The following is a 115343-nucleotide window of genomic DNA, read 5'->3' as shown; positions in this document are numbered from 1 at the left end:
GTGCTGACGGCGGCCCGAGCCAATTCGCAGAACGCGGCCTAAGGACCAAAAGAATGGAACTGCGCAAAAACTATTTCGCCGATCAGCGCAAGGACGGCCTGCACGAGATCGGCCATGTGCGGCCGCGGCTGGATTCGCCGGGTCATGTGACGGGCAAGACCGCCTATTTCGCCGACCGCAACGTCCCGAATATGCTTCACCTGAAAATGGTGCGCAGTCCGCACCACCATGCCCGCATCCGTTCGATCGACACTTCCGAAGCGGAGAAGCATCCCGGCGTGGTGAAAATCCTCACCGCCAAGGATGTGCCGCACAATGTCTACACCATCCTGATCCTGATCCAGGTCGGACCGGAAGACGAAACGGTGCTGGCCGACGGCAAGGTGCGCTGGAAGGGCGAGGCCGTGGTGGCGGTGCTGGCCGAGACCGAGCGCGCGGCTCAGGAAGCGGCAGCCAAGGTCAAGGTCGACTACGAGGTGCTGCCGGCCGTCTTCGGCATGGAAGAAGCGCTGAAGCCCGGCGCGCCTTTGGTCAACGAATATCACGGCCAGAATTATTACCTCTACGACAGCGGCGAATGCCGCAAGGTGCGCTTCGGCGATGCCGAGGCGGGCTTCGCTGGCGCCGACCACATCCTGGAACAGAGTTATCAATCCTCGCCGATCGAGCATGCGCCGACCGAGACCACGGGTTGCGTCGTGGTGCCGGAAGGCAATGACCGCTTCACCTGCTACACCAACACCCAGGCGATGTTCTTCACCCTCGACAACGCCTCGATCATCCTGCAGATGCCAGGCTCGAAACTGCATTTCGTCGGCGGCACTGTCGGCGGCGGCTTTGGCGGCAAGGTCGACGTCATCGTCGAGCCGATCGCCATTCTTGGCGCTAAACAAACCGGACGCCCGGTCTGTTTCGTCTATAGCCGCGAGGAGGAGATGCAGATCTCCTCGCCGCGCGCCGCCGAAAAGATAATCATCAAGGACGGCGTGATGAACGACGGCCGCATCGTTGCGCGCAAGGTCACCGGCTACACCGATGCCGGCGCCTATTCGCGTCACTCGCCTTATGGCGCGCAGAAGGGAGCGGCGCACTATCCCGGCCCCTACACCATTCCCAATGTCTGGATCGACACCTACTGCGTCTACACCAACCGCACACCCTCCTCCGCGATGCGCGGGTTCGGCGTCACCATCGGCGACTTCGCGCTTGAGGTGCAGATGGACAAGCTGGCGCGGCTGATCGGCATGGACCCGCTCGAATTCCGCTTCATCAACGCCTATCGCGATGGCGACATGAAGGCGCATCGCCAGCCGACCGAAGGAGCGGCGCTGATCGAGTGTATGCAGGAGGCGTCGCGCGCCGCCAACTGGCCGGTGGCGGAGAAGTATATGGCGATGTCCTCCTACACGAAGGGAGCTTGAGATGGCGATAAGGCGCGGACGCGGCGTCGCCGCGATCAACTACCCGACGGGCATGAACCTTGGCGGCGACCCGACGCAGGCGCTGGTGCATTCGACGCCGACCGGCAATTTTATGGTCACACTTTCGTCGGTCGATCTCGGGCAGGGCCTGAAGCAGATCATGGCGCAGATCTGCGCCGAGACCATCGGCGTGCCGACCGACCGCGTCACCATCGACACCGCCGACACCGACACCGGCCCGCACTGCATGGGAACCTTCGCCTCGCGCGGCACCCACCGCGCCGGCAACGCCGTCATCCAGGCGGCCAAGGAAGCGCGCCAGGTGATGTTGGAAGTGGCGGCGGAAGAGCTGGAGGTCAACGCTTCCGACCTTGAGACTGACGGCCAGGGCAATATTCTGGTCAAGGGCGCACCACAGAAATCGATCTCGATCTTCGATGTTGCCTTGTCGGCGCATTTCAAGCGCGGCCGCTCGATCTCAGGCCGCGGCATGTTCCTGATCCCGCGCTCCTATCCGGAGAAAGAGACCGGCGCGATGAAGCCGTCGACCTGCTACGCCCATGCCTGCACGGTGGCCGAAGTCGAGGTCGATGACGAGACGGGCGAGGTTACGGTGCTGACCGTGAAGAACGTCTTCGAGATCGGCCGCGCGCTGAACCCGAAAATGGTCGAGCAGCAACTGGTCGGCGGTTCCTGGATGGGCATCAGCCACGCGCTCTACGAAACGACCGAGCCCTATTATCCCAACCGCGACCATGGCGGCACCGACTTCAACCAGTATCTGATGCCGGGACCGGGCGATCTCGCCCAAACCGAGATCATCGTGCTGGAGCGGCCGTCGGCGGATGGTCCTTACGGTGCCAAAGGGCCAGGCGAAATGTGCGCGAACCCGCAGATCCCCGCGGTTGCCAATGCCGTCTTCGACGCCGTCGGCGTGCGCATCGACACGCTGCCGATCACACCGGAGCGCATATTGCGCGCGCTGAAGGCGCAAGCGGCGAACTGAGGACGACATGCAGGAGCCGAATGCCGAGACTGTCGCGACCTCGCCGGAGGCGGTGGCACGGCATCTTGCTGCTTCGCGCTACCTCGCCGACGACAGCCTGGCCACCGCCATCTTCCTGGCGATACGGCTCGGCAAGCCGCTGCTGCTGGAAGGCGCGCCCGGCGTCGGCAAGACCGAAGCTGCCAAGGCGGTCGCACAGCTCCTCGGCCGCGATCTGGTGCGGCTGCAATGCTATGAAGGCATCGACGCTGCGCACGCGCTCTACGAATGGAATTACCAGCGCCAGCTGCTCGCCATCCGCCATGCCGGCGAGCACGAGGTCGACATCTACGACGACCGTTTCCTGATCGCCCGGCCGCTTCTGCAAGTGCTGCGAGCGCCCCGGCAGCGCGTGCTGCTGGTCGACGAGATCGACCGATCCGATCATGAGTTCGAGGCGCTGCTTCTCGAATTCCTTTCCGATTTCCAGATCAGCATCCCCGAGCGCGGCACGATCCGCGCCGAAGCGCAGCCGATCGTCATCCTGACCTCGAACCGCACCCGCGAACTGGCGGAGGCGCTGCGTCGGCGCTGCGTCTATCACTGGATCGGCTATCCCGACGCCGAGCGCGAAGCCGCCATCATCATGCTGCGCGCCGGCGATGTCGCCGAGACCACCGCGCGCGCCGTGGCGAATGCCGTGCAGTCGATCCGCGCGCGGCCACTGGCCAAGCCGCCCGGCATCTCCGAGGCCGTCGAATGGGCCAACGCCGCCACCATACTGGAGAAAGGCGGCAGCCCATGGCCGCAAGCCTTCCGCCGAGCCATCGGTGTGCTTATCAAGGACGAGGAGGATTTGTCCGCGATCGCGCCGGAGCTTGGCCAGATTGTCGAGGAGGCGCTGGGGTGACGTGTGAGGTCAACAGCTCGTTCATAGCGAGGTGGCCTCACTTGGGCACTCTGCAACGCTGGCGGGACAGCGCCCCCCTCTGTCCTGCCGGACATCTCCCCCACAAGGGGGGAGATCAGCCGTCATCCTGGCTTTCGCCAATCTCCAGCGGCGCAGAAAGAACCGAAGCGCCAAAGCTGCTGATCTCCCCCCTTGTGGGGGAGATATCCGGCAGGACAGAGGGGGGCGCGAAGGAATGATGCGTCAGGGAACCCTTCCTCTCGCCTCCGCGCCCTTCCTCGACTTCGCCCGGCTGCTGCGCCGCCACGCCTTTGCCGTCGCCCCCGAGCAGGTCTGCAGCTTCATGCAGGCGGTCACCCTGCTCGGCCCCCGCTCGATGGCCGACATCCGCGAGGCGGCGCTCGCAACGCTTGCCCCCCCGCCCGATCGCCGCGGCGAATTCGAGGCGCATTTTCGCAATCACTTCCATGGCGATGGCCAACCCTCGATCGAAGGCGAGGAAGACGAGGAAACCCGCATCAAGGACGATCACGGCACGCGCCAGGAGGAGAAACAGACCACGCGCCAGGAGAAAGGCGGCGAGCTGTCGTCGGCAATCGAACAGCTGAGCAGCCGCGATTTCCTCCGCGACGACGATGGCCTTGGGCCCTTCCGCCGCAAGCTCGCTTCAACCCTGCCCGCTCGCCGCTCCTTCCGCACCGTGCGCACCCATTCGCGCGGCAAGCTCGATCTGCGCCGCTCGCTCAGGGAAATCGTCAGCGCCGATGGCGATATCCCCTCGCCGCAGCTGCGCCGCCGCCAGACGGTGGCGCGCAAACTGCTGATCCTGATCGACGTCTCCGGCTCGATGAAGCTGCACACGGCGGACTACCTCAAACTGGCGCACGCCGCCGTACAAGGTGCTGACCGTGCCGAAATCTTCACCTTCGGCACGCGGCTCACCCGCATCACGTCCGCACTGCGTATCCGCGATCGCGACCAGGCTCTCGCCCGCGCGGCGGCACTCGTCGACGACTGGGACGGCGGCACGCGCATGGGACCGACCCTGCTCGCCTTCCTCTCGGTGCCCCGTTTCTCAGCCTTCGCCCGCGGCGCTGCTGTGATCATCCTGTCGGACGCGCTGGAGCGCGGCGACCATGCCGATCTCGAGACCGCAATGCGCCGGCTGAGCGCCCGCGCCTTTCGCCTGTCGCTGGCCACACCGCTGGCCGGTGACCCGCGTTTCCTTCCCGCCACGGCAGCACTCCGCGCCATCCTGCCTGATCTCGACGATCTCATCGACGGCTCGTCGCTCGGGAGCCTCACCGATTTCGTCCTGTCGCTCGCCCGCCCCGCCCCGGCGGCGTCGGCAATCTGGAAAAGGGTATCGTGATGCAGAAAGCCATCGACGCGCATTTCCACATCTGGCGCCAGCAGGACCAGCCATGGCTGGTCGGGCCGATGGTGCCGCGCATTTTCGGCCCCTACGAACCGATCCGCCGCGACTATCCGATCGAGGAATTTCTCGCCGATCAGCAAGGCGCAGGTGTCCAGAAGGCCGTCTATGTCCAGACCAACTGGGCCAAGGAGGATTTCGAAAAAGAAGTCGCCTTCCTGCAGAAGACTGCCGACGAGACCGGCTGGCCGCACGCTATCGTCGGCTATACCGATATGACTGTCGACGATGTCCGGCCCCAGATCGATCGATTGAAAAAGTACCCGCTGCTGCGCGGCGTGCGCATGCAGTTACACTGGCACGAGACGCCGGCCTTCCGCTTCGCTGCCTCGGCCGATCAAGTCATCGACCCCAAGGTACGCGCTAATGTGGCGCGGCTGAAAGACTATGGCCTGTCCTTCGACCTGCAGCTTTTCCCTGCCCAGATGAAGGATGGGCTGACGCTGGTCGGCGAGAATCCTGAGACCAACTTCATCCTCACCCATGCCGGCATGCTGACCGGCATGGAGCCGGAAACCACCGAGGCTTGGAAAGCCGGCCTGAGTACTCTATCAACAGCGCCGAACTTCTACGCCAAGCTGTCGGGCCTCGGCACCTTCGCCCACCGCAACGATCCGGCGTTGATTGCCTACATCGTCGACAATGCGATCGACATTCTGGGCGCTGACCACCTGATGTTCGGCTCCAACTTCCCGATAGAGAAGCTCTGGACCAGCCACGCCGAACTGATCAAGGCGCATCGTGCAGCCGTGGCGAAGCACGGTCCGGTGGCGGAAGCGGATATCTTTTGGAATACAGCAGAGAAGGTTTACAGACCGGCATAGCGCACGCTTTCCCTTCTCCCACAGGGGAGAAGGGAAAGCGGCCCCTCACTTCACTTCGAACTCAGGATCGACCGGAATCTGCATCGCAGTCACCAGATGGTTGGTCTGCCCGGCCAGCCCGATGATCGACACCAGCTCGCCATGCTGCGCATCGGTCAAGCCTTTGGCCCGCGCCGCAGCCGTATGCGAATGGACGCAATAGGAGCAGCCATTGGCGGTCGACACAGCGATGTAGATCATCTCCTTGGTCAGCGGATCGATGGCGCTTTCCGTGGCCATCACCACCTTCACCTGTTCCCATGTCCGTTTCAGCAAGGCCGGATCGTTGGCGAGCCCACGCCAGAAATTGTTGACGAAATCCGATTTGCGCGTCGCGCGGATGTCATCGAACACAGCCTTCGCAACCGGGATTTTTTCGACCTCAGCATCGCTGAGGAGTTTTGTGGCGGCCATGGCGTTTCCTTTCGTTGAATCGGTGGATCAGGTGGTTGAATCAGGTCTCGAGCAAGGGCGGCTAACCGGCTATTCCGATTCAGTTTTTGATGCTGACAGAACCATGGCGATTGGCCGAAGCATCTCAGCTTCGTCATTCACGGGCGAAGCAGGCGCGAAGCGCCGTCGCGGAGAGACCCGAGGATGACGAAGGCGCTGAGGCCTTCGCCAATTGGCGACGTATGCGCACCCTCAAACACCGACCAGAAACCTAATGAACCGCCGCATACATGATCTTCTCCTCCGTCGCCTCGGCGGGCGAAAACTCCTCGACCATGCGGCCCTGCCGGCACACCAGAATCCGGTCCGACAGGTTCATGATTTCCGGCAGGTAGGACGAGATAACGACGACGGCCAATCCCTCGTCGGCCAGCCGGTTGATGATCTGGTGGATCTCGGCGATGGCGCCGACATCGACGCCGCGCGTCGGCTCGTCGAAGATCACGATACGCGGCTGCTGCACCAGCCCCTTGCCGATCACCACCTTTTGCTGGTTGCCGCCGGAAAGCTCGACCACGCGGGCATTGTCGTTGATCGCCTTGATGTTCAGCGTCTTCGTCCATTCAGCGGAAAGCGTGCGCATCTCCTGCTGGTTGATCACCCAGGCCTTTTCGCGGCCCGCCGCCAGCAGCCCGCCGAACAGGTTCTCGGCGATGCCCATCGTCTCGAAAATGCCCTCGCTCTTGCGGTCCTCGGTAACATAGACGATGCCGTCGGCGACCGCCTCACTGGGCACGAGATAGCGCACCGGCCTGTCGTCGAGTTCAATCGCGCCACCGCGCAAAAAATCGCGCTTGTAGATGCCGGAGACGATCTTGAAGGTCTCGGTGCGGCCGGAGCCGATCAGCCCGAACACGCCGGTGATCTGTCCCTCGAAGATCGAGAAGGAGGTGTTGCGCACGACATTGCTCATCGAAATGTCCTGCACCGACAGCACCTTCTTGCCGGCCTTGCGCAGCCTGGCCTCGTCGCGCTGGCGATAGATCTGTCCCGACAGTGTACGCCCGACCATGGCGGCGACGATCTTGTCGCGATCGAAGGCCGATGTGTCGTCGGTTATGACCAGCTCGCCATCGCGCAGGATTGTGATGCGGTCGGCGATCATCAGCGCCTCTTCCAATGCATGGCTGATGAAGACGATCGAGACGCCGTTCGCCTTCAGCCGCCGGATCAGTGCGAAAAAGTGCCGCTTCTCCTCCGGCGTCAGCGTCGCCGTCGGCTCGTCGAAGATGATGATCTCGGCATTGTGATGAACGGCGCGCGCGATCTCGACCATCTGACGCTTGGCCGCGCCGAGCGTTGCCACCATGGCGTTCGGGTCGACCGGGAAGTTCAGCGATTGCAAAAACTGTTGCGCCGAAATGTAGGTGCCGCGCAGCCGGTTGAGAAACTTTTCGGTGCCGAGATAGAGGTTCTGCGCCACTGTCATCGACGGCACTAGGCTGGTCTCCTGGAACACCATTGCGATGCCGGCCTCGAGCGCCGCATGCGGCGAGGCGTAGGCGATCTCGCCGCCTTTGTGGAACATCTTGCCGGAAGTGGCGTCGACGACGCCGGCAATGATCTTGGTCAGCGTCGATTTTCCGGCGCCATTCTCGCCGAGCAGCGCGTGGATTTCGCCCTTGCGCAGTTCGAAGCTGACTTGTCTGACCGCGGGCACGCCGCGATAGTTTTTGGTGACGTTTTCCAGGCGCACGATCGGTTCCATCAGAGACCTCCTGCGTCGATGGCCAGCACGCAATCGCCGCCCCTGGAGGCGATGAACAGGCGGCCGTCCGTTTCCGCCACGCTGCAGATGCCATGGCGCCTGCCGTCGGCGCGGCTGTGCAGGCTGAATTGCGGCTGCATGTTCTGATCGAGCCTGACCACCAGCCCATAGGAGCGGCTCGGCGACCAGGGCTTGTGGATGCCCATGGTGCGGATGCCGCCGCATTGCAGCGGTTCGAGGAAGCTGCGATTGGAGGCCAAAGCCGGCGCGATCCAGTAGGCCGGCGCCACCTGGTCTAGCATGTCGCGCCGATAGTGGGTTTCCTGGAGAACGAATTCGATCAGCCGGTTGCGTGGCGCGAACAGAGCCAGCCACGCGCCGCCATCGCCGGCCGGCGCGAGGCGCGCGGGATAGCCGGGCAGATGCGTCAGCACGGTCGAGCGGCTACCGGTCGCACCATCGAAGCGAACGAGCTGGTGACGCCAGCTTTCGCTGACCAGCACATCCCGCCCAATGGGATGCAGCCCATAGGGAAAGGCGATCTCGCCGGCCACTTTGCGGAACCCGCCGCCGGCTGCGTCCCGCCTCCAAAGCGATCCGGACACGCCCTTCTTCATCAGGTCGGCGGCCCATAGCGACGGCGCATGCTCAGCCGAGCCATTGGCCAGCCACAACGTGTCGTCCTCGGCATAGGCAAGCGCGGTGATGCAGCTGACGCCAGACGGCAGCGAAACCTCCTTGCCGGCGACCAGCAGCTTGCCGCTCTCAAGTCCGACCGTCAGTTCTCCCGACAGTGATAGAGCCAGCGCAGTGATGGGGGAAGGAAAGGTCTCGACAACCTTCGGCTCCACTCCTGCGGCAAGCGAATAGATGGCGTTGCCGCTGGAAGCGAGCAGCCGGCCATCGGCAACCAGCAGATTGTCGGGTTCGATCAGTCCGGCAAAAACCGGCGCATCATCGAGCCGCGTGTTGGGCCGGAAGGCGCCGTCGAGCGGCGGGATGGTGACGGCCTTGCCGCGAAACATGTCCAAGATGGGATCGAGGATCATGGCTGCGTTCCCCAATAAGAAGCGGAGCTGGTCCAGGTCGGGTCCGCGCCCGCAATCTTGTAGCGGCCGATGCGGTTGTTGAGGATGCCGCCGACGAACAGGAAACCCTTGTGCTCGCGCATCGAGGTGACCATCGGATGCGCGCCGCCGGTGAGGTCGCCCATCGCCTCGACAATGCCACCCTTGTCGTTGAATTTCACCACGCCGCCGGTGTTGATGTTGGGGAACAGCCACTCGTCCTGCGGCAGCCGGCGCGTCATGCGCTTGCGCATATCGGGATGGCGCAGCGACAGGTCGAAGCTGGGCGTGCGCATGCCGAGCCACGCCATCCAGTAATTGCCGTCGGAGGCGCGGTTGATGTTGTCGGGATAGCCCGGCATGTCGCGGATGACGCATTCGGCGGCGCCCGCCTTTGGCCCTTCCAGCCAGTAGCGGTGGACGCGGCAGGCCCAGCTCTCAGCGAAGAACAGCGACTTACCGTCATGCGCCATGCACACGCCATTGGTGTAGCGGTAGCCGTCGAGCAGTGTCTTCGTCGAACCGTCCTTCGGGTCATAGACCAGCAGCCGGCCGGTGGCGCGGTTCTCGATCGAGTCCAGCGCCCAATCGTGCGCGTCATAGCGCTTGGTGGAGTCAGTGAAATAGATGCGCCCGTCCGGCGCGATGTCGCAATCATTGGGGTCGCGCAGCCGCGCATCGTCTACGATCGAGGTCCAGGAGCGTGACGTCTCGGCCGACAAGCGCTTCACTTCCCGATCCGGTGAGACGGAATAGAGCCCCATGGCGCCGACGCAGCTGATCAGATTGCCCGATTTGTCGAAGGCCAGGCCTAGCGGAAAGCCACCGATATGGGCAAACACCTCCGACTTAACGTAATCCGGCGCGAAGAAGCGGACGATCTCGCCATGGCGCGTGCCGCAATAGAGGTGATCGTCGCGGTCGAGGATGACGTCTTCCGGCCCTTCCAACTCGCCGAGCCCGATATGGTCGGCCGCCGACAGCCGGTTGTCGAGCGCGTAGGGCGTGCCTGAGCCCGGCACCGCAGACTGTGTCTCGCCCATCTTGAGATAGACCGGCGCGACATAGACTTCGTTGAGCACCTTATGGCGGTTCTTCAGCCAGCGGATGTCGATCGTCACCGCCACCGCCAGCATGATGCCCAGCACCATCTGGTTGGTGCCGGTGCCATAGCCCAGCCGGATCAGCCCGTTGGTCATGGTCAAGACGATGATGGCGCCCATCAGCCCCTTGATGACCGAGCCGCGGCCACCACCCAGGCTGACCCCGCCGACCACCGCCGCCGTCAGCGCCATGATCTCAAGGTTGAGGCCGGTGCCCGGCCCTGCCCCACTCAGGCGGCAAGCGATCAGGAAGCCGCCGATCGAGGCGCAGAAGCCGGAAAAGACATAGGTCATGAACACGGTGCGACGCACGCGAATGCCGGCATTGTGCGCCGAGCGCCTGGATCCGCCGACCGCCAGCACATGCCAGCCCGGCCGGGAGCGCGTCAGCGCGATATGGGTGACGATGGCAAGAATGATCGCCAGCCACACCGAGACCGAAAGCCCCCAGAAGGTGCTGTCGCCGATGAAGTCGAGCACATCGGATGTCGCCTGGGAAAGCTGCACGTCTGCGGCATAGGTGGTGACGAGAATATCGAACAGCGCCCGGCCAAAAATGAAGGTGACCAGCGTAGTCAGAAAGGCGCGCAGCCTGAGATAGCCGACGAGGTAGCCGTTGACGGCGCCGAAGATGAGCCCGGTGGCAAGCGATGCCGCCAGCGCCAGCCAGATAGACTGTTCGAGGATGAAGAAGACATAGACGGCGGAGAAGCAGGACAGCGCGAAGATCGAACCGACGGACAGATCGATGCCGCCGCCCAGCATCACCACCGTCATGCCGGTGACCACCATCGAGAACTCGCCGAGCTGGCGGGTCGATTCCTGTAGCGAGGTCAGCTTGAAGAAGCCGGGAATGATCGAGCCGAACACGCTGAGCGTCGCCACCAGCGCCAGGAACGGAATGGCGTTGTCGGTCCAGCGTTTTGTCAGGATTTCGCCGACCAGATGGTCGGGCACGAGATTGTAGCGCCAGGACTGGAGGCGTTCGCGAAAGGACATCGGCGGCTGCTATTCCATGAGGGAACGAGGTGACCGGATTGTCCAGCCACCTCGTTTATTTCAGTCGAAAAAGCGCGGCTTACTTCGCCGCCGCTTCGGCCTGCAGTGCCTTCAGGTCCCAGCAGCTGTCGGGCTTGAGGTCGGCCTTGGTCGTAGCCTTCTCCAGTGTGTAGATGTAGGTGTGCGACGTGCCGGCCGGCTGGCCGCTCTGCAGCAGGAACTTGATGATAGCGTTCATGTCGCCGGACTGGCGAGCCAGATCGGTCATCACCACGGCGCCGTAAGTTCCGTCCTGCAATTTGTCGCAATCGGCCGCCTTCTCGCCGCCGCCGGTGGTGACCAAAAAGACCTTGCCGTCGAGCTTGGCGTCGCGGATGGCGGCGGATGCGCCGGTGGCGTCACCATCCCAGAAGTCGATGATCGAGCAGATGTCGGGGTTCTGCTGCAGCATTGTCGTCGTCACGTTGCGCGACGTCGTCGGATCCCAGTTGGAGTCGGGCTTGGCCACGACTTTGAAGTCGGGGTGCTTCTCCAGCACCTTCATGATGCCGGCATACTGGTAGAGACTGGACGAGTTGGCCTGATCACCCTGCACAAGGCCGATCTTCTTCGACGAGTTCTCGCCGCAGCCCTTGATCGCCGCTTCGGCTTCGAGCTGGCCAAGCCGGTCCCAGTCGCTGCCGACAAAGGCGTCGGCCGGGGAGTTGGCGGGGTTGTCGACCAGTATGACGTAGGTGCCGGCGGCCTGTGCCTTCTTCATCAGCTTGGAATAGGAGTTGAGGTCCGGCGCATGGATGATCAACACGTCCGGCCTTGTGTCGGACGAGATCGCGTCGGTGATCGCCTGTGCACCGGCATCGACGACCCAGTTCGGATCGCGTGTTTCGAAGGTGCCGCCCCAGGCTTCGACTTCCGTCTTCAGATAGTGCGACCAGCCCTGCGCAAGGTCGAAGCCCATCGCCAGCGGCACCAGCATGACGCGCTTGCCCTTGAGCGCCTGCGCGTAAGCGGCCGGGCCCGGATCGTCGGCGGCGAAGGTCGGCGCGACGAAGGCGGTAGCGGCCAGCGCCGTGGCGGCGGCCATCAGTGTTCTGATCAGTTTCATGTCACATCCTCTGTTTTTCACTTATTGCCGGCCGGTCGGCATGACCCGGTCGGGTACCCCTTAGATGTCGCCCTGCTGCGCAGTCTGTTCGTCGCGCGGATTGATGATGCCGTCGACGATGATGGCCCCCAGCAGGATCGCCGCCTTGATCAGGTTTTGATAGAGCAGCGGAATGTCGATGATGGTCATCGCGTTCGACAGGATGCCGATCAGTGCAGCGCCCACCAGCACGTTGCGCACCCCGCCCCGCCCGCCGGAAAGGCCGATGCCGCCGATCACCGCCACCAGCACGATGTCATAGAGCAGCGTCGAGTTGACGACGCGGGTGTTGATCGAATGCAGGCTTGCCGCCGTAAGCAGGCCGGCGATCAGCGCGACAAAGGCCGAAACCACATAACGCAGCACCAGCATTGGCCGCACCGGAATGCCGATGTTGCGCGCGGCGACCGGATTGTCGCCGGCGAAATAGATGTAGCGGCCCCATTTGGTGTAGCGCAGGAACACGAAGAACAGGAAGGCGAGCCCGGCGAAGACGAACACTTCGATCGGAATGTCGAGGAAACGCAGGCCGCCGAGCAGCTCCACCCAATGGCCCTGAGGCACCGGCACCGCATCCTGCGTGATCAGTTGCGAGCGGACATAGCCGAAGACGAAGGAGCCGGTCGCCAGCGTCACGAAGATCGCCGGCACGTCGGCATAAGCGACGAGAAAACCATTGAGCAGGCCGATGGCGAGCACGCCTGCCAGCACATAGGCGAAGGCGAGCCCATCAGGCGTTCCGGCGTTGAGCAATTGCAGATACCAGGCGACCGACATCGCCATGATCGCCACCGCCGACAGGTCGATGCCCCTGCCGATTATGACGACCGCCATGCCGAGCGCCAAAATGCCCAGCACCGACACCGAGCGGACGATGGCAACGAGATTGTTGGCAGCGATGAAACCAGGCAGCCCAATGGCAGCGGCGACGAACAGCACCACGGCGATGGCAAAGACAATGCCTTCCTGATTCAGGCTCCTGACATTTGGCCAGCCAATCGTGTTCATGTCTGCATTCGCCCCGATGGCAGCTCTGCCACCCCTTCCGAAGAAAGCTAATCGGCTCGGCGCCGCTTCGTCAAATGAATCCGCGCTCGGAACGCCCGTTGGCAGTGATAATCTTCCAGTGGACGCACCGATTGCTAGAACTGGCGCAATCCTAGGAAAAGGCTGCGCTTTTGGCATTCCGTTGCACCATTGCGTGTATGCGCGAAGGTGCCGTTCTGAGGCGAAAGCACAAGGCGGAATTAATTGCCGCCTGAGCGGCGAAAATCGCGAATTCAGGTCCTGGTCATGTGGCCTGAAACTTCGGCGCCTGCACCGGGCGGCAGCACGAGGAACCGCAACGCCGCCACCAGCCCGATGGCGCCGATGACCAGGAAGGCGATGCGAAAATCGACGAGGTCGAGCGCCGGCCGGTGCCTGACGATCTGCGACAGGTTGAGGATGGCAGCCGCCACCGCCACGCCGAACAGCATCGATATCTGCTGCAGCATGGAGGACAAAGTCGCCGCCGAGTTGCGCTGCGCGGCATCGATGTCGGCGAAGGCCAGAGTATTCAGCGCCGTGAACTGCATCGAGCGCGTCAGGCCGGCGATCAGCATCAGCATCACTACCAGCGCCTGCGGCGTTTCGGGCGAGATCGCCGCGCAGGCCATGATCGAGGCCGAGGCGATCAGGCCGTTGACGACCATGACCGTGCGAAAACCAAAGCGTCGCAGCGTCGGCGTCGTCACCGTCTTCATGCCGAGATTGCCGACGAAGTAGGCCAGGATCATCAAGCCGGCATCGACCGGCGAAAGGCCAAAGCCGACCTGAAACAGCAGCGGCAAAAGGAACGGCGTGGCGTTGATCGCCACGCGAAAAATGGTGCCGGCGGCAAGCGTCGAGATGGCGAAGGTCTGCACCCTGAACGCGCTGAGATCGAGTAGCGGATGCGGCGCGCGCCGGAGATGCCGCACCGCCAGCCAGCCGATGACGATGCCGGCGGCAATCAGCAGCACGGCGGGCAAAGCGCCGTCTTCCGGATGTGCGATGCGCTCAAGGCCGTAGAGCAGCAGCGCGAGCCCAAGCGACGTGAGGAAAAACCCCGGCCAATCCAGCGGCTTGGGATCGGCCGCGCGGTCGCCCGGAATGAAGCGCGCGACCAGCGCCAGCCCGACCAGCCCAAGCGGGATGTTGATGAAGAAATTCCAGTGCCAGGAGAGATAGGTTGTGATGAAGCCGCCAAGCACCGGCCCGACCACGGGCGCAAACAACGCCGGCCAGGTGATCAGCGCCGTGGCGTTGAGCAGCTCCGATTTCGACGCATTGCGCAGCACCAGAATTCGCCCGACCGGCGTCATCAGCGCGCTGCCAAGGCCTTGCACGACGCGAGCGGCAACGAACTGAGGCAGACTTTGCGAGAAGCCGCAGGCCAGCGAGGCCAGCGTGAACAGTACGATCGCCAGCAGGAAGATGTTGCGCGCGCCGAAGCGGTCGGCAAGCCAGCCCGACAGCGGCACGAACACTGCCATGGTCAGCATATAGGCGGTGATGCCGATGCTCATCGCCACCGCCGGCACGCCGAAGGATTGTCCCATCTGCGGCAGCGAGGTCGAGATGATCGTCGAATCCAGCAGCTGCATGAAAAACGCGATGGCGACGATCAGCGCCACGCGCCGCGCATTGCTGGCGGTTACGGCGGAGGCCTCGGTGTCGGGAACGGCAGTCATGGCGAACCGCGTTGAACAGCATATGGCTGGCCCCGTCCAGAGCTTATCCAACAAACTTCCGTGTCGGCTCGCAGCCTGTTATGGATGGGCGGGCGGCCAAGGACATTGCATGAAGCCTATCTATATCGACTACCTCAATGGCCTCGATATCGAAGCCCTGGAGATGACCGACGGCGAAATCATTGCCGCTGTCGAAGCCGGGCTTATCGCGCAAGGCAATGGCCAGACGGTGATCGAGCCGCGCGTCCATCTTGAACCCGCCCCTTCCTTCCATGGCCATTTCAACGTTCTGCGCGGCTACGTTGCGCCGCTCGATACGGCGGGCGTGAAAATCGTCGGCGACTATGTCGACAATTATCTGCACGGGCTCCCTTCAGAATTTGGCATTTTGAACCTGTTCGATCCGCGCACCGGCACGCCGCGCGCCATTCTCGACGCCACCGTCATCACCGACATGCGCACCGGCGCCGTCACCGCTATCGGCGCCAAACATCTGGCGCGCAAGAACTCCAAGGTGCTGGCCCATATCGGCGCACGTGGCACCGCCTATTGGAATGTCCGCCTGCTCGACCATCTCTTCGACTTCGACGAGATCCGCGTTCATTCGCGCCGCCCGAAAAGCCGCGACGGCTTCGCCGCCAAACTCTCCGCCGATCTCGGCAAGACCGTCACGGCGGTCGCCGACTGGGAGAGCTGCGTCAAGGGCGCCGACATCGTCGTCGAGGCCTCGCGGCTGCCGGAGCCGCAGCCGCTGCTCAAGACCGAATGGATCAAGCCCGGTGCGCTGGTCGTGCCCTATGGTACGATGAGCGCGGTGGAGCTGTCATTGACCGACATCATGCAGAAAATGGTCGTCGACGACTGGGGCCAGTGCAAGGGCGGCAAGTTCGGCTCGCTGCGCGCCCATGTCGAGACCGGGCGGCTGAGCGAAGCGACGCTGCACGCCGAGCTCGGCCAGATCGCTGCCGGTCTCAAGCCGGGACGCCAGAGCGACGACGAGACGATCCTGTTCTGGCATCGCGGCCTGTCGCTGTCCGACATTGCGCTGGGCAAGGCGATGCTGGCCAAGGCTGCTGATAAAGGCATCGGCCAGAGGCTGCGCTTCGCATGAGCGCGCTCGTCCTCACCGGCGCCGGCGTCAGCGTCGAGGATGTCGCGGCGGTCGCCCGCGCCGGCCGCAAGGTGGAGGTTGAGCCTGCTGTCATCGAGAGGCTCGACAAAGCGCGCAAAGTGCTCGACCAGGTGGCCGCGTCCGGTCAGCAGATTTACGGCCTCAACACCGGGCTCGGTGCCAATCTCGGCACGTCGGTCGAAGGCGATGCCAGTGCCTTCCAGCGCCAGTTGCTGGAAGGGCGCAGCGGCGCTGTCGGCGAACCGTTGCCCCAAGAGGCGGTGCGGGCGACCATGCTTGCGCGCGCAGCGATGCTGGCAGTCGGCGGCTCCGGCATTTCGCCGGCGGTTTTCACCGCCCTTGTCGATGCGCTCAATGCCGGCGTGCATCCGGTAATGCCGCAGCTGGGCTCGATCGGCGCCGGCGATCTCGTGCTGATGACGGCGCTCGCCCGTCTGCTGACCGGCGACGGCGAAGCTGACTATCAGGGTCGGCGCATGCCGGCGGCCAAGGCGTTGATGATGGCGCGGTTGGCTCCGATCAGCCTGGCGCCGAAAGACGGCCTGTCGCTGATCAACGCCTCGGCGGTTTCAACCGGCAGCGGTGCGCTGGCGCTGGCCGACGCGCTGGCCGCCTTTGTGCAACAGCAGCAGGCGGGAGCGCTGACGATGGAAGGGTTTGGCGCCAACCGCACCATCCTCGATCCGCGCCTGCATCTGGCGCGGCCGGCAGCCTGCCAGCAACTCGCGGCCAAGGGCCTGCGCGACCTGCTTGCCCGCGACGAGGAGCCGACGCCGACCACCTTGCAGGACCCGCTGTCGATCCGCTGCATGCCGTCGATCCATGGCGCGCTGATCCAGGCGATCGACCAGGCGCGGCTGGCGCTGGAGATCGAACTCAATGCCGCCGCCGACAATCCGCTGGTGCTGGGCGATGACGGGCTGGTGCTGTCGACCGGCAATTTCCACACCGCATCGCTGGCGCTTGCCTTCGAGACGCTCGGCCTGGCGATCGCGCAATGTGCCGCGGCAAGCGTTGCCCGCTTCATCCAGATCGCCGGCTCCTGCCGCAACGGCCTGCCAAAATATTTGTCACCGGTCGGCGGCGCCTCGGCCGGTTTCGTGCCGCTGCAAAAGACCGCAACGGCAATCCTGGCCGGCATCCGCCACAAGGCCAATCCGGTGATGCTGGATTTCTTGGCCGTATCCGAAGGCGTCGAGGACCATGCGACGCAGACCCCTCTGGCGGTGTCGAAATGCGCCGAAATGATCGCGTTGTGGCGACGGCTGATCGCCTTCGAATTGATGGCCGCCGCCCAGGCAGTCGATCTGCGCGATGGCCTTAAGCTGGCGCCCGGCACAGCAGCGGTCCATACCGCGGTGCGCGCGCATGTAGCGATGCTCAGGGAGGACCGGCCGCTGGGAACGGATGCCGAGGTGCTCCATGCCATGCTCGCCGACGGAACATGGCAAGGTGCAGCGATGATCGGCAAGGAGGCCGAGTAGTTAGCCCTTTGCGTCCACCCGTTTCATGAACAGGCTGAGCTCGGCCGGATCCATGCGCACGACATGCCTGTCTTCCGGATAGGCGCCGCTATCGACGTCGGCAACGTACTCGGAAAACGCCGCGACGCGTTCCGCCTGCAGACGATCGTACTCGGCGGCGAAGTTGCGGTAGACCTTGGAATGGCGCGGCATGTGGCCCCGGTTCTGGCCAAGAATATCGTCGGCAAACAGATATTGCGCGTCGCAGCCGGTGCCCGCACCCATCGACAGCATGATCAGCGAGGTCCGTTCCGAGATCGCCTTCGCCACCTCGATCGGCACCACTTCGATCTCGGCGCCGAGAGCTCCAACGGCCTCATACTGCTTGACCGCCTCAAAAATCTGCATGGCGGTGTCGGCGGTCTTGCCGACGGCCTTGAAGCCGCCGGTCCAGGTGGCGCGGGACGGAATGAGGCCGACATGGCCGATGACGGGGATCGCGTCGTCGGCGAGCCGCTTCACGGTGGCGAAACCGGCGCTGCAATAAACGGCGTCGGCGCCGGCCTTGTAGAGCCGGAACGCCCAGCGCAGGAAATCGTCCGCCGTGCCGATCTCATAAAAATTCTCGCCCGGCATGGTGAACAGGCTGGGCGCCGCATCGCGATACTCAGGGTTGAGCACCAGCTCGGGCGGCACCGAGACGATATCGACCCCTGCCCGCTCGGCAGCCTCGGCCTCGTCCATGGTCAGGACGCGCAGCATGGTCAGCTGGCGCTTGCCCTTCATGGCGCGCAGATCGGCGACGGTCGGTCTCTTTCGGCTCATCGGATGTCCCTGTTGGCTGGTTGCTTTTCCCGGTCACCTTACCGGCCTTGTAACAGGCCGGATAGAAGGCGGGTGGTTTATTCGCTACTCGGCCGCCGCCGACATATCGAGCTCGTGAAATTCACCGCGATAGGGCCGCGCCGTCGGCGGCAATTCGCGCTTGAGGAAATAATCCTCGTACCGCAGCTGCTTCAGCAGCACCGGCCAGACCTCGCGATAGGCATGCCACATGGACGGGTTCGCCGCCGGCAGGTCGTGCTTGACCAGCTCGTGCAGCCTCGGCAGCGCATGGTAGGGCACCATCGGAAACATGTGATGCTCGACGTGGTAATTCATGTTCCAGTAGATGAAGCGGCTGACCGGGTTCATGTAGACGGTGCGCGTGTTCAGCCGGTGGTCGACGACATTGTCGGCCAGGCCGATATGCTGCAGCAGCCCGGTCAGAACCATGTGCCAGCTGCCATAGAGACGCGGCAGGCCGATCAGCACCAGCGGCAGCCATGAACCCAGCGCGATCGCGAGGGCGATCGTCGCAACGTACACGGCGATATGCCAGCGCGCCGCCGTGATGGCCTTGCCCTGTTCGGTCTCAGGAATGTAGCTCTTTTCGTCGTCCGACAGCTTGCCCAACGCCTGGCGCGCCAGGATCGGCAGCGAATAACGGAAATCGAGAATGCCGGTGAAGGCAAGCGCCGCCTTGACCAGATTTGGCGGCCGCATTACCGCGATCTCGGCGTCACGGCCGACGATGATCGTGTCGGTGTGATGCCGCGCATGGCTCCAGCGCCATTGCACCGGATTGCGCACCACCATGAAGCTGGCGATTTCGTAGATCGCATCGTTCATCCAGCGTGTGCGGAAAGCGGTGCCATGGCCGCATTCGTGCCAGCGCGAGTCGCTCGACGATCCATACAGCACGCCATAGACGAGCAGGAACGGCACCACCCACCACGTGCCCCAGAACCACACGATGCCGGCGGCCGAGCCCAGGATGGCTGCGATCCAGATCACTGTATCGCGGATCGCCGGCCCGTCGGAGCGCTGCATCATTTCCTTCATTGCCTTGCGCGGCACGTCGGTGTGATACCACTCGGCCGAGGCCAGCCCGGTCTCGATCGCCCGGCGGGTGCTTTCGCCGACCAGGCCGTAATCGCGCTTTGTCTTGGCCGCCGTCGCCATCACCGTCTCGCCTACCTCAAAGCCCGTTGGCGCGGAACTTCCCGTCGAGAAATGTTTTCGCCCGCGGCACGTCGTCCTCGGTCAGATGCTCGATGATAACAGGGATGTTCGGGTGCTTCTCACTGAGCCGCTGCAGATAGAGATCGTAATTCAGCGATCCCAGCCCGGGCGCCGGCAGCTCGATCTCGCCGACGCCGCGGAAGGTCAGCCCCTCATGCGCGTCCGCGTCGCCGATATCGGCATGCTTCTCGGTCTTGTCGCTGCCTGAGCGCTTGACGTCCTTGGCGTGCGCGATGCGGATCTTGTCGGCCAGCGTGTCGAACACCTGGTTCAGCACCTGGTCCATGCGGTCGATATTGTGCGCCTCGAAATAATTGGTCGGATCCATCAGCAGGCCGAGGCCCGGATGGTCGACCTGCGCGAACATTTTGACCGTCTCCTCGACCGAACCGACGACATTGTTGACATAGGTTTCGAGCAGGAACACCGCGCCATGGTCGTAAGCCGTCTGGGCAAGATCCGAGATCACCTTGCGGCATTCCTCGAAGCCTTCCTCGGTCTTGTTTTTGGGATGATGCACCCAGTCGGATTCGGTGTTGTAGGTGCCGGTCTCCGAGATCACGTAGGGCGAGCCGAAGTCGCGCGCATTGCGGATGATTTCCTTGAGATAGCCGACGCGCTTCTCGCGCTCGGATTTGTCGGGATGGATGATGTTGGTGTAGCCCGAGATGCAGCAGACCGGCAGATTGTGGTCGCGAAACGTGTCGCGCACTGTCCTCGCCTTGTCCCCGGTGATCTGCCCGGCCGTGAGATCGACATCCCTGAAATGCATGTCGAGCTGCACTGTGTTGAAGCCGAGTGCACGGATGCGGCGGGCGGCCTCCGCGAGCTCATAGGGGAAATAGCCGGTGAAGATACCTGCCTGCATCATGATGTGAACTCCTCCCGGTAAGCGATTCAGCCGCCACACTATTCGGCGGCATGTTCAGTCGATCGATATCTCGGACAGTTTGACGGTGCGGCCTTGCGCCATCGAGCGGTAGCCCGCCTCGACCAGTGCCATTGTCTTGACGTTATCGGCGACGGAGAGCGCCGGCGGCGCGCCTGTCTTCACCGCATGCTGCAATTGCTCCATCACGCCGATGAAGGCATGCGGGAACCACATCGTGTCCCAGCTCGGGCTGACCCATTCGCCGCCGGTCGTCTCGGTCGAGGCATAGGTCAGCGTCGAGGCCACGCCTTTCGGCCAGCCGATCGTGCCTTTGGCGACACCCTTGGTGCCGTCGACGCGCCAGTTGATGTGCTGGTCGTCCTCATAGCCCTCCTGGCGCGGTCCGGACCAGACATCCTCCAGCGACACGGCGAGCACGCCGGAGGGAAAGCGCAGCGTCGAGACGGTGATGCCGTCGCTATGCTCGAATGTAGTGCGCGGGTCCTTGCGTGTCAGCGTGGCGATTTCCGAGGGATCGCCGAACAGGAAGCGCAGCACGTCGAGATGATGCACGCTCATATTGGCGAGCGTCAGCCGGTCGTAGTCCTGAAGGAAAGTCTGCCAGTGCGGGATCGCATGCATGTCGATCTGCGCAAAGACGATGTCGCCCAGTGCGCCGCTGTCGATGATCTGCTTCAGGACGCGCATCGATTGGTCGTAGCGCATGTTCTGATTGACCGAGAGTATCTTGCCGGACTTGGCTGCCTCGTCGCGCAGCTTCACGGCTTCATCGACCGACAGCGCCAGTGGCTTCTGCGCCAGGATCGCCTTGATGTGGGGCTGCTTCAGCGCATGGCGGATCAGCGCCGGCTGCTGGTCGGGTGGAAAGGCAAGGTCGACGATCTCGACCTCGGAATCCTCGATCAGCTGTTCCGGTGTGTCGTGGATGGTCGGAATGCTCCAGCGTGCAGCCACCTTCTCGGCGCTGGCCTTGGTGCGCGAAGCGATGGAGACGACTGGGAAACCGGCCTGCGCATAGGCGGCAAGATGGCATTCGGCCATGATCATGCCGGCGCCGATGCAGCCGATCCGGTATTCGCTGGTGCGAACCCTTACATCCGGCTCGAAACCCTGGCCTGCCATCCATTCCTCCCTGGAGGACGGATATAACGCCATGGCCCGTCGATCAGCCAAGGTCCGCTCCATCAATTCCCATCAGAACCATGCCGGGGTGACGGTGCGAACTAGTTTGCGGCAATCAGCACAGTGCTTTCCGGCGACCAGCTGAGCATTACATCCTGGCCCTCGGCCAGCCGGTCATTGCCGGTATTCTGGACGATGACCTTCAGCGTCTGGCCGGCGCGCTCGACGAGATAGGTGCTGTTGTTGCCGGCGAAGATGCGCTTGGAGATCTGGCCCTTCAGAGCGTTGGCATTGGCCGCATCCGCAACCCCGGCATCGGTCGCGATGCGAATGCGTTCGGGACGCACGGCGCAGCTGGCCTTCGTACCGGCGGCAAGCCGATCACCCACCCCGGCGGCGATCGCCGTGCCGTCAGGCAGCCGGATGCCGTTGCCGGTCGCATCGCCGCGAAAAATGTTTGCGTCGCCAAGGAAGGTGGCGGCGAACTCACTCTTCGGCCGGTTGTAGATCTCCTCCGGTGGCCCTTCCTGCACGAGCTTGCCGTCGCGCAAGATGCCGATGCGGTCGCTCATCGTCAGCGCCTCTTCCTGGTCGTGGGTGACGAAGATGGTGGTGATGCCGACCTCGCGCTGGATGCGTTTCAGCTCGATCTGCATGTCGACGCGCAGCGCCTTGTCGAGCGCGCCGAGCGGCTCGTCGAGCAGCAGCACGCGCGGCTTGGTGACGATGGCGCGCGCCAGCGCCACACGCTGGCGTTGGCCGCCGGAGAGCTGGTGCGGCCGGCGCTCGCCGAGCTTCCCGAGTTGGACGAGATCGAGCGCGCGCTGCACTTCGGTGGCGATCGTCGCTTTCGTTTCGCCGCGCACCGACAGGCCGAAGGCGACATTATCGGCGACGCTCATATTGGGAAACAGCGCATAGTTCTGGAACACCATGCCGATGCGCCGCTTTTCGACCGGCACCCGTTCCACACTCTCGCCGCCAATGGCAATGCGGCCAGTATCGGGAAAGTCGAAGCCGGCGATCTGGCGAAGCAGCGTGGTCTTGCCGCTGCCCGATGGGCCGAGCAACGCATAAAAGCCGCCATCGGCGAAATCGATGGAGACGTGGTCCAGCGCCTTGTGCGCGCCAAAACTGCGGGAGACGTTCGATACCTGCACGCCGGCCATTATTTCTCTCCGCCGAATTTGAAGAAGCGCGCCGTGAGCAGCATCAGCGCCATCGACACGACGATGATGATGGTCGAGACCGCGTTGATCTCGGGCGTGAACCCCTTGCGGATCGCGGCGTAGATTTCGACCGGCAGCGTCGTCTGGCCCGGCGTCGCCAGGAAGTAGGAGACGACGAACTGGTCGAACGACACGGCAAATGCGAACAAGCCGCCGGCAATGACGCCGGGCATGATCCACGGCAGCGTCACACGCCTCGTCGCTTGCCACTGGTTGGCGCCGAGCGAGCGCGCCGCCTCTTCCAGCTCCGGTGCAAAAGTCTGCAGCCGGGCCGAGACGACGACGATGACATAGGGCAGCGCCAGCGCCACATGGCCGAGCAGGATGGCTAACAGGCCGCGGCCAATGCCGACGCCGAAGAAGAAGATCAGCATCGCCGTGCCGGTGATCAGCCACGGAATGGCGATTGGCGGAAACAGCAGCGCCTGCAGCACTTTCTTGCCGCGGAAGTCGTAGCGGAAGAGCGCCAGCGAAGCGGCCGAGCCAAGCACCACTGAGATGAGCGTGGTGATGACCGCGATCTCGAGGCTGTTCCAGGTGGCCGCGATCAGCTGGTCGTTCTGCCAGAGCGAGGCATACCATTCCGTCGTCCATTCGAACGGCAATTGGTAGAAGGGCGAGACGTTGAACGACATCAGCGCCATGATGATGATCGGCAGATAGAGGAAGGCGAGCAGCAGGAAGATGTAAAACCGGCCCAGCCCTTGGAGGATGCGGGTGGTCTTCATCACGCGGCCCTCTTCAGCACCGGCGAGGCAACTGCGAGGATGACCAGCACGACGGCGAGCAGGATGAACGACAATGCCGCACCAAGCGGCCAGTTGAACACGGCGACGAACTGGTCCTCGATCACCGTCCCGTAGAACGTGCCGGTGCGGCCGCCGAGAATGCGCGGCTCCATGAACGAGCCGACGACCGGCACGAAGATCAGTGCCGCACCTGCCACCAGGCCAGGCATCGACAGCGGGATGATCACCCGCTTCAGCACCTGCAGCCGCGAGGCGCCGAGCGAACGTCCGGCCTCGATCAGCGAGTCGTCGATGGCCTGCAAAGTGAGATAACAGGTCAGCACCATATAGGGCACGTAGGAGTGCACCAGGCCGATGATAATTGCGGGGTAGGAATACATCAGGTCGATGTTGATCTTGAACGGCAGCACGGCGTTGAGTGCCGTGTCTAGAATGCCGCCCTCGCGCAGCACCATCGCCCAGGAGAAGATGCGCACCAGCCCGTTCGACCAGAACGGCAAGATGACCAGCAGGAAAATCGCCTCGCGGCTGCGCCCCTTCAGCACCTTGGCCAATACATAGGCTGCGGGATAACCGATGACGACGCACCACAAAGTCACTTCGAGGCCGAGCCGCAGCGAAGCGAGCAGCAGCGTCAGGTACAGGCTCTGCGAGAAGAAGGCGGCGTAATTGCCAAGGGTGAACGCCCACGGCTTTCCCGACAGCGGCAGGTCGGTCATGAAGGAGAAGAACACCATGGCCGAGAGCGGCAGGAAGATCGCCACCGTCAGCCAGAGATAGGCCGGCGCCAGCAGCGGCAGGGCCGATCTCAGCCCGCTACGCGACGCGACCGCACCCTGTACCGCCATGATACCCTCCTCCCCAGGATTGAAGGGCCAGCCGGCGCCAACCGCCGGCTGGTCCGGACGTGAGCGTTACTTCACGTCGACCTTGAGCTGCTGCCACAGCGCCAGATAGGCCTCGCGCTGCGCGTCGGTGATCGGCGCCTGGAACTGGATGCGCTTGGCCACCTCGGGATCGCCCATCACCTTGCGGTTGAAGGAGTCTTCAGGCAGCGCTTCCACCGCCTTGGTGTTGGCCGACACCGGAGCGCCGACCTTGGTGACCCATTCGACATAGAATTTCGGATCGATCATCCAGTTGATGAAGGCCTGCGCACCTTCGACATTCTTCGAGCCCACCGGGATCGAGAACGCGTCGAGCCAGGCGACGGCGCCTTCCTGCGGAACGACCAGCGAGACCGGCAGCTTGAAGTGGGTCTTGGCGCGATCGGCCGAGCCGCTCCAATAGGTGCCGATGTCGATCTGGTTGGAGGCGACCATCTGGTTCCAGTCGTTCTCCGAGCTCCAGAAGGTCTTGATCTGCGGCATCAGCGAGGTCAGCTTGGTCTTGACCGCGTCCATATCCTTGATGTCGTTGATGTTCTGGCCGGTGGCGATGGCGCCGAACTGCACCGCTTCGACAGCGTCGTCGCGAATGACGACCCGGCCCTTATGCGCTGGGCCCCACATTTCGGCGATCGAGGTCGGCGGCTTGTCGAAGGACTTTTCGTTGATTGCCAGCGCCGTCAAGCCCCACACCCACGGCACGCCATAGACCTTGCCGTCATGGTCGAGCATCGGCGATTGCGCCTTGTCCTTGCTGATGTCGGCATAGTTCGGCAGCTTCGAGACATCGATCGGCTGGATCAGCTTTTCCGCCATCGCCTGATCGTTGAAGGCGGCGTTGATCATGACCACGTCATAGAGTCCCGGATTGGTGCGGATCTTGGTCAGCATTTCCTGTTCGGAATTGAAGAAGTCGTTGACGACCTTGTTGCCGGTCGCCTTTTCGAAGGCTTCGATCGCCCACGGCTCGTCGGCGCCGTAGCCCTTCCAGTTGAGCACATGCACTTCGGCGGCACTGGCGGCCAGCGTGAGCGCGGAGGTGATGACGGCGGTCGCCGTCAGCAGGGCAGTCAGTCTTGGCATGCGCATGTTCGTTCCTCTCTTGTTTGCCCGCTTGGCGGGTCAGGCTGTCTGATGGGCCTTCTGGTTCTGGCCCGGCTCGCCCGTGGCGGCCTGGCTCAGGAAAGTCTGGATCTCGCTGTCGGTCGGCGCCGATGAGCCGCCATGGCGGGTGACGCAAAGTGCTGCCGCCGCATTGGCATAGCGCGCCGCCTCGAAGGGATGCACGCCGCGCGAGAGTGCACTGACGAAACCGCCGATATGGGTGTCGCCGGCGCCATTGGTGTCGATGGCATCGACCTTGAAGCCGGCAATGGTCTGCGTCTCGCCATTGACCAACCTCACGAAACAGCCCTTGGCGCCGGCGCGGATAACGACGCCTTCGGCCTTTGGGCAGTGGTCGGCGAGCAGCAGGGCGGCGAGTGCCTCGACATCGCCTTGCCCAGCGATCTCGACCGCTTCCGTCATGTTGCAGCTCAGCCATGTCGTGCGGGCAAGCACCCGCGACAGGATCGTGCGCGCAATGTCTGCAATGACAGGCGTCGGATCGAAGACGAAGGGAACATCCGCCGGCAGCGCCTCGATCCAGTCGGTCAGCGCGTCGCGGCTTCCGGGATAGCTCAGCGTATAGCCTGACGTGAACACCCAATCATCAGGCGCGACCGCCACGGGCGTCATCATATCCAGGCTGAGCACGCTCTCCGCACCCGGCCACGACACGAAGGTGCGCTCGGCATCCCCGGAGATCATGGCCACGCAATTGCCGCTGTCCATGACCGGCGACGGCGACGTCAGCGTTGTGATGCCTTCGGCCGCAAACGCGGCGCGCAAAAAATCGCCATTCGGTCCGCTGCCGAGCTGGCCGCCGAACACCACCGTCATGCCGGTGCGGCTGGCCGCGACCATCATGTTGAAGCCGCCGCCGGCGACCTGCGCAAAGCTCGACGCGGTCTTCTCGCAGCCCGGCGCCGGCAAGGCGTCGATGCGGTAGACATAGTCGACGACGGCGCTGCCGATATGGACCAGACGCCCACTCATGCCGCGGCATCCTTGCTGGCCTTTGCCGTGCGCGCCGCGACGAGGTCTTCGGCAAGCGAGCGCACCTCCCCCATATCTATGCCGACGAGCCCGGCAATGTGTTGTTGCGGCAGTTGCGAAAAGCCGACGCAGGCGCCGGCCATGCCTGAGGCAATCGCGCCGATCGTGTCGGTGTCGCCGCCGAGATTGGCGCTGATGATTGCCGCTTGCCAGGGATCGCCCTGCGCGACTTCAAGCACGGCGAAAGCTGCCGGCACGGACTCCTGGCTGGCCACACCGGTGCCGACGAGATCGGTGATGAGCCCGATCGCATCCCGCATGGTCTTGCCGCGCACGAGCTCCTGCGCCCAGGCGATACGCGCGGCGATATCGCCACCAGTCACCCAATGTCCGAGCCGGGCGCCTCGCCGCGCGGCTGCTACCGCGCTGTCGGAAGCGGCACGCCAGTCGCCACCGGCGACGCCGTGGCTGGCGGCGGCGGCAACTGCTGCGGCCGAAGCGATGGCGATCGAGGTGTTGTGCGTGGCACGGCAAGTTTCGGCCACCTTGGCGACGAAAGCGTCGAGCGGTTCCAGCGGCATCATGATGCCGACCGGCGCGATGCGCATGGCCGCGCCATTGGTGTCGCCCCGGCTTCCCGCCTCTTCCGCCGGCACGCCGTCATTGATGGCGTCGATGGCGCGCTTGGTCGATGGTCCCAGCAGGTCATAGCTGCCGCGCGCCTTGACCTCGCGCTCCCAGTCGAGCAGTGCGTTCACCCAGCGCGCATGATCGAAGCGGTCGCCGGACTGGACCAGAATGCGACCAAGCAGCAGCGCCTGTTCGGTATCGTCGGTGATGGTGCCGGCAACGAGCCCCTTCGACACCGGATGATCGGCAAACGGCGCCACGAAATCCTCGACATGGCCGTATAGCTCGGCGATCCGCGCCGGCGACAGAAGCTGCGTCGGCATGCCCAGCGCATCACCGAGCGCCCCACCGACAAGCGCGCCCATGGCGCGATCGAGCGTGTCGTTGGTTCTGTCCGGCATCGCTCAAAACCTCATATGCAGCGCGAAATGCGCCGGGTTGAGCAGGCTGGTTACATATTCGATCGGCCGGTCGTCGGCCGCACGCGTCAGCCGGCGTCCGCGCAGGAACGGCGTGCCTTGCGGGCAGCCGAGAATGGCGGCGTCTTCGGCATTCAGCATCTCGATGCCCACCCATTCCTCGCCATGGTCTGGGATGAGGCCGGCGGCGCGCAGCGTCTGGTGCAGCGAGCCTTCGCGCAGGCCACGCAGCGGCACGTCCTCCAGTTCGGGCGACAGCGGCAGGCGGCTGCGTTCGATGGAGATCGCATGGCCGTCGCTGGCATTGGTGCGCACCCGGTCGACGGCGATGAAGAACGGGCTTTCGATGCCAAGGAGCGCGGCAAGCTCGGCATCCTCGATCACTTCAAGCCGCAGCGTCCGGGTCTCGGCATTGGCGCCGGCATTGGCCAGTGCCCGCGACCAGCCGATGGCGTCGTCGACCGGCTTGCCGTCGAAGGTGACGAAGGAGCCGATGCCGACCTTGGTGGTGATCAGCCCGCGGCTGGACAGCTCCTCGAGGCCCTTGCGGACCGTGTTGCGGCTGACGGAAAAGCGCTGGACGAGTTCGTTCTCGCTTTGCAGGCGGTCGCCGAAGCCAAGCACGCCGGAGCGGATCTCATGTTCGAGAACGGTGGCGATCTGCTCGGGCTTGCCCGTGCCGGGAGAAAGTTGAACCGCGCGCCGCTTCATATGGGTACCTGTTCAGTAAACCTGTATAGTCCTGTTCGATATTGGAGTTGAAGGGCGACGTCAACGATATATTTGGATTCACGCATATGCGTTGTGCTCAGGTGCCCCAAGGCATCGTTTGTTCGCATGGCGACGCTAACCGCGTAGGGCGCTCCCGTCTCCGAGACAGAGCGGGGGCAGCGCTTCCCTCAGGCGATTAGCCTTGCGCTCACACGAAGAAAAATTCCTCGATCCGTTGCTTGGCCGTCCGCAGCGCTGGCAGGATATCCCGCTCCATCGCCTCGACGGAGAGCCGCGCCGACTGCGTCGAGACGTTGATCGCCGCCACGGTCTTGCCGGCGCGGTCATAGATCGGCACCGCTATCGAGCGCAGGCCAAGTTCCAGCTCTTCATCGACGACGGCAAAGCCATCCGCCCTCGCCGCGTCGATGGCCTTGGCCAGCGCGGCGCGGCTGGTGATCGTCTTCGGCGTGCGCCGCTCGATCCTCGCCTCTGCAAGCAAGGCCTTCAGCTCATCCGCGCCCAGCCCCGCAAGCAGGACGCGCCCCATCGAGGTGCAATGCGCCGGCAGCCTGGTGCCGACATCGAGCGAAACGCTGAGGATGCGGCGGCCAGGAATGCGCGCGACATAGACGACTTCCTCGCCCGACAGCACCGCCGCGTTACAGGCCTCGTCGAATTGGCCCGCGACGTCGCGCATGATGGATGCCGCGAATGTCCACAGCGAGGCGCCGCCGAGCCAAGAGCGCACGATGGTGAGCAGGCGCGGCGATAGCGAAAACTGCCGGCCGGATTGCGTGGCATAGCCGGTGGCGGTCAGCGTCAGCAGGAAGCGACGCGCGCCGGCGCGGGTCAGCCCCGCCTCCTCCGCCATTTCGGTCAGCGTCATCCCGGCCGGATGCCGGGCCAGTATCTCCATGACTGCAAGGCCGCGCTCCAGCGAGCCGACATGGTCGCGCGTCGTTGCCTTGTCCTCCATGCGGCCTCCGCAAGACAATGCGCCGCCTTGACTCGTCTCGGCGGCGCGATGTAAAAATATCTCATACAAAACAAATGTTCGCAATACGAACTTTTTGAACTTCGGAGTTCTTGGCGATGGTCAATTTCCTGCCGCTCAAACAGGCCGTGGCGGAGAACCTGCATGATGGCGATACGGTGGCCTTCGAAGGCTTCACGCATCTGATCCCGACGGCGGCGGCGCATGAGGCCATCCGCCAGGGCTTTCGCGACCTGACGCTCATCCGCATGACCCCCGACCTGATCTACGACCAGATGATCGGCATGGGCATGGCCAAGAAGATCATCTTCTCCTATGTCGGCAATCCCGGCGTCGGCCTGCTGCGCCGCGCCCGCGACGCCATCGAGAACGGCTTCCCCCGGTCGATCGAGATCGAGGAGCACAGCCATGCCGGCATGGCCAACGCCTACGAGGCGGGAGCTGCCGGCCTGCCTTGCGCGGTGTTCCGCGGCTATCGCGGCGCCGGGCTGGCGGCAGTCAATCCCAACATCCGCTCGGTCACCTGCCCGTTCACCGGCGAGGTGCTTGCCGCCGTTCCTTCCATCCGACCGGACGTGACCTTCATCCACGCTCAGAAGGCCGACAAAAAAGGCAATGTGCTGGTCGAAGGCATTATCGGCATCCAGAAGGAAGCGGTGCTCGCGGCCAAGCGCGCCGTGGTGACGGTAGAGGAAGTCGTCGACAATTTCGACGACCTGCATCCCAACCTCACCGTGCTGCCGCGCTGGACCATCGCTGCGATCTCGGTGGTATCAGGCGGTTCGCATCCCTCCTACACGCACGGCTACTATGCCAGGGACAACGCCGCCTATCTCGAATGGGACGACATCGCCGCCGACCGTGAAAAATTCCAGGCCTGGATGCAGGCCAATGTCCTCGAGCGCACGGCGGACGATTTCGCCGGCCGCGTAAAGCATCTGAGGAGCGCGGCATGAGCGGCTTTACTCCCAATGAGATGATGACGATTGCCGCCAGCCGAGCCCTGAAAAACGACGATGTCTGCTTCGTCGGCATCGGCGCGCCGTCGGCCGCCTGCAACGTCGCGCGGCTGACGCATGCGCCCGACATCACGCTGATCTATGAAAGCGGCACCATCGGCACCGCGCCCGATGTTTTGCCGTTGTCGATCGGTGACGGCGAACTTTGCGACACCGCCGTCACGATCGTCTCGGTGCCGGAGATGTTCCGCTACTGGCTGCAGGGGGGGCGCATCTCCATCGGCTTTCTTGGCGCGGCGCAGCTCGACAAGTTCGGCAACATCAACACCACTATCATCGGCGACTATGCGCATCCCAAGACCCGCCTGCCCGGCGGCGGCGGCGCGCCCGAGATCGCCACCTCGTCGAAGGAGATCTACATCACCATGGCGCAGTCCAAGCGCGGCATGGTCGAGAAGATCGACTTCTTCACCTCCTTCGGCCATGGCGATGGCGGCGACCATCGCCAGCGCCTCGGCATCGAGACATCAGGGCCGACGCTGCTGATCACCGACCTTGCCATCTGGAAGCCAGATCCGGTGAGCAAGGAATTCACCGTGGTGTCGTTGCATCCCGGCGTGACGCGGCTTGAGGTGCAGGACAGCTGTGGCTGGATCGTAAGGTTCGCCGAGGCGCTTGACGAAACGCCGGCGCCGACGGAACTCGAGCTGACGACATTGCGCGACCTGCAGGCCCGCACCAAGGCGGCGCATGAGGGAAGCGGAAAAGAAAAGGCCGCATGACATGACCGAGGCATTCATCTGCGATTACATCCGCACCCCGATCGGCCGCTTCGGCGGCTCGCTGTCGTCGGTGCGGGCCGACGATGTTGGCGCCATCCCGCTGAAGGCGCTGGTCGAGCGCAATGCCGGCATCGACTGGCAGGCTGTCGACGACGTCGTCTATGGCTGCGCCAATCAGGCCGGCGAGGACAACCGCAATGTAGCCCGCATGTCGCTGCTCCTGGCCGGACTGCCGAAGGAAATTTCAGGCTCGACCGTCAATCGCCTCTGCGGTTCCGGCATGGATGCGCTCACCATTGCCGCCCGCGCCATCAAGGCGGGCGAAGCCGAGTTGATGATCGCCGGCGGCGTCGAATCGATGAGCCGCGCGCCCTTCGTCATGCCCAAGGCCGAGACCGCCTTTTCACGCCATGCCGAGATCCATGACACCACGATTGGCTGGCGCTTCATCAACCCGCTGATGAAGAAACAATATGGCGTCGATTCCATGCCGGAGACCGGCGAGAACGTCGCTGAGGACTTCCAGGTGTCGCGCGCCGATCAGGATGCGTTTGCCGTGCGCAGCCAGGACAAGGCTGTCGCGGCACAGGCCAATGGCCGGCTGGCGAAGGAGATCACCCCGGTGACGATCCCACAGAAAAAGGGCGATGCGATTATCGTATCGAAGGATGAGCATCCCCGCGCCGGCACCACGGTCGAGTCGCTGGCCAAATTGCCGACGCCGTTCCGCGAGGGCGGCACCGTCACCGCCGGCAACGCGTCCGGCGTCAATGACGGCGCCGCGGCGCTGATCATCGCCTCCGAAGCGGCTGTGAAGAAATATGGCCTGGCGCCGATCGCACGCGTCCTCGGTGGCGCTGCTGCCGGCGTGGCGCCCCGCATCATGGGCATCGGCCCTGCCCCGGCGACACAAAAGCTCTGCGCTCGCCTCGGCCTGACACCGCAGCAATTCGATGTCATCGAGCTCAACGAAGCTTTCGCCTCCCAAGGCATCGCCGTGCTCCGCCAACTCGGCATCGCCGAGGACGCGGAGCACGTCAATCCGAATGGCGGCGCCATCGCGCTCGGCCATCCCTTGGGCATGTCGGGCGCGCGTATCACTGGCACCGCGGCGCTGGAACTGCGCGAGCGCAGCGCCCGCTATGCGCTGGCCACCATGTGCATCGGCGTCGGCCAGGGCATCGCGGTGGCGCTCGAACGGGTTTGAGTTTGCACCGCCCTTAATAGGGCAGTCCGACATAATTCTCCGCCAGGGCGGCCGACGCTGCCTGCGAATGCACGAGATAGTCGAGCTCGGCTTCCTGGATGCGCTGGCCGAACTCGCCCGTATCGGGAAAGCGGTGCAGCATCGTCGTCATCCACCAGGAGAAGCGCACCGCCTTCCACACTCTGGCCAGCGCCTTGGCTGAATAGGCCTCGAGCCCGCTTGGTGATTTGTCCAGATAGAATTCGCGAAGCCCGGCAAAGAGATAGCGCACGTCGCTGGCGGCAAGGTTGAGCCCCTTGGCGCCCGTCGGCGGCACGATATGGGCGGCGTCGCCGACCAGGAACAGCCGGCCGAAGCGCATCGGCTCGGCGACGAAGGAGCGCAGCGGCGCGATCGATTTTTCGAAGGACGGGCCGGTAACGACGGCGGCTGCGGTCTGTTCCGGCAGGCGACTGCGCAACTCGTCCCAGAAGCGACCGTCGCTCCAGGCGTCGACCTGTTCGTCAGCCGGGACCTGGACATAGTAGCGGCTGCGATGCGTCGACCGCATCGAGCACAGCGCAAAGCCCCGCTCATGGTTGGCGTAGACCAGTTCGTGGTCGGCCGGCGGCACTTCGGCCAGCACGCCGAGCCAGCCGAAAGGATAGGTCCGCTCGAAGGTTTTCAGCGCCCGCCCCAGGCGCCGATTTGCGGCTGACGCCGTGATAGCCGTCGCATCCGGCGATGAAGTCGCAGTCGATGCGATGGCCGACGCCGTCCTTCCCGTAGGTGACGTAAGGCGCTTCGCCATCGAAACTATGCAGCGCGACGTTGGCCGCCTCATAGACGGTGGTCAGCCCGGCCGCCTCGCGCTTGTCCATCAGATCGTGCGTCACTTCGGTCTGACCATAGACGGTGACATGCTTGCCGCCGGTCAGTGCCGTGAGGTCGAGCCGGTGCAGGCCGCCGCCGAACGCAAGCGAGATGCCGGCATGCAGCAGGCCCTCGGCATGCAGCCTTACAGCCGCGCCCGCCTCTTCGAGCAACTCGACGGTGCCTTGTTCGAGCACCCCTGCCCGCACCCGGCCAAGCACATGCTCCCGGCTCGAACGTTCGAGGATCACCGTCTCGACGCCAATGGTGCCGAGAAGCTGGCCAAGCAGCAGCCCGGACGGTCCGGAGCCGACAATGACAATCCGGGTGCGCATCAGTGTCCCAGGCTTTCGATCTGTCCGGCGAGTTCGGCGGCGAGCCGTAGCGCAGCCGCGGTCGCTATAGCCATTTGCGGCAAGAGCAGCCATTCCAGCGTCCAGGCAGCACCGGAGCGCTCCTGCTCATGCACCAGCGCCTGGTGCATGCCGGAAAGCTGGGTGGCGTTGAAGCGCGCCAGCGTCACCAGCACTTCCGCCTTCACCGGGTTCTGCTTGTGCGGCATGGCCGATGAACCGCCGCCGCCGGACAGCTTGATGTCGGTTCCACCTTGCGCCATCAACGCAACGTCCTGGCCGAATTTGCCGAGGCTGCCGGTGACAAGCGATAGCAGCCCGGCGAATTCGGCCAGCGCATCCCGCTGGCTGTGCCATTGCGGCGCGTCGCCAAGGCCGAGCTTTGCGGCAAGGGCTGCGCGCACCGCAGGCCCCTTGTCGCCGAGCTTCTCCAGCGTGCCCGCAGCGCCGCCGAACTGCACCACGAGCAGGCGCCCGGATTGTTCCGACAGTCTCTGCTGATGCCGTTGCAGCGGCGTGCGCCACACCGCCACGCGGTCCGACGCCTGAATTGGGATCGCCGGCTGCATGCGCGTCATCGCTGTCAATGCACGGCTGCCAAAACGTTCTTCCAGCCTCACCAGCCGCAGAATGTTTTCAGTCAGCAGCAGGTCGAGATGTTCAATGAGCCGGCGCAGCCGAAGCACCAGGCCAGTGTCGATGACGTCCTGGCTGGTTGCGCCGAAATGCACGCCGGCGTCGTGCGGCGCGCCGACCGCTGCCTTCAACTGGCGCACCAGTTCGGGCACGATCACGCCATCCTTCGCCACACCGGCCCGCAGCCGCGCGGTGTCCGGCTTGTATGACAACAGGACAGGTATAATCGCCGCGGCGGCATCCGTGCCGATAATCCCGCTTTCGGCTTCCGCTTGCGCCAGCGCGCGCTCGAAATCGAGCATGGCGGCGATTTCCCCATCCACCGAAAAATGCCGAGCCGCCTCCTCGTCGCCAAGCAGGCCGGAAAGCAGCGGATGGTCGAAGGGCGATACGGTCATGTGCTGGTTTCCTCCGTCAGCTGTCGAAGAAGACCGTTTCCTTCTCCCCTGGAGATGGACGTCGAAAATATAGTCGTCGCCTTGCCGCTCGGCGATCAGCGTCGGCACGCGCACCTTGTGCTCGATGCGGGCCAGGATCGGATCCTCGGCATTGGCCTTGGCCTCGTCGGAGAAATAGAGCCGCGTGTGGAGGCCGATATTGATGCCGCGGGCGACGATCCACAGGCTGATATGCGGCGCCATCAGCCGGCCGTCGCCATACGGCACGCGTCCCGGCTTGATCGTCTGAAAACTGCACAGGCCGGTTTCCATGTCGGTCGGCTGACGGCCCCAGCCCTGAAAATCCGGATCGGCATCGCCGCGCAATTCGGCCGGCGAATTGTAGAAGCCATTGGCATCCGCTTGCCAGATCTCGATCAACGCATCCCTGAGCGGCGTGCCGGTGCCGTCGAGCACGCGAATGCGCAAACCGATGCGGTCGCCCTTGGCGTTGTCGTTGAGCATCGTGGCGCCCAGGTCTGTCGGGTAGACGCCGCCGATACCGCCGAAATTCGGCGTCAGCCCGATATGCACGTAGGGCCCGGCGGTCTGCGACGGGCTCTCCTTCAGCCGGGTCAGCGATTGCGCCATCAATTGCCCTCCGGACGGTTTTCGAACAGCGAGGCGCGGCGTCCGCGCAACACGATGTCGAACTTGTAGGCGCGCGCGTCGAACGGGATCGTCGCCTGCATGTCGAGCGCGGCGACCAGCGTCTCGATCGCCGCCTTGTCGCGGATACCGCGCACGATCGGGCATCGCCAGATCAGCGGGTCGCCCTCGAAATACATCTGGGTGATCAGCCGCTGTGCGAAGCCGTGGCCGAACACCGAGAAATGGATGTGCGACGGCCGCCAGTCATTGGGCCCGTTCGGCCAGGGATAGGGACCTGGCTTCACCGTGCGAAAGGCATAACCGCCATCGGCATCGGTGATGGTGCGGCCGCAGCCGCCGAAATTCGGATCGAGCGGCGCGAGATAGCCGTCCTTCTTGTGGCGGTAGCGGCCGCCTGAATTGGCCTGCCAGAATTCGAGCAGCGCGCCGGAGACGCCCTGGCCGCGCTCGTCGAGCACGCGGCCATAGACGATGATACGCTCGCCGATGGCGCTCTCGCCGGGCTTTGCGAAATTGTGGATCAGGTCATTGTCGAGTTCGCCCAGCATGGCGTGGCCGAACACCGGACCGGTGATTTCCGACGCCGTGTTGTCGAAGGCCAGCAGCGCCTTTTGCGGCGAGCGCAACACCGACGTCTTGTAGTCGGGCGTCAGCGCCGGCGGATGCCAGCCGCGGTCGCGCTGGAAGAAGGCTCCGCTCTCGGGCCTGCGGTTCGAGCCGGCATCAGCTGGCATGGCCAGCCCTGCTTCCGTCCATTTCCGAAAACACCTCCTTGGCGATCCTGAAGGCGCGGTTGGCGGCCGGCACGCCGGCATAGATCGCGACATGCAGGAACGCTTCGCAGATATCGTCGCGCGACGCACCGGTGTTGGCGGTGGCGCGCACATGCATGGCGACCTCTTCATCATGGCCAAGGGCCGCCAGCAATGCCAGCGTCACGATCGAGCGTTCGCGCCTGCTGAAGCCCGGACGCGCCCACACAGTGCCCCAGGCTGCCTCGGTGATCAGCTCCTGGAACGGCCGGTCGAAATCGGTGACGGCATCCTCGCTGCGATCAACATGAGGGTCGCCGAGCACCGAGCGCCTGACGGTCAGCCCGGTCTGGTATCTGGTTTCGTTTTTGGGCAGTTCATCCATGGGTCTGCTTTCTCAGGGGAAGCGCCGCGACGAAATCGCGGATGAGGGTGGTCAGCGCCTTGGGCTGTTCGACGCAAGGGATGTGCGCGGCGTCACGAATGATTTCGAAATGTGCGCCTGGGATCAGATCGGCCAGCCAGCGGACGAGATCCGGCGGCGTCGAGCCGTCCTGGTCGCCAACGACGCAAAGCGTGGGTACCGCGATCCCCTGCGCGGCCTCGGTGAAATCGGCATCGCGCACCGCGGCGCAGGTGCCGATATAGCCGGCGACGGCTTGCCGGGTCATCATGTTCCAGTAGCCGTCGAGCTCGGCGACACGGTCCGCGTGGAAGGCAGGCGTAAACCACATTTTGAGCACGGCATCGGCGATGGCCTGGATGCCTTTGCTTTCGACCGTTTCGATGCGGGTGTTCCAGCTGTCGGCAGTGCCGATCTTGTGGGCGGTGTCGCACAGGATGAGGCCGTCGACGATTTCGGGGCGCCGGGCATAAAACCCTTGCGCAATCAGGCCGCCCACCGACAGGCCGCACAGCACCGCATTGTTCAGTTCGAAATGATCGATCAGGCCCGACAGATCATCGACATGCTCGTCGATCGAGCTGACGCCACCAATGTCGGACAGGCCATGGCCGCGCTTGTCGTAGACCAACGCAGGCATTTCACCACCCAGTTCGGACAACACCTCGTCCCAGATGCGGAAGTCGGTGCCCAGCGAATTGATGAACACGATCGGCCGCGCATTTCCCTTCGCCTTGATGTGGCGATGGTGCAGCGTGATGCCGCCAATGTTGACGAATGGCACGATTTCGATCCTCCGTGTTCACATTGCACAAGGCATTTGGTTTGGTAAAATGATATTTTACGCCGTTTCATTAACTGCTAGGTTATGAGAACATGTCCGAAAGCCGCATAAGGTTCCGTCACCTGCAGGCATTCCTTGAGGTAGCGCGGCAAGGCAGCGTGGCGAGGGCGGCCGACTTTCTCCATGTCAGCCCACCGGCCGTGACCAAGACGTTGCGCGAACTGGAGGAGGCGCTTGGCATCGCTGTCGTCGAACGCGACGGCCGCGGCATCAGGGTGACGCGGCTTGGCGAAATCTTTCTCGGCCATGCCGGCACGGCGATCACGGCACTTAAGCGCGGCGTCGATTCCGTCCGCCAGGACGGCGCCATCAACCGGCATCCGATCCGCATCGGCGCGCTGCCTACAGTGTCGGCCAAGGTGATGCCACGCGCCATAAGCCTGTTCCTGAGTGAAAATACCGGTGCTGCGATCAAGATCGTCACCGGCGAGAACGCGGTCCTGCTGGAACAGTTGCGCGTCGGTGCGCTCGATCTCGTCGTCGGCCGGCTTGCGGCGCCGGAAAACATGACCGGCTTCTTCTTCGAGCATCTCTATTCCGAACCGGTGCTGTTCGTGGTGAGGGCCGGCCATCCGCTGCTGCAGCCGGGCCAGGACATCTTCGCCCGGCTCGATGAATTCCCGGTGCTGATGCCGACGCGGGAGTCGGTCATCCGCCCGTTCGTCGACCGCCTGTTCATCACCAACGGCATGACGGCGCCTGCGACCGAGATCGAGACCGTCTCGGATTCCTTCGGCCGTGCCTTCCTGCGCCAAAGCAATGCGGTCTGGATCATATCGACAGGCGTCGTCGCCAACGAACTCTCCAGCGGCGCCTTCGTCGCCTTGCCCGTCAACACCGAGGAAACCAAAGGGCCGGTCGGCCTGACGATGCGGACCGACACTGCGCCTTCGCCGGCCTTCACCATCCTGCTGCAGACAATTCGCGAGGCGGCCAGCCAGAACGCCTGAGCACCTTTCGCCAATCTGGCGCAGAGCGGGCCTTCAGCCGTATTTCCATAACCTGTTGGTTAACGAAACACCGCAAAATATCATTTTACCAAACCAAACACCTAGGGCACTGTGACGATGGGAGGATCGAAATCGTGCCGTTATCGGCATTGGCGGCGTTCCGCTGCCGCCTCAAGGCCTGCCGGGGCGATCTCCGATCTTAAGAACGGGCGGCATCGATTTTGAGCAGGCCGGCGGTGACCTCCAGGTGCCGTCAGGAAAGGGAGGAATACCAGCATGACCTCAAGCAAATCCGGCGTCTCGCGGCGCCAGTTCATCGCCACATCGCTCGCCGGCGGCGCGGCACTTGCGCTCAGCCGCGGCCAGGCATTCGCGCAGGCCGCCGACACGCTGAAGGTCGGCTTTGTCAGCCCGCGCACCGGGCCGCTCGCCGGCTTCGGCCAGACCGACGGCTATGTGCTCGATCTCGCCCGCAAGGCGCTCGCCAACGGCCTCGACATCGGCGGCAAGAAATACAGTGTCGAGATCATCGACCAGGACACGCAATCCGACCCGTCGCGCGCCGGCCAGCTCGCCAAGGACCTCATCAACAACCAGGCCGTCGACCTGATGCTGGCGGTGTCGACGCCGGAGGTGATCAACCCGGTCGCCGACGCCTGCGAAGCCGCCGGGGTGCCTTGCCTCTCCACCGTCATGCCGTGGGAGGCCTGGTATTTCGGCCGCGGCGCCAAGCCCGGCGAACCCTCGCCGTTCAAATGGACCTATCATTTCGGCTTCGGCGTCGACGAGTTCTTCCGGACCTACATCTCGCAATGGAACCTGATCGAGACCAACAAGAAGGTCGGCGTTATGTATCCCAACGACGCCGACGGCAATGCCATCCGCACCCATCTGGCGCCGTTGCTGGCAAAGCAGGGTTTCACCATCGTCGATCCCGGCGCCTACGAGACCGGCACCACCGACTATTCCTCGCAGATCGCGCTGTTCAAACAGGAAGGCGTCGAGATCTTCAACTCCTTCCCGATCCCGCCGGACTTCGCCGCCTTCTGGCGCCAGGCCGCGCAGCAAGGCCTGATCAAGCAGATCAAGATCTGCCAGGTCGCCAAGACCGGACTGTTCCCATCCGACATCGAGGCGCTCGGCGATCTCGGCAACAAGATTTCGAGCGCCGCTTACTGGCACAAGGCCTTCCCCTACAAGTCGCCGTTGACCGGCGTGTCGGGAACCGAACTGGCCGACGGCTATGAGGCCGCAAGCGGCAAGCAGTGGACGCAGCAGCTCGGCGCCTCGATGTCGCTGCTCGACGCCGGCTTCGAGGCGCTGAAGGCAAGCACCGACGCCAAGGACAAGGCGGCCGTCGCCAAGGCGCTGAGCACGCTCAACACCGAGACCATGATCGGCAAGGTCGACTTCACCAGCGGCCCGGTCGCCAATGTCTCTCCCGGCCCGATCATCGGCACCCAATGGGTGGCGGCCAAGGAAGGCGGCAAATTCCCGCTCGACTACGTCGTGACCGAGAACGCCACCGACCCGAAGGTTCCGGTCGAGGCCAAGCTCCAGCCGTATAACAGCTGACGGTCGGTTACGGGGATCGCATCGTGAACGGTTCAGCAAACGCCGCGATCCTCCGCGCTGCCGGCATCCAGAAACGCTTCGGCGCGCTGGTGGTGCTCGACGATGTCGACTTCGCCATGAATGCCGATGAGGCCGTCGGCATCGTCGGCCCGAACGGCGCCGGCAAGACGACGCTGCTCAGCATCTTGTCAGGCGCCTTCCCGCCGAGCGCCGGCACGGTCGCCTTCAAGGGTGGCGATGTGACCGCGATGCCGGCTACAGCGCGCTGTCGTCTCGGCCTGGTGCGCACGCACCAGGTGCCCAAGCCGTTCAGCGGCATGACCACGTTCGAGAACGTTTTTGTTGCCGCGTCGCATGGTGCCGGTCTCGCCCGCGACGAGGCCTATGAAGAGGCGCTGGAGTCGCTGAAACTGTGCGGCATGATGGGCGTGGCCAACCGGCGCGCCGAAACGCTCGGCCTGCTCGACCGCAAGCGGCTGGAACTTGCCCGCGCGCTCGCGGCAAGGCCTACGCTGCTTCTGCTCGACGAGATCGGCGGCGGACTGACCGATGGCGAGGCGAGCGAACTTGTCGATACCATCAAGGAATTGCGCCGCCGCAAGATCGGCATCGTCTGGATCGAGCACATCGTCCACATCCTGCTGCAGGTGGCAGAGCGGCTGATCTGTATGGACGCCGGCAAGATCATCGCCGATGGCGAGCCGCAAGCGGTGATGGCCGACCCGGAAGTCGTGCGCGCCTATCTCGGCGGAGGCCCGAAATGAGCCTGCTCGCAATCGAGAATCTGGTCGTCCGCCATGGCCTGTTGCAGGCGGTGCGCGGTGTGAGCTTTACGATCGAGCGCGGCGAAACGCTGGCGCTGGTCGGCGCCAACGGCGCCGGCAAGACGACGCTGCTGCGGGCGATCGCCGGCGCCCATGAGCCGACGGCCGGCCGCGTGCTGCTGAATGGCGCCGATATCACCGGCGTTCCCTCGCACAAGCGCGTCGGCATGGGCGTCGCGCTGGTGCCGGAAGGGCGAAAACTGTTCGTGCAAATGACGGTCGAGGAGAACCTCCTGCTTGGCAAGACCGCCGGCCGTCCCGGCGACTGGAGCGTGGAACGAGTGCTCGACACGTTCCCCAATCTGAAGCCGCGCCGCCATGCCAAGACCGGGCATCTCTCCGGTGGCGAGCAGCAGGCCACCGCCATCGGCCGCGCTTTGATGAGCAATCCCGAACTGCTGCTGCTCGACGAGGTCTCGCTCGGCCTGTCGCCGCTGGTGGTCGATCGCGTATACGCTTCGCTGCAAGGCCTGATCAGCTCCGGCACGACGATCATCCTGGTCGAACAGGACCTCAATCGCGCGCTCTCGGTCTCGGACAAGGTCATCTGCATGCTCGAAGGCCGCGTCGCGCTGGAAGGCCCGAGCAAGGGCATGTCCCGCGATGAAGTGACGAAAGCCTATTTCGGTCTGCACAGAAAAAGCGCCGGGAGTGTGCCGGCATGAGCAACCAGATCGTCCAGGGCATCCTGCTCGGCGGCTACTACGCGCTTATCGCCTGCGGCCTCTCCTTCATGTTTTCGGTGATGCGCATAATCAACCTCGCGCATGGCAGCCTGGCCGTGTTTTCCGCCTATGCGCTGTGGTGGCTCGCCTCGCAATTCCATATCTCGCCCTTCGTCGGCCTGCTCATCGTGCTGCCGCTGATGGCGGCCATCGGCTGGGCGCTGCAACGCTTCCTGCTCGAGCGCAGCGCCCGTGGAGGCGCGCTGCTGCCGATCCTGACCACGTTCGGCCTCGCCATCGTCATCGACAATGCGCTGTTCGAGCAGTTCGGCGCCGACACACGTTCGCTGGCGCCCTATATCGGCAGCCTCTCCTACGATTCCTGGGAATGGCCGGGCAGCATCTATGTCGGCAAGCTTGCCGTGATCATGTTCGCCGCCGCCGTCATATTGCTTGGCGGACTGCAGCTGTTCCTTACCAACACCAGGCTTGGCCGCTCGATCCGCGCCACGTCGGAAGATCCCGACACGGCCGGTCTCGTCGGCGTCGATGCGCGCCGCGCCAACGCCCTCGCGGCCGCCATCGCCATGGTCACGGTCGGTCTTGCCGGTGCCTTCCTCGGCATGCGCGCCACCTTCGATCCCTATACCGGCGCACCTCAATTGCTGTTCGCTTTCGAGGCGGCGGTGATCGGCGGCGCCGGTTCGCTGTGGGGCACGCTGGTCGGCGGCATCGTGCTGGCGCTCGCCCAGACGCTCGGCGCGCAGGTGCATCCGCAAGGCTTCCTCATCGGCGGCCATGTCGCCTTCCTGATCGTGCTGTTCATCCGGCTCTCGACGTCCGGCCTTGGCCTGTGGGGCCTGGTGCGCCTGCCCGCGAGGAAAGCATCATGAGCGCGGTTTTAAACGCCCCCGCTATCGAGCGCGGCACCTCCGCCTCGCGCATCTCGGCGATTGCGGTCGTCGTCATCATCGCGCTGCTTGGCGTCGCGCCGCATTTCCTGTCGGCCGGCGCCGTCGACCGCGTGACCGCCTTGTTCATCTATGTGATCCTGGCAGCGATGTGGAACGCGCTGGCCGGCTTCGGCGGGCTGGTTTCGGTGGGACAGCAAGTGTTCTTCGGCCTCGGCGCCTATTTCACCATCCGCCTGGCCGATGCCGGCCTCAACCCGTTCGCTTCGCTGTTCGTCTCCGCGATCATTGTCGGCGCGATCTCCTGGCCGATGTCGCTGTTCATGCTGCGGCTCAGGAACGGCGAGTTCGCCATCGGCATGTGGGTGATCGCGGCGCTCACCCATCTCCTGGTCAATCTCGACCGGCTGGTGCAAGGCGAGACCGGGACGTCGCTGATCTCGCTCAACGTCTATGACGCCGGTTCCAGGCGGGCGACGATCTACTGGCTGGCGCTGGCCGCGATGACGGCGCTGCTCGCCACCCTGTTTAGCCTGCTGCGCGGCAGCACGGGTGCGGCCATCCGCGCCATCAGGGACAATGAGGAGGCCGCGGCATCGGTCGGCGTGCGCGTCACCGGAACCAAGCGGCTGCTCTTCGTGCTCGCCGCCTTCGGCATCGGCATGGCCGGCGCGCTGTGGTTGGCCACGTCGATCACCTTCCAGCCGAAAACCTACTTCAACGTCCAGTGGACCGCCTACATGATCTTCATGGTGCTGGTCGGCGGCATCGGCACCTTCGAGGGCGCCATTCTGGGTGCGCTGCTGTTCTTCCTCATCGAGACCTGGTTCGGCGGCACCGGCGTCTGGTATCTGATCGGCCTCGGCGCCACGGCGGTGCTGTTCTCGCTGTTCCTGCCGCGCGGCGTGTGGGGAACGCTGGAGGAGCGCCTTGGCCTGCGCCTGCTACCGGTCGGCTACCGGGTCAGGCTGCCGGCAAACGCCGGCGATAGTGACGCGACGCCTTCGCCGCAACAGGCCGCAACGCATAGTGAAAAGGCGTGACCATGCTGTTCGGCAAGACCATCCTCATCACCGGTGTCGCCTCTGGTATCGGCGCTCGCACGGCCGAACTTGCCGGCCAACTGGGCGCTGACGTGATCGGCGTCGACGTGCGTGAACCGGCAGCATCGGCCGGCAGTTTCGTCAAGGCTGACATCTCATCCAAGGCCGGCGTCGACGATCTCCTCGGGCGCCTGCCGCAGCGCATCGATGCGCTCTGCAATGTCGCCGGCCTCCCCGGCAACACCGGTGCGGTGTCGACACTGGCCGTCAACTTCTACGGCCTGCGCGCGCTCTCGGAAGGCCTCGCACCCAGACTTCGTGAAGGCGGCGCCGTGGTCAACGTCGCCTCGATCGCCGGCTATGGCTGGCGCGCCAATCTCAACCGCGCGGCATCGATGGTCGGCATCGAAGGCTTTCCCGATGTGGCGGAGGTGGTCGCCGACCATCAGGTGAAGAACGAGGAAGGCTATTCCGTTTCCAAGGAGCTGCTGCTGTTGTGGACGCAGAGCGCCGCGCATCAGGACCTGTTCAGGAGCCGCGGCATCCGCGTCAATGCAGTGAGCCCCGGCCCGGTCGAGACGCCGATCCTCAAACAGTTCCGCAATGTGCTGGGTGACGCCCGCGTGGACAGCGACATCGCCAGGGTCGGGCGCGCCGGAACCTCGGGCGACATCGCGCCTGTCGTGCTGTTCCTGTGCTCGGACGGCGCACGCTGGGTCAACGGCGCCAATGTGCCGGTTGACGGTGGGCTTGAAGCATCGATCAATGCCGAGGTGCTCGGCTTCTAGACCATGATCCCGAAAAGTGGGAGCCGGTGTTCGGATCAGATCGTGGTCGATAATAGATAGAAAAGACGCTCCACGGCGAGCGAGGGAGAGAACAATGGACATCGGACTTCTGATCGACGGCGACAAAAGGGATGCCTCCGGCTCAGCCTCTTACGAGCGCATGGACCCGTTCACCGGCAAGCTGGCGACCCGCGCTGCCGCAGCCAGCATCGCCGACGCCAATGCCGCGGTCGAAGCCGCTGCTGCCGCTTGCAAGACGTGGTCGAAGACCGGTCCGGGCGAGCGCCGCGCTTTGCTGTCCAAGGCGGCCGATGTCATGGACTCCAAGGTCGGCGAATTCACCAAGTTGATGATGGAAGAAACCGGCGCGACCGGCCCCTGGGCCGGCTTCAACGTCATGCTCGCCGCCAAAATGCTGCGCGAGGCAGCCGCCATGACGACGCAGATTTCGGGCGAGGTCATTCCCTCCGACAAGCCCGGCACGCTGGCCATGGCGATCCGCCAGCCGGCCGGCGTCTGCCTCGGCATCGCGCCGTGGAATGCACCGGTCATCCTCGGAACCCGTGCCATCGCCATGCCGATCGCCTGCGGCAACACGGTTGTGCTGAAAGCTTCGGAAATGTGCCCAGGCACACACCGGCTGATCGGGCAGGTGCTGGTCGAGGCCGGCCTGCCCAAGGGGGTCATCAATGTCGTCACCAATGATCCCAAGGACGCAGCGGCAATCGTCGAAACACTGGTCGCGCACCCTGCAGTCAGGCGTGTCAACTTCACCGGCTCGACCAAGGTCGGCAGGATCATTGCCGAACTCGCCGGCCGTCACTTGAAGCCGGCGCTGCTCGAACTCGGCGGCAAGGCGCCGCTGGTCGTGCTCGACGATGCCGACATCGACGCCGCGGTCAATGCCGCGACCTTCGGCGCCTACATGCATCAGGGCCAGATCTGCATGTCGACCGAGCGTCTGGTCGTCGATGAAAAGGTCGCCGACGAATTCGTCGCCAAGCTCGCCGCCCGCGCCGCGCAGCTGCCTGCCGGCGACCCGCGCGGCCATGTCGTGCTCGGTTCGCTGATCAGCGACCAAGCCGCCGACAAGATGGAAGAACTGGTTGCCGACGCCGTCGCCAAGGGCGCCAGGCTTGTGGCCGGCGGCAAGCGCACCGGAACCGTGGTCGAGGCGACATTGCTCGACCACGTGACGCCAGCGATGCGCGTCTATTCGGAAGAATCCTTCGGCCCGGTCAAGCCGGTGATCCGCGTCAAGGGCGAGGACGAATCGGTACGTGTCGCCAACGATACCGAATACGGCCTGTCTTCAGCCGTGTTCAGCCGCGACATCCGCCGTGCCATGGCGGTCGCCGCGCGCATCGAAGCCGGTATCTGCCACATCAACGGCCCGACCGTCGGCGACGAGGCGCAAATGCCGTTCGGCGGCGTCAAGGGTTCAGGCTACGGCCGCTTCGGCGGCAAGGCCTCGATTGCCGAGTTCACCGACCTGCGCTGGCTGACCATCGAGGATCCGGGGCAGCACTATCCGTTTTGACTCCACCTTCTCTCACAGGGGAGAAGGAAAGGAGCCCTCAGGGCCGTTGCCTGGCGAGCCAATCGGATTCCCGCATCAAAACCCGGCAAGGCTCGAGCCACGCGATCGGCGGCCCCTCCCGGAGTTGTAAATCGTTTAATCGTGGGTATTTTACCCCTCAAGCACATGCCGCCGGACGGCGGCAAGCGGTTTTGGGACTACCGCAAGTGCAAAGCAAAATACGCGATACGGATCGCGCCGGGGAGGAATCGTTATGCCAAACAAGGCCCTGCCGCTGGTCATCAGCGCGCCGGAACCACGCACGCTCGACCTGATCTTCACCTCACCGCAGCTGGCGCGCCTCAAAGCGCGTTACCGCGTCGTCGAGACGACGGCCGAGGGCGTGGCGAACTTGCCCGCCGACGTGCTGGCCGAAGCCCGCTATATTATCGGCCAGCCGCCGATCTCGCCCGAGACCTTGGACCAGATGCAGGCGCTGCGTTGCGTCTTCAATGTCGAGACCAACCTCATCAACAACATGCCCTATGAGACGCTGTTTGCGCGCGGCATCCATGTCGTCACCACCGGCCTCGTCTTCGCCGAGCCGGTGGCCGAGCTTGGCCTCGCCATGGCGCTCAACCTCGCCCGCAACATCGTCGATGCTGACCTCGCCTTCCGCAAAGGCGAGGAGCTGTGGGGCGGTGACGGCAATTTGACGGCGCGGCTTCTGTCCGGCGCCGATGTCGGCATCATCGGCTTCGGCGATCTCGGCCGTGCGCTCAACCGACTGCTGTCGGGTTTTCGCACCCGCACCAAGGTCTTCGATCCCTGGCTGCCGCCATCGATCCTGATCGACAATGGCGTCGAGCCGGCCTCGCTGGACGAGGTGCTGTCGACCAGCGATTTCGTCTTCGTCGTCGCTTCGGTGACCTCAGAGAATCAGGGCTTTCTCGGTGCCAATGCTTTTGCCTCCATGCGCAAGGGCGCCGCCTTCATCCTGCTCAGCCGCGCCGGCGTGGTCGACTTCCCTGCCCTGATGGCGGCGGTGAAAAGCGGCCACATCGTCGCCGCCAGCGATGTCTTCCCTGAAGAACCGCTGGCGCAGGACCATCCGGTCCGCACGATCCCCGGCTTCCTGCGCTCCGCCCACCGCGCCGGTGCGCTTGACATCGCCTTCAAGCGCATGGGCGACATGGTGCTGGAGGACATGGACCTGATCGACCGCGGCCTGCCGCCTCTGCGCTCCAAGCGCGCCGAGCGCGAGACCGTGTCAAGGATGCGTTCGAAGCCGGCGGACAGGAACTAGTTATCGCGATAAATCCGTCTGAAATGGATTTCGGAGTTGGCCAAGCCGCGTTGTCATCGTCGCTCAGGATGACCGCAAGCGCGGGAACCTTTGCACGGCGATACCCCGCCAGGCCTGGCCGGCGGGGTATTGATTTGCGGATGACGTAAAAGTCTGCGTGCTATCCGGCCGCGACGCCGGCAGCTGCGCGATTGGCCAGCACCAGCCCGACCTCGCCGACAACCTGCTCGACGCGCTTCAGGATGGGTTCGGCCCGCAGCACGCCGTCGGAAAAGTCCTTGTCCGTGGCATAGACCCCTGTCGGCAGCGTCAGCGCCTCGAAGAAGCCGAACAACGGCCGCAACTGGTGCTCGACGATCAACGCGTGGCGATCGTTGCCGCCGGTGGCAAGCAGCACCATCGGCTTGCCGCGCAAGGCGGCGGGATCGAACAGATCGAAGAAGTGCTTGAACAGGCCGGTGTAGCTGCCCTTGTAGGTCGGCGACCCCACCACCAGCACATCGGCATTGACGACGCCGTCGAAGATTGCCCGTGCCTGGCCGTCGAGATCGCGCGCCCATTTGGCAGCGCCGAGCGACGGGCCGAGGTCTTCGATGTCATAGGTGCTCGCCGACAGGCCATGCTGGCGCGCAATATCCCTGACAACCTGGTCGACAAAACCACGCGTCTTGGACGGCCTGGTGAAATTGCCGGAAAACCCGACGACGGTTGGATTGGGCATGTTTCTCTCACCTCTCGCGGCGGGGTTTCATACCGAATATTTACAGGCTTGCGCCTGCCGCAAGAAGCAAATGACTGACCTTGCAGCACCATAGTGAGGAATTTTTTTCCGTTTGCCCGCTCGTCTCAGGCCGCGAGAAGCGGGCCATAGGATTCCAGGTAGAAGCCGGGCGACCTGGCGCAGGTCCGCACCGCCTCCCTGGCGGCAACCGTTTCCTGCCACCGCAGCAGGCGCTCGCATTCGGTCGGCATGACGAAGCCCAGATATTTCTCAAGCACGCACAGCTGTTCGAACCAGGGATAGAAGGCGATGTCGGCGGCGCTGAATTCCGAGCCCAGCAAAAACCGTTCGTCCGCCCCTCGCAGGGCGAAGGCATGCTGTTCCACAAAGCGCAGATCGTCGGCAAGCTGGGCCTTGATCCGCTTATGAACCATAGCGTCGGAACTGTGCATCATGGTTGCCGTCCGGGCGTAAAGCTGCGTGTCGGCGAAGCTGATCCAGATGCGCGCCTCAGCGCGGGCCTGAGCATCCCTGGGGAAAATCGGCCGTTCGGGGAATGCATCATCGAGATATTCGCAGATGATCGACGACTCCCTGACATATTGCCCCTGATGGCGCAGCAGCGGCACCTTTCCCGTCGGCGTGAGTTTCAGGAACCACGCCGGCTTGTTGCGCAGATCGATTTCGATTTCCGTCGCCTGCAGGCCTTTCTCGGCAAGGGCGAGCCTGACACGGTGCGCATAGGGACAAAGCTGCGCGACAAAAAGCTCGATTGGCGGCATGAATAACTCCTGAGTTTCGTTATCGCCGACAAGCGGCCTGTCGGGCATAGCTAGGTCCAGTAAGGCCGGCGCGCTATTCGACAGCGTCTGGATTGATTTATCGATCGTCTGTTTCTGGAGCGAAGCGTGGACCTCCTGGCTACCCTCATGCGCGAATTGCACTTCGCAGCCGCCGGGTACCGGCGCCTCGAACTGGCCGCGCCCTGGGCGATCTCGTTCAGCCAGGCTGGGCTTCGCGGCATTCACGTCGTCATCAAGGGGCGATGCGAGGCGGTGTTCGGTGAGGAAGATGTCGAGCCTCTCGATGCCGGCGACCTGATCATTGCACCGCGCGCCGATCCGCATGTGCTGCGGTCGCCCGGCGCGCTCAAAAGCGCGAACGTCCCCGCCGCCGAACTGGCGACCCAAACCGCAGCCGGGCGTATTCGCAGCGGCGGCGAAGGCGAAAAGACCGTCATCCTGTGCGGCGCCTTCGCCTTTCGCGACGCCGACCATCCGGCACTTGCCGGCCTGCCGCGCATCGTTCACGTCCGGGGATCGAATGGCCGTCTGCCCAAATGGCTGCGTGGCTATGTCGAGGCCTTGCTGGTGGAAGCGACCGACGAAGGTCCCGGCAGCGACGTGGTCATGGCTCGCCTATCTGGGGCCATCGTCACGCGCGCCTTGCGCTCCGGTCTGGAAAGCATGGACAATCCAGGTTGGCTGAGGGGATTGCAGGACCCCGCGATCGCCAGAGCGCTCGCGACCCTGCATGAAGCCTATGGCCACGACTGGACGATCGAGACCCTGGCACGCGCGGTCGGGCTCTCCAGGGCAACCTTTGCCGCCCGCTTTCGCGATCTCGTCGGCGAAGCGCTCATGGCCTATCTCTTCGGCTGCCGCATGCGGCAGGCCAGCCGGCTGCTGCACGAGGGCAAGAGCCTGGGCCAAGTCGCCGAGGCGGTCGGCTACAGCTCGGAAGCCGCCTTCTCCACCGCCTTCAGCCGCCACGCCGGCGTCTCGCCCGGCCAATTCAGGAAACGGAAGGATCTGTAAGGCAGAGCGATATTGGCGGCGGCCGGGCCTCGCGGTAGGACTTTGCCAGCACTATGTCTGATCATATCCCGACGCGGTTCGCCGCCGCTTTGCCCAGGAGATGCTTCGTGCCCAAAGGTTCTGACCTGCTTGTTGCCGCCCTCGAGAATGAGGGCGTCGATCGCATCTTCGGCATTCCCGGCGAAGAAAACTTGGACGTCGTCGAATCCATCCGCAAATCGTCGATCCAGCTGATTTTGACCCGCCATGAGCAGGCAGCCGCCTTTATGGCCGCCACCCATGGCAGGCTCACCGGCAAGCCAGGTGTGTGCATCACCACGCTGGGACCCGGCGCCCTGAACCTGACGACGGGTGCCGCCTATGCGCTGCTCGGCGCCATGCCGATGATCATGATCACCGGGCAGAAGGGCATCCGCTCGTCGCGCCAGGCCCGCTTCCAGATCGTTGACATCGTCGCCGCGATGAAGCCGTTGACCAAGCTGTCACGTCAGATCATCTCGGCGAAGACCATTCCCGCCGTGGTGCGCGAAGCGTTTCGGATTGCCGAGGAGGAGCGTCCGGGGCCGGTGCATCTGGAACTGCCCGAAGACATCGCGGCCGAGGAGTGCGACGATGTCGCGTTGATCCCGCCGCATCCGGTCGAGCTTCCGCTGGCCAGCCCGCTGGCGCTCGACCGTGCCGCTGAGATGATCATCAAGGCGCAGCGTCCGCTGGCGATGCTGGGCGCCGCCGCGTCGCGGCCGCGCTCAACCTCCGACCTCGCCCAGTTCGTTATCAGAACCGGCATTCCCTATTTCACCACGCAGATGGGCAAGGGCACGGTGCCTGGCGGAACCGAGCTCTATATGGGCACCGCCGCGCTGTCCGAGCGCGACTATGTCCATGAGGCGATAGAGCAGGCCGACCTCATCATCACCATCGGCCACGACACGATCGAGAAGCCGCCCTTCATTATGGGCGACAAGGGACCGAAGGTGATCCATGTCGGCTACCAGCCGGCCAATGTCGAGCAGGTCTATTTCCCGCAGACCGAAGTGATCGGCGACATCGGCGCTTCGCTCAGGCTGCTTGCCGACCGGATCGAGGGCAAGATCCCCAACGCGCAGGCGCTACTGCCGCTGCGCGAAGGGATTTTGAGCCGCATTGCCACCCGCGCCACCGAAGACCGTTTCACGCCGCAGCGCTTGGTGCACGATGTGCGCGCTGTGATGCCGGCCGATGGCATCCTGGCGCTCGACAACGGCATGTACAAGATCTGGTTCGCGCGCAATTACCGCACGCGCGTCGCCAACACTTTGCTGCTCGACAACGCCCTGGCCACGATGGGCGCCGGCCTGCCGTCGGCGATGACGGCCGCGATGCTCTATCCCGCACGCCGCGTCATGGCGATCTGCGGCGATGGCGGCTTCATGATGAACAGCCAGGAACTGGAAACCGCCGTCAGGCTGAAGCTCAATTTGGTCGTGCTGATCATCGAGGACAATGCTTTCGGCATGATCCGCTGGAAGCAGGCGGTCGACCAGTTCCCCGATTTCGGCATGACCTTCGGCAATCCCGATTTCGTCCGCTATGCCGAGGCCTATGGCGCCAAGGGAACCAGGGTCGGCGCCGTCTCAGAAATACAATCGACGCTTGAACAGGCTTTTGCCGGCGGTGGCGTCCATCTCGTCGTCGTTCCGATCGACTATTCGGAGAACGAGCGCGTGCTGGTCGAGGAACTGCGCCACCGGTTGCCGGCGCCACCGGAGGCCTGACGGTGGAGTAGATACCGCCGCAGCAGCGCTCAGGCGGCCCGGACCTTGGCGCTCCCACGCGCCCAGGTCGGCAGCCAGTCGCCATGTGTCGCCAGCAACTCATCGACCAGCGCCCAGATCTGGTCGAGATCGAGTTCGGCCGCCGTATGCGGGTCCATCATCGCCGCGTGGTAGATGTGCTCGCGGTTTTCGGTCATCAACGCCTGCACCGTCAGTTCCTGCACATTGATGTTGGTGCGTATCAACGCGGTGAGTTGCGGCGGCAGCTCGCCAATATAGGTCGGCTGGATGCCGGAGGCGTCCACCAGACACGGCACCTCGGCGGCGCAATTGTCCGGCAGCGAGGTGATGCAGCCATTGTTGCGGACATTGCCGTAGATCACCGAAGGCTCCCCGGTCCACACCGAGTTCATGATCGAGGACGCGTATTCCTTCGATTGCTCGACCTCGATGCGGTCGGCCGAGCGATAGGCCTCGGCCTGGCCCTTCCAGCGCTCGATCTGTTCGATGCAGCGCTTGGGATATTCGTCGAGCGGAATGCCGAACTTGTCGATCAGGTCGGGGCGGCCTTCCTTGATGAAATAGGGCGTGTATTCGGCGAAATGCTCGGAGCTTTCGGTGACGAAATAGCCGAGCCGCGTCAGCATCTCGTAGCGCACCTTGTTGGGGCAGCGCGGGTTCCAGCCCGGCTTCGGCGCCCTGCCTTCGCGATAGGCGCGGACCAGGTCCGGATAGAGGTTGCGGTAAGAGCCATCCGGCTGCCGGTGCTCGAACTTCAGGTAGAAGGCCATGTGGTTGATGCCGGCCGAGCGGTAGCGTATCTCGTCGTAGGGAATGTCGAGATCGTGCGCCAGTTCCATCGCCGTGCCCTGCACCGAGTGGCAGAGGCCTACCTGTTTGATCTCAGGGTATTTCTCTGAGATCGCCCAGGTGTTGATCGCCATCGGGTTGACATATTGCAGCATGATCGCGTCGGGGCAGACGGCCAGCATGTCCTCGCAGATCTTCCACAGATGCGGCACGGTCCGGAGGCCGCGCATGATGCCCCCGACGCCGAGCGTGTCGGCAATGGTCTGGCGCAGGCCGTATTTCTTCGGCACCTCGAAATCGGTGACGGTGCAGGGCTCAAAGCCGCCGATCTGGAAGGCGACGACGACGAAGTCGGCACCGGCGAGCGCCTTGCGTTGGTCGGAATAGGTCTCGGCCTTCGCCTTCACGCCCAGCGTCGCGATCAGCTTGTTGACGACTATGGCGCTCTCTTCCAGCCGCTGCGGATTGATGTCCATCAGCGCGATCGTCGCGCCTGACAGCGATGGCCGCTGCAGCACGTCGCCGACAATGTTCTTCATGAACACGGTCGAACCCGCGCCAATGAAGGTGATCCTGGGATGTCTTGCCACTATTAAACCTCCGGCACTTTGCTACGCCACGTCGAAGGCGGCCCTGACGAGCCGTTCGGTGTAGGCGGTCTTGGGATGGGTGAGGACCTCGTCCACGGGTCCCTGTTCGACGATCTTGCCGTTCTGCATGACGATGACACGGTGGCAGAGCGCGCGCACGACCTTGAGGTCGTGCGAAATGAAGAGATAGCTAAGGCCGCGTTCGTCCTGCAGCTTGCGCAACAGGTCGATGATCTGCGCCTGCACCGAAAGGTCGAGCGCCGATGTCGGTTCGTCGAGCAGGATGAATTCGGGCTCCAGCGCGATGGCTCGGGCAATGGCGATGCGCTGCCGCTGGCCGCCGGAAAATTCGTGCGGGAACCGCGACAGGATATCGCCGGGCATGCCGGCGCTGACCAGGGCGTCGCGCACCCGACCGACCCGCTCGCGCCGTGTCGCGCCGATCCTGTTGACGACCAGCCCTTCCTCGATGATCTGGCCGATCGTCATACGCGGGTTAAGCGACGAGAACGGATCCTGAAAAACGACCTGCATGCGCGAGCGCAGCGGCCGCATCCCGGCGCGCGACAGGCCGTGGATCGGCTGGCCGTCGAAGCTGACCTCGCCGCGCTTGGCCTCGGTGAGCTTGAGCAAGGCGAGACCGAACGTGGTCTTGCCGGAGCCGGATTCGCCGACCAGCCCCAGTGTTTCGTGGCGGCAAAGCTTCAGGCCGAGATCGTCGACGGCGACCAGTTCGCGCCAGTCCGGCTTCAGGAAGCTGCCATGGCGCAGCATGAAGCAGACGCGCATATCGCGGGCCTCGAGGATGGTGCCGCTGTTTTCCGGCAGCGGCTGCGGCTTGCCGTGCGGCTCGGACGCGAGCAGCCGCTTGGTATAGGCATGCTGCGGGTCGGCGAACAGCCGCTCGGTAACGTTGTGCTCGCACATCTCGCCATGCTGCATGACATAGACATAGTCCGAGAATTTCCGCACCACGGTGAGGTCGTGGGTGATCAGGATGACCGCCATCCTGAGTTCTTTTTGCAGATTGCGGATCAAATTGAGGATCTGCGCCTGCACCGTGACGTCGAGCGCCGTCGTCGGCTCGTCAGCGATCAGCACATCGGGGTCGTTGGCGAGCGCCATGGCGATCATCACGCGCTGGCGCTGCCCGCCCGACATCTGGTGCGGATACTGTTTGATGCGCGCTTCCGGCTCGGGGATCTGGACATGCCGCAAAAGCTCGAGCGCCCGCGCCCAGGCTTGCTTGCGGCTGACCTTTCGATGCACTCTGATCGCCTCGACGATCTGACTGCCGACCGTATAGATCGGGTTGAGCGAGCTCATCGGCTCCTGGAAGATCATCGAGATGCGATTGCCGCGCAACTTGCGCCGGGCGCTCTCGGGGAATTTCAGTATGTCCTGCCCGCAATGGTCAATGGTGGATTTCGGCGACACGGTGGCCCGCTTTGACAAGAGCCCCATGACAGCGCGCGCCGTCACCGACTTGCCGGAACCGGACTCGCCGACGATGGCGATCGTCTCCCCGCGATAGAGCTGGAACGAGACATCCTTCACCGCGTCGACGACGCCGTGCTCGACCTTGAAGGCGACCTCGATGTTGCGGGCATCGATGATGGGTTGGTCGTGGCGGCCGGCATGGTCGAACCGGACGGCTGGTGCGAAGGTGGCTGCGAGCGCTACAGTCATCCCGGCCACCTCAATAAGGATCGACGGCATCGCGCAGGCCGTCGCCCAGCGCGTTGAAGGCAAAGACGGTGATCAGCACGAAGCCGACCGGCGACAGGATCCACGGATAGGTGCCGATGACCGAATAGGTAGCCGTGTCCTGCAGCATCAGCCCCCATGAGATCAGCGGCGGTTTCACCGCGAAGCCGAGGAAGCCGAGAAAGGCTTCGAGCAGTACCACCGTCGGGATCGCGATCGTCACGGCGACGATGACGTGGCTCATCACATTGGGAAAAATGTGCTGCATGATGATACGCATGTCGGTGGCGCCAACCGCCATGGCGGCGCGCACATAGTCGATCCGCGCCAGCGCCAGCGTCTTGCCGCGCACCTCGCGCGACATCTGCGCCCAGCCCAGCGCCGACATGACGATGATGACGAAGGCGAGGAAGACGTTGGTCGGCGCGGTCACCGGGATCAGCGTCGTCAGCGCAAGATAAAGCGGCAATTGCGGGAAGGCGAGCACCAGCTCGACGAAGCGCTGCATCCAGACGTCGAAGCGGCCGCCGAAATAGCCGGAGACCATGCCGACCGTGGTGCCGATGACGGTGATGATGAACACCACCGTCAGCGCAATCATCAGCGAGACGCGCGAGCCCTGGATGGCGCGCGACAGCACATCGCGGCCGAATTTGTCGGTGCCGAGAAAATGCACCGGCTGGCCGTCGGCCGAAGCGAAGAAATGCCGTTTGGCGGGGATCAGGCCAAGCAGCCGGTAGTCCGCGCCCTTGACGAAGAAGCCGAGCAGGCGCGGATGCTCGTAATCCGGCCCGACGACCGGCTGGAAGGTGACCGGGTCAAGGTCTGCAGAATCCGCCAGCGCATAGACCCGCGGCTGGAGCACGAAATTCCCGTCTCTGTCGTGAAAACTCATCACTTGCGGCGGGGCGAAAGCGACATCGGTCACCTTGGGGTCCATCGGCGCGAAGAAATCGGCAAACAGCGCCATCAGCACCAGAAGCACGACCAGGATCAGCCCAGCCATGCCGGTCCAGGAGCGCCTCAGCCGGCGCCAGACCAGCGCCATATAGCTCTCATTGCCGCGCGGGGTCGCAATCGCGGTTGCTTCAGCCGGGGGCGGCGGCGGGGATGGGTCACGCGCCAGCATCTAGCTCTCCCTGAACTGGCGCACGCGCGGATCGAGCAGCGCGAGCAGCATGTCGGCGATGATGTTGCCGACGATCAGCGTTGCCGACAGCACCATCATGAAGGTCGCCGTGACGTAGACGTCGCCGACCGCCATCGAGCCGACGATGGCTGGCCCGACCGTCGGCAACGCAAAGATGATCGCCGTCTCGATCTCGCCGGTCAGCATGTAGGGCAGCACCACGCCCTGATACATGATGAGCGGATGCAGCGCGTTGGGCACGGCATGGCGCATGACGACGGCGCTGCCGGTCAGGCCCTTGGCCTTGGCCGTCTCGACATATTGCGCGTTCAGCGTATCGAGCAGATTGCCGCGCATGACGCGCATATTGTAGGCGAGCCCGCCGAAGGTGGCGATCGCCACCACCGGCCAGACATGCTTGACGAGGTCGGCGAATTTCGCCCACGACCACGGCGCGCCGCCATATTGCGGCGAGAAGAAGCTGCCGATCTCCGACACGTTGAACTGGAAGACCAGGAGATAGACGATGATCAGCGCCATCAGGAAGCGCGGCACCGTCATGCCGAGGAAGGAGATTGCCGACAGCGCCGAGTCAATCCAGGTGTATTGCCTGGTCGCCGCCCAGATGCCGAAGGTGATGCCGAGCACCGAGGCCAGGAGATGGCAGACCAGCGCCAGCAGCAGCGTGCGCGGCAGCCGCTCGCCGACCACGGCGGCGACCGGCTTGTTGTAATAGAGGCTGTAGCCGAAATCACCGCGGGTGACGATGCCGGCGACCCAGTTCAGGTACTGGACGGGCAGCGGTTTATCGAGGCCGTGCTCGACCCGATAGGCCTGCGCCTGCGCGTCGGCTTCGGCAAAAGACGCCCCGCCCTGGTTGATGAGCTGCGAGCGGATATAGTCGGCATAGTCGCCCGGCGGCGCCTGGATGATGGCAAAGGTGACCAGGCTCAGGATGACCATGACCGGGACCGCCGATGCTATGCGCATGGCCAGGAATCGCAGCATCGGACCGTTTCTCCTCCTTTGATCTAATCTGTTGCCGCTGACCTTACTCCGTCCCGGCCGCGCGCGCAGCGCGGCCGGGCGTCAGCCAGGGGAGGAAACTCAGTTCGTCGGACCCTTGTCGCCGGGCTTGCCGGGAAGCTGGTCGGGAAAGAGTTCGTATTTTTGCTGCTTGTCGGCGGCGACGAAGACGCGTTCGCGCACGATCGAATCCTCGGCCCAGTTGAACATGAAGATCGGCGTTCCCTGCGGGATGTTGGAGAAGCGCTTGTTGATGATCAGGGCGCCGGGATATTCGGTCAGTCCGATATTGTAGACATGCTCCGTCGAGATCTTCTGGAACGTCTTCATCAGGCTGGCGCGCTCGTCATTGTCTGACGAGGAGACGAACTTGTTGACGATGTCGACAAGCTCCTTTTCGAACGGCATCAGGTCGACCACGCCGCTTTCGGGCGCGCGGTGATCCCAGCTGGTCTTGGGTCCGACGGGCGCGAGTTGCACGGTATTCTGCACGACGGAAGTCAGCTCCTGCTCGTTGCGCCTGATCAGCCAGTCGAAGCGGCCGGAATATTGCGAGGCATCACGCTGGGTGCCGTTGAGGCCGTTGAGCACGACCCTGATGCCAAGCTTTTCCATCTGGCCGACGACGCCTTCGGCGAGGCTCTTGTCAGTGCCGTAGTCATTGTTGACCAGCATCACGATCTCGACATTCTTGCCGCCGGCGGTCCCGGCCGGGAAGTTCACGAAGCCGTCGCCATCCGTATCCTTGAGACCAGCCTTGGCCAGTTCCGCCTTGGCGCCCTCGATGTCGAAGGGATAGTAGACGGTCGAGTTGCGGTCATAGAAGCTGGTGCCCGAGGAAAAGCCACCGGGGTAGATGGCGGTGAACGGCCCCTTGACCAGCGAGTCGCCGAGCGCCTTGCGGTCGAGCGCCATGGTGATGCCCTTGCGGAAGTCCTCATTGCGATTGAGCTCGCGGATCGCCTGGCCGCGTTCGTCGGGATTGCCCCAGCCATTGGCGGAAAAGTTCATGCGCAGATTGTAGCCGATCAGGCGCGGGCCAAAGGCGAGCCGGGCCGGCGCGTCCTTGTCCGCCGCTCGCTTCAGCGAAGCGACGAAATTCTCCGGCTGCTCGAGGTTGGAGAAGTCGGCGGCCCCTGCCACCGCCTGCACGTCGCGGTCGGCCCAGGTCGACAGCTTGTAGTGCAGTTCGTTGAGATAGGGCAGCTGGTTGCCCTTCTCGTCGACCTTCCAGTAGTAGGGATTGCGGCGCAAGACGATGATGTCGTCAGGCCTATACTCCACCGGCACCCAGGCGCCCATCACCGGAATGTTCATATATTCCGGCGGGAACGCGTTCTTGAACTGCTCGTAGGTATTCTTCGAGTACTTCGGATGCTGCGGCTTGAGGATATGCGCCGGGCCGGGGCAGAAGGTGCCATAGGCCATGGCGTAGAGATACTGTTTGGGGAAAGCGTCCTTGAAGGTCCACTCGACGGTGTAGTCGTCGACCTTCTTCAGCGTCGTGCCGACACCGAAGGTTTCCGCTGTGGCGCCGTTCAACGGCGAGACATTGGGGTCGACGACCTCATCGTCCCAGTAGAACATGACATCGTCGGCATTGAAGGCAACGCCGTCAGACCATTTGGCGCCTTCGACCAGGTGCATGGTCAGCGTGTGGCCATCCTTCGACCAGTCCCAGCTCCTGGCGAGGTTGGGCAGCGGCTCGGTGTCCTTGGCCTCGACCTGGAACAAAGGCGCGGTGCGCGTCAGGCATTCCGAAAGGCCGATGTCGATGCCGCCCCATCCTTGGGTCTGGCCGGCGCCATAATTCCAGCCTTCCGGCCGGCCGCCAATGACGTGGCGCATGGTGTCGCCATAAACGCCGATGCCGTCCGGCATGTTGCCGGTCTTGAACACCAGCGGCTCCTTCGGCAGGCGATCCTTGACCGGCGGCAGCTTGCCAGTCTTGACGTATTTCTCGGTGACCCACTCGGGCTCGTGATATTCGGGCAGCGCCTTGAACTCCAGGATGGAATCGCGGGCGACGTATTTGATCTTGCCCTCGGCGGGAAACGCCGCCGGCGCCGGCGGCGTGGTCGGCTCGGACGCGTATGCACTGCCAAGCGCCAATGCCGAGACGCTCAGCGCCAGCCCGGCGAGAATGCCAATTCTTCGCCCGGCGAGAATGCCAATTCTTCGCCCGGCGAGAATGCCAATTCTTCGCCCGGCGAGAATGCCAATTCTTCGCCCGGCGAGAATGCCAATTCTTCGACCGGCGAGAATGCCAATTCCACGAAAGTTCCTCATTGTGTTCCTCCCAGATGTTTCGACGTCTGCTGCTGCCGCATCTATTCATGACGGCTGATTGGCGAACCGGCCTCCCGCTGTCCGCCTGCCAGCATTCTCAGCCGGCCTGTTTCAGGGCCGTTTTTTCGGCGCGCAGTTCCTCGATCGAGCGCACTTTGCGCCGCGCCGCACCCGCCCAGTCGCGGGTTTTCACCATCGATTTCGAAAGCCGCTCCTTGGCGGCCGGCACGGCATCGGCGTATTGCGGCAGCCAACGCGCCTGGGCGACGACCATCTCGTCGACCATCTGCCAGACCTCTTCCGGCGTCGACACCGCACCCACCAGCGGATCGTGCAGCACCGCGAGCTTGAGCAGGTCAATGTCGCCCGTAACAGCCGCATGCACCGACATGCGCTGGACGTTGATCGAAGCCATGCAGGTGGCCGCGCAGGCTTCCGGCAGCGTGATGCCTGACGCCATGTTGATGCCGAAGCGATCGACGAAGCCGGGCGATTCGATGATCGCGTCCTGCGGCAGATTGGTGATGATGCCCGTGTTCTTGACGTTGAAGTGGCCGCGATAGACGCGGTTCGTCTCCAGCGCTTCGAGAATATGGCTGGCATGCTCGTTCGAGCGCTTCGATACGTCGAGCGGCTTCGACGCCGCTTCGAGGAATTGCGGATATTCCGTCTCGAACCAGTTGCGGGTTTCCGTGGAGTAGCGAAGATAGCCGCCGGTCTCGCCATGGATCCAGTCGGACATGTCGATCCAGCGGGTGATTTCGTCCGGCCGCTTGCGATACCAGGGCAGATATTCAGAGAGATGACCGTTGCTTTCGGTGGAGTAGACGCCGAAGCGCTTCAGCACGTCGATGCGCAGCTTTTCCTGCTGCGAATAGACCGGATGCGCCTCGAAGGCAGCCACCAGTTCGTCCTTGCCGATCTTGCGGCCGTTGAGCCGCAAATCGATGAACCAGGTCTGGTGGTTGATACCGGAGCAGACATAATCGAGTTCGCTGTGCGACTTGGCGCCGAGCACTTCGGCGATCTGTTCGGCGCCGTGCTGGACACCGTGGCAGAGGCCGACCGTATCGACCTTGCCATATTCGATCGCCGCCCAGGTGTTCATCGCCATCGGGTTGGCATAGTTGAGGAATTTGGCGCCTGGCTCGGCGACCTCCAATATGTCCTTGCAGAAGTCGAGGATGACCGGGATGTTGCGCTGGCCGTAGAGGATGCCCCCGGCGCAAATCGTGTCACCGACGCACTGGTCGATGCCGTATTTCAAGGGAATGCGGATATCGTCGGCATAGGCTTCGAGCCCGCCCACCCGCACGCAGCTGATGACGTAGCGCGCGCCTTCCAGCGCCTTGCGGCGGTCGGTCGTCGCCGTCACCCTGGTCGGCAGCTTGTTGGCCTCGACGATGCGGTCGAGGATCGCCTTGATCATTTGCAGATTGTGTTCGCTGAGATCGGTCAGCGCGAATTCGATGTCGCTGAATTCCGGGATGCACAAAATGTCGGTGAACAGCTTCTTGGTGAAGCCGACGCTGCCCGCGCCGATAATAGCGATTTTGAAACTCATCACCTTCACCTCGATCCATTCGAATGCCGGGTAAGGAGCAACAGGAAAGGGAATGGCGGCCCGCCTTGGCGCGCATGCCATTCGAGCCGGAATTCCGGCTCGTTCTCCTCCCCGCCCGCTCCTCGACCGCGGGTCTTTCGCGTTCTCAGGATTTGGATTATGCCGTTATTCCAGGGCGCGGCCAGAGAACGATTATGCTTTCGAGGGTAATTTTGTGCTGCATGATCTGATCGCCAACGGACAGTTGATGCGCACCATCTCGCTGCCGCGCGGCCGCCAGCGCCTGCATGCCATGCCAACCAGCACCGGCTATGAAGTACGCGAGGGCGTGACTTACGACTGGGATGGGCGCAAGCGCGGCCAGACACCGTTCACCGTGCTGCAGCACACGATCAGCGGCACCGGCCAGCTGCGCTACGAGAACCGCAACTACCGCCTGCAGGCCAACGACACGCTGCTGGTGCTGGTGCCACACAACCATCGCTACTGGCTGGAGAAGGGCGACCGCTGGGAATATTTCTGGATCTCGATGAATGGCGAGGAGGCGCTGCGCGTCCACAAATCCATACTCAGCGTCTCCGGCCCGGTGTTTCGGCTGCAGCCGGAGACGATCGATCATCTCGCCGATTGCAGCCTGCGCCTGATCAAGGGCGGCGCTTCGCCTGGCGCTGCTTCGGCAATCGCCTATGAGGCGGCGATGGCGCTTTACGACGATGTCTTCGGCTCGCACGCCTTCACTGAGAAACAGAGCGTCATGCAGCCGGTCATCGATCATATCAACGCCAATCTCGACAAGCCCTTGCCCGTGGCCGAGCTCGTCCAGATCAGCGGCCTCAGCCGCGCCCATTTCTCGCGCTGCTTCGCCGAGAGCGAAGGCGTTCCGCCGGCCGAGTTCGTGCTGCAGCAGCGGCTGCAGCGCGCGGCGAAGCTGCTAACCAAAGCCGATTTCCTGCCGGTCAAGGAGGTCGCCATCCTGTGCGGCTTCGAGGACGCCAACTATTTCTCGAAAGTCTTCCGCCGGCTCTACGGCATCAACCCGACGCAGTTCCGCACCACCGGCATGTATGCCAGCCTGGGCAGCCTTCGATAGGATTACCCGATGCGGTTGCCGCTTGCGGGATCGAACAGATGCAGCGCCGCCGGATCGGCAGACAGCCGCACCTTATCGCCAGGCCGGATAGTGCTGCGTCCCATGACGAAGACACAAACCAGCTGGTTGGCGAGCCGGACATAGAACTGCGTCGACAGGCCGAGCGGCTCGACCACCTCGACCTCTGCCCTGAGCGGACCATCGTCGGCAAGCTGGATGTGCTCCGGCCGTAGCCCGACGGTGAGCACATCGCCATCCTTCAATGGCAAGCCATCAGGCAATCTCAGCTTCTGGCCGTCGGCCAGCACCGCGTCCACCTTGCCGCCCTTGGCCACTGTCGCCGGAAAAAAGTTCATGCCGGGCGAGCCGATGAAGCCGGCGACGAAGGTGTTGATCGGCCGATCGTAGAGTTCGAGCGGATGGCCGACCTGCTGGACGTAACCGTCATGCATGACGACGATGCGGTCGGCCATAGTCATGGCTTCGATCTGGTCGTGGGTGACATAGACCGATGTGGTCTTGAGCTGCTGGTGCAGCGCCTTGATCTCGGCGCGCATATGGACGCGCAATTTGGCGTCGAGATTGCTGAGCGGTTCGTCGAACAGGAACACTTTGGGATCGCGCACGATGGCGCGGCCCATGGCGACGCGCTGGCGCTGGCCGCCGGACAGTTGCCTGGGCAGACGTCCGAGGAAACTGTCGAGGCCGAGGCGCTTGGCCGCCGCCCCTACCCTGCCGTCGATCGTCGTCTTCTCCGCCTTCTTCAAAAGCAGGCTGAAGCCCATGTTCGACGACACGTCCATGTGCGGATAGAGCGCGTAGGACTGGAAAACCATGGCAATATCGCGGTCCTTCGGCGCGACATCGTTGACCAGCCGATCGCCGATATGGATCTCGCCGCCCGACACTTCCTCCAGCCCGGCAATCATGCGCAAAAGGGTCGACTTGCCGCAGCCGGACGGGCCGACCAGAACGACGAACTCGCCATCGGCGATTTCGAGGTCGACGCCGTGCAGGATGCGCAACGAACCGTAGTCCTTCTCGACGTTTTGCAGCGTGACGGAAGCCATCGATTATCCTTTGACCGCGCCGGCGGTGAGGCCGGTGACGAGATAGCGTTGCAGGAAGGCGAAGAAGATGCAGACCGGGATCAGCGCCAGGATCGACGCCGCCATCATCTGCCCCCAGTCCACGGCGAACTTGCCGATATAGGTGAGCAGGCCGACGGCAAAGGTCTTCTGGTCGTCGCTGGAGATCAGCATCAGCGCGAACAGCAATTCGCTCCAGGCGGCGGTGAAGACGAAGCCGAGCGTGGCGCCCATGCCGGGCAAGGTCAGCGGCACGATCACCTTGCGCATCGCCTGCGCCCGCGTGCAGCCGTCGATCATCGCCGCTTCCTCCAGATCCTTCGGAATGCCGTCGAAGAAGGACTGCATCAGAAAGGTGGCGAAGGCGGTGTTGAAGGCGGTGTAGATGATGATCAGACCAACCAGACTGTTGGTCAGGCCAAGCTCGCCCATGACGCGGTAGATCGGCGGAATGACCATCACCAGCGGGAAGGTTTGCGTCAGCAAAAGCATGATCGCCAGCGTTGCCTTGCCGCGAAAGGTGAAGCGCGACATGGCGTAGCCGGCGAGCGTGGCGATGACTGTCACCAGGGCCGCCGTCGACACCGAGACGATAACGCTGTTGAGGAAATAGCGGGGGAAGTCAGAGGCTTCCAGGACAGTGATGAAGTTGCGGAAGGTGGTCTGCGACGGCCACAGCGTGATGCCCTCGGAATAGAGCAGCCGCTCCGGCGTTACCGAAATCTTCAGCGTCCAGAAGATCGGAAACAGGGCGAAGATCATATAGGCGGCAATCGCCGCGTAGAGGCCGATGCCGCTGAAGATGCGCGAGGAGGTGGAGCGTCCGGCAATCATCAGACGTGCCTCACCAGCAAGCGGCGGATGGCGATCAGCGCGATCGCATAGGCGATCAGCAAGATCAAGAGCAGCACCGCCACCGCGGAGGCATAGCCCTTGTCCAGCGACTTGAAGGCACTGACATAGATGTAGACCGGCACCGTGCTGGTCGAGCCTGCCGGCCCGCCCTCGGTCATGACAAAGATCAGATCGGCGAAGGTGGCGATCCAGATCGTACGCAGCATGACGGTGATGACGATGGTCGGCGCCAGGAACGGCAGCGTCACCTTGGTGAAGCGCTGCCAGGGCGAAGCGCCGTCGATTGCGGCCGCCTCATGCAGTTCCGACGGGATCGACTTCAGCGCCGCCAGCAGAGTGATGGCGAAGAACGGAATGCCGAACCAGATGTTGGCGATGATCGGCCCCCACATGGCGGTGGCCGGATCGGACAGCACATTGGTCGGCTCGGCCTTCAGCCCGAGCGTGAAGAGCCAATGCGGCAGTGGTCCGATGATCGGATTGAACAGCCACGCCCAGGTCAGGCCCGACAGGAAAGATGGCACCGCCCAGGGCAGGAACACCACCGCCTGCACGAACTTGCGCCCGACAAACGGTTTGTCGAGCAGCAGCGCCAGGCCCAGGCCGAGGAAGAACTGGAAGAACAGGCTGGCGACGGTCCACCACATCGTGTTGACCAGCGCCTGCCCGAGCACCTGGTCGGTCAGCATCGCCTGATATTGGCCAAGGCCGACATATTCGGATTTGAAGGCGGAGAATTTGCGGAAGGAATAGCTGATGCCGATGATCAACGGCACCAACAGCACCACGACCAGCAGAACGATCGCCGGCGAAAGATAAAGCCACGGCTCGATGGCCGCATGCGTCAGCCGCTTCTTTCGCGGCCGGCCGGCGGATCGTATTTCGGACACGGCATAAGTCATTAGCGCTCAACAATCATGGGTGGGTGCCGACAGCGGCAACAGCACCCTTCTCCCCGTTCACGGGGAGAAGATGCCGGCAGGCAGATGAGGGGCGGCGCCAGCCTTGGGGTGCTCGCGCTGCCCCTCATCCGGGCCTGTCTATGCATGTCGTTGTCCCAAAACCGCTACGCACTTTTGGGCGACATGCATTCGGGCCACCTTCTCCCCGTAAACGGGGAGAAGGTGGAAGAACTACTTCTTGTTCTTGGCCAGCCAGTCCTGCTGTTCCTTGGTCAGGAACGCGGCCCATTGATCGGCAACGTCCTTGGCCGACTTCTGGCCGAGCAGCACTTCCTGGAAATTCTTGATCGCCACCTGGTCGACGAAATTGCCGAGGTTCTCCAGATGTGTCGGCGGCGTCACCATTTCATATTTGGAAGTGTCGCTGAGTTCGGTGAACCAGCCTTTGAACTGCTCGGTCTTGAAGTGGGCATCCTGGTCGGCGCCATTGTGGATCGGCACGACGCCGACTTCCTTGGCCCATTCGAGATTGTCCTTGGGCGACAACAGCGTCGCCATCAGCTTCCAGGCATCGTCCTTGTGCTGCGAATTGGCGAACATCGCCCAGCCGGCATAGCCCAGCGTCGGATAGGATTTGCCGCTTGGCCCCACAGGCAGCGGCGCCACGGCAAAATCGTCGGCACTCATCTTGTCGGCAATGCCGATCAGCGCATCCGGATCCTGGTTGAGCATGGCGCAGGTGCCGGAATAGAAGCCGGTGACGGTCTCGTTAAAGCCCCAGCTCACCGCATCCTTGGGCGCCAGCCCGTCCTTGTACATGTCGGCCAGCATCTGCAGGCCCTTGACCGAGCCCTCCTCGTTGATTGTCGAGGTGCCGTCCTCGTTGAAGTAGCCGCCCTTGCCGGCGGCGATGTTCATGAACATGTGCATGCCGTTGAAGGCGCCCGGCCCACCGCGCAAGCAATAGCCGTACTTGCCTGGAATGGCCGAGATCTTCTTGGAGTCGGCGATGAAGTCGTCGAGCGTCGCCGGCGGACCGTCGAGACCGGCTTCCTTGAACAGCTTCTTGTTCCAGAACAGCGCATTCACATAGTAGCCGTACGGGATCATGAACTGGGTGTTGTTGACGGTCGAGCCGAACTGCTTGGCGCGGTCGCCGAGCGTTTTGGCATCATCCCATTTGGCCATGTAGGGACCGAGATCCTCGAGCTGGCCGTTGGTGGCGTAGAGGCCCATCCAGCGCTCCGGCATCTCGACGATGTCGGGCGTATCGCCGGCCTGCACCATGGTCAGGAATTTCTCGAAGGCCTGACCCCAAGGCAGCGAGACCACCTCGACCTTGACGCCGGCATTGGCGGCCTCGAACTCGGCGATCTGCTTCTTCAGGAATTCGGTGCGCTGCGGGCTGGTGATGACCTCGACCAGCTTGAGGGTGGTGTCGGCCAATGCGCCACTGGCGGACATCGCCAGGCCGGCAGCGGTGGCAAGCATGATGCTCAGTCTTTTCATGTTCAGAACTCCCATTTTGAACCCAGTCATTTTTTTGCTTTGTCGAAGGCCTGGCCGATGTCGGCCCAGAGGTCCTCGACGCTTTCCAATCCGACATTGAAGCGGATGGTTCGGGGGCTGACGCCGAAGCGCGCCATCGAATTGAGACCCGGCGTCTGCTCGAGCGACGCCTTTGCCGGCACGACCAGGCTTTCATGACCACCCCAGCTGACGCCAATGCGGAAAAATTTCAGCGCATTGACGAAAGCGGGAATGTCGACATCCTCCGTCACCTCGAAGGAGAACAGCCCGGCATAGCCGGCAAGCGTCTTCTTGCCGGGATGATTGGAATAGGCAGGATGATTGACCCGCTCGACCTTGTCATGCGCCTTCAAGCGCTCGGTGATGGTGAGCCCGCTCTTCATGTGATGCGGCAGTCTCAGCGGCAGCGTGCGCAGGCCGCGCAACAGCAGCCAGCCCTCGAAGGGCGACAGCTTTGCGCCAAGCTGCGAGTAGGTCTGGTCGTTAATATGCTTGATGTGAGCGGCCGAGCCGGCCACCACGCCGGCGACGGTGTCGCTGTGACCGCCGAGATATTTCGAGGCGGAATGCAGCACCAGATCGACGCCGTGCAGGATTGGCTTCTGGAACACCGGCGTCGCCCAGGAATTGTCGATGGTGGTGACGATGCCCTGCTCTTTCGCCAGCCGCGTCAGATGCTCGAGATCCTGCAGCTCGAACATCATCGAGGTCGGGCTTTCCAGATAGAGCAATTTCGCACCGGGAAGTGCCGCCGCCACCGCATCCGGATCAGAGCCGTCGACATAGTCGACCTTGATATGCAGGCGCGGAAACAGCCGCTCGAACAGTCGGTAGGCGTCGCCATAGCAATTGCGCACCGCAAGGATGCGTTCGCCTGCGCCGACGAAAGCCAGCAACGTCGCGCTGATCGCAGCCATGCCGCTCGAAAAACCACGTGCGGCTTCAGCACCTTCAAGCGCTGCGACGCGCGACTCGAATTCCATCACCGTCGGATTGTCGCCGCGCGAATAGATCGGCTGTTTCCTGCGCCCGGCAAAGGTGTCGGCCATGTCGGCATAGCTGGCGAAGGTGAACAGCGAGGTCTGGTAGATCGGCGGCACCACCGCATTGCCGGGGAACGGGTCGTCATGCGCCAGAAGCGTCGCCGCCTCGGCGAGATAGTCGCTGCCGGAAATGCCTGGGTCGAAGCTGTGCTCGTTCATGTGCGGACCGAAAGTTTGAGGTTGGCGGCGCCGCGCTTCAAATCGTCCTCGACCGTGGCGATCAGCTTCAGCGCTTCGGCCCGGGCGCCTTCCGGATCGTGCGCGGCGATGCAGTCGAACATGGTGCGGTGGTAGGGAAAGCTTGCGTGGCCGAAATCGCGCACGCCGAGCGGATGTTCCCAGAAGCGGTGGAACAGTTCGTGCATGGCGGCGATAATCTGCTCGAACAGCGGATTGCCGCAGGCGCGGTAGATCGCCTGATGGAATTCCCAGTCCTCTTCCGACGACATGCCGGCGCGGCTGAGAAACTCTTCCTCCATGATGTCGAGCTTGCGCTCGATCTCGGCGAGGTCGTCCTTGTCGGCACGAATGGCGCAAAGGGCGGCGGCTTCCGCTTCCAGCGCGCGGCGGATTTCCAGCGTGCGCATCAGGCCGGTGAAATCATTGCCGCCGGCAAGCGTCAGCGGCATGTGCAGCATGTCGAGCGAAACGGCGGCCTTGAGATAGGTGCCCGAGCCCTGCCGGCGCTCGACCAGGCCAAGCCCTTCCCAGCGCGTCAGCGCCTCGCGCACCGTGTTGCGGCTGACCTTCAGACGCTCAGCGAGGATGCGTTCGGTCGGCAGCCTCTCACCGGGTTCCAGCTTCTCGCGCATGACGAAGCCGGCCAACGCCTTCAGCACCGCGTCGTCGCGGGCCGTCGTCTGGATCGGCGGAAGGCTGAATTCGGTCACCGGGGCTATTACCGAAGTGGTTCAATGGTCCAACCAATTTCTGCACAGACGAAGGGACCTGTCAACAGTGGAAACGCAGCGAGGCCGAAGGGCCAGGGGATGCACCTTCGGCCTTGCTGCTTCAGCCGTGGATGCGCGCCGGCGCAGCGGCGGCGCGAGCCTCGCGCCAGCGAGCGAAGATTGCCTCGCGAACCCGCCTCGAAGCAGAGAGGCGCTTTTTTGCCTGCGCCAGCACCGCAGGCGACGCCTCGGCGGGCGTGCCGGACCGAAAGGGAGGAGCCGGGGCGTATTCGAGCGAGAGCTGCACGATCTCGGCCTCCTCCTGTCCAAGCAGCCTCGCAACCAGCGCCAGGCCGAAGTCGATCCCCGAAGTGACGCCGCCGGCGGTGATGAGCTTGCCGTCTTCGACGATACGCTCGTCGACCGGGATCGCTCCGAACTCCTCAAGGAAATCATGCGCATACCAGTGCGTGGTCGCGCGCTTGCCCCTCAGCAGTCCGGCCGCCCCAAGCACCAGGGCACCGCTGCAAACGGAGGTGATGTAGCGCACCTGCCCCGCGCGCTCCCACACGAAATCGAGGACTGTCTGGTCCTCCAGCAGCGCGTTGACCCCGCCCCCGCCAGGAATGCACAGCACGTCGAGGGGCCGGCAATCGTCAAAGGTCGCGGTTGGCGTCAGCGAAAGGCGCGTCGATGACGTCACCGGGTTGCGATCCTTCCAGATCAATTCCACCTCGGCATCCTTGGCCGATGCCAGGACTTCGTATGGGCCGGTGAGGTCGAGTTGTTGGACGTCGGGGAATACGAGGATGCCGAAACGAAGGGGCATGGAAATCTCCGTGGGTTGACTTCCGGCAATCTACGGCATCATGGTTTGGCACGATTGCCATTCATCCCTCGCTTCGGGCCAAACCAATGCGCCGTATCGAAGTACTTGCCTATCCCGACATCCAGCTCCTCGACGTCAGCGGACCGCTGCAGGTCTTTGCCAGCGCCAATGATTTCAAAAGGCAGGCCGGCGAACCGGCTCCTTACGAGGTCGTGGTCGTCGCCGCCTCACCGCGCATCCGGACATCGGCCGGTCTCGTGCTGGAGGCAGCAGTGCTGCCAACCCACGGAGGTAAGATCGACACGCTGCTTGTCCCCGGAGGATGGGGCGTCAACGCGGCCTGCGACGATCCCGTGCTGGTCCAGTGGATCGCCGGTCGCTCGCGCGATGCCACCCGAACCGCTTCCGTCTGCAGCGGCGCCATGCTGCTGGCGACGGCTGGCCTGCTCGACGGCCGCCGCGCGGTGACCCATTGGGGACGCTGCGCGGAGTTCGCCCGGCGCTTTCCCGCGGTCCGGCTCGAACCCGATCCGATCTTCATCCGCGACGGCAATGTCTGGACATCCGCCGGCGTAACGGCGGGGATCGATCTCGCCCTCTCCCTCGTCGAGGCCGACCTTGGCCGGCACACGGCGCTTGCCGTGGCGCGCGAGTTGGTGGTCTTCCTGAAACGTCCCGGTGGCCAGGCGCAATTCAGCCAGACCCTCAAGCTGCAGCAAGGCGACGGGCGCTTCGACCGGCTGCATGGCTGGATCCTCGAAAATCTGGCCGGTGACCTGTCGCTCACGCAGTTGGCCGACCACGCCAATATGAGCCCGCGCAGCTTCTCGCGGCGCTATCGCGAGGCCACCGGCCGGACACCTGCCCGCGCGATCGAGGAGATCCGGATCGAGGCGGCGCGGCGGATGCTGGAGCGTGGCCAGCCCGTCAACCAGACGGCACGACGCTGCGGTTTCGGCTCGGAAGAAACCATGCGGCGCGGCTTTCTGCGTGTGCTGGGCACCAACCCGCGCGCCTATCGCGAGCGTTTCTGATCGCGACGGCTTGCGCCATTAAGCCGGCGGTCGACGCCGTAGAAATAGAGCCTCTCCAGCGTTCAGGCGGGATGCTGTAGCTGGCTGAGCCCGCCATCGACGACGAGGGTCGCCGCGTTCATGAACGGGCACTCCTCAGAAATCATGAACACAGCGGCCAGCGCGATCTCGCGCGCCGAGGCGATGCGGCCGCCGGGATGCAGCGCCAGCGTCCTGGCGCGCGCCGCAACCGAATCGGCAAAACTGTTCCAATAGTCGGTCGCCTTCTGCGTCTCGACATAACCGGGCGCCAGCGCGTTCACGCGCACGCCCTGCCCGGCATATTCCAGCGCCAGCGATTTGGTCAGCCCAAGCAGCGCGTGCTTGGCCACGGGATAAGGGAAGGTATGAGGGATGATGGTGAAGCTGTGCGTCGAGGCGATGTTGAGGATCGCGCCACCGCCATTTGCGATCATTCCTGGCAGCACCGCCTTGCTGCAATTCCAGGCGCCCTTGACGTTGACGTCGAAATTGCGGTTCCACTCCTCCTCGGTCGCCTCGAGCGGCGTCGAGAACACATTCATCCCCGCATTGTTGATCAGCGCGTTGATCGGCCCGATCGCGTCGGTCGCTTGACCGACGGCTGCGGCAATCGCGGCACCGTCGCTGATGTCGGCTGAGACATGCCCGACATGGCCCTGCGGCGCTGCTAGGCCGGCGACCGCTTTGTCCAGCAGCGCGCCGTCGCGATCGACCAGGAACAGCCTTGCCCCTTCGGCGAGGCAAGCTTCAGCGATGGCAAGCCCAATGCCTTGCGCGGCGCCGGTGAGGAAGATGCGTTTGCCGGACAGGCGCTCAGCCATGGCTGTCACTCCACTGGAAGATGGTCAGCGCCGGCCCAGTGCCGACGAACGCAGATTGTCGAGCAAAACGGCAAGCAGCAGGATCACGCCGCGCACAATGTATTGGTAGAACGCCGGGATGTTGAGCAGGTTCATGGCGTTTTCGGCGATGCCCATGATCAGCACGCCGACGATGACGCCCGACATGGTGGCGCGGCCGCCGGCAAGCGAGACGCCGCCGAGCACGCAGGCCGAGATGACCGAGAGTTCAAGCCCGACCGCCGCATTGGGCTGGCCCGACGTGATGCGCGAGGCCAAAAGGATGCCGGCGATGCCACAGACCACGCCTTGCAGAGCAAAGATCCAGATGCGCGTCCAGTCGACATTGACGCCGGCCAGGCGCGAGGCCTCCGGGTTGCCGCCGATGGCCAGCGTGTTCTTGCCGAAGACGGTACGATTGAGGACAAAACCGAAGATGCAAAACAGCACGGCCAGGACCCAGACCGGCGTCGGAATGCCGAACAGCTTCGACAGCGCCAGCTGGTAGAAATCCGGGCTGTTGATGCCGACGGCGCGGCCGTCCGATGCGATCAGCGCAAGGCCGCGCACGATCTGCATGGTGGCAAGCGTCGTGATCAGTGCGTTGATGCGGAATTTGGCGATGACGACGCCGTTGATGAAGCCGACGAAGGCGCCGCAGGTGATTGCCGCGAGAAGCCCGAGCAGGATCGAACCGGTATAGTTCGACGCCATTACCGCGACCATGCCGGCAAAGGCGACGATGGAGCCGACCGAGAGGTCGAAGTCACGCGCGGCAAGGCAGAACATCATCGTGCAGGCGACGATGCCGACGGTGACCACCGACTGCAGCAGGCCGAGCATGTTGCGGTCGGTCAGAAAATTCGGCACCAGCAGCGACACCAGCACGAAGGCGACGATGAAGATCACGACGAGGCCCTGTTCGCCGAGCAGGATCTTCTTCAACTGATCGGTCATGGCAAAGATCCTCAGGATGCGATCGCGTCGGGGGTTTTCTGATCGGGAAGAGCGGCGGCCAGGATCGCTTTTTCGGCGAACTGGTCGCGCGCGAGTTCGGCGCTGATGCGCCCGCCGCACATCACCAGGATGCGGTCGCAAATGCCCATCACTTCCGGCAGTTCGGACGAGACGACGACGATCGCCATGCCGTCTTCGGCAAGCTGGTAGAGCAGTTCGTAGATTTCCGCTTTGGCGCCGACATCGATACCGCGTGTCGGCTCGTCGACGATAAGCACGCGCACGCCCTGCTCCGACAGCCAGCGGCCGAGAATGACCTTCTGCTGGTTGCCACCGGAGAGGTTGATGATGTCCTGCTTGCGCGACGGCGTGCGCACCTTGAGCTTCTTGATGAAGGTCTCGGCGGTGGCGATCTCGCTAGCGCGGTTCAAGATTCCGAAGCGTGTGTGATGACGCCGCGACGAGATGTTGATGTTCTCCTCGATCGAGCGGCCCTGGATGATGCCGTCATGCTTGCGGTCTTCCGAGCACAAAACGATCCCGGCGCGGATCGCGTCATGCGGATCGGTGGCATGCACGACCTTGCCATCAACGGTAATGGTGCCACCTGAGCGCGGGTCGGCGCCGAACACCAGCCGCATCAGTTCCGAGCGCCCCGCGCCGATCAGGCCGAAGAAGCCGACGATCTCGCCGGCCCTTGCCTCGAAGCTGGCAGGCGTCGTCAGTTTTACTCCGGAAACAGCGTCGACCTTCAGCCGGACATCGCCGGCCGGGCGTGGGCGAAACCCCCAGACATCGGAGATTTCGCGGCCGACCATTTCGGCGACGACCTGGTCGCGTGTGACGTTTTTCAGCGACGCATGGTGCGCCGCGAGCTTGCCGTCGCGCAGCACGGTCAGGCTGTCGCAGAGGCGGAACACTTCGTCCAGCCGGTGCGATACATAGATGATGACCTTGCCCTCGCCGCGCAGGCGGTCGATCAGGGCAAACAGGATTTCGCTTTCGCGCGACGACAATGACGAGGTCGGCTCGTCCAGAGCGATGACGCGCGCGTCGAGCATGATCGCCTTGGCGATCTCGACCATCTGGCGCTCGCCGATCGACAGCGTCTTGACCTTGCGGCTGATGTCGATGTCGATGCCCGCCGATTTCAGCTTGGCGCCAACATCGTCCAGCATCCTGGCACGGGCGATGATGCCGGCGTTGGCGGGGAAGCGGCCGAGGCTGAGGTTTTCGGCAACAGTGAGCTCAGGAACCAGCTGCAGTTCCTGGTGGATGACGATGACGCCATTGTCGAAGGCATCCCTCGTCGATGAATAGGCCTGGACCTCGCCGTCGATGCTGATTGCGCCGTCATCGGCATGCTGGTCGCCCGACAGGATCTTGATCAGCGTGGATTTGCCGGCGCCGTTCTCGCCCATCAAGCCATGCACGGCGCCCTTGTCGACGCTGAACGAGACGCCGGACAGCGCCTTGACGCCCGGATAGGTCTTGGTGATTTCCGAGAAGTCGAGAAGGGACATGGGGCGCCTATCCTTTTGCCATGCCAAACAGGCGGCGGCTATGAGCCGCCGCCTGTTTGTACAGGGAGGATTATTCGATGCCGAGACCCTTGCGGACCGTCTGGTAGTCGTCGCGCTTGGCCAGCGCACCGGCGGTCAGGATGAGCTTCTCGGGTTCCTTGTTGTTGGCGACCCAGTCATACATGTTGAGCGCAGTCTCGTAGCCGTGACGCTTCGGCGAGATGATCACCGTGCCGACGAAGCCGGTGGCGGTCGGCTTCTTGAACTCGTTGATAGCCGAATCCGCGCCGCCAATGCCGACGCCAATCACGTTTTCGGCCGGGATGCCGACGCTTTCGGAAGCGCGCACGGCGCCGAGAACGGCTTCGTCGTTGAGGCCGAAGGAGACCCACTTCTTGATGTCGGCATGGGCGTTGAGTACCACCGTCGCCGCATTGAGCGCAGCCTCGGTATCGGTCTTGGCCTGCGGCGCGTCAAAGATGTTTTCGGCCTTGAAGCCGTTGGCCTTCAGCACCGAAATGGCGCCTTCGACCCGGTCGACGGCGGTCGGCAACTGATCATAGGAGACGCGGATGGCGCCAACCTCGTCGGCCTTCCAGCCGCGCGCCTTCATTTCGTCGACGATCGCCTGGCCGACGGCCTCGCCGATCTTGGTCGCCGAAATGCCCATATGCGGCACGTCTTCCAGCGCCTTCCCGTCTGCGCCGACCAGACGGTCATCAACCGTCATCAGCTTGAGATTGTTGGCGGCGGCCTTGGCGACGATGCCGGGGCCGAGCTTCACATCAGGCGTGCAGACGATGAAGCCTTGCGCGCCCTGCGCGCCGAGATTGTCGATCGCCGACATCAGCTTCTCACCGTCCTCGGCGCCGATCTTGACCAGGGTAAAACCCTTCTCCTTGGCGGCCTGGTCGGCGAACTTCCATTCGTCCTGGAACCACGGCTCCTCGGGCTGTTTGACGATAAAACCTATCTTGGTGTCCTGAGCATATGCAGCGATGGTCGTGACGGACAGCACGGCAAGGGCGCCCGCGACGAGCGCGGTCTTCAGAAGTCGCATGATTACCTCCCAGCGATGGCCGGGCGCTCAGCCCGGATGCAGAGTCTCTAATTCTTTTTATCATACTCGTCAATTGATCTGGTATGATAATTGAGCTACATGCTCTGACCAGGGATCGCTGGCGCAAATCATCCGCATCCGGTAAGGCCGGGGACGCGAGATCAGTGGTTTCGCCGCCTTGGAGGAGGGCTGAGGTGACCGACACTTCGAAGAAGGCATCAGGCGACACCCGCCGCCCGCGCGTCATGCCCGATGTGACCAAGGCGCTTGCCTCAGACATCTTTTCCGGACGCTATCCCGCCGGCTCGTCCCTGCCGACCGAAAACGAACTCGGCGTCGAATATGGCGTCAGCCGCACCGTCATCCGCGAGGCCTTGAAGGTGCTGGCCGCCAAGGGGCTGGTGCTGTCGCGGCCCCGCATCGGCACGGTTGTATGTGAACAGGACAACTGGAACATCATCGACCCGCAGGTGCTGGCCTGGCACGCGCCGCATGCACTGGACGACAAATTGTTCGACGCCATCCTCGAGACGCGCCGCGCCATCGAGCCGCTGGTAGCTGAACTGGCGGCGACTCGTGCGACGCTGCAGGAGATCGCCGATCTCGAAGCCGCCTGGCGCGGCATGGCCAATGCCGGCGAGGATCTCGCCGCCTTCTCGCGCTCGGACATCACTTTCCACCAGATCGTCTATGCCGCGAGCCACAACCCGATCTTCCGCCAGATCGGCAATCTTATCGACACCGGGCTGAAATTCTCGCTCGAAGCAACTGCGACCATTTCGCTCGCCCGGCGCATGGAAGCGGTGGCGGCGCACCGTGAGGTGGTCGAGGCGCTGCGCATGCGCGATGCCGCGGCGGCGCGTGCGGCGGCAGGCCGGATCCTCGACCTTGCGGCGCGCGACCTGGTCAGCGCCAAGAAACTCAAGAACAACTGAGACCAGCATGAAAATCATCTCGCTCACCACCTACATCGTCCCGCCGCGCTGGCTGTTCCTGAAGATCGAGACTGATGCCGGCGTTACCGGCTGGGGCGAGCCTGTGGTCGAAGGCCGTGCGCTGACGGTCGAGGCAGCGGTCAAGGAACTTGGCGATTATCTGATCGGCAAGGACCCGCGCCTGATCGAGGACCATTGGACGGTGATGCATCGCGGCGGCTTCTACCGCGGCGGGCCGATCCTGATGAGCGCCATTGCCGGCATCGACCAGGCGCTATGGGACATCAAGGGCAAGGCGCTCGGCGTGCCTGTGCACGAACTGCTCGGCGGCAAGCTGCGCGACAGCATCAAGGTCTATTCCTGGATCGGCGGCGACCGGCCGGCGGAAGTGGCTGATGGCGCCAGGGAAGTGGTGGCGCGCGGTTTTCAGGCGCTGAAGATGAATGGCACCGAGGAACTGCAGATCGTCGACAGCCATGACAGAATAGATGCGGCTGTCGAACGAGTCGCCATGGTGCGCGAGGCCGTTGGGTCCAACATTGGCATCGCCGTCGATTTCCACGGCCGCGTCCACCGGCCGATGGCGCGCATGCTGGTCAAGGAGTTGGAACCCTACCGGCTGATGTTCATCGAGGAGCCGGTGCTGAGCGAAAATCGCGAGGCGCTGAAGGAGATCGCCGCCCTCGGCTCGACGCCGATCGCACTCGGCGAGAGGCTCTACAGCCGCTGGGATTTCAAATCGGTGTTCGAACAAGGCGCCGTCGACATCATCCAACCCGACCTCTCGCATGCCGGTGGCATCACCGAATGCCGCAAGATCGCGGCGATGGCCGAGGCCTATGATATTGCGGTCGCGCCGCACTGCCCGCTCGGCCCGATCGCGCTCGCCGCCTGCCTGCAGCTCGATGCCGTCAGCTACAACTGCTTCATCCAGGAACAGAGCCTCGGCATCCACTACAACGCCGCAAACGATTTGCTCGATTATGCCGCCAACAAGGACGTCTTTCGCTACGAGGATGGCTATGTCGCAATCCCCGATGGTCCCGGCCTCGGCGTCGAAATCGACGAGGACTACGTCAAGGAAAGGGCCAGGGAAGGCCACCGCTGGCGCAACCCGGTCTGGCGTCACAAGGACGGCTCCTTCGCCGAGTGGTAGCCCGGCCGACCTTGCGGCCAGGCCTTCAGGACCTCAAGCTCAATTTCGCGGTGGCGCCAGCGTAACGCAGGCCTCTGACGGGCCGCAGCGCCGAGCACCAGCGCATGGGAACCGTCGGCGCCGGCAAGCCGCAACTCGCTGACCGCCTGGGTTGCCGCAAGCGATCGAAAGCAGTCGCTATCCATGGAACATGGCGGATGTCCTGTTCTCATCGACCTTTTCTTGGCCCGCCAGCCGCGTCACCTGCCCGCGGCGTGCCGGCCTGCGTTCCTGCCGGAGAAGATGCAGCTGCCGAGAAATGTCCCTTCCAGCGCATTGTAGCCGTGATAGCCGCCGCCACCGCCGCCGGCCACCTCGCCTGCCGCATAGAGCCCGGCAATGGGTTCGCCATTGCCGTCGAGAACCTGCGAATTGAGATTGGTGTGCAGGCCGCCAAGCGTTTTGCGCGTCAGGATGTTGAGGCGCACCGCGATCAGCGGCCCGTGCCTGGGATCGAGTATCTTGTGCGGCTTGGTCACCCGGAAGATCTTGTCGCCAATGTAGTTGCGAGCGCCGCGGATGGCTGTGACCTGCGCATCCTTGGTATAGGCATGGTCGACCTCGCGATCGCGCGCCACGATCTGGGCGTTGAGCCGGTCGTAGTCGAGCAGATTGTCGCCTGACAGCGCGTTCATCCCGGCGACCAGGTCGGCCAGGTTGTCGCGGACGACGAAGTCCTCGCCCTTTTCCAGGAACGCCGCCACCGATGGCGGCGCCTTGCCGCCGCGCCGGTTCTTCAGCACGGCCCGAAAATCCTTGGCCGTAAAGTCGAGGTTTTGCTCCGAACCCGAGAGCACGAACTCCTTCGAAGCGATCGTCTTGGTCAGCACGAACCAGGAATAATCGTGTCCCGTCGACAGGATACGCTTCAAGGTGCCGAGCGAATCGAAGCTCGGGAAGAACGGCGCCTCCATGCGTTGTCCCAAAGCGTCGAACCATAGCGGCGACGGCGCAGACAGGATGCGGATGCCGTGGTTCGGCCAGATCGGATTCCAGTTCTTGATCCCCTCGACATAGTGCCACATGCGGTCGGCGTTGATGACGGCCCCGCCGGCGTCCTGGGTGATCGCCACCATGCGGCCGTCGACATGGTGCGGCACGCCGGCAACCATACGCTTCGGCGCCGGCCCCAGCCGCCCGACCGGCCAGACCTTGCGAACCAACTCATGATTGCCGCCGATGCCGCCGGAGGTGACGATCACGACACCGGCCGAAAGGTCGAAATCGCCGACGGCCGTGCGGCTCGACTGCTTGCCGCGCTCGACATCGGATGCCTCCAGGATTTCGCCCGCGACGCCGGTGACCGCGCCGTTGGTCTTGATCAGCCGGCTGACCTGATGACGGAATTTCAAAGTGATCAGCCCTTTGGCGACGTGCTCGCGCACGCGCCTTTCGAACGGCGCGACCACGCCCGGCCCAGTGCCCCATGTCAGGTGGAAGCGCGGCACTGAATTGCCGTGGCCATTGGCCAGCGCGCCGCCGCGCTCGGCCCAGCCGACCACCGGCCACCAGCGCATGCCCATGGCGTAGAGCCACGGCCGCATCTCGCCGGCGGCGAAATCGACATAGGCTTCCGCCACTTTCCTTGGCCAATGGTCCTCGGGCCGGTCGAACTGGGCAGAACCCAGCCAATCCTGCCAGGCGAGGTCGCGGCTGTCCTTGATGCGCAGGCGGCGCTGCTCGGGCGTGTTGACCAAAAACAGGCCGCCGAGCGACCAGAATGCCTGGCCGCCGAGAAAACCGCCACCCTCTTGCTCGACGATGATCACGCGCTTGCCGGCATCGCCCAGTTCCGCGGCTGCGGCCAGGCCGGCCAGCCCGCCGCCAACGATGATTGCGTCCGCGTCAGCCATTGTCGTAGCTCCTGTGCCGGCTTTTGTTTTCGAGATCGGATGCTCGTTGCTAGCCGCGCAGCGCGTTCCAGATGATGCGCGGCAGCTTCAGGAGGCTCGGCTGGTAGTTGAACTCGGTGATCAGGCGGCCGACCATGTGTGCCCTTTTGTGGGTCAGGAACCAGGCCGGCTTCGGCATGATGCGGAACGGCGCTTCGAGCACGCTGCGTTCCGGTCTGTCGAACAAATAGGTGTTGTGGACGACGCCGATGCCGCTCTGCACGTCGTCGAGCGTGTGGCCAGGGAAAGCACCCCAGGTCGGGCGCAGCAGCGCGAACAGAACGCCGCTCCAGGAATTGATGCCGATGCCGCCATAGCGCAGTTCGGCAATGATTTCCTCGAAGCGCTGCCGGCCGATCTCGGCGATCGTCCTGGGATGGATGAGGATGTTGGCGGCAAGCGTGCCGTGCAGCTTTTCATTGGCGTAGGCGACAGCGGCGCGCAGATAGGATTCCGCATTGCCCGCCGGCAGCCGCATGACGCTGAGCGCCGGCGCGAACACCTCGGCATTTTCGAGATAGGCGTCCGTGCCCGGCCGGAACGGCACCACAACGCAGGCGGGCCCGCCAGGCCGCTCGAATTTTTGTGCCGTGTCGGCGTGCGCCTCGAAGGCGGCGAGGCGCTCGGTCGCGCCGGGATAATAGGCCGGGCGCGACGGGGCTTTCTGCATCACCTTTTCGAGTGCTGCCAAAAGCGCATCGGATTTGCCCCAGCCTTCGGGCAACACGAGCATTTGGCAGGCGATGCAGTTGAAACCGGAATTGTTGAGCTTTTGGGTAGCGATCAGTTCGGCGTGGTAGGTGATATCGGCATCCGACCACGGACCGGGCACCACGATGGTGGGTGCCACGCCGCCAAGCTCCGAGGTGATACGCCGGCTGTTGCGCGGCGTGCCCGCCGCCTTGTTCTTGCGGCCCTCCTCGCCAGGCCCCCAGACGATCGCGTCATGCGAGGCGGCGGCACCGGTGATGTGGATGTCGTCGACGAGATCGTGGTTGCACAGATACGCGCCGACATCGGCGCCACCGCGCACGATGCGCAGCGCTCCGAATTCGATCAGCGGCCGCAGCGCCGGCCGCAGGAAATCGATCAGATAGTCGTTGACCGGGTTCATCTTGAGCAGAACCACCTGGTGCTCGACCAAAAGCTTGTGCAGGCAGTCGAGCGGCGCGATCGAGGCGACATTGCCGGCGCCGAGCACGAGGCCGATCTTGCCCTTGCGGCTGGTGCGCGGCGCGTCATAGGCCGATGCGGTGTTTGCGGCGAGGTTCGCCTTGGTCACGCCGGGCTGCATCCAGATCTCGGCCTTCAGCCCGGTGAACAACACCTTGTCCCAGAGCGAATTCGGAACCACCGTTACCGCCACCTGTCCGCTAGGCAAGGTGCGGACCGGCAGTCTGTCGAGAAACTTCTTGCCCTCCATCAGGCTGAGCGTGTGGATGAACTGGTTGCAGCCATCCATCAGCGCCGCCGGGCCAGCCAGCCATTCTTCGCCTTCCAGCGGCGAGCCGGTCGGGATGCCCTTCTTGCGCGTCGCGGTTTTGACCCACGCCTCGGCGACCTCGCGGATGTGATCCTTGACCTGCCGCAGCAAGGCGATCCGCTCGCCATTCGAGGTCTGCGCCCAGTCGTCCTTCCTGGCGTCGAGATCGGTGAGGGCGAGGTCGAGTTCGGCTGCCCATTCAGGCTGCACGGGCTGAGTTTTGACTGCCTTGGCGACCATCCTATCCTCCTCCACTTCGGTCTCTTTGTTTGACGCAACTCCGGACGGAACCGCTTCACACTTTTCCTGGAATTGCTCTACGAAAACGGCAGTGCGGCCCATTGCTCGACGAATTTCCCGCCGGAATAGACCTGGATCGAACCGAACTGCTGTAGCACGAATTCGCTCTGGGTCGGACGCAGGAAGGCGTAGTCGTCAGGCCCGACATTGACGTTGTCGGGCAGCGCCATGAATTGCTGATTGGTCGAAAAGCCGAACGTCTTGTCGGTCTTCATCCCCACGGGATGGACGGGCTTCGCCATCCATTTTCCGCCATAGAGAAAACAGCCGCGCCGCGGCAACAGCCCGAGCTTCTGCAGCAGCCAGGAGCGCTGGTCGAGGCCCGGCACCTGGACATCGACCACCTTCAGGATCGGCGTCGCGATGAATGCGGCAGGCCGCAATTGGCTGAGGCTCGGCACATCGAAATCGGTCGGCAGCATAAAAGCCGATCCGATGGACAATTCATTGGCGCCGACCCAGCTGTCATAGAGCAATGCGGTGCTGCTGCCGCCAAGATTGAGGATCTTGCGCTGGTCGGCGGCAAGGCAAGCGACATACTGGCGAAACAGGCTGATCGCCTTGACGCGCGCCTTGGCCGGTCCTCCCAGCAGTTTGGGGATATGGCCGATATGCGCCTCGTAGGCCATGACGCCTTCGCATTTCAGCCGCGGGTAATTCGCCAACGCGGAAACTGCCCGGGCCAGTGAGTCGGGATCGCTGATACCGCCGCGATGAAGGCCGACATCGACCTCGAAGCAGACGCGCAGCTCGCGGTCGAGCTCGGCGGCAAGCGAGCCATAGGCGGCCAGCCGCTCCTCGGTATCGATCAGCCAGACGATGCGCGACGTAGCTTCGCCGAGCCCGGCGAGAACGCCCTTCGTCAGCGCGTGCCTGGCGCCGGCAACCGGCATCGGCTTGCCCAACAGGAGATCGACTTGGGGAAACACTTTCAGCATCTCGGCGCTGATCGGCAGATGAAAGGTCATCAGCCTGTCGGTCGCAAACGCAGCGCGGATATGGTCGATCAGCGGCAGGCATGGCAGCGACTTGTCGACGAGGCGCAGATCGAGGCCCGTGGCGAACTTCGCCTTGATCGCAGCGATGTTGTGATCGAGCCGGTCGAGATCGAGCACCAGGCAAGGCTGAAAGATCCCGGCTGCCCTGAGCGCGCCCGACATTTCCGCGAAATAGGTGTCGGTCAAGCTCATGCCGCGACGCCGAGCAGCCTGGCAATATAGGGCGACACGAAGCGGTTGTCCGGGTCCATCTCGCGGCGGACCGCCATCGCATCGTTCCAGCGCGGATAGAGCGCGCTCAATTCCCTTGATGTCAGGCTGTGCATCTTGCCCCAATGCGGGCGGCCGCCGCGCTTCCTGAAGATCGGCTCGGCGGCGTTGAAGAACGCCATCGGATCGCGCTCGACGCCGTGATGGATGGCGATGGAACAGGTTGGGCGCTTGTAGAAGGGGCTGAGCCAGACATTGTCGGGCGCGACGACGCGCACCTCCATCGGAAAATAGACCTCTGGAAACCGCGTCTCGAGCAGCGCAATGATTTCGCTGAGTGCGGGCGCCCCTTCCTCGAACGGCAGGTGGTATTCCATCTCGTTGAACTTGACGTTGCGCTCGGAGGTGAAGACCTTCAGCCACTCCTCGACATAATCCTCGGCCGGCACCTTGGCGAAGGCCGAGCCGATGAGACGGCGGCGCAGCCAAGGGAGCCAGCTGAGATAGTCGCGCAGTTTTCTCAGCGTCGTCACCGCATCGTCGTCTTCCGTCGGCGGACGCACCGTCGCCGGCGCCTCGGTGATGTCGCTGGCAATCAGCAGCGCCTGGCCGGAAAACGGCACATAGTAGAACTCGGCCGAACGATGCGCCGTCATGGTGCTTTCGAATTGCGCAAGCACATCGGCAATCGGCGCCGTCCAGCGGCGGTGCCGCATCCGGTAACTCGCCACGTTGCGGATCGTCACTTCGGTGACGGCGCCGAAAGCGCCGAGCGAAGCGCCCATGGCTTCGATCATGTCGGGGCTCTTGGCACGGTCGAACTCTTTCACGGCGCCACGCCCGTCGACGATCTGCATCGCCTCGAGCTGGGTATGGTAAGCGCCGAGCGTGATGCCCGAGCCGTGGGTGGCGGTGCCCAGCGCCCCGCCGAACGCCTGCTTGTCGATGTCGCCCATGTTCGGCAGCGCCTGGCCGACGCCGTGCAACAGCTTTGCCAGCGCGCCGATCTTGGTGCCGGCGCCGACCCGTGCTGTCAGCCTTTCGGGATCGTGCGACCTCAGGCCCTCGAAGCGATCAAGCGACAGGATCGTCCCGTCATTCTTAACCAGAGGCGTGAAGGAATGGCCCGTGCCAGCGAATCGAACTGGTCCCGGCGCGTTGCGAATGGCACCACTCAGCTCATCGAGACTCTGCGGTTCGGCAAAAGCCTGCGGCGTGGCCGTGACATAGCCCGACCAATTGCTCCACTGGCTGATAGCCTCTCCCAAAATTGCCTCCCTGGGACGCCGGCTTTGCCGGTCTTTCTCCTAGCGCTGAATAATATGATACATACTCAGCTTTTCGGATATGATACATTGTCAGCTTTCTGTCAACCTGGCAATCGGAGGTGTCTTGTGTGGTCCCGTGTTCAAGTGCATGGCTTTCGCCATGATTGTTCGCATTCCGATAGTGAGATTATCTCTAGGCAATTAAAAGGACAAACAAGGACACAAATATAATTAAAACAATCTGCTTAAATCTCACCACAAGAGCTTTGCGCTCATCCCGTTTTATTCTGATTTTTGTTTCATGTTCGTCATACTTTATATATCCATAAAACATGCAGCATGCTAACAAAACCAAAAAAATACCTCTCCTACCATGGCTTTCTCGGAAGTCACTGCTGCCAAACGCAACCACCCATCCGCCAATTCCGTAAATAACCAATGTTGAAGTGAATAAAACGAAAAGCATCGAGAAAACGTATAGTTTCTTTAACGCATTCCGACGACCGTCGTGCCCATCCATCACTACAGTTCCTTTGCTTGCACGAACGTAAATCAATACTGCATTATTCATGATTCATACTTGATTTCCGAGTACCCCTCTAGCTCACCTCGGGGCAACGGAACTTCACTACACAATAGCACGCCGCCAGGTCGTGGGGCGAACGGCTAGGTTCCTCGTCCGTCAGCGAGCCGCGCGCCGTACTAAGGGCCGTGCAAATCCATGAGGGCAACCGGCTGTATCACGAGCCTCACCGCGACCGGGCGATCGTGATCGAGCGTGGTATCTGATTGTCATCGGACGACATTCCGCGCCGGCCGCATTATCTACAGCGACGCACGCTGAGCCGGCGTCGGCATTGAACGCAGTTCGTTGCCCCTTCAAGCCAGCCCAAACGTTTCCACGGCCCGCATGATGCCGCGCAATTCGGCCAAACCCTTCAGGCGGCCGATCAGCGAGTAGCCGGGATTGATCCTTGTCTTGCCGATATCGTCGGCGAGCAGGTGGCCATGGTCCGGCCGCATCGGGATTTGCCAGTCGGCTCGGCCCTCCTTGCGGCGGCGCGCCTCCTCCTGCATCAGCGCCAGGATGACATGCGCCATGTCGGTGCCGCCTTCGAGATGCTCGGCCTCGTAGAACGAGCCGTCATCCTCGATGGTGATGTTGCGCAGATGGGCGAAGTGGATGCGGTCGCCGAATTCCTTGACCATGGCGACGATGTCGTTGTCGGCGCGCGTGCCGTAGGACCCGGTGCAGAACGTCAGCCCATTGGCCTGGCTGTCGACGGCATTGAGAATGAAACGCGCATCCTCGGCGGTCGAAACGACGCGCGGCAGGCCGTAGAGCGAAAACGGCGGATCGTCGGGGTGGATACACATGCGCACCCCCTCCTCTTCCGCCACCGGAATGATCTCGCGCAGGAACCACGCGAGGTTGCCGCGCAACTCCTTCGGCCCGATTCCGTCATAGTCCGCAAGCGCCTCGCGAAAACTGTCGCGGTCATACTTGCGCTCTGTAGCCGGCAGGCCGGCGATCAGATTGCGCTCGATCTGGTCCATCTTCTCTGGCGACAATTCCTTCAGCCGCGCTTCCGCTTGCGCAATACGCGCCGGCGTATAGCTGTCAGCACCGTTCTTGCGCTTCAGCACGAACAGATCGTAGGCGGCGAAATCAACGGCATCAAAACGCAGGGCGTAGCCTGTCGTCGGCAGACGGTAGGCTAGATCGGTGCGGGTCCAGTCCACCACCGGCATGAAATTGTAGCAGATCGTGGCGATGCCGGCCCTGGCCAGCGCGCGGATCGAATCGCGGTAATAGCCGGCATAGCGCTCGCGTTCCTGCGCGCCGATCTTGAAGGAATTGTGGACCGGAATGCTCTCGACGACCGACCAGGTCAGTCCTGCTTCCTGGATAATGCGCTTGCGCTCCAGCACTTCGGCCTCAGGCCACGCCCGGCCGTCATAGATATGGTGGAGCGCCGAGACCACGCCGGTGGCGCCCGCCTGCTTGACATGATCGAGCGTCACCGGATCATCGGGCCCATACCAGCGCCAGCATTGTTCCATTTTCGGCTTTCCTTCTGCGAGAGGTTGGCAACTTATTGTTGGACCTCGATGGGAGTCGATAGAAAATGGAAGAGTTTTTAGAAATGATGGATTTCGACGGCAAGGTCGCCCTGGTGACGGGGACGACCGGCATTGGCCTGGCAACCGCCAGACGCCTTGCGGCCGGTGGCGCCGCAATCATCGCCTGCGGCATCGACCGCAGCGCCAATGCGGCGATGAAAGCGCAACTGGAAAGCGCTGGAGCTGCGGTGCTGGTCATCGAAACCGATGTGTCCATCTCCGACCAGGTGCGCGACGCGGTGGCGGCTGGCGTCGCAAGGTTCGGCGGCCTTGATGTCATCGTCAATTCAGCCGCCGTCCATCCCTATGGCACGGCGACGACCACCGACTGGGAAACCTGGAACCGAACGATGACGGTCAATGTCGGCTCGATCTACCTGACCGCGCATTTCGGCATTCCGGAAATGATCAAGCGCGGAGGCGGCGCCATCGTCAACGTCGCCTCGGTGCAGGGCTTTGCCTGCCAGCAGAACGTCGCCGCCTATGCCACGACCAAGGGCGCCATCCACACGCTGACGCGCTCGCTGGCGCTCGACTACGCGGCATCAGGCATCCGCGTCAATTCGGTCAGCCCGGGCTCGATCCGCACGCCGATCCTGGAGAAGGCTGCGCGCGGTGACGGCGGCAGCGATGCCGATGTCGAAGAGGCCTACAAGCGCTTCGGCGCGGCGCATCCGCTCGGCCGTATCGGCGAACCGGAGGAAGTGGCGGAACTCATCGCCTTCCTGTGCTCGTCGAAGGCCGGTTTCTGCACCGGCGCGGACTACAGGATCGATGGCGGCCTGACGGCAGGTATTGGCGTGAAGTAGCGCTATCATGGCGTTCTGCGCGCTTGCAGGCAATCGGTGTCCGACCGCGCTACAGCTTCCACATCCGCTTGGCATTGCCCGACAGCAATTTCGTCCTCTCCTCAGGGCTGGCGCCCGCGATCAGCGCGTGTGTCGCCGCCACCCAGGTGGCAAGGCCACCGCCAAGCGTGCACACCGGCCAGTCGCTGCCCCACACGACGCGGTCCCAGCCGAAAATGCCGATCGTGTGCTCGACATAGGGGCGCAAGGTCTCGACGGTCCATGAGCCGGCATCGGCATAGGCGACGACACCGGAGATCTTGCCGATGACATTGGGACGCCGCGCGATCTCGGTCATATGCTCGCGCCACGGATGTTCCGCACTGGCCTTGATGTCGGGCACGCCGCAATGGTCGAGCACGAACTGCACATCCGGCGCCAGATCGGCGAGCGCAACCGCCCTTGGAATCTGATGCGGCAGGACGACGAGGTCGAAGGTCAGGCCGGTGCCGGCAAGCCGCTTGATGTTTTCGCGAAACAGCGCGCTGTCCGAAAGCTCGTCCGGCATGACATGCAGCACGCGGCGGAACCCCTTGACGAAACGGTCGGCTTGCTGGCGCCCGAGATAGGCGGCGAAGCCGGCCTCCTCCGGGCGGCAGGAGGCGATCGCCCCGCGCAACAGACTGCCCTTCTCCAGCGACTGCGCCTTCACATGGCTGGTCTCGGCCTGGATGTCGGCTTCATCGACGTCGACCTCGATATGCAGCGCGGCCTCGATACCGGCGCGGCGGGCCTGGATCGCATATTCTGCGTGCGGGAAATCGCGGTTGAGCGCCGGCTCGCGGCTGAGCCAGGGATAGCGCAGCGCCGACAGGTCGATCAGGTGCAGATGAGTGTCGATGATCATGGCTGTCCTCCTCGGTGATTTCAGATCATCGCCAAATGCCTAAACCCAGCGCATGACACAAGCTTTGGCTCAGGCCCGCTTCGGGATCTCTTTGTCCTCGAGCAGCAGCGTCAGCCCCATGGCGACGAAATAGAGCGCCGCCACCCAGATGAACATCACGTTGAAGCCACTGGAGTAATGGTCGAGCACCACTTCGCGGATCGCGCCCGGCAGGCTCGATGCGAGGTGCGGCGTCAACCCGTTCAGGCCACCCGGCAGCAGCGCGGCGGCGTCTGCAGGAAGCTCGGCTGTCTGCCGGTTCAGCGCCCAGATCATCACCGCGCCGTTCAGCGCCAGACCCAGCGATGCTCCGAGCGTCCGCGCCTGGGTGATCAGCGACGTCACCGCGCCGATATCCTGCAGCGGTGCTGCCGCCTGGATCGCCACGATCAGCACCTGGAACTGCAGGCCCATGCTGATGCCGAACACAGCCATCATCGTTGCCAGCACCCAGATCGGCGTGTGCTGGTTGGTGAGGACAAAGCCCAGCATCAGAAACCCGCCAATACCCATGGCGACCACCGGCATCCATTTGTAGCGTCCGGTTGCGGCAATTACCCGCCCGGCGACGATCGAGATGACCATCGATGTCAGCGACGCCGGCAGGAACAGGAAGCCGACTTCGGCCGGGCTGAGACCCGTCAGCGTCTGCATGTAGAGGGCGAAATAGAAGAACATGCCCAGCGTCACCGTTCCGGCGACCAGCGACACGCCCGAGACGATGCTGACCGTCGAATTGCCGAACAGCCGCAACGGCACGATCGGCTCTTCGGCCCGGCGCTCCACCATGATGAACAAGGTGATGGCGACCAGCGCGAGGAGTGGTAATACGAAGGTGAGCAGGTCCGGCCCGCTGGGGTCGAGCACGTGATAGCCCCAATAGACGATCGCCGTCGTGCCGGTGGCGAGCAGCGCGCCGCCGAGATAGTCGATGCGGTGCCGCTTTTCGTTGAACCGGCTGCGCATGGCGAAGGCCAGCACCGCCAGCACGATGATCCCTATCGGCAGATTGACCAGGAACACCCAACGCCAGCCGAACAGGCTGGTGATGTAGCCGCCGGCCAGCGGGCCGAGCACCGACGACAGCGCGAACACCGCCGAACTGTAGCCCTGATATTTGGCGCGGTCGCGCGGCGAAAACAGTTCGCCGATCATGGCGAAGGCCGAAACCATCAACCCACCCCCGCCGATACCCTGCAGCACGCGCGCGGCGATCAAGCTCTCCATCGACCATGCCATGCCGCAGACCAGCGAGCCCAGCAGGAACAGGCCGATCGCCGTCAGCACGACATTCTTGCGGCCATACATGTCGCCGAGCTTGCCGTAGAATGGCGAGACCGCGGCGGTCGAGAGCAGGTAGGCGGCACCGACCCAGCCGAACAAATGCAGATTGCCGAGTTCGCCGGCAATGGTGGGCAAGGCGGTGACGACGATCTGCATGTCGATGGTTGCCATGAACATGGCGATCAGCGCGCCGAAATAGACGATCAAGGTCGTAAGGTCGGGCCTGACTTGGGCCTCCACGGGCGCTGTGTCCGGCAGCGTCTGCTCGACAGTCATCGGTGTCTCCGTAGCTTGGGGCGCGATTTATGTGCCCACAGCCGAGAGGTGTCAACCAGATATGTGCGCTCAGCATATAATTGACATCAGCATATATTCTTGCTAACGCGCTATGGATGAGCAGCAACGCATCCAGCAGTCCGGACCGATTTCCATCCCTGTTCCAGACGCGCGGCGATCGGGACCTCGCCGGTCTGGCGCGCGGCAGCGGCCTGTCCGAACCGGCGGCCGAGGCCGTGGCCGCCATCGATGCGGTAATGAGCAAGGTGCGCCGCTCGATCCAGCGCCGCGACTTCGGCCGCATGATCCTGGCGCGCGTAGACCCTTCGCTGGAAGTGAGCCATCTCGATGCGATCAGCGCCATCGCGAACAATCCGGTTTTCAGCGCTACCCAGCAGGATGAGGTGACGGTTGGCGTCATCGCCGAGCGCCTCGAGATCGATCCGTCGCGCGCCAGCCGCATCGCGGCCGACCTCGTCGAACGCGGCTATGCCTGCCGTGTCGCATCGCAACGCGATGCCCGCCGCATCTGCCTCAAACTCACCGCCAAGGGTGAGCGCCTCGTGGCGGCGGTGCGCCAGACCAAATGGCGGATTTTCGCCGGATCGCTGGCACAGTGGGATGAGCAGGACCTAGTAAGGTTCGCCACCTTGCTGGAACGCTTCGCCGGTTGGGCCATGGACGAAGCCGGGATGAAAAGATCCGCCGAGGCCGTCAAGCTGTTGATGGACGAGATGCTGCCCGAAACGAAATAGGCGGCACGGCGTGGACGCTCACCCATGTGTGCGAGCCGTTCGATAGCCCTTGACGCTCAGGTCGCGTCGGATCGTTATCGGTCGAAGAAACCGGCGTCCTCTTCCGCAAGGTACTTCTTCGCTGCTTCGGCATCGATGTCGACACCCAGTCCCGGCGCTTCGAGCAGGTCGATCATGGAGTCCTTCACGATCTGCCCCTTGGGCAGGCCGATGACGATGTCCTCCCACCAGGGGTCGGAGGCGCTGGGATATTCGAAGGCGATGTAGTTGGCCGGCAGCGTGGCGCAGACATTGATCAGCGCGCCGAGGCCCAGCAGACCGTTCGCCGTGCCGTGCGGCGCCATCATGATCGAGTGCATATAGGCATGCTCGGCCACCCATTTGAGCTCGGCGATGCCGCCGATATCGGCGGGGTCCGGACCGATGACACGGACCGCCTGGGTCTCGATCAGTTCCTTGAAGTTATGGCGCAGGTAGATCTGCTCGCCGGTGTGGATGGGGGTGGACGTCGATGTGGTGAGTTCGCGGTAGGCTTGCGGGTTGACCCATGGCACGTAGTCGCCGGTCAGCATGTCCTCCAGCCACATCAGATTGTGTTTTTCCACCGCCTGAGCGAAGCGGATGGCGTCCGGCAGGAACCAGCCGGGGCCGCAATCCAACGCCAGCGAGACCTTGTCGCCGAGCACCTCCTTCATGGCGATGACGCAGTCGATCATGTGCGCCATGCCGCGCTCGCTGATCTGCCCCTGGTCCATCGCGCCGTGATAGGTCGGCGGCTGGCGCACGCCATAGTGGAAGTCGGGAACGCTGGTCTTCATGTTGGAATGGAAGGAGATGCCTTGCTTGACCATGAAGAAACCTTCCGGCCGTTCCATCATCCATTTGACGTCGGCCGCGTAATCCTCCGGCCTGTCGCCGGTGCGCTTCTTGCGGATGGAACCGTTATAGACCCGAACCTTGTCGCGCACCTTGCCGCCAAGCAGCTTGTAGACCGGGACGCCGGCGGCCTTGCCGGCGATGTCCCACAGAGCGTGCTCGATGGCGCTGACGGCGGCGCCATAGGGCTTGAACGAACCGCGCTGACGGATCTTCAGCATGCAACGTTCCACATCCGTCGGATCCTCGCCGATCAGCGCGTCGCGGAAATGCAGCACCCAGGGTTTCAGATAAGGCTTGGTGTACTCGACCTCCCCGAGGCCATGGAGGCCTTCGTCGGTGACGATGCGCACGATGGGGTGCCTGCCGATGACGGCGCACCTGAGATCGGTGATCTTCATGATGTCCTCTATTTCACCGACGAGAAGGCGGTTGGCGCGAGAAACTGGCTGGAAATATTGGCCAGGATCGGGCCATCGCGCTCAGACTCGTCGCGGGCCTCGAGCCATGCCCGATCGGTGGTGAAGGCCTTCCATTTCACTTCGCGCTCGGCAAGGGATTCCCAGGCGATGAAATAGGTCAGTCGATTGCTGCTTTCGCCGACCACCGTGGTGAAGAACCCGGCTTGGCGGATGCCGTGCTTGTCCCACAGCGCCAAGGTATGGTCGTTGAAACGCTTGAGCAGCGCCGGCAGCTGGCCCGGCACGCAGTCGTAAATGCGAAGTTCGTAGATCATGGTCCATCCTTCTGTTCACCTCTCCCTCCGAGGAGAGAAGTGTAGAGTCAGCTCCAGGTGCGGTCCCAGGAGTATTCGTCGTCCCAGTGATCGGTCGGTTGCCAGATGCCGGTGACGCCGGGCTGCAGGTGCTGGCTGATCACTTCGTCGACGATGTCGTCGATGCCCAGACCAGGCTTGTCGGGCACGGTGATGAAGCCGTCCTTGACCAGCGGCTTGGGCAGGCCGGTGACGATATCGTCCCACCAGTCGACTTCGACGCTGTGATATTCGAGCGCCATGAAGTTTTCCGTGGCTACAGCGACATGCGCGGCGGCCATTGCCGCGATCGGGCTTTCCGCCATGTGAATGGCCATGGCGACGCCATGCTCCTGCGCTGCGTCGCCGATCTTCTTGGTCTCGAGAATGCCGCCGGTGGTCAGCAGATCCGGATGGATGACCGAGATGCCGGCGTTGAGCAGTGGTTGGAATGCTTCCTTGAGGTAGATGTCCTCACCGGTGCAGATCGGCACGGAGGTCGCCTGCTGCAACTGCCGATACTGCTCGGTGTACTGCCAGGGGATCACGTCCTCGAGCCAGGCCGGTGCATACTTCTCGATCCGCCGGGCCAGACGGATGCCGTCCTGCAGCGAGATGTGGCCGACATGGTCGATGGCGAGCGGGACCTCGTAGCCGATCACCTCGCGGACCTCGTGAATATATTGATCGAGCAGGTCGAGGCCCTTTTCGGTGAAATGGAGGCTGGTGAAGGGGTGCGGCACGTTCTGCGCATCATAGGCGGCGTTGCGCGCCCGGCGCTCGTCCAGCGTGCGTGCCGGGCCGCGAGCGGCATGGCTGCGGAAAGCATCGAGCACGCCGGCCGGCGCCACCACCGCGCCCGGGATATGGGAGATCTGCGCCAGGCCGAGGTCCATCTTGAGGAAGGTGAAGCCGAGATCCATCCGCGCCTTGAGCCGCTTTCCGGTCTCGGTGCCGCTGGGCTTGTCCGCGTCGGTGTCGCAATAGACACGCACCTTGTCGCGAAACCGTCCTCCCAGCATCTGGTAGATCGGCACGCCATACGCCTTGCCGGCGAGGTCCCAAAGCGCGATCTCGATTGCCGAGACACCGCCACCTTGCCGCCCGTGGCCGCCAAATTGCTTGATGCGGCGGAACAGCCGGTCGACGTCACAGGGATTTTCGCCCAGCAACCGGCTCTTCAGCATCAGCGCATAGGTCGCGCTGGCGCCATCGCGCACTTCGCCCAGGCCGATAATGCCTTGATTGGTATAGATCTTGATCAGCGCCGAGGTGAACGGCGCGCCGACGATCTCGGCGACGCGCAGATCGGTGATGCGAAGGTCGCTCGGCCTGGAGTTCGTATTTACCCGATTGAGCGCCTCGCCGGCGCTACCCGTCTTTGCCATGGCTTATCCTCGTTCTGATTGGTGGCGCCCCGCACCCCCGGCCTGCATAAGCGTTGCTAGCCAAGCTCTATCTCGTGGGCCTGCAGGTAGTCTCGGTTCATCTCGACACCGAGACCCGGCTTCGACGCCAGCTTGAGGCTGCCGTTCGAGACATCGAGTGGCTCGTCGATGAGGTGATTATATTTGTCCAGGTTCCACTCCGACGTTTCGAGCTTGTAGAAGTTGGGAACCGTCATCATCACCTGCGCTCCCGCAACCACGTTGATCGGTCCCGCGGCGTCATGGGGCGAGACCGGGATGTAATAGGCTTCGCACAGCGCGGAAATCTTCTTCAATTCGGTAATGCCGCCGGTCCAGGTAACGTCCGGCATGATGTAGTCCGCAAGCCTGTTCTTGAGCACCGGCACGAAATCCCACTTGGTGTGGCCGCGCTCGCCCCACGAGATGGCGGCGCTGACCTTCTCACGCACCTGCTTGAGGGCATTGAGGCTCTCGGGCGGGCAAGGCTCCTCGAACCAGTCGATCTGGCCGGCTTCCTCGAGGCTCCGGCAGAGTCGAATGGCGGTGGGCACATCGAAGCGGCCATGCGCATCGATCAGAATGTCGACATCGGGCCCCGCCGTTTCGCGGATCAGGGCCGTGAGTTCGGCGGCCTCGCGCTCGTCCTTGCGGGTCATGCTGCCATCGAGGTAGCCGTCCCGCTGTTCGCGCGCCAAGCCATCGGCTGTGCGACCCTGATGGGGGAAAGGATCGAACTTCAGCCCGGTGTGTCCGGATTCGACGATGTCTCGAATTTCGCGAACCACAGCCTCCTTGCTGGTAAACTTGGCCTGGTTGGGGTGGGTATAGAGCGCGATTTCGTCGCGCACCGGTCCGCCCAGCAGCTCGTAGATCGGCTTGCCGAGAACTTTGCCGCGAATGTCCCAGAGCGCTATGTCGATAGCGCTCACGCATTCGACCGCGGCGCCGCGGCTGCCCATATAGGTGAAGCTGCGGAAAATCTTGTGCCAGAGATGCTCGATACGCGCCGGATCCTCGCCTGTCACGGCGACACCGATCTGCCGCAAGATCGTGCACAGGGCACGGTTGGCGAGCCTTGTGGTGGTGGTGATTTCCCCCCAGCCACTCACCCCTTCGTCGGTCGTCACCTCGACGAACAGGAACTCTCCCCAATAGGAAGCATCGGACTTGATCAGCCACGGCCGAACGCTCGTGATTTTCATCTCTCAACTACCTCTGTCTGATGGCCGGACCAATGATTTTCTGGGCTGGAAATTCTATCCGGCCCGAGCGGCGTTGCGCGCACGCATCTGTTCGAGAACGTGCCGGCCGGAACCCTCGACATGGCGGGCAATGAGCTCGGCCGCCTCGTCGGCATTTCCCGCTTTGATATGCGCGATGAGCTCGCGGTGTTCACGCATGATGGCGGCCCGCCGCGCGAGCGTGAAATTGAAACGCCGGCTCACCGCCCGCAGCACTTCGCGATGCTTCCACCAAAGCTCGGCGGCATGGCGGTTGTAGTGGCGCTGGTACATTACGGTGTGGAAGGCGGTATCAAGTTCACTGTGCCGCAATGTGTCGGTGAAGTTGTTCTCTTCGATCAGAGCCTGGATGCGTTCGAGTTCGGCGATGTCCTCGCCGGTCGCCATATTCACGAACCATCGCGTCAGGGCCGGCTCGATCAGGACGCCGATCTCGTAGATATCCCGGACGAAATCCTGGTCGATGGGCCGGACGCGCGCGCCACGGTTGGCGACAAAGGTGACGAAGCCCTCCCCTCGCAACAGCTGCAGCGCCTCGCGTACGGGGTTGGTCGAGGTGCCGTGACGCCGGGCGAGATCGGTGACCACAAGCCGTTCGTTGGCGGCGAGCCGTCCCTCGATGATGTCTTCCCGGATCAGCTCATAAAGCGAGGCGCCCTCGCTGGACGCCCCGATGGGATCAATCCCCACGGGTGGCTCTGCTTTGAAATCGCTTGTTTCGGCCAAAGCCGGCTCCCCCGATTAGTACATCACATGCTCGATATCATACACGCGTTTTGCAAACAATGTACGATCGGGTGCGTTGACAGGCAATCCACGATCTGAAAACGTACCAGATGATCGAAGGGATACATTGAGCAGAAGGACGCATCCCGCACGGTCGAACGAGCCCTTGGCGCACGGCGGCATGGGAGAATCTGGGAGGATACTATGACGAGGATTACACTCGGCGGTGCCGTCCTGCGCGGCACAGTCGCCACTGCTTTGATGGCGTCGCTCATGTCGGGATCGGCGCTGGGTGCGCCGCCGGTCGACTTGAGCAAGTGGTCGCCGGAGTATGTGCGCTCCATCGCCGGCACACAGGATTTCGACACGGCCGCCGATTGCGGCAAGGTCACCCCGCTCGACTACAAAGGGCGACTGACGTTCTGGTATCAGGGCGTGTTCGAGGGCGACCCCGACCTGCTGCGTCAGTACTACAAGGATTTCTTCGAGACGTTCCGCAAGACCTATCCGAACATCCAGCTCGAGGATCAGGCCCTCACCTACAACGACCTTCTCGACAAATTCCGCACGGCGCTGCTGGGCAACGCCGCGCCGATGGCGGTCCGCCTGCAAATCCTGGGCGGAACCGAGTTCGCCTCGAAGGGTTATCTGCAGCCGCTCAAGCCGGAAGATGTGGGCTATCCCACGGAGGATTTCTGGCCCGGCGCCATGAAGGCGGTAACCTGGGATGGCGTGACCTACGGCATTCCCACCAACAATGAGACGATGGCGTTCATCTGGAACGCCGACATCTTCAAACGCGCGGGCCTCGATCCGGACAAGGCTCCGGCTACCTGGGACGACGTCGTCAAATATTCCAAGCAGATCCATGACAAGCTCGGCATAGCCGGCTACGGCCTCGTGGCGCGCAAGAACGCCGGCAACACGCCGTACCGCTTCATGCCGCAACTATGGGCCTATGGCGGCGGTGTCTTCGACGAAGCCTCCGCGAACCCGACCTATAAGGAGGTCGAGCTCAATAGCCCGCAGAGCAAGGCGGCGTTGCAAGCCTCCTACGACATGTATGTTCGCGACAAGTCGGTTCCGGTCTCGGCGCTCACCAACCAGCAGGCCGATAACCAGCCCCTGTTCGTCGCCGGCCAACTCGGCATGATGGTCTCGCACCCGTCCGACTATAACGTCATGCTCGACCTGCAGAAGAAGGCAACGGGCGCCGACAAGGATAAGGCGCAGACCGTCATCGACAACATGCGCTATGGCCTGATTCCGACCGGCCCCGACGGCAAGCGGGCCGTCGTGTTTGGTGGCTCGAACATTCACATCCTGAAGCCCGAATATGTCGAGGGCGGCAAGGTGGACGAGCCGGCTGCAAAGGCCATCATCTGCATGTGGACGAGCCCTGAATGGTCGTTGAAGATGGCGTATGCCGGCTCGAACCCGGGCAACCTCAACGGCTTCAAGACCAAATGGATGAAGGAACGTCTGGACAACATCAAGTTCCTCGATGTCACCACCTCGATGTTGCCATACGGCATTCCGTTCCCGGCGCTGCCGCAATCGCCCGAGATCATGAATATCATCGTCCCGGACATGCTGCAGAACGCCCTGACCGGAGCGATGACCGTCGACCAGGCAGCGGATGACGCGGCCGAGAAGGTGAAGAACCTGATGGACGGACTCTAGTCCGGGCCTGACCTGCGATCCGACCGGCTGTGCCGATAGTGCGTGCAGCCGGTTTGCTCCGAAGAACAAGGGCACGCCATCGTGACGATCGTGACCGGCAAGGCCGAGGCTCGCCAAAGATTGCAACCCGGTAGCTCCGGGGTGCTGCGGAATATCTGGGAGCACCGCGCCGACTACGCATACGTGCTTCCAGCGATCGCCGTGATGCTCATCGTCATCGCCTATCCGATCTACTACACGGTCGAGCTGTCGTTCTTTAAGACGCCGCCTGGCCTGCAGCTCCGCGACAAGACCTTCATCGGATTGGACAACTACACGGCCATCCTCACCAGTCAGGTGTTCTGGAAAGTCACCTTGAACACCCTGATCTGGACGATCGCATCTACCTTCGTTGCCTTTGCCTTGGGATTTGCCGCCGCGCTGGCCCTCCACCGCGAGTTTATCGGCCGGGGTGTCCTGCGCGCTATCCTGATCATTCCTTGGGTCATCAGCGCGGTTGCCGCCTCCTATATCTGGAAGTGGATCTACCATTCGGACTTCGGCATCATCGGCGCGGTGCTGGTCGGCCTCGGATTGGCTGACCGGCCGCCGAACTTCATCGACAACGTCAGCACGGTGCTGCCCTCCTTGATCGTCGTCAATATCTGGCGCGAGTTTCCGTTTGCCATGATCATGATGATGGCCGGTTTGCAGACGGTCCCCGACCAGTTGTTGCGCGCCGCGGAAGTCGACGGGGCCAATGCATGGCAGCGTTTCTGGCACGTCACCTTCCCGCATCTGCGCAACGTCTCGACGGTGACGATCCTGCTGCTCGCAGTGGCCAATTTCAATTCCTTCATCATCCCGTGGATCATGACCGGTGGCGGGCCGTCGAACGCTTCGCACATCTGGATCACCCACATTTATGAGCTCGCCTTCGGCCGGCAGCGATGGGGCGTCGCATCGGCCTATTCGGTACTCCTGTTCCTCATGCTAATGGTGCTGGGCTACTTCTACGTTCGTGCGCTGGCCGGCAACGAGCGCAAAGAGGGGAGCGCATGAGCACGATCGTCGAGACAGTCCCTCGACGTCCGGCCCGGCGCCGCATGCGCATCGACGGATGGCGTTGGGCCGGGCGCATCTTCCTCGTGTTCATGCTGCTTTACACCGCGTTGCCGATGATCTGGATGCTGATCACCTCGATCAAGTCCGGCTTCGCGGCGATGCAGTTCCCGCCGCAATGGTGGCCGGAAGAGCCTACCCTGGCCAGCTACCAAAAGCTGCTCGATCCGCAAAACAGCGTCGGCCAGGACTTCCTGCGTTTTTTCTGGAACAGCCTCTACGTGTCCACGGTCACCACAATCCTTTCGGTGATCGTGGCCGTTCCTGCGGCCTACGCGTTTTCGCGCTTTCGTTTCCCCGGTCGAAACTTCCTGTTCTTCACCGTGCTTTTGCGCAACATGTTCCCGGCGGTGATCTTTCTCGTGCCGCTCTTCATCCTGATGCGCGCGATCGGGCTGGTGAACACGCATGGCTCGCTCATTCTCACCTATCTCACCTTCGGCCTGCCGCTGGCGATCTGGCTGCTCAAGGGCTTTTACGACAACATTCCGGTGCAGCTCGAGCAGGCGGCGCGGATCGATGGGGCGACCCGGTTCCAGGCCTTCATCCTGATCGTGATGCCTCTCTCGACGCCCGGAATCATCGCCACCGCGATCTATTCCTTCATTGGCGCCTGGAACGAGTACATCTATGCCTACACCTTCCTTTCCAAGAACGAGCAGTTGACCCTGCCGGTCGGCATACAGCGTTTCTTCTCGGAGAATACGACGGACTTTCCGGGCCTGATGGCGGCCAGCTTCATGATGAGCGTGCCCGTCGTGGTGCTGTTCCTCCTCCTGCAACGATACTTCGTACGCGCCCTTACCGAAGGCGCGGTCAAACACTAGAGCCGGATGATGTCAGGTCTGTTCGACCTGAAATCTGAATCCGCCTCTAAATCAAAGAGATAGAGCATGATGTCGTCCGAAAACCGCTTCACACTTTTCGGCATCATGCCGTAGGGAGTTGCCGATGGCCCACGTGGTCCTGAGAGATCTCGTCAAGACCTATGGCGGCTTCAAAGCTGTCAACGACGTTTCGCTGACGGTCAATGACGGCGAGTTCGTTGCGCTCGTCGGCCCTTCGGGCTGCGGCAAGACAACCACGCTCAATCTTGTCGCGGGATTGATCCCGGTCACATCGGGCGACATCGTCATCGGCGACCGCGTGGTCAACGACCTCGACCCCAAGGACCGGGACATCGCGATGGTGTTCCAGAACTACGCGCTCTACCCGCAGAAATCGGTCTACAAGAACCTGGCGTTCCCGCTGCAGATGCGCAAGCTGCCCAGGGACGAGATCGACAGGAAGGTCAAGGAAGCGGCGCGCGTGCTCGACATGACGCACCTGCTCGAGCGCAAGCCGCGCGAACTTTCAGGCGGGCAGCAGCAACGTGTCGCCTTGGGGCGCGCCCTCGTCCGCGACCCTGCCGTTTTCCTCATGGACGAGCCGCTCTCCAACCTCGACGCCAAACTGCGCGTCCAGATGCGCTCGGAGATCAAGCGCTTCCACCAGGACCTCAAGGCGACCATCATCTATGTCACGCACGACCAGCTCGAAGCCGTGACCATGGCCGACAAGATGGCGGTGATGAACGGCGGCTACCTGTTGCAATACGATTCTCCGGCGCAGGTCTTTGCCCATCCGGTGAACATGTTCGTCGCCAGCTTCATCGGCAGCCCGGCGATGAGCCTTGTTCCACTGGAGGCATCGACAGCAAACGGCAACACTGCGTTGACCGGCGCGGAGGGCTGGAGCCTTGAGCTCTCGCCCCTCAACGCCCGGAAGGTTGCGGGAGCAACGTCGAGGAAAGTCGTGCTCGGCGCACGTCACTCGACCATCAGGCTCCACAAGAGCGCGGCGCCAGGCAGCGTCCCGGCCAAGGCCTATACAGTGGAGCCGACCGGAGACGTCACCTTCGTGCAGGCGTTGCTGTCAGGCGCCATCGTCAACATCAGCGTGTCCCCCAACATCTCCGTCGCACCTGACGAGCAGATCTGGCTCGAGTTCGACCAGGAGCGGCTGCATCTGTTCGATGGCGAAACTGAACTGGCCCTCAAGGCCGGCTGAGACAAGACGGGGTTCATTGGGAACGTTGGGGATGACTGAAAAGCTTAAGATCACCGCGATCAAGCCCTATCCTGTGTGGGTTGGAACGCGCAATCAGATGCTCGTCAAGATCGAGACCGACCTAGGCGTCTTCGGCTGGGGCGAGAGCGGCTTGAGCGGGCGCGAAAAGGCCGTTGCCGGCGCGGTCGAGCATTTTCGCGAGTTTCTCATCGGCCGTGACCCGATGCAGATCGGGCGGATCTGGCAGGAGGCATATCGCAGCCAGTACTTCGAGGGCGGGCGCGTTCTGCAGGCGGCGATTTCCGCCATCGACATCGCCCTGCACGACATCAAGGGCAAGGCGCTGGGGGTGCCTGTCTACGAACTGCTGGGCGGCAAGCAGCGCGACTGCATCCCCACCTTCGCCTCGACCGGAGACGAGGCCGAGGGCGACGTCGCCATCGAACGAGCCCGGGAGCTGCGGGCACGGGGGTGGCAGGCGATCCGCTTCTTCCCCGCAGGGCAAAGCAGCAGGGACATCTTCGAACCCCGCGAGTCGATCGGCGCTACCGCGAGCATGCTGAACAAGGCGCGCGAGGCGCTGGGCGACGACGTCGTCCTCGGCATCGACTATCATCATCGGCTGTCGGTGGCAGAGGCGGCGAGCTTCTGCAACAAGCTCGGCCGCGGCGTGCTTGATTTTCTCGAGGAGCCGATCCGCGACGAGACACCTGAAGCCTACGAATCCCTGCGCAGGATGACCGACATTCCCTTTGCCATCGGCGAGGAATTTGCCAGCAAGTGGCAGTTCCTGCCCTACATCGAGCGCGGCATCCATCAGTTCAACCGGCTCGATGTCTGCAATGTCGGCGGGCTTACCGAGGCGATGAAGGTCGCTGGCTGGAGCGAGGCGCACTATGTCGACCTGATGCCGCACAATCCGCTTGGTCCGGTGTGCACTGCCGCGACCCTGCATCTCGCCGCCGCCGTACCCAACTTCGCGTGGCTCGAGACCAGGGAACCCGAGACGAAGCTGGGCTTCGACAATTCCGACTTCTTCCCCGTGCAGCCACGGCTCGACGGTGCCGACTATCCGGTCAGCGACCTGCCGGGCCTCGGCGTCGAGGTCAACGAAGCGGCGGTCCAGGCGGAGGCTTTTCGTTTCTGGGAAGCGCCTCACCTCAGGCGCCGCGACGGGTCTGTTACGAACTGGTAGTCCCCTTTTATCCGGAGTCCACAATGACGCATACCCCTGACATCACGCGACCGCCCAAAGACCTCATTGACGCCCTGAGGGAAATCGGCGCCGCGACGGTTGCCGGCACGCTAGGCCACATGGGTTTCCGCAATCCGCACATGGTCGGTCCGGTGGCGCAGAACCATGGGAAGTCGATCGTCGGGCCGGCGCTGACGCTGCAGTTCCTGCCGCAGCGGCCGGACCTCTTCAGCGAGGGAGAATACGCCGACCCGGAAACGCAACTGCACCGGCACGTGCTCTACCACGCGCAGGAAGGCGATGTGGTCGTCGTCGACGCGCGCGGTGACATGAGCTCGGGCGTCTTCGGCGATATGATGTCGACCTACTTCAAAGGCAGAGGCGGCGCGGGCATCGTCATCGATGGATGCATGCGCGACCGGCCGAATGTCGAAAAGCTCGATCTGCCGCTATGGCTGCGCGGCTGGACGCCCAACTACCATGTGCAAACCAGCATCTATCCGAACGCCGTCAACGTTCCGATCGCCTGCGGCGGTGTCACGGTGATCCCCGGCGACATCATAGTGGCGGACGACGACGGGGTGGTAGTGCTTCCCGTCGCAATGGCCGCAAAGGTGATCGAGGAATCCCGGAAGCATCACGATTGGGAAGAGTTCTCGCGAGAGAAGCTGATGCAGGGCGCACCGCTGCAGCGCTACTATCCGCTGCATGACGATGCCCGCGGCGAATATGAGGAGTGGCGCAAAGCCAATCGCCCGGCGGATTGAAGCAGGCATTCAAGACGATCCATATGTGCGGTGAAACTTGATGTGCGCCCCGACAGACTACTGGGAAGCCGCCTCAGCCGGGACCGCGCCGCCGACGAACGTCCCGATCAAGAAAGGCGCTTTCGTCGGGCGAGGCGGCGGCTCCGACACGGAAGGCGAACGACGTGACCCGCGTCGCATTGATGTCGATACCGCATCGGAAGCTCAGATGGTACCATGTCGTTGCCGTCCGGAAAGCGGTGTCGGGGGCGTCAAGAACATTGCCGGCCTTAAGCGGAATGCTTGGGATCAATTGGGGAGAATAAGAGGCGTCGTTCAACTCTTGCTCCAGAACGCTGGCGCAGAGTCTGGCGGCCCGTTGATCGCGAGGCACGTCGGCCATCGAGTTCGTTGCGAACACATCACCGGTGGCGCCTTGCGAAAAGAGTTTGCGAACGCCCGGAAGGCCCGAATATGGCCGCGGTGTAGCCGCGGCCACGTCCGTGGAGTTTGGCTCTTCGGTGATTCCGCGTCCTGACTTCGTAGCCTTTGCGGGGCGGGGTTTCGGCACGTTTTCGGGTTTGGTCCGAGGCGCCTGAGCCGACGCGGGAAGCTCGATCTCACCGTCGTCCCCAGGGGCAGCCAAAGGCATTGCGGCCGCGGATGCCTGTTTGTCAGAGGGTGGGGTCGCAGCCTCCTGTTTGTCCGCTTCCGGCTTCTCATTAGTCTTGGCTGACTCTGTCGGCTCTCCGGCGTCTGGCGCTGAGGCGGGTTTACTCTCCGCATTCTTTGGCGCGACAGCCGACTGTGGCTCGTTATCCTTGGGCGGCGATGGCGCATTGTCTTGAGCGCTGCCTCCATCCAAGGACTTTTTGGGGCCAGTGTCTTTGTCGCCGAACTGAAAAACAGGCCTCAGGACCTCGATTGGCGGCAGCTTTTCCGGTGCCTGCTTTTCAACCTTCTGCTCCGAAGGATTTCCGGGTGGCGGTGGCGGCGGCGCGGGAGCGGGTTTCGGTTTTGGCTGTTCGGGCGGCGGCACGAGCGCGACGTTCACCGCTTGCTCCTCCTGCGGCTGCTGGGCAGGAACGGGCAGGCCATAGACCAGGAATGCGGTGATGAGCGCATGCAGGACCAGCGATGCGGGCAAGGCCCACAGCAAAGTCCGACGCCGCTCGGATTTCTCGGTCTTCATCCCTCACGATGTGGAGCGAAACTGCGGCGGCATCAAGCGTGGCAACCGTATTGGCGCATTCAGCCGCAGCTCAACAGTGAGGAGACGACGCCTGATTGCTTCTCGCCGCCGGCTCCATTCTCTGCATGCCCGCCTCCAATCTCAGCGTCGCAGGCTGGCGTCGCGGGCACGCTCGCGGAGCTCTTCGCGAGAAAGGCCCGCATCCGCCAATATGCTGTCTGGAAGCCGCCTCAAGCTCGCAAGCGTCTGGCGATAGGCAAGCCAGCGGGCGAAACGGTGTCGAAGTTCATGCAACATGATCGTCTCCTTGGCGAGCGGGATACCCACGTTCTTGGATTGGTCGAAAACGCAAAGCAATCGCGCAAAGCGTATGCACGATCGAACGGATTGCGCTGACTGCCTGGCCAACCGAGGTGCCTGTCATTGTCCCACCAGGGCAGGAATTTCCAGCGCCTCCAACGGCTGCATACTTGCGCGTGATGGCCGCTTCGCGCTACAGCCACGGTCGCAAGGAGTTTTTCATTTCTGCAAAATGGATATTGGCTGGGACGATCTGAGGTTGTTTCTCGACGTTGCGCGGCTGGGTGGCCTGAGCGCGGCGACGGCAACCACGCGCCTCAGCGCAGCCACACTCGGACGACGCGTCACCGCGCTCGAAAAGCAGATCGGCGAAGCGCTGTTCGTACGTCAGCAGACCGGCTACCGGCTAACCCCGGTCGGTGAAGAACTGCTGCGGCGCGCCGAAGACGTCGAAGCAGCAATGCAGTCGCTAACCCGCTGGCGCGAGGGAAACCTGCCCGACCGCATTGTCCGCGTCTCGGCCGGGCCATGGACCTCGGCCTTCGTTTCCACCCATATCGGCGAAATCTGGACCGTCGATGACGGCATCAGGGTGGAACTCGTCACCACCACCGACCGGGTCGACATCGGTCGCCGCGCCGCCGATATCGGCATCCGCAGCGAGCGCCCGACCGAACAGTGGCTGGCCGGCCGTCAGAGCGGCAAGGTCGCGTATGCCATCTATTCCGGACGCCACCTGATCAACGGCATCGCCGCCGGGTTGTTCGTCGGCGTCACCGGCGAAGGGGCAAACATTGCCTCGGCGCGCAGGCTGCAAGCCCATCACGGCGATCGCATCGCCGTGCGCGGCAACAACACCCATTCAGTGCGCGAATTGGTGGCCGCAGGCGCCGGCCTTTCGATCTTTCCGTGCTTCGTCGGTGACAGCGATCCGCGGCTGGTTCGCGTCGCTCATCCTATCCCAGAACTCGAAACCGACCAGTGGATCGTCACCCACCATGAGGAACGCCACTCCCCGCCGGTACGAAAGATTGCCGACCGGATTGCCGCTCTGATGCGGGCCCATCAGCCGCTGTTTCGCGGCAAGATGCCGATCCGCTAAGCGTCAGGCGTCGATCGGCCGCCAGATTCTCAAGGTTCTGGCGCGTGAGGCGGGCGCGTGAAGCTTGGAGGGGTTGGATCCCGGAGATTGTGGATTTTCGCTGGCCAGAATCCGAGCCGATTCCGGAAGATTGAACTGGAGACCCGTTCAAAAGGTCGGCTCGTTCAGGCGCATATGGTACAAGTCCCACATCTTGTCTTGCCGCAAAGTTCACCCTCTGATTCCCTGTGCCAAGGCGATAGAACGTGATTCTTGCACCTGGCGTGTTCAAGCGGCGCGTTCCGGGAACTTTTTTGTCGATCAATTCCAAGGAGACAAGACGATGAGCACCGCGGCAAGGCCCGTCATCTCGGAAATGCGGCCGAAGATAACCGTTATTGGTGTCGGCGGTGGCGGCGGCAACGCGGTCAACAACATGATTGCCGAAAATCTGCAGGGTGCGGAGTTCATCGTCGCCAACACCGATGCCCAGGCACTGACCATGTCGAAAGCATCGCGGCTGATCCAGCTGGGTGCCCATGTCACGGAAGGCCTGGGCGCCGGGTCGCTGCCGGCGGTCGGCCGCGCGGCAGCCGAGGAATCGATCGACGAGATCAGGGACCACCTAGCGGGAACCCATATGTGCTTCGTGACCGCCGGCATGGGAGGCGGAACTGGAACCGGTGCCGCGCCCGTCATAGCGAACGCTGCACGGGCAGCCGGCATCCTGACGGTGGCGGTCGTCACCAAGCCGTTCACCTTCGAAGGGAAGCGCCGCATGCAAGCCGCCGAAGAGGGCATCGAGCAGCTTCGCGAATGCGCCGATACCGTGATCGTTATTCCGAACCAGAACCTCTTCAGGATCGCCGACGCAAAGACGACTTTCGCGGACGCCTTCGCCATGGCTGATCGCGTCCTTTATTCCGGCGTCGGCTGCATAACCGATCTCATCGTCAAGGAGGGGCTGATCAATCTCGACTTCGCCGACGTGAAGTCGGTGATGCGCGACATGGGCCGCGCAATGATGGGTACCGGGGAAGCCACGGGCGAGGACCGCGCCAGGAAGGCCGCCGAAGCGGCGATAGCAAACCCACTTCTCGACGAAGCCTCGATGATCGGCGCCAAGGGCGTCCTGGTCTCGATCTCGGGCGGCATGGACATGACGCTGTTCGAAGTCGATGAGGCCGCCACCCGCATCCGCGAGGAGGTCGACGCCGACGCCGACATCATCGTCGGCGCCATATTCGACCGGGCACTCGCCGGAAAATTCAGGGTCTCAGTCGTCGCGACAGGATTGCGGCAGGGCCTGGAGATACCGCAGTAGGCAGGATCCGGGCTGCTGATTTATGAGTCTGGTGGACCGTGGTCATGGGCTTCGCCACCGAAAAGTCGGCCCGCAAGCCCGCACCATTGAACTTGCCGGTGAATTTGCGTTGCCGGCCTAGGGACCGAATTCGTTTCGAGGCCGCTGCCACGAATGCGCGAACTCGCATCAGCGCCGCCGCGGAACCGCCCCCAACTGCAACCGCCGCGAATGCGCTTCGACCCGGATCCCCAACAGGAGGCCATACGGATTGACCACGGCAGACATTTCGCCTGCGATATGGCCAGTATCTGCTGACCACATGATCGGCCCTTTCTGATCGCTGATGCGGGCTCGCTGGATATGGCACAATAAAACCGGCATGGGTCAGGCGTCGGGAGCATCCAGTGGCGGCCAGCCTCGCAAGCACTATATCGAAGAAAAACTCAGGTCGACCCGACAGGAGCATACTCCATGGCTGACACGCCGACACCCGATGCTTCGTTTCTCGCGGCCCTGACGACAGAGCATTTCGTGCAGCAGACAGCGATCAGCACGTCCATAAGTGAAATGGCGTCGCGAACGACCATCTACATTATGTCTCTGTCGAGCGCTCTGGTGGCAACGGGCTTTGTTACGCAGTCCTCCGAGTTCTTCCTGCCGTTTGTCGCGGTTGTGCTGCCATCGGTCTTTTTACTGGGTGCCTTTACCGTCTTGAGGTTGGTCGACATCGCCGCTGAGAACATGCAGGCCCATATCGGCATTGCCCGGATCAGAGCCTACTATCGAACTTTGGGCGACGAGGCTGCCTTCCAGTTTTCCAAGGAATTCGGTCGCTGGCCCGAAAATGACGCCGAACCTTCTCTTCGTACTGGGCCTCTCCTGGCGTACCTGACCACCGCAGCGACTATGATCGCATTCATAAATGCCATCGTCGCTGCGGCGGGCGTTACTCTGCTTGCGTTTCGTGTCGGTGCAGAACTATTGCTCGCGCTGTGTCTTGGTGCTGGAACAGCAATCGGCTTGATGACGATTTTCTATTTATACCAGCGCCTTCGGACGAAAGGCATGGTCCGCATTGCCAAACCCTATGGTTCTGAAAAAAGCGTGCTTTGAGCGGGTAATGAATGTGGTGTTTGTCTGAACGCCGCCGGCATGGCAATTCCGATCTCATTGACGACCAATGCTCCACGCCCCTCGCAGGCTGTTCGCAATGGCGAGCCCTTTCGGGATCGAGATATTTGCGCAAACTTTTTTGCCCGGCATGCGTTGTTCGTTCTCCGAGCACAGGAGAAAGCCATGCAGACTAAGTCGCAGACTTCAGCCGAAGCCGCCAAGCAACGCCATATCCAGCGTGGTATCGACGCCAAAGACGAGACGAAGAGCAATGGCAAAATGCAACAAGCGATGCAAGCCGGCGCTCGCAAATATCCCGAGCCACCTTTTCCCGAGCAGCATCAACCCAAACCGGGGCATGAATGGGCGATCGAGCCCGCTCCGCTCTACGATGCGCCTTACTACCTCGGATCGAAAAAACTCGATGACAAGGTAGCGCTTATCACGGGTGGTGATTCCGGCATCGGCCGTTCGGTGGCAGTCTTGTTCGCCCGCGAGGGCGCCGACATTGCGATCGTATACTTGAGTGAAGACAGGGACGCCGAAGCGACCAAAAACGCCGTCGAAAAGGAAGGCCGGCGTTGCATACTGATAAAAGCCGATGTCAGTGAACGCGAGCATTGCCGCAACGCCGTGGCGCTGACGGTCGAAAAATTCGGCAGGATCGACGTGCTGGTCAACAACGCCGCTTTCCAAATCCATTCCAGTGACTTCAACGACCTGACCGAGGAACATTTCGACACGACGCTGAAGACCAATCTTTACGGCTATTTTCATATGGCGCAGGAGAGCGTGCCGCACATGGAGCCGGGCTCCGCGATCATCAATACCGGTTCGGTGACCGGCATCGACGGTTCCAAGCAACTGGTTGACTATTCGATGACCAAGGGCGGCATTCATGCCTTCACGCGAGCGCTTTCGGGCAATCTGATCGGCAAGGGCATCCGGGTAAACGCGGTCGCGCCAGGTCCGGTGTGGACGCCGCTCAACCCTTCGGACAAGGAAGCCGACGACGTCTCGAAATTCGGCGCGGATACGCCGATGAAACGGCCAGCGCAACCGGAAGAACTTGCCCCGGCTTACGTGTTCCTCGCCTCGTCGCATTGCTCGAGTTACATCACGGGAGAGATCCTGCCGGTGGTCGGTGGCTACTGAGGTCGCGGAACGTATTTCATTGCATTGGGCTACCGAGTAGACGGCACGCGACGACGTCGTCTCCAGGGAGACGCTTGCCGTGCTCGGTCGCTTCAAGAAACGCGTGATCGGTGCCGTGGGCCGCCGCTGCACGGCACCCGCCACGGCTCCGGAGCAATAGCGCTCCGCGTTGGTCGAAATCCTCGCCCGCGTTTTCAGTTTTCTGAATTTCCGCTTGGAACTCTCCCGCCGGCATCCCGTTCAAACATCATTGAGCCAGGAGAACGACCATGCCACGAGGCGACAAATCGAAATACAGTGACAAACAGGAACGCAAAGCCGACCACATTGCCGCAGGCTATGAGAAGCGCGGTGTTTCCGAGAAGGAATCCGAGCGCCGGGCATGGGCGACCGTCAACAAGGACGATGGCGGCGGCAAGAAAGAAGGCGGCTCGGGTCGTGGTAAACACACCGGACACCCCGCGGCCCACAAGGGTGGGAAAAGCGGCGGCAAGGCATCGGCTTCACGGTCAGCCGCAAGCCGATCGGAATCGGCAAAGAAGGGTTGTGTGCGTCAAGTTCTGCAAAATGGGGCGATCATGAAACTGGTCATGCGGCTTGGCGTAGAGCGAGCTTCTTGTGCTCGCGCAGATCATCCATGTTGATATAGCGGTTGGCCTCCATCCAGTTTTCGTTGGTTTCGACGGCCAGCGCCCTGACCAGGCGCAGGCAGCTTTCGGCGTTCGGGAAGATGCGCACGACATAGGTGCGCCGGCGGATTTCCTCGTTGAGCCGTTCAAGCATGTTGGTGGACTTGAGGTGCTTGTGATGCTGACGCGGCAGCCGGAAGAAAGTCAGCGTCTGTTCTATGGCTTCTTCCGCCCAGGTGGTCAGCCGCGGGTAGCGGGCGGACCATTTGGACAGCCACGCGGCGAGATCGGCCTTGGCCTCGGCGAGATCGCGCCGGTCGTAGAGCCAGCGCAGTTCCTGCAGGCAGTCGTCGCCGTGCTTCCTGGGCAGGTGATCGAGCGCGTTCCTGAGGAAGTGGACGTAGCAGCGCTGCCATGCTGCTTCTGGGATCACCTCGCCGATCGCCGCGACCAGGCCGGCATGGTCGTCGGACACGGCCAGTTCGACGCCCTTGAGACCGCGTCGTTTCAAGCCGACGAGGAAGTCCTTCCAGGCCGAGCGGCTCTCGCGATTGGCCATCTCCACGGCCAGGATCTGCCGGCGCCCGTCCCAGTCGATGCCGACCGCGATCAGCACCGCCTGGCTCATCACGATGCCGGCTTCGCGCACTTTCTCGTAGCGGGCATCGAGAATGAGGTAGGGGAATGGCTCCTGAAGCGGTCGTTCGGCAAACGCCTTCAGGCTCTCGTCCAAGCGCTTGTTGATGGCCGAGATCGACGAAGCCGAGAACGCATGACCGCACAGCTCTTCCGTGATCGCCTTGACCTTGCGGGTCGACACGCCCTGCACATACATCTCCGCAAGCGTCGCAACCAAGGCCCGCTCGGAACGCTGGTAGCGCTCGAACAGCTCGGTGGAGAAGTGACCCGCCCGGTCCTGTGGAACCCGCAGCTCAAGCTTGCCCACCCGGGTGACCAGGGTGCGGCCGTAGTAACCCGAGCGATACCCAAGGCGCTCAGGCGTGCGTTCGCCCTTCGAAGCACCCAGCGCCTCCTCCATCTCGGCCTCGAGAACCTCCTGCATTACCGCACGGATCACTTCGTGCAGCCCCTCCGGGTTCGAAAGCAGAATGTCTTTGACGGCAGCGCTGGTCGATTTACCTTCTGTCTTGGTCATGGTGGCGTTCCTTCCAGGGAATCGGTGACGTTGAACATCACCAGCCTGCCATGACCGCCCTCTCTCAGCGAATTTGCAGAACTCTCAACACACTACCCAAAGAAGGCAGCGGCAACACGCAAGCGGAATGCCGAGCACCATGCCCATTAACTGCCCCGCAACAGGTTCGGAACGCCATGAAACCCAAGCTCGCTGACCGCCTTCGCAACCGACAAGAGCATCGCCGACAAGAACATCGGCAGTGCCTCTTTGACTGCGATCGGAGCGTTCGGCGCCGCCTTGATCGATCTTGATGCGTGAGGTTGGCAAGCGCCTACCCGGCTCCTTGGCCATCAAGGGCGGATGTCTCTGTGGCAGGATCCGATTCAGCGCCGGGATCGAACCGAGGGTTCACTACTGCCACTGCGATATGTGCAGACGAGCGACCGGCAGCGCGTTTGCAGTTCTTGCCTGGATGCCCTGCCAAAGCCTGAGCTGGAATTCCGGAACGCCAACATATCGAAGGTCTTCGCCGATCGCGCAAAGAGGCTTCTGCCCAGAATGCGGGTCGCCGCTCAGCCTTTGCTACGACGCGTCGCCAACCGAGATCGCGCTGCACGTCGGTACCTTCGATGATCCGGCTCACCTGGTGCCTCGGTACAACTACGGTTCAGCGCAGCGCCTTGGTTGGGTGTGCTGCGGAATAGACCTATCGGACCGCGACACCGAGGAGCGCTGGTAGCGCCGCGAACGACCCAGATTGCCGATCAGGAATGCGGCCCTTGTCGCCGTGCCCCGAAAGTGCGGTCTCGATCTGCCCGGCCTGCCGACGTCGCCAGACCGTCGACAATCCCTAAGCGCTAGCCGGTTTTGATCCTTTGGGGGGCCGCATTCTCTATCGCGAAGAAAATCGCTTCGAACAGATCCTCGTCGCGGAAGGGCTTGCCGAGCAAGGGCACGTCGGCTGGCCGATCGGCAATCTCCCGGGCATCGGCATAGCCCGTGATCATGACCGCTGGCCAGTCCGAGCGCAAATTGCGCGCGAAGCGGATTACGTCGACGCCGGATACGAGTGGCATGGCGAAGTCGGTGATAATGACGTCGAACTTGTCGGGAGTGCGCTCCATCATGGCCAGCGCCTCCGCCCCTCCTCCCGCGCAGGTCACCTCGAAACCGCGCTGGCGAAGGGACTCGGCGGTCAATTGCCGCAAAACATGGCTGTCGTCGATCAGGAGGATTGATGGGTGCTCCATTCCGGCATCGGCGAACGCTCGTTCAATGTCGGGTTCCACCGCAGGATCCACCGGCTGTTCGGTCGAACGTGGCAGCCAGAGTTGCATGGTAGTTCCGCGGTTGACGACGCTTTCTATGCGAAGTGTCCCACCTGACTGCTTCATGAAGCCGTAGACCGTGCTGAGACCGAGGCCCGTTCCCTTACCGACCGGCTTGGTGGTGAAGAACGGTTCGACGACCTTGGCGACAAGATCGGGTGGTATGCCGGATCCGGTGTCCTTGACGGCGATCATGACATAGTCGCCCGGCGGAATATCCTCTGTTGGCGTCCCGATCGATCGATTCTGCGCATGCACGGTTATTGTCCCGCCAGAGGGCATGGCGTCACGCGCGTTGAAAACCAGATTCATCAAGGCCAATTCAAGTTGGCCTGCATCGACATGCACCGGCCAGATCGTGTCATCGATCTGCCAGTCGAAACGGATCAACCCCCCCAGCACGGGCGCCACCAATCCGTTCATCGTGTCGCCCAGCGCAGCAAGGCGCACCGCTTCCGGCTTCAGGGTCTGGCGCCGCGAGAATGCCAGCATTCGCGCGACAAGGTCAGCGCCTTGTCTTGCAGAACGCCGCGTCAGGTCGAGTACCTGTTGCGCCTGATCATCCAACGTAGCCCGGCGTTCAAGCAGCCCTAACCCACTGAGAATTGCGGCGAGCAGGTTGTTGAAATCATGCGCCAGGCCGCCGGTTAGCTTGCCGATAGCGTCGATGCGCTGGGATTGAAGCAGCTGATCCTCAAGACCGCGCCGCTCGGTGATGTCAAGCAATGTGCCGATGATTACCGGTTCACGGCCATCTGAGCCGTCCGACATCACGCCCTGGTCGAGAAAGATGCGATACTCGCCATTGGCGCAATGCCAGCGGAACTCGCACGTATAGGAGCCGGTGGTTTTGGCCGCCAGCAGCGCTTGCTTCAATCGCGGCAGGTCGTCGGGATGAACGCGGCTGAGACCGAACTCCGGATCCGATGTCAGGTATTCAGGCGCAAAGCCGGTCAAGCGCTCGACGCCCTCGGTAACAAAGCGCGCCGCGAAGGGCGGCTCGGCTGCCCGAGCATGAAAGCAGACCGGCAACGAATTCAGGATGGCATCCTGCCGTTGCTCGGCGCTGCGCAGCGCGCGTTCGGCCTGAAGCTTGTCCTTGTGCGCCTGCAACGCCTGCGCCAATAGTCCCTGCTCGACCTCCGCCTTGCGCTGGATCTCGAGCGTCTTCTCGTGGAGTTCGACGAAAACCGCGACTTTCGAACGCAGCATGATCGGATCGAATGGCTTGAACACATAGTCGACCGCGCCGGCATCATAGCCGCGCAGCATATGCGCATCCTCCTTGTTGATGGCGGTCAAGAAGATGATTGGGGTGCGCTTGGATTGCTCGCGCTGGCGGATAAGTGCGGCCGTTTCATACCCGTCCAACCCTGGCATGAGGACATCCAGGAGAATGACGGCGAACTCCTCTTTCAGCAGAAAGCGCAGAGCCTCTTCGCCCGATTGGGCGCAGATGACCTCTCCGATAGTCGCGAGCACTTCGCTGATCGCCAGCAGATTGCGCTCATCGTCGTCCACCGCCAGGATGCGGGCTCTTGCCGGCCCTTCGGCAAGAGCTGCCACCTCAAGTTTCCTTACCCTGTTTCTTGCCAGCTTTTGCATCGAACGGCCGTCAGTTCGCTGCCAGGAGAAGTTTTTCCGGGCTCTCGACACGGGATCGGGCACGCCCGATCCAGACACGAAGCAGCGCCAGCAGGAGATCCAGGTCGACGGGTTTGGCGATGTAGTCGGAAGCCCCGGCATCCAGACATTTTTGCCGATCCCCCTTCATCGCCTTTGCGGTGACGGAAATCAGCGGGATATGAGCAATCGCCGGTGTGCCGCGAATCCGCCGCATCGTCTCGTAGCCGTCCATCTCCGGCATCATGATATCGATCAATGCCACGTCGACATCGGGCGCCTGTTCAAGAAGCGCGATGCCATCACGGCCCCGCTCGGCATGCAGAACCTGTATGTCATAGGTCTCCAGAACACTGGTGAGCGAATAGATATTGCGAATGTCGTCGTCGACGATGAGAACTTTCGCCCCGGCGAGATCGGACTTGCCGTTGTGTTCAGTTCCTGCCCAGGCCTCTTGGCGACCTTCTCCCGGCAGCGTTGCCGAAATATGCAGCGCCAATTGAGCGAAGTTCTCCGCCCGCGGTGCTTCCGCCAAGGCCGGGTTCAACGCCAGTACCTGTTCAAGCGCGTCCGGGTGAGGCGTAAAGAACAGCAGCTGCGGCAAGGCTTCGCCGAAGTGGCCGGTGATCTCGTCCAGCGCCTTTGCGTTGTCCTTGGCGGAGCGTCCAAAGCCGAGCACGACGGCATCATAGGAGGCGAGGCCAACGTCTTCTGCATTTGCCGCAACTCGACCGATCGCGGTGACCGACGTTACGCCGTCGCGGATTGCCTCGACCAGCGCCAGACGCCGCTCCGGGTCAGGGTCCACGACCAGAACGCGGCGCTGAACGCGGAGCTTCTTCGAGTGGATATCCTGAAACACCTTCATCAGCTCGTCCGAGGAAACGGGCTTGGTGGAAATGCTGGACGCCCCCTTGCGTGCGAGACTGTCGATGTCTTCGGCACCCGAGATGACATGGATGGGAATTCCCCTCGTCTTCTGGTCATGCCGCAGCAGATCGAAAAGCACCCAGCCATCGATATCCGAAAGCCCGAGATCAAGCGTGATTGCGTCGGGAACGAGCTTGCGGGCCAATGCCAGCGTGCCGGAACCTGCATTCGACAGAACGCCTTTCAGCCCGGCCGACCGGGCGAGGCCGAGCAGCAACCCGCCAAAGGTCGGGTCGTCCTCGACGATCAACACGATCCGATCGGTGGGTAGGATTGAATCGCGGTCGTCGATCAGCTCTGCCGAGGCCGGACTGCTGAGCAGAGCTGTCGCAGCAACCGCCTCCGCCGCCGGAGCCAGGGTCGACTGTACTGTCGTCACGCGGGGGCCGTCGAACGGGATGATGAGGGTAAATGTCGACCCCTTGCCCGGCGTGCTTTCGACCCGCAATTCGCCGCCAAGCAAGCGAGCGATCTCGCGGCTGATCGAGAGCCCAAGGCCGGTGCCGCCATACTTGCGGCTGGTGGTGCCGTCGGCCTGCTGGAAGGCCTCGAAAATCAGCTTCTGTTTGTCTTCTGGAATGCCAATGCCGGTGTCGGTGACGGCGATCGCGAGAGCCTTCACCGGCTGCGTCGCGCCATTGCGGCGGCCGGCCTTTTCAACCCGGAAGTTCAGGCTGACCTCGCCTTCCGAGGTGAATTTGAATGCGTTGGAAAGCAGGTTGAGGACAATCTGCTGCAAGCGTTTCTCATCTGTGCGGACCGTGTCGGGAAGCGCCGGATCGACCTTGATGGTGAAGCCAAGTCCCTTGTCGGCTGCCAGCTGACGAAAAGTTCGTTCCATGTGCTGGCGAAGATGCGTCACCGGCATATCGTTGATGTCGATGGAAACAGTGCCCGACTCGATCTTCGACAGATCGAGGATATCGTTGATGAGGCTGAGAAGATCGGTTCCTGCCGAATTGATGGTGCGGGCGAACTCTACCTGTTTTTCGTTGAGGTTGCCGTGCTGGTTGGTCGCCAGCAGGTTTGACAAAATGAGCAGCGAATTGAGCGGCGTGCGCAGTTCGTGGCTCATATTGGCCAGGAACTCGGACTTGTATTTCGACGTGAGTGCCAGTTGCTCGGCTTTCTCCTCCAGCGCGCGTCGCGCCATCTCGATTTCGAGATTCTTGTTTTCGACCTGCTTCTTTTCGTTCTCGAGCAGCTGCGCCTTTTCCTGCAGTTCCTCGTTCGTCGCATGCAGCTCTTCCTGCTTTTTTGTCAGCTCGGTTTGACGCGCTTGCAATTCCGACGTCAGCAGTTGCGACTGCTTGAGCAGGCCCTCCGTGCGCATCGTCGCAGCGATGGTGTTGAGAACGATGCCGACGGATTCCATGAGCTGGTTGAGGAACGACTGGTGTGTGTCACGAAACTCGCCGAACGAGGCGAGCTCGATGACGGCTTTGACTTCATCCTCGAACAGGGCAGGCAGGATGATGACATTGGCTGGCGAGGCGCTGCCAAGACCAGATGTGACCCGAAGGAATTCTGGCGGCACATTGTCCAGCATGATGGCGCGCTTGTCGGCGGCACTTTGCCCAACCAGGCCCTCTCGCAGATCAAGCCGCTGCTTGATGGCAGCTTTGCTCTCGGCGCCATAGGAAGCCGCCAGCTCAAGATAGGATTCCTCCTCGTCGCGATTGGTGACGTAGAACACCCCATACTGGGCGTTCACCAGAGGAGCGAGTTCGGACATGATGAGCCGCGAGACGGTGGCAAGATCGCGCTCGCCTTGCAGCATGCGCGAAAACCGGGCGAGATTGGTCTTCAACCAGTCCTGCTCGGCATTCTTCAGCGTCTGATCCTTCAGATTGCGGATCATTTCGTTGATGTTGTCTTTTAGCGCGGCGACCTCGCCGGACGCTTCGACGCTGATCGAACGGGTAAGATCGCCCTTGGTCACCGCCGTCGAAACCTCGGCGATGGCACGCACCTGGGTGGTCAGATTGGCAGCGAGTTGATTGACGTTGTCGGTGAGGTCGCGCCAGAGGCCGGCGGCACCTGGCACACGCGCCTGACCGCCGAGCTTGCCCTCGATGCCCACCTCACGGGCGACGTTGGTCACCTGGTCGGCAAAGGTGGCAAGCGTCTCGATCATGCCGTTGATGGTGTCGGCCAGCAGGGCGATCTCTCCCTTCGCGTCGACCGTCAGTTTGCGCCTGAGATTGCCTTGCGCGACCGCCGTCACGACATCGGCGATGCCGCGCACCTGATTGGTCAAGTTCGTCGCCATCAGGTTGACGTTGTCGGTCAGGTCCTTCCAGGTACCGGCAACACCTTCGACGCGCGCCTGGCCACCAAGCTTGCCCTCGGTGCCAACCTCACGCGCGACTCGGGTGACCTCGCCGGCGAAGGAGTTCAACTGGTCCACCATGGTGTTGATGGTCGACTTGAGCTCCAGGATTTCGCCCTTCACATCGACGGTGATCTTCTTCGACAGGTCGCCGCGCGCCACGGCGGTCGTGACTTCGGCGATGTTGCGCACCTGGCCGGTCAGATTCTCGGCCATCGAGTTCACATTGTCTGTGAGATCCTTCCACGTGCCGGCAACGCCGCGCACCTGCGCCTGGCCTCCCAACTTGCCTTCCGTGCCGACCTCGCGTGCCACGCGCGTGACTTCCGAAGCGAAGGAATTAAGCTGGTCCACCATTGTGTTGATGGTGTCCTTCAGCTCCAGGATCTCGCCGCGGACATCGACGGTGATCTTCTTCGAAAGGTCCCCGAGCGCCACGGCGGTGGTTACCTCGGCGATGTTGCGCACCTGGCCGGTCAGGTTGGCCGCCATGGCGTTGACGTTTTCGGTCAGATCCTTCCACGTGCCGCCGATGCCGCGCACCTGGGCCTGGCCGCCGAGCTTGCCATCGGAGCCGACCTCGCGCGCCACACGTGTCACTTCCGAAGCGAAGGAATTGAGCTGGTCGACCATCGTGTTGATGACGTCCTTGATCTGCAAGATCTCGCCCAGCGCGTCGACGGTGATCTTCTGGGTCAAGTCGCCGGTCGCGATGGCCGTTGCCACCTTGGACACGTCGCGCAATTGCACCGTCAAATTGCCGGCCATGGCGTTGACGTTGTCGGTCAGATCCTTCCAGGTGCCACCGACGCCTTCGACATGCGCCTGGCCACCAAGCTTGCCTTCCGATCCCACTTCGCGGGCCACACGCGTGACCTCAGAGGCAAAGGAGTTCAGTTGGTCGACCATCGTGTTGACGGTGTCCTTGAGCTCCAGGATCTCGCCTTTGACGTCGACGGTGATCTTCTTCGACAGGTCGCCGCGCGCCACGGCGGTGGTGACTTCTGCGATGTTTCGAACCTGGCCAGTCAGGTTGGCGGCCATGAGATTGACGTTGTCGGTCAAATCCTTCCATGTGCCGCCGACGCCCCTCACCTCTGCCTGGCCGCCCAGCTTGCCTTCGGTGCCGACCTCGCGTGCCACGCGCGTCACTTCCGAGGCAAAGGAGTTCAGTTGGTCGACCATCGTGTTGATGGTGTCCTTGAGTTCCAGGATTTCGCCTTGCACGGCGACCGTGATCTTCTTGGACAGATCGCCCGACGCGACCGCCGTCGTCACCTCGGCGATATTGCGCACCTGACC

Annotated in this window: 101 protein-coding genes and 2 pseudogenes (2 of these 103 cut by a window edge); 40 read left to right on the top strand and 63 right to left on the bottom strand. The window is 63.0% G+C overall.

All coding sequences use genetic code 11. The annotated features are described in order from the left end of the window. From NKL04_RS03300 to NKL04_RS03275, 6 genes are all read left to right on the top strand, one after another. On the top strand, positions 1 to 42 hold the 3' end of the coding sequence (locus NKL04_RS03300; protein ID WP_023699671.1) for a (2Fe-2S)-binding protein. Its footprint begins 441 nt before the window's first position; 42 of the gene's 483 nt are visible here — the last part of the coding sequence; its start codon lies beyond the left edge, outside the window; it ends in the stop codon at positions 40 to 42. Positions 43 to 53: 11 nt separating this feature from the next. Continuing rightward, complete coding sequence (locus NKL04_RS03295; RefSeq protein ID WP_023699672.1) at positions 54 to 1421, top strand: xanthine dehydrogenase family protein molybdopterin-binding subunit; 1368 nt, start codon at positions 54 to 56, stop codon at positions 1419 to 1421. Between the two features lies 1 nt (position 1422). Continuing rightward, a complete protein-coding gene (locus NKL04_RS03290) occupies positions 1423 to 2427 on the top strand; it encodes a xanthine dehydrogenase family protein molybdopterin-binding subunit (RefSeq protein WP_023699673.1) in 1005 nt (334 codons plus the stop codon). Between the two features lie 7 nt (positions 2428 to 2434). Then, a complete protein-coding gene (locus NKL04_RS03285) occupies positions 2435 to 3316 on the top strand; it encodes an AAA family ATPase (RefSeq protein WP_023699674.1) in 882 nt (293 codons plus the stop codon). A gap of 235 nt (positions 3317 to 3551) precedes the next feature. Continuing rightward, positions 3552 to 4688 (top strand): vWA domain-containing protein, encoded by a 1137-nt coding sequence (locus NKL04_RS03280; protein WP_023699675.1) that lies wholly within the window; start codon positions 3552 to 3554, stop codon positions 4686 to 4688. After that, positions 4688 to 5575 carry an amidohydrolase family protein gene (locus NKL04_RS03275; protein WP_023699676.1) on the top strand — a complete coding sequence of 296 codons (888 nt, stop codon included), beginning with the start codon at positions 4688 to 4690 and terminating at the stop codon, positions 5573 to 5575. The genes NKL04_RS03280 and NKL04_RS03275 overlap by 1 nt, the downstream gene beginning before the upstream one ends. Before the next feature lie 45 nt (positions 5576 to 5620). Here NKL04_RS03275 and NKL04_RS03270 read toward each other — a convergent pair whose 3' ends face one another. The 7 genes from NKL04_RS03270 to NKL04_RS03240 form a co-directional block, all read right to left on the bottom strand. Further along, the gene (locus NKL04_RS03270; protein WP_023699677.1) at positions 5621 to 6028 is read right to left on the bottom strand and encodes a carboxymuconolactone decarboxylase family protein; all 408 of its coding nucleotides are present in this window, start codon (positions 6026 to 6028) and stop codon (positions 5621 to 5623) included. Between the two features lie 250 nt (positions 6029 to 6278). Further along, a complete protein-coding gene (locus tag NKL04_RS03265) occupies positions 6279 to 7775 on the bottom strand; it encodes a sugar ABC transporter ATP-binding protein (protein ID WP_023690778.1) in 1497 nt (498 codons plus the stop codon). Beyond that, a complete protein-coding gene (locus NKL04_RS03260) occupies positions 7775 to 8824 on the bottom strand; it encodes an SMP-30/gluconolactonase/LRE family protein (RefSeq protein WP_023699678.1) in 1050 nt (349 codons plus the stop codon). The genes NKL04_RS03265 and NKL04_RS03260 overlap by 1 nt, the downstream gene beginning before the upstream one ends. Beyond that, positions 8821 to 10944, bottom strand: a complete 2124-nt coding sequence (locus NKL04_RS03255; protein WP_023699679.1) for an ABC transporter permease — start codon at positions 10942 to 10944, stop codon at positions 8821 to 8823. The genes NKL04_RS03260 and NKL04_RS03255 overlap by 4 nt, the downstream gene beginning before the upstream one ends. A gap of 79 nt (positions 10945 to 11023) precedes the next feature. After that, positions 11024 to 12049, bottom strand: a complete 1026-nt coding sequence (locus NKL04_RS03250) for a sugar ABC transporter substrate-binding protein (protein WP_023699680.1) — start codon at positions 12047 to 12049, stop codon at positions 11024 to 11026. A 60-nt stretch (positions 12050 to 12109) separates the two neighbouring features. Continuing rightward, positions 12110 to 13096 (bottom strand): ABC transporter permease, encoded by a 987-nt coding sequence (locus NKL04_RS03245; protein WP_023699681.1) that lies wholly within the window; start codon positions 13094 to 13096, stop codon positions 12110 to 12112. 272 nt (positions 13097 to 13368) lie between these two features. Next, a complete protein-coding gene (locus NKL04_RS03240; RefSeq protein ID WP_023699682.1) occupies positions 13369 to 14802 on the bottom strand; it encodes a DHA2 family efflux MFS transporter permease subunit in 1434 nt (477 codons plus the stop codon). Between the two features lie 109 nt (positions 14803 to 14911). Between NKL04_RS03240 and NKL04_RS03235 the strand changes: the two genes are divergently transcribed. Further along, positions 14912 to 15913 (top strand): ornithine cyclodeaminase family protein, encoded by a 1002-nt coding sequence (locus NKL04_RS03235; RefSeq protein ID WP_023699683.1) that lies wholly within the window; start codon positions 14912 to 14914, stop codon positions 15911 to 15913. After that, a complete protein-coding gene (locus tag NKL04_RS03230) occupies positions 15910 to 17418 on the top strand; it encodes an HAL/PAL/TAL family ammonia-lyase (protein ID WP_023699684.1) in 1509 nt (502 codons plus the stop codon). Before NKL04_RS03235 ends, NKL04_RS03230 begins: the two co-directional genes overlap by 4 nt. Here the strand turns inward: NKL04_RS03230 and NKL04_RS03225 are convergent, their stop codons facing one another. From NKL04_RS03225 to NKL04_RS03170, 12 genes are all read right to left on the bottom strand, one after another. Continuing rightward, positions 17419 to 18222 (bottom strand): 3-methyl-2-oxobutanoate hydroxymethyltransferase, encoded by an 804-nt coding sequence (locus tag NKL04_RS03225; protein ID WP_023682254.1) that lies wholly within the window; start codon positions 18220 to 18222, stop codon positions 17419 to 17421. It lies immediately after the preceding gene. Between the two features lie 84 nt (positions 18223 to 18306). Next, positions 18307 to 19401 (bottom strand): fatty acid desaturase family protein, encoded by a 1095-nt coding sequence (locus NKL04_RS03220; RefSeq protein ID WP_023699685.1) that lies wholly within the window; start codon positions 19399 to 19401, stop codon positions 18307 to 18309. Between the two features lie 16 nt (positions 19402 to 19417). Continuing rightward, the gene (locus NKL04_RS03215; RefSeq protein ID WP_023705643.1) at positions 19418 to 20332 is read right to left on the bottom strand and encodes a sugar phosphate isomerase/epimerase family protein; all 915 of its coding nucleotides are present in this window, start codon (positions 20330 to 20332) and stop codon (positions 19418 to 19420) included. A gap of 54 nt (positions 20333 to 20386) precedes the next feature. Beyond that, positions 20387 to 21475 (bottom strand): Gfo/Idh/MocA family protein, encoded by a 1089-nt coding sequence (locus tag NKL04_RS03210; RefSeq protein WP_352723276.1) that lies wholly within the window; start codon positions 21473 to 21475, stop codon positions 20387 to 20389. Between the two features lie 101 nt (positions 21476 to 21576). Continuing rightward, the gene (locus tag NKL04_RS03205) at positions 21577 to 22644 is read right to left on the bottom strand and encodes an ABC transporter ATP-binding protein (protein ID WP_023702161.1); all 1068 of its coding nucleotides are present in this window, start codon (positions 22642 to 22644) and stop codon (positions 21577 to 21579) included. Continuing rightward, complete coding sequence (locus tag NKL04_RS03200; RefSeq protein WP_023702160.1) at positions 22644 to 23432, bottom strand: ABC transporter permease; 789 nt, start codon at positions 23430 to 23432, stop codon at positions 22644 to 22646. The genes NKL04_RS03205 and NKL04_RS03200 overlap by 1 nt, the downstream gene beginning before the upstream one ends. Then, positions 23432 to 24301: an ABC transporter permease gene (locus tag NKL04_RS03195; RefSeq protein ID WP_023702159.1), complete on the bottom strand. Its 870-nt coding sequence runs from the start codon at positions 24299 to 24301 to the stop codon at positions 23432 to 23434. Before NKL04_RS03195 ends, NKL04_RS03200 begins: the two co-directional genes overlap by 1 nt. A 66-nt stretch (positions 24302 to 24367) precedes the next feature. After that, positions 24368 to 25429: an ABC transporter substrate-binding protein gene (locus NKL04_RS03190; RefSeq protein WP_023754403.1), complete on the bottom strand. Its 1062-nt coding sequence runs from the start codon at positions 25427 to 25429 to the stop codon at positions 24368 to 24370. A gap of 33 nt (positions 25430 to 25462) precedes the next feature. Next, positions 25463 to 26437, bottom strand: a complete 975-nt coding sequence (locus tag NKL04_RS03185) for a PfkB family carbohydrate kinase (protein ID WP_023702157.1) — start codon at positions 26435 to 26437, stop codon at positions 25463 to 25465. Next, the gene (locus NKL04_RS03180; RefSeq protein ID WP_023696232.1) at positions 26434 to 27468 is read right to left on the bottom strand and encodes an ADP-ribosylglycohydrolase family protein; all 1035 of its coding nucleotides are present in this window, start codon (positions 27466 to 27468) and stop codon (positions 26434 to 26436) included. Before NKL04_RS03180 ends, NKL04_RS03185 begins: the two co-directional genes overlap by 4 nt. Positions 27469 to 27471: 3 nt before the next feature. Further along, complete coding sequence (locus NKL04_RS03175; RefSeq protein ID WP_023702156.1) at positions 27472 to 28197, bottom strand: GntR family transcriptional regulator; 726 nt, start codon at positions 28195 to 28197, stop codon at positions 27472 to 27474. 208 nt (positions 28198 to 28405) lie between these two features. Next, on the bottom strand, positions 28406 to 29176 hold the full coding sequence (locus NKL04_RS03170; protein WP_023702155.1) for an IclR family transcriptional regulator domain-containing protein: 771 nt from the start codon (positions 29174 to 29176) through the stop codon (positions 28406 to 28408). A gap of 116 nt (positions 29177 to 29292) precedes the next feature. On the opposite strand from NKL04_RS03170, the gene NKL04_RS03165 reads away from it, so the two are divergent. From NKL04_RS03165 to pcaF, 3 genes are read left to right on the top strand one after another with little or no spacing between them, the layout of a single operon-like run. Beyond that, positions 29293 to 30150 (top strand): CoA transferase subunit A, encoded by an 858-nt coding sequence (locus NKL04_RS03165; RefSeq protein WP_023702154.1) that lies wholly within the window; start codon positions 29293 to 29295, stop codon positions 30148 to 30150. Beyond that, a complete protein-coding gene (locus NKL04_RS03160) occupies positions 30147 to 30935 on the top strand; it encodes a CoA-transferase subunit beta (protein WP_023702153.1) in 789 nt (262 codons plus the stop codon). Before NKL04_RS03165 ends, NKL04_RS03160 begins: the two co-directional genes overlap by 4 nt. Position 30936: 1 nt before the next feature. After that, positions 30937 to 32142: a 3-oxoadipyl-CoA thiolase gene (pcaF, locus tag NKL04_RS03155; protein ID WP_031209649.1), complete on the top strand. Its 1206-nt coding sequence runs from the start codon at positions 30937 to 30939 to the stop codon at positions 32140 to 32142. A gap of 13 nt (positions 32143 to 32155) precedes the next feature. On the opposite strand, the pseudogene pobA reads toward pcaF, so the two are convergent. The 6 genes and pseudogenes from pobA to pcaD all read right to left on the bottom strand — a co-directional run bounded on the left by pobA (position 32156) and on the right by pcaD (position 36971). After that, positions 32156 to 33329 (bottom strand): annotated as a pseudogene (pobA, locus tag NKL04_RS03150) (4-hydroxybenzoate 3-monooxygenase). Next, positions 33329 to 34381 (bottom strand): 3-carboxy-cis,cis-muconate cycloisomerase, encoded by a 1053-nt coding sequence (locus tag NKL04_RS03145; protein WP_023702149.1) that lies wholly within the window; start codon positions 34379 to 34381, stop codon positions 33329 to 33331. Before NKL04_RS03145 ends, pobA begins: the two are co-directional and overlap by 1 nt. A 99-nt stretch (positions 34382 to 34480) precedes the next feature. After that, positions 34481 to 35011: pseudogene (gene pcaG / locus NKL04_RS03140) on the bottom strand (protocatechuate 3,4-dioxygenase subunit alpha); the annotation flags it as partial. Beyond that, on the bottom strand, positions 35011 to 35766 hold the full coding sequence (pcaH, locus tag NKL04_RS03135; RefSeq protein ID WP_023696240.1) for a protocatechuate 3,4-dioxygenase subunit beta: 756 nt from the start codon (positions 35764 to 35766) through the stop codon (positions 35011 to 35013). The pseudogene pcaG and the gene pcaH, both read right to left, overlap by 1 nt. After that, positions 35756 to 36169, bottom strand: a complete 414-nt coding sequence (gene pcaC / locus NKL04_RS03130) for a 4-carboxymuconolactone decarboxylase (RefSeq protein WP_023685273.1) — start codon at positions 36167 to 36169, stop codon at positions 35756 to 35758. Before pcaC ends, pcaH begins: the two co-directional genes overlap by 11 nt. Beyond that, positions 36162 to 36971 (bottom strand): 3-oxoadipate enol-lactonase, encoded by an 810-nt coding sequence (gene pcaD / locus NKL04_RS03125; RefSeq protein WP_023691336.1) that lies wholly within the window; start codon positions 36969 to 36971, stop codon positions 36162 to 36164. The genes pcaC and pcaD overlap by 8 nt, the downstream gene beginning before the upstream one ends. Before the next feature lie 92 nt (positions 36972 to 37063). On the opposite strand from pcaD, the gene pcaQ reads away from it, so the two are divergent. From pcaQ to NKL04_RS03080, 9 genes are all read left to right on the top strand, one after another. Next, positions 37064 to 37981 carry a pca operon transcription factor PcaQ gene (gene pcaQ / locus NKL04_RS03120; protein ID WP_023685275.1) on the top strand — a complete coding sequence of 306 codons (918 nt, stop codon included), beginning with the start codon at positions 37064 to 37066 and terminating at the stop codon, positions 37979 to 37981. Positions 37982 to 38257: 276 nt separating this feature from the next. Further along, positions 38258 to 39556 carry an ABC transporter substrate-binding protein gene (locus NKL04_RS03115; RefSeq protein WP_023702148.1) on the top strand — a complete coding sequence of 433 codons (1299 nt, stop codon included), beginning with the start codon at positions 38258 to 38260 and terminating at the stop codon, positions 39554 to 39556. Between the two features lie 23 nt (positions 39557 to 39579). After that, positions 39580 to 40320 (top strand): ABC transporter ATP-binding protein, encoded by a 741-nt coding sequence (locus NKL04_RS03110; RefSeq protein ID WP_023691339.1) that lies wholly within the window; start codon positions 39580 to 39582, stop codon positions 40318 to 40320. Beyond that, positions 40317 to 41045: an ABC transporter ATP-binding protein gene (locus NKL04_RS03105; RefSeq protein ID WP_023685278.1), complete on the top strand. Its 729-nt coding sequence runs from the start codon at positions 40317 to 40319 to the stop codon at positions 41043 to 41045. Before NKL04_RS03110 ends, NKL04_RS03105 begins: the two co-directional genes overlap by 4 nt. Next, the gene (locus NKL04_RS03100; RefSeq protein WP_023702147.1) at positions 41042 to 41938 is read left to right on the top strand and encodes a branched-chain amino acid ABC transporter permease; all 897 of its coding nucleotides are present in this window, start codon (positions 41042 to 41044) and stop codon (positions 41936 to 41938) included. The genes NKL04_RS03105 and NKL04_RS03100 overlap by 4 nt, the downstream gene beginning before the upstream one ends. Beyond that, a complete protein-coding gene (locus NKL04_RS03095) occupies positions 41935 to 42999 on the top strand; it encodes a branched-chain amino acid ABC transporter permease (protein WP_023702146.1) in 1065 nt (354 codons plus the stop codon). The genes NKL04_RS03100 and NKL04_RS03095 overlap by 4 nt, the downstream gene beginning before the upstream one ends. 2 nt (positions 43000 to 43001) lie before the next feature. Then, a complete protein-coding gene (locus tag NKL04_RS03090) occupies positions 43002 to 43787 on the top strand; it encodes a coniferyl-alcohol dehydrogenase (protein ID WP_023704671.1) in 786 nt (261 codons plus the stop codon). A gap of 94 nt (positions 43788 to 43881) precedes the next feature. Then, positions 43882 to 45327 (top strand): aldehyde dehydrogenase, encoded by a 1446-nt coding sequence (locus tag NKL04_RS03085; RefSeq protein WP_023702144.1) that lies wholly within the window; start codon positions 43882 to 43884, stop codon positions 45325 to 45327. Between the two features lie 253 nt (positions 45328 to 45580). Next, complete coding sequence (locus NKL04_RS03080) at positions 45581 to 46612, top strand: hydroxyacid dehydrogenase (RefSeq protein WP_023702143.1); 1032 nt, start codon at positions 45581 to 45583, stop codon at positions 46610 to 46612. A gap of 160 nt (positions 46613 to 46772) precedes the next feature. Here NKL04_RS03080 and msuE read toward each other — a convergent pair whose 3' ends face one another. Together msuE and NKL04_RS03070 are read right to left on the bottom strand one after the other, a co-directional pair. Continuing rightward, positions 46773 to 47333 (bottom strand): FMN reductase, encoded by a 561-nt coding sequence (gene msuE, locus NKL04_RS03075; RefSeq protein WP_023702142.1) that lies wholly within the window; start codon positions 47331 to 47333, stop codon positions 46773 to 46775. 125 nt (positions 47334 to 47458) lie between these two features. Continuing rightward, complete coding sequence (locus NKL04_RS03070; protein WP_023702141.1) at positions 47459 to 48277, bottom strand: glutathione S-transferase family protein; 819 nt, start codon at positions 48275 to 48277, stop codon at positions 47459 to 47461. Here NKL04_RS03070 and NKL04_RS03065 point away from each other — a divergent pair. After that, the gene (locus tag NKL04_RS03065) at positions 48263 to 49150 is read left to right on the top strand and encodes an AraC family transcriptional regulator (protein ID WP_023702140.1); all 888 of its coding nucleotides are present in this window, start codon (positions 48263 to 48265) and stop codon (positions 49148 to 49150) included. The two genes, NKL04_RS03070 and NKL04_RS03065, sit on opposite strands and share 15 nt — an antisense overlap. 107 nt (positions 49151 to 49257) lie before the next feature. Then, positions 49258 to 50904, top strand: a complete 1647-nt coding sequence (locus tag NKL04_RS03060) for an acetolactate synthase large subunit (RefSeq protein WP_023702139.1) — start codon at positions 49258 to 49260, stop codon at positions 50902 to 50904. A gap of 29 nt (positions 50905 to 50933) precedes the next feature. Here the strand turns inward: NKL04_RS03060 and NKL04_RS03055 are convergent, their stop codons facing one another. The 7 genes from NKL04_RS03055 to NKL04_RS03025 all read right to left on the bottom strand — a co-directional run bounded on the left by NKL04_RS03055 (position 50934) and on the right by NKL04_RS03025 (position 60019). Continuing rightward, positions 50934 to 52304, bottom strand: a complete 1371-nt coding sequence (locus NKL04_RS03055; RefSeq protein WP_023702138.1) for an alpha-glucosidase/alpha-galactosidase — start codon at positions 52302 to 52304, stop codon at positions 50934 to 50936. 21 nt (positions 52305 to 52325) lie between these two features. Next, complete coding sequence (locus tag NKL04_RS03050) at positions 52326 to 53993, bottom strand: ABC transporter ATP-binding protein (RefSeq protein ID WP_031209647.1); 1668 nt, start codon at positions 53991 to 53993, stop codon at positions 52326 to 52328. Between the two features lie 10 nt (positions 53994 to 54003). Next, complete coding sequence (locus NKL04_RS03045; RefSeq protein ID WP_023702136.1) at positions 54004 to 55140, bottom strand: ABC transporter permease; 1137 nt, start codon at positions 55138 to 55140, stop codon at positions 54004 to 54006. Continuing rightward, on the bottom strand, positions 55141 to 56148 hold the full coding sequence (locus tag NKL04_RS03040) for an ABC transporter permease (protein ID WP_023702135.1): 1008 nt from the start codon (positions 56146 to 56148) through the stop codon (positions 55141 to 55143). A gap of 99 nt (positions 56149 to 56247) precedes the next feature. Beyond that, positions 56248 to 58335, bottom strand: coding sequence for an ABC transporter substrate-binding protein (locus NKL04_RS03035; RefSeq protein WP_031198399.1), 2088 nt, complete (start codon positions 58333 to 58335; stop codon positions 56248 to 56250). Then, positions 58290 to 58442: a hypothetical protein gene (locus NKL04_RS03030; protein WP_352724097.1), complete on the bottom strand. Its 153-nt coding sequence runs from the start codon at positions 58440 to 58442 to the stop codon at positions 58290 to 58292. Before NKL04_RS03030 ends, NKL04_RS03035 begins: the two co-directional genes overlap by 46 nt. A 110-nt stretch (positions 58443 to 58552) precedes the next feature. Next, positions 58553 to 60019 carry an alpha-glucosidase/alpha-galactosidase gene (locus NKL04_RS03025; protein ID WP_031197811.1) on the bottom strand — a complete coding sequence of 489 codons (1467 nt, stop codon included), beginning with the start codon at positions 60017 to 60019 and terminating at the stop codon, positions 58553 to 58555. Positions 60020 to 60266: 247 nt separating this feature from the next. Between NKL04_RS03025 and NKL04_RS03020 the strand changes: the two genes are divergently transcribed. Then, entirely contained in the window at positions 60267 to 61109 is an 843-nt protein-coding gene (locus tag NKL04_RS03020) for an AraC family ligand binding domain-containing protein (RefSeq protein WP_081725414.1), read from the top strand. Between the two features lie 2 nt (positions 61110 to 61111). Here NKL04_RS03020 and NKL04_RS03015 read toward each other — a convergent pair whose 3' ends face one another. From NKL04_RS03015 to NKL04_RS02985, 7 genes are all read right to left on the bottom strand, one after another. After that, positions 61112 to 62179, bottom strand: a complete 1068-nt coding sequence (locus tag NKL04_RS03015; RefSeq protein ID WP_023687909.1) for an ABC transporter ATP-binding protein — start codon at positions 62177 to 62179, stop codon at positions 61112 to 61114. A 3-nt stretch (positions 62180 to 62182) separates the two neighbouring features. Further along, entirely contained in the window at positions 62183 to 63031 is an 849-nt protein-coding gene (locus NKL04_RS03010; protein ID WP_023668128.1) for a carbohydrate ABC transporter permease, read from the bottom strand. Continuing rightward, positions 63031 to 63954, bottom strand: a complete 924-nt coding sequence (locus NKL04_RS03005; RefSeq protein ID WP_023702132.1) for a carbohydrate ABC transporter permease — start codon at positions 63952 to 63954, stop codon at positions 63031 to 63033. Before NKL04_RS03005 ends, NKL04_RS03010 begins: the two co-directional genes overlap by 1 nt. A gap of 231 nt (positions 63955 to 64185) precedes the next feature. Beyond that, the gene (locus NKL04_RS03000) at positions 64186 to 65463 is read right to left on the bottom strand and encodes an ABC transporter substrate-binding protein (protein WP_023685297.1); all 1278 of its coding nucleotides are present in this window, start codon (positions 65461 to 65463) and stop codon (positions 64186 to 64188) included. Between the two features lie 26 nt (positions 65464 to 65489). Continuing rightward, on the bottom strand, positions 65490 to 66686 hold the full coding sequence (locus NKL04_RS02995; RefSeq protein WP_023702131.1) for a PLP-dependent transferase: 1197 nt from the start codon (positions 66684 to 66686) through the stop codon (positions 65490 to 65492). Next, complete coding sequence (locus NKL04_RS02990) at positions 66683 to 67417, bottom strand: FadR/GntR family transcriptional regulator (protein WP_023668124.1); 735 nt, start codon at positions 67415 to 67417, stop codon at positions 66683 to 66685. Before NKL04_RS02990 ends, NKL04_RS02995 begins: the two co-directional genes overlap by 4 nt. A 121-nt stretch (positions 67418 to 67538) precedes the next feature. Next, positions 67539 to 68246 carry a DJ-1/PfpI family protein gene (locus NKL04_RS02985; RefSeq protein ID WP_023702130.1) on the bottom strand — a complete coding sequence of 236 codons (708 nt, stop codon included), beginning with the start codon at positions 68244 to 68246 and terminating at the stop codon, positions 67539 to 67541. An 86-nt stretch (positions 68247 to 68332) separates the two neighbouring features. Here NKL04_RS02985 and NKL04_RS02980 point away from each other — a divergent pair, with 86 nt between their 5' ends. Then, a complete protein-coding gene (locus NKL04_RS02980; protein ID WP_023702129.1) occupies positions 68333 to 69280 on the top strand; it encodes a GlxA family transcriptional regulator in 948 nt (315 codons plus the stop codon). A gap of 62 nt (positions 69281 to 69342) precedes the next feature. Here NKL04_RS02980 and NKL04_RS02975 read toward each other — a convergent pair whose 3' ends face one another. The 4 genes from NKL04_RS02975 to NKL04_RS02960 all read right to left on the bottom strand — a co-directional run bounded on the left by NKL04_RS02975 (position 69343) and on the right by NKL04_RS02960 (position 73680). Then, on the bottom strand, positions 69343 to 70122 hold the full coding sequence (locus tag NKL04_RS02975) for an SDR family oxidoreductase (protein ID WP_023702128.1): 780 nt from the start codon (positions 70120 to 70122) through the stop codon (positions 69343 to 69345). A 24-nt stretch (positions 70123 to 70146) separates the two neighbouring features. Beyond that, the gene (araH, locus tag NKL04_RS02970; RefSeq protein WP_023685302.1) at positions 70147 to 71097 is read right to left on the bottom strand and encodes an L-arabinose ABC transporter permease AraH; all 951 of its coding nucleotides are present in this window, start codon (positions 71095 to 71097) and stop codon (positions 70147 to 70149) included. A gap of 11 nt (positions 71098 to 71108) precedes the next feature. Next, complete coding sequence (gene araG / locus NKL04_RS02965) at positions 71109 to 72620, bottom strand: L-arabinose ABC transporter ATP-binding protein AraG (RefSeq protein WP_023702127.1); 1512 nt, start codon at positions 72618 to 72620, stop codon at positions 71109 to 71111. 70 nt (positions 72621 to 72690) lie between these two features. Beyond that, positions 72691 to 73680 carry an arabinose ABC transporter substrate-binding protein gene (locus NKL04_RS02960; RefSeq protein ID WP_023668118.1) on the bottom strand — a complete coding sequence of 330 codons (990 nt, stop codon included), beginning with the start codon at positions 73678 to 73680 and terminating at the stop codon, positions 72691 to 72693. A 194-nt stretch (positions 73681 to 73874) separates the two neighbouring features. Between NKL04_RS02960 and NKL04_RS02955 the strand changes: the two genes are divergently transcribed. Next, positions 73875 to 74615, top strand: a complete 741-nt coding sequence (locus tag NKL04_RS02955; RefSeq protein WP_023687899.1) for a FadR/GntR family transcriptional regulator — start codon at positions 73875 to 73877, stop codon at positions 74613 to 74615. Between the two features lie 7 nt (positions 74616 to 74622). Further along, a complete protein-coding gene (dgoD, locus tag NKL04_RS02950; RefSeq protein WP_023702126.1) occupies positions 74623 to 75771 on the top strand; it encodes a galactonate dehydratase in 1149 nt (382 codons plus the stop codon). 239 nt (positions 75772 to 76010) lie between these two features. Here dgoD and NKL04_RS02945 read toward each other — a convergent pair whose 3' ends face one another. From NKL04_RS02945 to uxuA, 6 genes are all read right to left on the bottom strand, one after another. Continuing rightward, positions 76011 to 77663 (bottom strand): FAD-binding dehydrogenase, encoded by a 1653-nt coding sequence (locus NKL04_RS02945; protein ID WP_023702125.1) that lies wholly within the window; start codon positions 77661 to 77663, stop codon positions 76011 to 76013. Between the two features lie 49 nt (positions 77664 to 77712). Beyond that, complete coding sequence (locus NKL04_RS02940) at positions 77713 to 79425, bottom strand: aldehyde dehydrogenase family protein (protein WP_050593588.1); 1713 nt, start codon at positions 79423 to 79425, stop codon at positions 77713 to 77715. Between the two features lie 77 nt (positions 79426 to 79502). After that, positions 79503 to 80675, bottom strand: a complete 1173-nt coding sequence (locus NKL04_RS02935; RefSeq protein WP_023702123.1) for an alanine racemase — start codon at positions 80673 to 80675, stop codon at positions 79503 to 79505. Then, a complete protein-coding gene (locus NKL04_RS02930) occupies positions 80672 to 81961 on the bottom strand; it encodes a D-arabinono-1,4-lactone oxidase (RefSeq protein WP_023815861.1) in 1290 nt (429 codons plus the stop codon). The genes NKL04_RS02935 and NKL04_RS02930 overlap by 4 nt, the downstream gene beginning before the upstream one ends. A gap of 193 nt (positions 81962 to 82154) precedes the next feature. Beyond that, positions 82155 to 82532, bottom strand: a complete 378-nt coding sequence (locus NKL04_RS02925) for a hypothetical protein (protein ID WP_156033774.1) — start codon at positions 82530 to 82532, stop codon at positions 82155 to 82157. Positions 82533 to 82840: 308 nt separating this feature from the next. Continuing rightward, entirely contained in the window at positions 82841 to 84025 is a 1185-nt protein-coding gene (gene uxuA / locus NKL04_RS02920; protein WP_023687892.1) for a mannonate dehydratase, read from the bottom strand. Between the two features lie 83 nt (positions 84026 to 84108). On the opposite strand from uxuA, the gene NKL04_RS02915 reads away from it, so the two are divergent. After that, positions 84109 to 84894 (top strand): SDR family NAD(P)-dependent oxidoreductase, encoded by a 786-nt coding sequence (locus tag NKL04_RS02915; RefSeq protein ID WP_023681201.1) that lies wholly within the window; start codon positions 84109 to 84111, stop codon positions 84892 to 84894. 49 nt (positions 84895 to 84943) lie between these two features. Here NKL04_RS02915 and NKL04_RS02910 read toward each other — a convergent pair whose 3' ends face one another. Together NKL04_RS02910 and NKL04_RS02905 are read right to left on the bottom strand one after the other, a co-directional pair. Beyond that, positions 84944 to 85780, bottom strand: a complete 837-nt coding sequence (locus tag NKL04_RS02910) for an amidohydrolase family protein (RefSeq protein ID WP_023702119.1) — start codon at positions 85778 to 85780, stop codon at positions 84944 to 84946. 69 nt (positions 85781 to 85849) lie between these two features. Next, complete coding sequence (locus NKL04_RS02905) at positions 85850 to 87379, bottom strand: MDR family MFS transporter (protein WP_023702118.1); 1530 nt, start codon at positions 87377 to 87379, stop codon at positions 85850 to 85852. A 116-nt stretch (positions 87380 to 87495) separates the two neighbouring features. Between NKL04_RS02905 and NKL04_RS02900 the strand changes: the two genes are divergently transcribed. Next, positions 87496 to 88134, top strand: a complete 639-nt coding sequence (locus NKL04_RS02900) for a MarR family winged helix-turn-helix transcriptional regulator (protein ID WP_023702117.1) — start codon at positions 87496 to 87498, stop codon at positions 88132 to 88134. Between the two features lie 74 nt (positions 88135 to 88208). Here NKL04_RS02900 and NKL04_RS02895 read toward each other — a convergent pair whose 3' ends face one another. From NKL04_RS02895 to NKL04_RS02875, 5 genes are read right to left on the bottom strand one after another with little or no spacing between them, the layout of a single operon-like run. Next, positions 88209 to 89411, bottom strand: a complete 1203-nt coding sequence (locus tag NKL04_RS02895) for a mandelate racemase/muconate lactonizing enzyme family protein (RefSeq protein ID WP_023702116.1) — start codon at positions 89409 to 89411, stop codon at positions 88209 to 88211. An 8-nt stretch (positions 89412 to 89419) separates the two neighbouring features. Beyond that, positions 89420 to 89746 (bottom strand): NIPSNAP family protein, encoded by a 327-nt coding sequence (locus NKL04_RS02890; protein ID WP_023702115.1) that lies wholly within the window; start codon positions 89744 to 89746, stop codon positions 89420 to 89422. Positions 89747 to 89793: 47 nt separating this feature from the next. Then, a complete protein-coding gene (locus NKL04_RS02885; RefSeq protein WP_352723250.1) occupies positions 89794 to 91152 on the bottom strand; it encodes a mandelate racemase/muconate lactonizing enzyme family protein in 1359 nt (452 codons plus the stop codon). Between the two features lie 56 nt (positions 91153 to 91208). Then, positions 91209 to 92375 (bottom strand): mandelate racemase/muconate lactonizing enzyme family protein, encoded by a 1167-nt coding sequence (locus tag NKL04_RS02880; protein ID WP_023702111.1) that lies wholly within the window; start codon positions 92373 to 92375, stop codon positions 91209 to 91211. A 54-nt stretch (positions 92376 to 92429) separates the two neighbouring features. Next, positions 92430 to 93140, bottom strand: coding sequence for a GntR family transcriptional regulator (locus tag NKL04_RS02875; protein WP_023681193.1), 711 nt, complete (start codon positions 93138 to 93140; stop codon positions 92430 to 92432). Between the two features lie 204 nt (positions 93141 to 93344). Here NKL04_RS02875 and NKL04_RS02870 point away from each other — a divergent pair, with 204 nt between their 5' ends. The 6 genes from NKL04_RS02870 to NKL04_RS02845 all read left to right on the top strand — a co-directional run bounded on the left by NKL04_RS02870 (position 93345) and on the right by NKL04_RS02845 (position 99935). Next, on the top strand, positions 93345 to 94823 hold the full coding sequence (locus NKL04_RS02870; RefSeq protein WP_023696294.1) for an ABC transporter substrate-binding protein: 1479 nt from the start codon (positions 93345 to 93347) through the stop codon (positions 94821 to 94823). An 81-nt stretch (positions 94824 to 94904) separates the two neighbouring features. Next, positions 94905 to 95864 carry a carbohydrate ABC transporter permease gene (locus NKL04_RS02865; protein WP_023702110.1) on the top strand — a complete coding sequence of 320 codons (960 nt, stop codon included), beginning with the start codon at positions 94905 to 94907 and terminating at the stop codon, positions 95862 to 95864. Then, entirely contained in the window at positions 95861 to 96751 is an 891-nt protein-coding gene (locus tag NKL04_RS02860) for a carbohydrate ABC transporter permease (RefSeq protein ID WP_023714612.1), read from the top strand. Before NKL04_RS02865 ends, NKL04_RS02860 begins: the two co-directional genes overlap by 4 nt. Positions 96752 to 96875: 124 nt before the next feature. Next, positions 96876 to 97973, top strand: a complete 1098-nt coding sequence (locus NKL04_RS02855; RefSeq protein WP_023702109.1) for an ABC transporter ATP-binding protein — start codon at positions 96876 to 96878, stop codon at positions 97971 to 97973. Positions 97974 to 98004: 31 nt separating this feature from the next. Then, complete coding sequence (locus NKL04_RS02850) at positions 98005 to 99168, top strand: mandelate racemase/muconate lactonizing enzyme family protein (protein ID WP_023702108.1); 1164 nt, start codon at positions 98005 to 98007, stop codon at positions 99166 to 99168. Between the two features lie 23 nt (positions 99169 to 99191). Then, a complete protein-coding gene (locus NKL04_RS02845) occupies positions 99192 to 99935 on the top strand; it encodes a ribonuclease activity regulator RraA (RefSeq protein WP_023702107.1) in 744 nt (247 codons plus the stop codon). A gap of 73 nt (positions 99936 to 100008) precedes the next feature. Here NKL04_RS02845 and NKL04_RS02840 read toward each other — a convergent pair whose 3' ends face one another. Beyond that, positions 100009 to 101106: a DUF930 domain-containing protein gene (locus NKL04_RS02840; RefSeq protein ID WP_023702106.1), complete on the bottom strand. Its 1098-nt coding sequence runs from the start codon at positions 101104 to 101106 to the stop codon at positions 100009 to 100011. Positions 101107 to 101247: 141 nt separating this feature from the next. Continuing rightward, positions 101248 to 101403, bottom strand: a complete 156-nt coding sequence (locus NKL04_RS02835; protein ID WP_023681184.1) for a YjiS-like domain-containing protein — start codon at positions 101401 to 101403, stop codon at positions 101248 to 101250. Positions 101404 to 101638: 235 nt separating this feature from the next. Between NKL04_RS02835 and NKL04_RS02830 the strand changes: the two genes are divergently transcribed. The 5 genes from NKL04_RS02830 (at position 101639) to NKL04_RS02810 (ending at position 106705) form a co-directional block, all read left to right on the top strand. After that, a complete protein-coding gene (locus NKL04_RS02830; RefSeq protein WP_023702104.1) occupies positions 101639 to 102508 on the top strand; it encodes a LysR family transcriptional regulator in 870 nt (289 codons plus the stop codon). A 322-nt stretch (positions 102509 to 102830) separates the two neighbouring features. After that, on the top strand, positions 102831 to 103811 hold the full coding sequence (gene ftsZ, locus NKL04_RS02825) for a cell division protein FtsZ (protein WP_023702103.1): 981 nt from the start codon (positions 102831 to 102833) through the stop codon (positions 103809 to 103811). Between the two features lie 453 nt (positions 103812 to 104264). After that, on the top strand, positions 104265 to 104906 hold the full coding sequence (locus NKL04_RS02820; RefSeq protein ID WP_023702102.1) for a hypothetical protein: 642 nt from the start codon (positions 104265 to 104267) through the stop codon (positions 104904 to 104906). 183 nt (positions 104907 to 105089) lie between these two features. Continuing rightward, positions 105090 to 106061 (top strand): SDR family oxidoreductase, encoded by a 972-nt coding sequence (locus tag NKL04_RS02815; protein ID WP_023687856.1) that lies wholly within the window; start codon positions 105090 to 105092, stop codon positions 106059 to 106061. 269 nt (positions 106062 to 106330) lie between these two features. Beyond that, positions 106331 to 106705, top strand: coding sequence for a plasmid stabilization protein (locus NKL04_RS02810; protein WP_352723243.1), 375 nt, complete (start codon positions 106331 to 106333; stop codon positions 106703 to 106705). Here NKL04_RS02810 and NKL04_RS02805 read toward each other — a convergent pair. Further along, on the bottom strand, positions 106650 to 107846 hold the full coding sequence (locus tag NKL04_RS02805; RefSeq protein ID WP_023700062.1) for an IS256 family transposase: 1197 nt from the start codon (positions 107844 to 107846) through the stop codon (positions 106650 to 106652). The genes NKL04_RS02810 and NKL04_RS02805 overlap by 56 nt on opposite strands. A gap of 292 nt (positions 107847 to 108138) precedes the next feature. Here NKL04_RS02805 and NKL04_RS02800 point away from each other — a divergent pair, with 292 nt between their 5' ends. After that, positions 108139 to 108567: a GFA family protein gene (locus tag NKL04_RS02800; RefSeq protein WP_084568491.1), complete on the top strand. Its 429-nt coding sequence runs from the start codon at positions 108139 to 108141 to the stop codon at positions 108565 to 108567. A gap of 118 nt (positions 108568 to 108685) precedes the next feature. On the opposite strand, the gene NKL04_RS02795 is transcribed toward NKL04_RS02800, so the two are convergent. After that, positions 108686 to 110722, bottom strand: coding sequence for a PAS domain-containing hybrid sensor histidine kinase/response regulator (locus NKL04_RS02795; protein WP_245271358.1), 2037 nt, complete (start codon positions 110720 to 110722; stop codon positions 108686 to 108688). Positions 110723 to 110771: 49 nt separating this feature from the next. Then, positions 110772 to 115343: the 3' portion of a HAMP domain-containing protein gene (locus tag NKL04_RS02790; protein ID WP_031246159.1), read on the bottom strand. The gene runs 1140 nt beyond the window's last position; 4572 of the gene's 5712 nt are visible here — the last part of the coding sequence; its start codon lies beyond the right edge, outside the window; the stop codon is at positions 110772 to 110774.

Source organism: Mesorhizobium sp. C264A (assembly GCF_040324515.1).
In the GTDB taxonomy this organism is placed as follows: Bacteria; Pseudomonadota; Alphaproteobacteria; order Rhizobiales; family Rhizobiaceae; genus Mesorhizobium.
This window is presented reverse-complemented; position numbering and strand designations above follow the sequence as displayed.

Bases quoted from the DNA above. Each gene is read 5' to 3' on its own strand.
- NKL04_RS02820 (WP_023702102.1), top strand. From the start codon at position 104,265: ATGGCTGACACGCCGACACCCGATGCTTCGTTTCTCGCGGCCCTGACG.
- NKL04_RS03205 (WP_023702161.1), bottom strand. From the start codon at position 22,644: ATGGCCGGCGTGCAGGTATCGAACGTCTCCCGCAGTTTTGGCGCGCAC.
- NKL04_RS03160 (WP_023702153.1), top strand. From the start codon at position 30,147: ATGAGCGGCTTTACTCCCAATGAGATGATGACGATTGCCGCCAGCCGA.
- NKL04_RS03240 (WP_023699682.1), bottom strand. From the start codon at position 14,802: ATGACTGCCGTTCCCGACACCGAGGCCTCCGCCGTAACCGCCAGCAAT.
- NKL04_RS03040 (WP_023702135.1), bottom strand. From the start codon at position 56,148: ATGCTGCGATTCCTGGCCATGCGCATAGCATCGGCGGTCCCGGTCATG.
- NKL04_RS03265 (WP_023690778.1), bottom strand. From the start codon at position 7,775: ATGGAACCGATCGTGCGCCTGGAAAACGTCACCAAAAACTATCGCGGC.
- NKL04_RS03220 (WP_023699685.1), bottom strand. From the start codon at position 19,401: ATGGCGACGGCGGCCAAGACAAAGCGCGATTACGGCCTGGTCGGCGAA.
- NKL04_RS03185 (WP_023702157.1), bottom strand. From the start codon at position 26,437: ATGAGTGGGCGTCTGGTCCATATCGGCAGCGCCGTCGTCGACTATGTC.
- NKL04_RS03295 (WP_023699672.1), top strand. From the start codon at position 54: ATGGAACTGCGCAAAAACTATTTCGCCGATCAGCGCAAGGACGGCCTG.
- NKL04_RS02850 (WP_023702108.1), top strand. From the start codon at position 98,005: ATGACTGAAAAGCTTAAGATCACCGCGATCAAGCCCTATCCTGTGTGG.
- ftsZ (WP_023702103.1), top strand. From the start codon at position 102,831: ATGAGCACCGCGGCAAGGCCCGTCATCTCGGAAATGCGGCCGAAGATA.
- NKL04_RS02880 (WP_023702111.1), bottom strand. From the start codon at position 92,375: ATGAAAATCACGAGCGTTCGGCCGTGGCTGATCAAGTCCGATGCTTCC.
- NKL04_RS03195 (WP_023702159.1), bottom strand. From the start codon at position 24,301: ATGGCGGTACAGGGTGCGGTCGCGTCGCGTAGCGGGCTGAGATCGGCC.
- NKL04_RS02870 (WP_023696294.1), top strand. From the start codon at position 93,345: ATGACGAGGATTACACTCGGCGGTGCCGTCCTGCGCGGCACAGTCGCC.
- NKL04_RS02985 (WP_023702130.1), bottom strand. From the start codon at position 68,246: ATGCCCCTTCGTTTCGGCATCCTCGTATTCCCCGACGTCCAACAACTC.
- NKL04_RS03250 (WP_023699680.1), bottom strand. From the start codon at position 12,049: ATGAAACTGATCAGAACACTGATGGCCGCCGCCACGGCGCTGGCCGCT.
- NKL04_RS02960 (WP_023668118.1), bottom strand. From the start codon at position 73,680: ATGCGACTTCTGAAGACCGCGCTCGTCGCGGGCGCCCTTGCCGTGCTG.
- NKL04_RS03175 (WP_023702156.1), bottom strand. From the start codon at position 28,197: ATGAAGCGGCGCGCGGTTCAACTTTCTCCCGGCACGGGCAAGCCCGAG.
- NKL04_RS02915 (WP_023681201.1), top strand. From the start codon at position 84,109: ATGATGGATTTCGACGGCAAGGTCGCCCTGGTGACGGGGACGACCGGC.
- NKL04_RS03115 (WP_023702148.1), top strand. From the start codon at position 38,258: ATGACCTCAAGCAAATCCGGCGTCTCGCGGCGCCAGTTCATCGCCACA.
- NKL04_RS02840 (WP_023702106.1), bottom strand. From the start codon at position 101,106: ATGAAGACCGAGAAATCCGAGCGGCGTCGGACTTTGCTGTGGGCCTTG.
- NKL04_RS02895 (WP_023702116.1), bottom strand. From the start codon at position 89,411: ATGAAGATCACCGATCTCAGGTGCGCCGTCATCGGCAGGCACCCCATC.
- NKL04_RS02925 (WP_156033774.1), bottom strand. From the start codon at position 82,532: ATGAATAATGCAGTATTGATTTACGTTCGTGCAAGCAAAGGAACTGTA.
- NKL04_RS03255 (WP_023699679.1), bottom strand. From the start codon at position 10,944: ATGTCCTTTCGCGAACGCCTCCAGTCCTGGCGCTACAATCTCGTGCCC.
- NKL04_RS02860 (WP_023714612.1), top strand. From the start codon at position 95,861: ATGAGCACGATCGTCGAGACAGTCCCTCGACGTCCGGCCCGGCGCCGC.
- NKL04_RS03165 (WP_023702154.1), top strand. From the start codon at position 29,293: ATGGTCAATTTCCTGCCGCTCAAACAGGCCGTGGCGGAGAACCTGCAT.
- pcaQ (WP_023685275.1), top strand. From the start codon at position 37,064: ATGTCCGAAAGCCGCATAAGGTTCCGTCACCTGCAGGCATTCCTTGAG.
- dgoD (WP_023702126.1), top strand. From the start codon at position 74,623: ATGAAAATCATCTCGCTCACCACCTACATCGTCCCGCCGCGCTGGCTG.
- NKL04_RS03045 (WP_023702136.1), bottom strand. From the start codon at position 55,140: ATGCTGGCGCGTGACCCATCCCCGCCGCCGCCCCCGGCTGAAGCAACC.
- NKL04_RS03080 (WP_023702143.1), top strand. From the start codon at position 45,581: ATGCCAAACAAGGCCCTGCCGCTGGTCATCAGCGCGCCGGAACCACGC.
- NKL04_RS03000 (WP_023685297.1), bottom strand. From the start codon at position 65,463: ATGAAAAGACTGAGCATCATGCTTGCCACCGCTGCCGGCCTGGCGATG.
- pcaH (WP_023696240.1), bottom strand. From the start codon at position 35,766: ATGCCAGCTGATGCCGGCTCGAACCGCAGGCCCGAGAGCGGAGCCTTC.
- NKL04_RS03245 (WP_023699681.1), bottom strand. From the start codon at position 13,096: ATGAACACGATTGGCTGGCCAAATGTCAGGAGCCTGAATCAGGAAGGC.
- NKL04_RS03005 (WP_023702132.1), bottom strand. From the start codon at position 63,954: ATGACTTATGCCGTGTCCGAAATACGATCCGCCGGCCGGCCGCGAAAG.
- NKL04_RS03260 (WP_023699678.1), bottom strand. From the start codon at position 8,824: ATGATCCTCGATCCCATCTTGGACATGTTTCGCGGCAAGGCCGTCACC.
- NKL04_RS02855 (WP_023702109.1), top strand. From the start codon at position 96,876: ATGGCCCACGTGGTCCTGAGAGATCTCGTCAAGACCTATGGCGGCTTC.
- NKL04_RS03065 (WP_023702140.1), top strand. From the start codon at position 48,263: ATGCGCGAATTGCACTTCGCAGCCGCCGGGTACCGGCGCCTCGAACTG.
- NKL04_RS02885 (WP_352723250.1), bottom strand. From the start codon at position 91,152: ATGGCAAAGACGGGTAGCGCCGGCGAGGCGCTCAATCGGGTAAATACG.
- NKL04_RS03085 (WP_023702144.1), top strand. From the start codon at position 43,882: ATGGACATCGGACTTCTGATCGACGGCGACAAAAGGGATGCCTCCGGC.
- NKL04_RS03290 (WP_023699673.1), top strand. From the start codon at position 1,423: ATGGCGATAAGGCGCGGACGCGGCGTCGCCGCGATCAACTACCCGACG.
- NKL04_RS02900 (WP_023702117.1), top strand. From the start codon at position 87,496: ATGAGCAGCAACGCATCCAGCAGTCCGGACCGATTTCCATCCCTGTTC.
- NKL04_RS03015 (WP_023687909.1), bottom strand. From the start codon at position 62,179: ATGGCTTCCGTCACGCTGCAAAACGTCGAGAAGGACTACGGTTCGTTG.
- NKL04_RS03170 (WP_023702155.1), bottom strand. From the start codon at position 29,176: ATGGAGGACAAGGCAACGACGCGCGACCATGTCGGCTCGCTGGAGCGC.
- NKL04_RS02845 (WP_023702107.1), top strand. From the start codon at position 99,192: ATGACGCATACCCCTGACATCACGCGACCGCCCAAAGACCTCATTGAC.
- NKL04_RS03050 (WP_031209647.1), bottom strand. From the start codon at position 53,993: ATGACTGTAGCGCTCGCAGCCACCTTCGCACCAGCCGTCCGGTTCGAC.
- NKL04_RS02905 (WP_023702118.1), bottom strand. From the start codon at position 87,379: ATGACTGTCGAGCAGACGCTGCCGGACACAGCGCCCGTGGAGGCCCAA.
- NKL04_RS03180 (WP_023696232.1), bottom strand. From the start codon at position 27,468: ATGCCGGACAGAACCAACGACACGCTCGATCGCGCCATGGGCGCGCTT.
- NKL04_RS03210 (WP_352723276.1), bottom strand. From the start codon at position 21,475: ATGGCAGGCCAGGGTTTCGAGCCGGATGTAAGGGTTCGCACCAGCGAA.
- NKL04_RS03285 (WP_023699674.1), top strand. From the start codon at position 2,435: ATGCAGGAGCCGAATGCCGAGACTGTCGCGACCTCGCCGGAGGCGGTG.
- NKL04_RS02935 (WP_023702123.1), bottom strand. From the start codon at position 80,675: ATGAGCTTGACCGACACCTATTTCGCGGAAATGTCGGGCGCGCTCAGG.
- NKL04_RS03190 (WP_023754403.1), bottom strand. From the start codon at position 25,429: ATGCGCATGCCAAGACTGACTGCCCTGCTGACGGCGACCGCCGTCATC.
- NKL04_RS03275 (WP_023699676.1), top strand. From the start codon at position 4,688: ATGCAGAAAGCCATCGACGCGCATTTCCACATCTGGCGCCAGCAGGAC.
- NKL04_RS02805 (WP_023700062.1), bottom strand. From the start codon at position 107,846: ATGACCAAGACAGAAGGTAAATCGACCAGCGCTGCCGTCAAAGACATT.
- NKL04_RS03090 (WP_023704671.1), top strand. From the start codon at position 43,002: ATGCTGTTCGGCAAGACCATCCTCATCACCGGTGTCGCCTCTGGTATC.
- NKL04_RS02910 (WP_023702119.1), bottom strand. From the start codon at position 85,780: ATGATCATCGACACTCATCTGCACCTGATCGACCTGTCGGCGCTGCGC.
- NKL04_RS02890 (WP_023702115.1), bottom strand. From the start codon at position 89,746: ATGATCTACGAACTTCGCATTTACGACTGCGTGCCGGGCCAGCTGCCG.
- NKL04_RS02975 (WP_023702128.1), bottom strand. From the start codon at position 70,122: ATGGCTGAGCGCCTGTCCGGCAAACGCATCTTCCTCACCGGCGCCGCG.
- msuE (WP_023702142.1), bottom strand. From the start codon at position 47,333: ATGCCCAATCCAACCGTCGTCGGGTTTTCCGGCAATTTCACCAGGCCG.
- NKL04_RS03230 (WP_023699684.1), top strand. From the start codon at position 15,910: ATGAGCGCGCTCGTCCTCACCGGCGCCGGCGTCAGCGTCGAGGATGTC.
- NKL04_RS03020 (WP_081725414.1), top strand. From the start codon at position 60,267: ATGCGCACCATCTCGCTGCCGCGCGGCCGCCAGCGCCTGCATGCCATG.
- araH (WP_023685302.1), bottom strand. From the start codon at position 71,097: ATGACCGATCAGTTGAAGAAGATCCTGCTCGGCGAACAGGGCCTCGTC.
- NKL04_RS03145 (WP_023702149.1), bottom strand. From the start codon at position 34,381: ATGACCGTATCGCCCTTCGACCATCCGCTGCTTTCCGGCCTGCTTGGC.
- NKL04_RS03215 (WP_023705643.1), bottom strand. From the start codon at position 20,332: ATGATGCAGGCAGGTATCTTCACCGGCTATTTCCCCTATGAGCTCGCG.
- NKL04_RS02945 (WP_023702125.1), bottom strand. From the start codon at position 77,663: ATGGCTGACGCGGACGCAATCATCGTTGGCGGCGGGCTGGCCGGCCTG.
- NKL04_RS03225 (WP_023682254.1), bottom strand. From the start codon at position 18,222: ATGAGCCGAAAGAGACCGACCGTCGCCGATCTGCGCGCCATGAAGGGC.
- NKL04_RS03270 (WP_023699677.1), bottom strand. From the start codon at position 6,028: ATGGCCGCCACAAAACTCCTCAGCGATGCTGAGGTCGAAAAAATCCCG.
- NKL04_RS03025 (WP_031197811.1), bottom strand. From the start codon at position 60,019: ATGAGTTTCAAAATCGCTATTATCGGCGCGGGCAGCGTCGGCTTCACC.
- pcaF (WP_031209649.1), top strand. From the start codon at position 30,937: ATGACCGAGGCATTCATCTGCGATTACATCCGCACCCCGATCGGCCGC.
- NKL04_RS02800 (WP_084568491.1), top strand. From the start codon at position 108,139: ATGCGTGAGGTTGGCAAGCGCCTACCCGGCTCCTTGGCCATCAAGGGC.
- NKL04_RS02980 (WP_023702129.1), top strand. From the start codon at position 68,333: ATGCGCCGTATCGAAGTACTTGCCTATCCCGACATCCAGCTCCTCGAC.
- pcaC (WP_023685273.1), bottom strand. From the start codon at position 36,169: ATGGATGAACTGCCCAAAAACGAAACCAGATACCAGACCGGGCTGACC.
- NKL04_RS03105 (WP_023685278.1), top strand. From the start codon at position 40,317: ATGAGCCTGCTCGCAATCGAGAATCTGGTCGTCCGCCATGGCCTGTTG.
- araG (WP_023702127.1), bottom strand. From the start codon at position 72,620: ATGTCCCTTCTCGACTTCTCGGAAATCACCAAGACCTATCCGGGCGTC.
- NKL04_RS03095 (WP_023702146.1), top strand. From the start codon at position 41,935: ATGAGCGCGGTTTTAAACGCCCCCGCTATCGAGCGCGGCACCTCCGCC.
- NKL04_RS02940 (WP_050593588.1), bottom strand. From the start codon at position 79,425: ATGGTCGCCAAGGCAGTCAAAACTCAGCCCGTGCAGCCTGAATGGGCA.
- NKL04_RS02810 (WP_352723243.1), top strand. From the start codon at position 106,331: ATGCCACGAGGCGACAAATCGAAATACAGTGACAAACAGGAACGCAAA.
- NKL04_RS03200 (WP_023702160.1), bottom strand. From the start codon at position 23,432: ATGAAGACCACCCGCATCCTCCAAGGGCTGGGCCGGTTTTACATCTTC.
- NKL04_RS02835 (WP_023681184.1), bottom strand. From the start codon at position 101,403: ATGTTGCATGAACTTCGACACCGTTTCGCCCGCTGGCTTGCCTATCGC.
- NKL04_RS03235 (WP_023699683.1), top strand. From the start codon at position 14,912: ATGAAGCCTATCTATATCGACTACCTCAATGGCCTCGATATCGAAGCC.
- NKL04_RS02815 (WP_023687856.1), top strand. From the start codon at position 105,090: ATGCAGACTAAGTCGCAGACTTCAGCCGAAGCCGCCAAGCAACGCCAT.
- uxuA (WP_023687892.1), bottom strand. From the start codon at position 84,025: ATGGAACAATGCTGGCGCTGGTATGGGCCCGATGATCCGGTGACGCTC.
- NKL04_RS02830 (WP_023702104.1), top strand. From the start codon at position 101,639: ATGGATATTGGCTGGGACGATCTGAGGTTGTTTCTCGACGTTGCGCGG.
- NKL04_RS03100 (WP_023702147.1), top strand. From the start codon at position 41,042: ATGAGCAACCAGATCGTCCAGGGCATCCTGCTCGGCGGCTACTACGCG.
- NKL04_RS03280 (WP_023699675.1), top strand. From the start codon at position 3,552: ATGATGCGTCAGGGAACCCTTCCTCTCGCCTCCGCGCCCTTCCTCGAC.
- NKL04_RS02995 (WP_023702131.1), bottom strand. From the start codon at position 66,686: ATGAACGAGCACAGCTTCGACCCAGGCATTTCCGGCAGCGACTATCTC.
- NKL04_RS03010 (WP_023668128.1), bottom strand. From the start codon at position 63,031: ATGATTGCCGGACGCTCCACCTCCTCGCGCATCTTCAGCGGCATCGGC.